General features: G+C 38.2%; 101 protein-coding genes (1 of these 101 running past the window's edge). 48 read left to right on the top strand and 53 right to left on the bottom strand.

Annotation, left to right across the window (positions count from 1 at the left end):
• On the top strand, positions 1–425 hold the end of the coding sequence (locus CHB66_RS14430; RefSeq protein ID WP_089242118.1) for a L,D-transpeptidase family protein. Its footprint begins 1273 nt before the window's first position; 425 of the gene's 1698 nt are visible here — the last part of the coding sequence; its start codon lies beyond the left edge, outside the window; its stop codon occupies positions 423–425.
• On the opposite strand, the gene CHB66_RS14425 is transcribed toward CHB66_RS14430, so the two are convergent.
• The gene (locus tag CHB66_RS14425) at positions 414–1121 is read right to left on the bottom strand and encodes a murein L,D-transpeptidase catalytic domain family protein (RefSeq protein WP_089242117.1); all 708 of its coding nucleotides are present in this window, start codon (positions 1119–1121) and stop codon (positions 414–416) included. The two genes, CHB66_RS14430 and CHB66_RS14425, sit on opposite strands and share 12 nt — an antisense overlap.
• Before the next feature lie 297 nt (positions 1122–1418).
• On the opposite strand from CHB66_RS14425, the gene CHB66_RS14420 reads away from it, so the two are divergent.
• From CHB66_RS14420 to CHB66_RS14395, 6 genes are all read left to right on the top strand, one after another.
• Positions 1419–1829: a 6-pyruvoyl trahydropterin synthase family protein gene (locus CHB66_RS14420; RefSeq protein ID WP_089242116.1), complete on the top strand. Its 411-nt coding sequence runs from the start codon at positions 1419–1421 to the stop codon at positions 1827–1829.
• The gene (folE, locus tag CHB66_RS14415) at positions 1789–2484 is read left to right on the top strand and encodes a GTP cyclohydrolase I FolE (protein ID WP_076502915.1); all 696 of its coding nucleotides are present in this window, start codon (positions 1789–1791) and stop codon (positions 2482–2484) included. The genes CHB66_RS14420 and folE overlap by 41 nt, the downstream gene beginning before the upstream one ends.
• A 117-nt stretch (positions 2485–2601) precedes the next feature.
• A complete protein-coding gene (locus tag CHB66_RS14410) occupies positions 2602–3288 on the top strand; it encodes an SDR family NAD(P)-dependent oxidoreductase (RefSeq protein ID WP_089242115.1) in 687 nt (228 codons plus the stop codon).
• An 83-nt stretch (positions 3289–3371) separates the two neighbouring features.
• Positions 3372–3635, top strand: coding sequence for a hypothetical protein (locus tag CHB66_RS14405; RefSeq protein WP_089242141.1), 264 nt, complete (start codon positions 3372–3374; stop codon positions 3633–3635).
• 24 nt (positions 3636–3659) lie between these two features.
• Positions 3660–4103 carry a hypothetical protein gene (locus tag CHB66_RS14400; RefSeq protein ID WP_089242140.1) on the top strand — a complete coding sequence of 148 codons (444 nt, stop codon included), beginning with the start codon at positions 3660–3662 and terminating at the stop codon, positions 4101–4103.
• On the top strand, positions 4100–4744 hold the full coding sequence (locus CHB66_RS14395) for a flavin reductase family protein (protein WP_089242114.1): 645 nt from the start codon (positions 4100–4102) through the stop codon (positions 4742–4744). Before CHB66_RS14400 ends, CHB66_RS14395 begins: the two co-directional genes overlap by 4 nt.
• Before the next feature lie 130 nt (positions 4745–4874).
• On the opposite strand, the gene CHB66_RS14390 is transcribed toward CHB66_RS14395, so the two are convergent.
• Positions 4875–6038 carry a DUF4221 family protein gene (locus CHB66_RS14390; protein WP_089242113.1) on the bottom strand — a complete coding sequence of 388 codons (1164 nt, stop codon included), beginning with the start codon at positions 6036–6038 and terminating at the stop codon, positions 4875–4877.
• 278 nt (positions 6039–6316) lie between these two features.
• On the opposite strand from CHB66_RS14390, the gene CHB66_RS14385 reads away from it, so the two are divergent.
• The 6 genes from CHB66_RS14385 to hemL all read left to right on the top strand — a co-directional run bounded on the left by CHB66_RS14385 (position 6317) and on the right by hemL (position 14041).
• On the top strand, positions 6317–6565 hold the full coding sequence (locus tag CHB66_RS14385; protein ID WP_089242112.1) for a hypothetical protein: 249 nt from the start codon (positions 6317–6319) through the stop codon (positions 6563–6565).
• Positions 6566–6695: 130 nt separating this feature from the next.
• Entirely contained in the window at positions 6696–7841 is a 1146-nt protein-coding gene (locus tag CHB66_RS14380; protein ID WP_089242111.1) for a hypothetical protein, read from the top strand.
• A gap of 19 nt (positions 7842–7860) precedes the next feature.
• A complete protein-coding gene (locus tag CHB66_RS14375; protein ID WP_089242110.1) occupies positions 7861–8868 on the top strand; it encodes a ligase-associated DNA damage response exonuclease in 1008 nt (335 codons plus the stop codon).
• A gap of 76 nt (positions 8869–8944) precedes the next feature.
• Entirely contained in the window at positions 8945–10474 is a 1530-nt protein-coding gene (guaA, locus tag CHB66_RS14370) for a glutamine-hydrolyzing GMP synthase (protein ID WP_089242109.1), read from the top strand.
• 464 nt (positions 10475–10938) lie between these two features.
• Positions 10939–12603 (top strand): ABC transporter substrate-binding protein, encoded by a 1665-nt coding sequence (locus CHB66_RS14365; RefSeq protein WP_089242108.1) that lies wholly within the window; start codon positions 10939–10941, stop codon positions 12601–12603.
• 142 nt (positions 12604–12745) lie between these two features.
• Positions 12746–14041 (top strand): glutamate-1-semialdehyde 2,1-aminomutase, encoded by a 1296-nt coding sequence (gene hemL / locus CHB66_RS14360; protein ID WP_089242107.1) that lies wholly within the window; start codon positions 12746–12748, stop codon positions 14039–14041.
• A gap of 371 nt (positions 14042–14412) precedes the next feature.
• Here hemL and CHB66_RS14350 read toward each other — a convergent pair whose 3' ends face one another.
• Positions 14413–15444 (bottom strand): DUF3667 domain-containing protein, encoded by a 1032-nt coding sequence (locus tag CHB66_RS14350; RefSeq protein ID WP_089242105.1) that lies wholly within the window; start codon positions 15442–15444, stop codon positions 14413–14415.
• Between the two features lie 176 nt (positions 15445–15620).
• Between CHB66_RS14350 and CHB66_RS14345 the strand changes: the two genes are divergently transcribed.
• The gene (locus CHB66_RS14345) at positions 15621–15971 is read left to right on the top strand and encodes a Spx/MgsR family RNA polymerase-binding regulatory protein (RefSeq protein ID WP_089242104.1); all 351 of its coding nucleotides are present in this window, start codon (positions 15621–15623) and stop codon (positions 15969–15971) included.
• A gap of 521 nt (positions 15972–16492) precedes the next feature.
• Here the strand turns inward: CHB66_RS14345 and CHB66_RS14340 are convergent.
• From CHB66_RS14340 to CHB66_RS14320, 5 genes are all read right to left on the bottom strand, one after another.
• Positions 16493–17497 carry a HipA domain-containing protein gene (locus tag CHB66_RS14340; protein WP_089242103.1) on the bottom strand — a complete coding sequence of 335 codons (1005 nt, stop codon included), beginning with the start codon at positions 17495–17497 and terminating at the stop codon, positions 16493–16495.
• An 84-nt stretch (positions 17498–17581) separates the two neighbouring features.
• On the bottom strand, positions 17582–17908 hold the full coding sequence (locus CHB66_RS14335) for a HipA N-terminal domain-containing protein (protein WP_089242102.1): 327 nt from the start codon (positions 17906–17908) through the stop codon (positions 17582–17584).
• On the bottom strand, positions 17905–18123 hold the full coding sequence (locus CHB66_RS14330) for a helix-turn-helix domain-containing protein (RefSeq protein WP_089242101.1): 219 nt from the start codon (positions 18121–18123) through the stop codon (positions 17905–17907). The genes CHB66_RS14335 and CHB66_RS14330 overlap by 4 nt, the downstream gene beginning before the upstream one ends.
• Before the next feature lie 406 nt (positions 18124–18529).
• Positions 18530–18859 carry an SdpI family protein gene (locus CHB66_RS17250; RefSeq protein ID WP_089242100.1) on the bottom strand — a complete coding sequence of 110 codons (330 nt, stop codon included), beginning with the start codon at positions 18857–18859 and terminating at the stop codon, positions 18530–18532.
• Positions 18860–19385: 526 nt separating this feature from the next.
• Entirely contained in the window at positions 19386–19775 is a 390-nt protein-coding gene (locus CHB66_RS14320) for a hypothetical protein (RefSeq protein WP_089242099.1), read from the bottom strand.
• A 347-nt stretch (positions 19776–20122) separates the two neighbouring features.
• Between CHB66_RS14320 and CHB66_RS14315 the strand changes: the two genes are divergently transcribed.
• Positions 20123–20725, top strand: coding sequence for a TetR/AcrR family transcriptional regulator (locus CHB66_RS14315; RefSeq protein ID WP_089242098.1), 603 nt, complete (start codon positions 20123–20125; stop codon positions 20723–20725).
• A 240-nt stretch (positions 20726–20965) separates the two neighbouring features.
• Here the strand turns inward: CHB66_RS14315 and CHB66_RS14310 are convergent, their stop codons facing one another.
• Positions 20966–21919, bottom strand: coding sequence for an NAD-dependent epimerase/dehydratase family protein (locus tag CHB66_RS14310; RefSeq protein ID WP_089242097.1), 954 nt, complete (start codon positions 21917–21919; stop codon positions 20966–20968).
• A gap of 148 nt (positions 21920–22067) precedes the next feature.
• Between CHB66_RS14310 and kbl the strand changes: the two genes are divergently transcribed.
• Positions 22068–23264, top strand: a complete 1197-nt coding sequence (gene kbl, locus CHB66_RS14305) for a glycine C-acetyltransferase (protein WP_089242096.1) — start codon at positions 22068–22070, stop codon at positions 23262–23264.
• 561 nt (positions 23265–23825) lie between these two features.
• On the opposite strand, the gene cdaA is transcribed toward kbl, so the two are convergent.
• Entirely contained in the window at positions 23826–24701 is an 876-nt protein-coding gene (gene cdaA, locus CHB66_RS14295) for a diadenylate cyclase CdaA (protein WP_089242094.1), read from the bottom strand.
• Positions 24698–25582, bottom strand: coding sequence for a dihydropteroate synthase (gene folP / locus CHB66_RS14290; RefSeq protein WP_089242093.1), 885 nt, complete (start codon positions 25580–25582; stop codon positions 24698–24700). The genes cdaA and folP overlap by 4 nt, the downstream gene beginning before the upstream one ends.
• Before the next feature lie 14 nt (positions 25583–25596).
• Between folP and CHB66_RS14285 the strand changes: the two genes are divergently transcribed.
• From CHB66_RS14285 to CHB66_RS14275, 3 genes are all read left to right on the top strand, one after another.
• Positions 25597–26142: a DUF1599 domain-containing protein gene (locus CHB66_RS14285; RefSeq protein WP_089242092.1), complete on the top strand. Its 546-nt coding sequence runs from the start codon at positions 25597–25599 to the stop codon at positions 26140–26142.
• The gene (locus tag CHB66_RS14280) at positions 26135–27232 is read left to right on the top strand and encodes a BT_3928 family protein (protein WP_089242091.1); all 1098 of its coding nucleotides are present in this window, start codon (positions 26135–26137) and stop codon (positions 27230–27232) included. Before CHB66_RS14285 ends, CHB66_RS14280 begins: the two co-directional genes overlap by 8 nt.
• A gap of 202 nt (positions 27233–27434) precedes the next feature.
• Positions 27435–27965 (top strand): shikimate kinase, encoded by a 531-nt coding sequence (locus CHB66_RS14275; protein ID WP_089242090.1) that lies wholly within the window; start codon positions 27435–27437, stop codon positions 27963–27965.
• On the opposite strand, the gene CHB66_RS14270 is transcribed toward CHB66_RS14275, so the two are convergent.
• Positions 27955–29448 (bottom strand): OmpP1/FadL family transporter, encoded by a 1494-nt coding sequence (locus tag CHB66_RS14270; RefSeq protein WP_089242139.1) that lies wholly within the window; start codon positions 29446–29448, stop codon positions 27955–27957. The genes CHB66_RS14275 and CHB66_RS14270 overlap by 11 nt on opposite strands.
• Before the next feature lie 169 nt (positions 29449–29617).
• Positions 29618–30997 carry a hypothetical protein gene (locus tag CHB66_RS14265; protein WP_089242138.1) on the bottom strand — a complete coding sequence of 460 codons (1380 nt, stop codon included), beginning with the start codon at positions 30995–30997 and terminating at the stop codon, positions 29618–29620.
• Positions 30998–31126: 129 nt separating this feature from the next.
• Between CHB66_RS14265 and proS the strand changes: the two genes are divergently transcribed.
• The 3 genes from proS (at position 31127) to floA (ending at position 34551) form a co-directional block, all read left to right on the top strand.
• Positions 31127–32608 (top strand): proline--tRNA ligase, encoded by a 1482-nt coding sequence (gene proS, locus CHB66_RS14260; protein WP_089242089.1) that lies wholly within the window; start codon positions 31127–31129, stop codon positions 32606–32608.
• Positions 32609–33072: 464 nt separating this feature from the next.
• Positions 33073–33534: an NfeD family protein gene (locus tag CHB66_RS14255; RefSeq protein ID WP_089242088.1), complete on the top strand. Its 462-nt coding sequence runs from the start codon at positions 33073–33075 to the stop codon at positions 33532–33534.
• Positions 33535–33537: 3 nt separating this feature from the next.
• Complete coding sequence (floA, locus tag CHB66_RS14250; RefSeq protein WP_089242087.1) at positions 33538–34551, top strand: flotillin-like protein FloA; 1014 nt, start codon at positions 33538–33540, stop codon at positions 34549–34551.
• A gap of 349 nt (positions 34552–34900) precedes the next feature.
• On the opposite strand, the gene ftsH is transcribed toward floA, so the two are convergent.
• Together ftsH and rsfS are read right to left on the bottom strand one after the other, a co-directional pair.
• A complete protein-coding gene (gene ftsH, locus CHB66_RS14245; RefSeq protein WP_089242086.1) occupies positions 34901–36946 on the bottom strand; it encodes an ATP-dependent zinc metalloprotease FtsH in 2046 nt (681 codons plus the stop codon).
• A gap of 62 nt (positions 36947–37008) precedes the next feature.
• The gene (gene rsfS, locus CHB66_RS14240) at positions 37009–37356 is read right to left on the bottom strand and encodes a ribosome silencing factor (protein ID WP_089242085.1); all 348 of its coding nucleotides are present in this window, start codon (positions 37354–37356) and stop codon (positions 37009–37011) included.
• A gap of 87 nt (positions 37357–37443) precedes the next feature.
• Here rsfS and CHB66_RS14235 point away from each other — a divergent pair, with 87 nt between their 5' ends.
• Together CHB66_RS14235 and ahcY are read left to right on the top strand one after the other, a co-directional pair.
• Entirely contained in the window at positions 37444–38199 is a 756-nt protein-coding gene (locus CHB66_RS14235) for a biotin--[acetyl-CoA-carboxylase] ligase (RefSeq protein ID WP_089242084.1), read from the top strand.
• 80 nt (positions 38200–38279) lie between these two features.
• On the top strand, positions 38280–39599 hold the full coding sequence (ahcY, locus tag CHB66_RS14230; protein WP_089242083.1) for an adenosylhomocysteinase: 1320 nt from the start codon (positions 38280–38282) through the stop codon (positions 39597–39599).
• A gap of 50 nt (positions 39600–39649) precedes the next feature.
• Here the strand turns inward: ahcY and CHB66_RS14225 are convergent, their stop codons facing one another.
• Positions 39650–40459: an SRPBCC family protein gene (locus CHB66_RS14225; protein ID WP_089242082.1), complete on the bottom strand. Its 810-nt coding sequence runs from the start codon at positions 40457–40459 to the stop codon at positions 39650–39652.
• Positions 40460–40581: 122 nt separating this feature from the next.
• On the opposite strand from CHB66_RS14225, the gene CHB66_RS14220 reads away from it, so the two are divergent.
• Entirely contained in the window at positions 40582–41454 is an 873-nt protein-coding gene (locus CHB66_RS14220; protein ID WP_089242081.1) for an SDR family oxidoreductase, read from the top strand.
• An 88-nt stretch (positions 41455–41542) separates the two neighbouring features.
• Here CHB66_RS14220 and CHB66_RS14215 read toward each other — a convergent pair whose 3' ends face one another.
• Together CHB66_RS14215 and CHB66_RS14210 are read right to left on the bottom strand one after the other, a co-directional pair.
• Positions 41543–42502: a sodium-dependent bicarbonate transport family permease gene (locus CHB66_RS14215; RefSeq protein WP_089242080.1), complete on the bottom strand. Its 960-nt coding sequence runs from the start codon at positions 42500–42502 to the stop codon at positions 41543–41545.
• Positions 42499–42996: a hypothetical protein gene (locus tag CHB66_RS14210; protein ID WP_089242079.1), complete on the bottom strand. Its 498-nt coding sequence runs from the start codon at positions 42994–42996 to the stop codon at positions 42499–42501. Before CHB66_RS14210 ends, CHB66_RS14215 begins: the two co-directional genes overlap by 4 nt.
• A 90-nt stretch (positions 42997–43086) precedes the next feature.
• Between CHB66_RS14210 and CHB66_RS14205 the strand changes: the two genes are divergently transcribed.
• Positions 43087–43995, top strand: a complete 909-nt coding sequence (locus tag CHB66_RS14205; protein WP_089242078.1) for a LysR family transcriptional regulator — start codon at positions 43087–43089, stop codon at positions 43993–43995.
• A 5-nt stretch (positions 43996–44000) separates the two neighbouring features.
• On the opposite strand, the gene CHB66_RS14200 is transcribed toward CHB66_RS14205, so the two are convergent.
• On the bottom strand, positions 44001–44525 hold the full coding sequence (locus CHB66_RS14200; RefSeq protein ID WP_212668465.1) for a hypothetical protein: 525 nt from the start codon (positions 44523–44525) through the stop codon (positions 44001–44003).
• A 135-nt stretch (positions 44526–44660) separates the two neighbouring features.
• On the opposite strand from CHB66_RS14200, the gene CHB66_RS14195 reads away from it, so the two are divergent.
• The 6 genes from CHB66_RS14195 to CHB66_RS14170 all read left to right on the top strand — a co-directional run bounded on the left by CHB66_RS14195 (position 44661) and on the right by CHB66_RS14170 (position 53952).
• Positions 44661–45041, top strand: coding sequence for an HYC_CC_PP family protein (locus tag CHB66_RS14195; RefSeq protein ID WP_089242077.1), 381 nt, complete (start codon positions 44661–44663; stop codon positions 45039–45041).
• Positions 45042–45308: 267 nt separating this feature from the next.
• The gene (locus CHB66_RS14190; protein WP_089242076.1) at positions 45309–49187 is read left to right on the top strand and encodes an efflux RND transporter permease subunit; all 3879 of its coding nucleotides are present in this window, start codon (positions 45309–45311) and stop codon (positions 49185–49187) included.
• Between the two features lie 100 nt (positions 49188–49287).
• The gene (locus CHB66_RS14185) at positions 49288–49689 is read left to right on the top strand and encodes a four helix bundle protein (RefSeq protein ID WP_089242075.1); all 402 of its coding nucleotides are present in this window, start codon (positions 49288–49290) and stop codon (positions 49687–49689) included.
• A gap of 148 nt (positions 49690–49837) precedes the next feature.
• The gene (locus CHB66_RS14180; RefSeq protein WP_245812738.1) at positions 49838–51274 is read left to right on the top strand and encodes a TolC family protein; all 1437 of its coding nucleotides are present in this window, start codon (positions 49838–49840) and stop codon (positions 51272–51274) included.
• Positions 51275–51392: 118 nt separating this feature from the next.
• Positions 51393–53156 (top strand): efflux RND transporter periplasmic adaptor subunit, encoded by a 1764-nt coding sequence (locus tag CHB66_RS14175; protein ID WP_089242074.1) that lies wholly within the window; start codon positions 51393–51395, stop codon positions 53154–53156.
• A gap of 208 nt (positions 53157–53364) precedes the next feature.
• Entirely contained in the window at positions 53365–53952 is a 588-nt protein-coding gene (locus tag CHB66_RS14170) for a DUF2911 domain-containing protein (protein ID WP_089242073.1), read from the top strand.
• On the opposite strand, the gene CHB66_RS14165 is transcribed toward CHB66_RS14170, so the two are convergent.
• Positions 53949–54977, bottom strand: a complete 1029-nt coding sequence (locus tag CHB66_RS14165) for a PAS domain-containing protein (protein ID WP_089242072.1) — start codon at positions 54975–54977, stop codon at positions 53949–53951. The two genes, CHB66_RS14170 and CHB66_RS14165, sit on opposite strands and share 4 nt — an antisense overlap.
• A gap of 122 nt (positions 54978–55099) precedes the next feature.
• Between CHB66_RS14165 and CHB66_RS14160 the strand changes: the two genes are divergently transcribed.
• Entirely contained in the window at positions 55100–55699 is a 600-nt protein-coding gene (locus tag CHB66_RS14160; RefSeq protein ID WP_089242071.1) for a hydrolase, read from the top strand.
• Positions 55700–55782: 83 nt separating this feature from the next.
• Here CHB66_RS14160 and CHB66_RS14155 read toward each other — a convergent pair whose 3' ends face one another.
• Positions 55783–56394 carry a DUF4494 domain-containing protein gene (locus CHB66_RS14155; RefSeq protein ID WP_089242069.1) on the bottom strand — a complete coding sequence of 204 codons (612 nt, stop codon included), beginning with the start codon at positions 56392–56394 and terminating at the stop codon, positions 55783–55785.
• Between the two features lie 155 nt (positions 56395–56549).
• Here CHB66_RS14155 and CHB66_RS14150 point away from each other — a divergent pair, with 155 nt between their 5' ends.
• Complete coding sequence (locus tag CHB66_RS14150; RefSeq protein ID WP_089242067.1) at positions 56550–58838, top strand: patatin-like phospholipase family protein; 2289 nt, start codon at positions 56550–56552, stop codon at positions 58836–58838.
• A 2-nt stretch (positions 58839–58840) separates the two neighbouring features.
• Here CHB66_RS14150 and CHB66_RS14145 read toward each other — a convergent pair whose 3' ends face one another.
• Positions 58841–60856 carry a monovalent cation:proton antiporter family protein gene (locus tag CHB66_RS14145; protein ID WP_089242066.1) on the bottom strand — a complete coding sequence of 672 codons (2016 nt, stop codon included), beginning with the start codon at positions 60854–60856 and terminating at the stop codon, positions 58841–58843.
• A gap of 276 nt (positions 60857–61132) precedes the next feature.
• Entirely contained in the window at positions 61133–61612 is a 480-nt protein-coding gene (locus CHB66_RS14140) for an Mpo1 family 2-hydroxy fatty acid dioxygenase (RefSeq protein WP_089242136.1), read from the bottom strand.
• Positions 61613–61702: 90 nt separating this feature from the next.
• On the opposite strand from CHB66_RS14140, the gene CHB66_RS14135 reads away from it, so the two are divergent.
• From CHB66_RS14135 to CHB66_RS14125, 3 genes are all read left to right on the top strand, one after another.
• Positions 61703–62818 carry an NAD(P)/FAD-dependent oxidoreductase gene (locus tag CHB66_RS14135; protein WP_089242065.1) on the top strand — a complete coding sequence of 372 codons (1116 nt, stop codon included), beginning with the start codon at positions 61703–61705 and terminating at the stop codon, positions 62816–62818.
• Positions 62819–62879: 61 nt separating this feature from the next.
• Positions 62880–64361 (top strand): Na+/H+ antiporter NhaC, encoded by a 1482-nt coding sequence (gene nhaC / locus CHB66_RS14130; RefSeq protein ID WP_089242064.1) that lies wholly within the window; start codon positions 62880–62882, stop codon positions 64359–64361.
• Positions 64358–64960 carry a 3'-5' exonuclease gene (locus CHB66_RS14125; protein ID WP_089242062.1) on the top strand — a complete coding sequence of 201 codons (603 nt, stop codon included), beginning with the start codon at positions 64358–64360 and terminating at the stop codon, positions 64958–64960. The genes nhaC and CHB66_RS14125 overlap by 4 nt, the downstream gene beginning before the upstream one ends.
• On the opposite strand, the gene CHB66_RS14120 is transcribed toward CHB66_RS14125, so the two are convergent.
• Positions 64950–65546 (bottom strand): IMPACT family protein, encoded by a 597-nt coding sequence (locus CHB66_RS14120; RefSeq protein WP_089242060.1) that lies wholly within the window; start codon positions 65544–65546, stop codon positions 64950–64952. The two genes, CHB66_RS14125 and CHB66_RS14120, sit on opposite strands and share 11 nt — an antisense overlap.
• Before the next feature lie 103 nt (positions 65547–65649).
• Between CHB66_RS14120 and CHB66_RS14115 the strand changes: the two genes are divergently transcribed.
• Genes CHB66_RS14115 through CHB66_RS14105 form a run of 3 tightly spaced genes read left to right on the top strand, consistent with a single transcriptional unit; the run spans position 65650 to position 67948 of the window.
• On the top strand, positions 65650–66051 hold the full coding sequence (locus tag CHB66_RS14115; RefSeq protein WP_089242058.1) for a sugar 3,4-ketoisomerase: 402 nt from the start codon (positions 65650–65652) through the stop codon (positions 66049–66051).
• A complete protein-coding gene (locus CHB66_RS14110; protein WP_089242056.1) occupies positions 66038–66967 on the top strand; it encodes a hypothetical protein in 930 nt (309 codons plus the stop codon). The genes CHB66_RS14115 and CHB66_RS14110 overlap by 14 nt, the downstream gene beginning before the upstream one ends.
• 3 nt (positions 66968–66970) lie before the next feature.
• Positions 66971–67948, top strand: a complete 978-nt coding sequence (locus CHB66_RS14105) for a glycosyltransferase family 2 protein (RefSeq protein WP_089242055.1) — start codon at positions 66971–66973, stop codon at positions 67946–67948.
• Here the strand turns inward: CHB66_RS14105 and CHB66_RS14100 are convergent.
• Genes CHB66_RS14100 through CHB66_RS14080 form a run of 5 tightly spaced genes read right to left on the bottom strand, consistent with a single transcriptional unit; the run spans position 67900 to position 74980 of the window.
• A complete protein-coding gene (locus tag CHB66_RS14100) occupies positions 67900–69171 on the bottom strand; it encodes a M16 family metallopeptidase (RefSeq protein WP_089242053.1) in 1272 nt (423 codons plus the stop codon). The genes CHB66_RS14105 and CHB66_RS14100 overlap by 49 nt on opposite strands.
• Complete coding sequence (gene porV / locus CHB66_RS14095) at positions 69171–70382, bottom strand: type IX secretion system outer membrane channel protein PorV (protein ID WP_089242051.1); 1212 nt, start codon at positions 70380–70382, stop codon at positions 69171–69173. The genes CHB66_RS14100 and porV overlap by 1 nt, the downstream gene beginning before the upstream one ends.
• Positions 70379–73642, bottom strand: a complete 3264-nt coding sequence (gene porU / locus CHB66_RS14090) for a type IX secretion system sortase PorU (protein ID WP_089242049.1) — start codon at positions 73640–73642, stop codon at positions 70379–70381. The genes porV and porU overlap by 4 nt, the downstream gene beginning before the upstream one ends.
• Entirely contained in the window at positions 73626–74327 is a 702-nt protein-coding gene (gene pssA / locus CHB66_RS14085; RefSeq protein ID WP_089242047.1) for a CDP-diacylglycerol--serine O-phosphatidyltransferase, read from the bottom strand. The genes porU and pssA overlap by 17 nt, the downstream gene beginning before the upstream one ends.
• On the bottom strand, positions 74327–74980 hold the full coding sequence (locus tag CHB66_RS14080) for an MBL fold metallo-hydrolase (RefSeq protein ID WP_089242045.1): 654 nt from the start codon (positions 74978–74980) through the stop codon (positions 74327–74329). Before CHB66_RS14080 ends, pssA begins: the two co-directional genes overlap by 1 nt.
• Positions 74981–75038: 58 nt before the next feature.
• On the opposite strand from CHB66_RS14080, the gene CHB66_RS14075 reads away from it, so the two are divergent.
• From CHB66_RS14075 to CHB66_RS14065, 3 genes are read left to right on the top strand one after another with little or no spacing between them, the layout of a single operon-like run.
• Positions 75039–76091, top strand: coding sequence for an NAD(P)/FAD-dependent oxidoreductase (locus CHB66_RS14075; RefSeq protein ID WP_089242043.1), 1053 nt, complete (start codon positions 75039–75041; stop codon positions 76089–76091).
• 20 nt (positions 76092–76111) lie between these two features.
• The gene (locus tag CHB66_RS14070) at positions 76112–79534 is read left to right on the top strand and encodes a biopolymer transporter Tol (protein ID WP_089242041.1); all 3423 of its coding nucleotides are present in this window, start codon (positions 76112–76114) and stop codon (positions 79532–79534) included.
• Between the two features lie 16 nt (positions 79535–79550).
• Positions 79551–80429: a YicC/YloC family endoribonuclease gene (locus CHB66_RS14065; protein WP_089242039.1), complete on the top strand. Its 879-nt coding sequence runs from the start codon at positions 79551–79553 to the stop codon at positions 80427–80429.
• Positions 80430–80496: 67 nt separating this feature from the next.
• On the opposite strand, the gene CHB66_RS14060 is transcribed toward CHB66_RS14065, so the two are convergent.
• The 17 genes from CHB66_RS14060 to CHB66_RS13980 form a co-directional block, all read right to left on the bottom strand.
• Positions 80497–81162, bottom strand: coding sequence for an energy transducer TonB (locus CHB66_RS14060; protein ID WP_089242037.1), 666 nt, complete (start codon positions 81160–81162; stop codon positions 80497–80499).
• Between the two features lie 259 nt (positions 81163–81421).
• Complete coding sequence (locus tag CHB66_RS14055) at positions 81422–82096, bottom strand: energy transducer TonB (protein ID WP_089242035.1); 675 nt, start codon at positions 82094–82096, stop codon at positions 81422–81424.
• 72 nt (positions 82097–82168) lie between these two features.
• A complete protein-coding gene (locus tag CHB66_RS14050) occupies positions 82169–82561 on the bottom strand; it encodes a VanZ family protein (RefSeq protein WP_245812737.1) in 393 nt (130 codons plus the stop codon).
• Complete coding sequence (gene gcvH / locus CHB66_RS14045; RefSeq protein WP_089242134.1) at positions 82554–82931, bottom strand: glycine cleavage system protein GcvH; 378 nt, start codon at positions 82929–82931, stop codon at positions 82554–82556. Before gcvH ends, CHB66_RS14050 begins: the two co-directional genes overlap by 8 nt.
• A gap of 54 nt (positions 82932–82985) precedes the next feature.
• Positions 82986–90041 carry a T9SS outer membrane translocon Sov/SprA gene (gene sov / locus CHB66_RS14040; protein ID WP_170932501.1) on the bottom strand — a complete coding sequence of 2352 codons (7056 nt, stop codon included), beginning with the start codon at positions 90039–90041 and terminating at the stop codon, positions 82986–82988.
• A gap of 91 nt (positions 90042–90132) precedes the next feature.
• A complete protein-coding gene (ruvA, locus tag CHB66_RS14035; protein ID WP_089242033.1) occupies positions 90133–90732 on the bottom strand; it encodes a Holliday junction branch migration protein RuvA in 600 nt (199 codons plus the stop codon).
• A 2-nt stretch (positions 90733–90734) separates the two neighbouring features.
• Positions 90735–93002, bottom strand: coding sequence for an NADP-dependent malic enzyme (locus CHB66_RS14030; protein WP_089242031.1), 2268 nt, complete (start codon positions 93000–93002; stop codon positions 90735–90737).
• Between the two features lie 22 nt (positions 93003–93024).
• Positions 93025–94131 (bottom strand): DUF4837 family protein, encoded by a 1107-nt coding sequence (locus tag CHB66_RS14025; protein WP_089242029.1) that lies wholly within the window; start codon positions 94129–94131, stop codon positions 93025–93027.
• A 68-nt stretch (positions 94132–94199) separates the two neighbouring features.
• On the bottom strand, positions 94200–95615 hold the full coding sequence (locus CHB66_RS14020; RefSeq protein ID WP_089242027.1) for a lytic transglycosylase domain-containing protein: 1416 nt from the start codon (positions 95613–95615) through the stop codon (positions 94200–94202).
• Positions 95616–95629: 14 nt separating this feature from the next.
• A complete protein-coding gene (gatA, locus tag CHB66_RS14015; protein ID WP_089242025.1) occupies positions 95630–97060 on the bottom strand; it encodes an Asp-tRNA(Asn)/Glu-tRNA(Gln) amidotransferase subunit GatA in 1431 nt (476 codons plus the stop codon).
• Between the two features lie 12 nt (positions 97061–97072).
• Positions 97073–97279 (bottom strand): twin-arginine translocase TatA/TatE family subunit, encoded by a 207-nt coding sequence (gene tatA / locus CHB66_RS14010; protein ID WP_076500605.1) that lies wholly within the window; start codon positions 97277–97279, stop codon positions 97073–97075.
• A gap of 114 nt (positions 97280–97393) precedes the next feature.
• Complete coding sequence (locus CHB66_RS14005) at positions 97394–98641, bottom strand: murein hydrolase activator EnvC family protein (protein WP_089242023.1); 1248 nt, start codon at positions 98639–98641, stop codon at positions 97394–97396.
• A 3-nt stretch (positions 98642–98644) separates the two neighbouring features.
• On the bottom strand, positions 98645–99382 hold the full coding sequence (locus CHB66_RS14000) for a DUF4292 domain-containing protein (protein WP_089242021.1): 738 nt from the start codon (positions 99380–99382) through the stop codon (positions 98645–98647).
• Complete coding sequence (locus CHB66_RS13995) at positions 99375–101210, bottom strand: tetratricopeptide repeat protein (RefSeq protein WP_089242019.1); 1836 nt, start codon at positions 101208–101210, stop codon at positions 99375–99377. Before CHB66_RS13995 ends, CHB66_RS14000 begins: the two co-directional genes overlap by 8 nt.
• Before the next feature lie 46 nt (positions 101211–101256).
• A complete protein-coding gene (gene dut / locus CHB66_RS13990) occupies positions 101257–101691 on the bottom strand; it encodes a dUTP diphosphatase (protein WP_089242017.1) in 435 nt (144 codons plus the stop codon).
• 64 nt (positions 101692–101755) lie between these two features.
• The gene (locus CHB66_RS13985; protein WP_089242015.1) at positions 101756–103267 is read right to left on the bottom strand and encodes a lipopolysaccharide biosynthesis protein; all 1512 of its coding nucleotides are present in this window, start codon (positions 103265–103267) and stop codon (positions 101756–101758) included.
• 23 nt (positions 103268–103290) lie between these two features.
• Positions 103291–104076: an enoyl-CoA hydratase/isomerase family protein gene (locus tag CHB66_RS13980; RefSeq protein ID WP_089242013.1), complete on the bottom strand. Its 786-nt coding sequence runs from the start codon at positions 104074–104076 to the stop codon at positions 103291–103293.
• Between the two features lie 227 nt (positions 104077–104303).
• On the opposite strand from CHB66_RS13980, the gene CHB66_RS13975 reads away from it, so the two are divergent.
• The 4 genes from CHB66_RS13975 (at position 104304) to CHB66_RS13960 (ending at position 108561) form a co-directional block, all read left to right on the top strand.
• The gene (locus CHB66_RS13975) at positions 104304–105758 is read left to right on the top strand and encodes an NADP-dependent isocitrate dehydrogenase (protein WP_089242011.1); all 1455 of its coding nucleotides are present in this window, start codon (positions 104304–104306) and stop codon (positions 105756–105758) included.
• A 160-nt stretch (positions 105759–105918) separates the two neighbouring features.
• Positions 105919–106647 carry a DUF3784 domain-containing protein gene (locus CHB66_RS13970; protein ID WP_089242132.1) on the top strand — a complete coding sequence of 243 codons (729 nt, stop codon included), beginning with the start codon at positions 105919–105921 and terminating at the stop codon, positions 106645–106647.
• Between the two features lie 105 nt (positions 106648–106752).
• Positions 106753–107313, top strand: coding sequence for a PH domain-containing protein (locus CHB66_RS13965; RefSeq protein ID WP_089242009.1), 561 nt, complete (start codon positions 106753–106755; stop codon positions 107311–107313).
• 69 nt (positions 107314–107382) lie between these two features.
• Positions 107383–108561 carry a DUF4221 family protein gene (locus CHB66_RS13960; protein WP_089242007.1) on the top strand — a complete coding sequence of 393 codons (1179 nt, stop codon included), beginning with the start codon at positions 107383–107385 and terminating at the stop codon, positions 108559–108561.
• A gap of 272 nt (positions 108562–108833) precedes the next feature.
• On the opposite strand, the gene typA is transcribed toward CHB66_RS13960, so the two are convergent.
• The 7 genes from typA to CHB66_RS13920 all read right to left on the bottom strand — a co-directional run bounded on the left by typA (position 108834) and on the right by CHB66_RS13920 (position 114101).
• Positions 108834–110639, bottom strand: a complete 1806-nt coding sequence (typA, locus tag CHB66_RS13955; protein WP_089242005.1) for a translational GTPase TypA — start codon at positions 110637–110639, stop codon at positions 108834–108836.
• A gap of 389 nt (positions 110640–111028) precedes the next feature.
• Positions 111029–111718 (bottom strand): hypothetical protein, encoded by a 690-nt coding sequence (locus tag CHB66_RS13945; protein WP_089242001.1) that lies wholly within the window; start codon positions 111716–111718, stop codon positions 111029–111031.
• Positions 111715–112389 carry a hypothetical protein gene (locus tag CHB66_RS13940; RefSeq protein ID WP_089241999.1) on the bottom strand — a complete coding sequence of 225 codons (675 nt, stop codon included), beginning with the start codon at positions 112387–112389 and terminating at the stop codon, positions 111715–111717. Before CHB66_RS13940 ends, CHB66_RS13945 begins: the two co-directional genes overlap by 4 nt.
• Positions 112386–113072, bottom strand: coding sequence for a hypothetical protein (locus tag CHB66_RS13935; protein WP_245812736.1), 687 nt, complete (start codon positions 113070–113072; stop codon positions 112386–112388). The genes CHB66_RS13940 and CHB66_RS13935 overlap by 4 nt, the downstream gene beginning before the upstream one ends.
• A complete protein-coding gene (locus tag CHB66_RS17310) occupies positions 113069–113413 on the bottom strand; it encodes a DUF5615 family PIN-like protein (RefSeq protein ID WP_089241997.1) in 345 nt (114 codons plus the stop codon). Before CHB66_RS17310 ends, CHB66_RS13935 begins: the two co-directional genes overlap by 4 nt.
• A complete protein-coding gene (locus CHB66_RS13925; protein ID WP_089241995.1) occupies positions 113410–113643 on the bottom strand; it encodes a DUF433 domain-containing protein in 234 nt (77 codons plus the stop codon). Before CHB66_RS13925 ends, CHB66_RS17310 begins: the two co-directional genes overlap by 4 nt.
• Positions 113644–113756: 113 nt before the next feature.
• Positions 113757–114101 (bottom strand): PadR family transcriptional regulator, encoded by a 345-nt coding sequence (locus tag CHB66_RS13920; protein ID WP_009034270.1) that lies wholly within the window; start codon positions 114099–114101, stop codon positions 113757–113759.
• Between the two features lie 130 nt (positions 114102–114231).
• Between CHB66_RS13920 and CHB66_RS13915 the strand changes: the two genes are divergently transcribed.
• Entirely contained in the window at positions 114232–115146 is a 915-nt protein-coding gene (locus CHB66_RS13915; protein ID WP_089241993.1) for a glutaminase, read from the top strand.
• Positions 115147–115343 lie beyond the last annotated feature (197 nt).

Below are 115343 nucleotides of genomic sequence, written 5' to 3'. Positions count from 1 at the left end.
ACCCTAGAAATTTCCCATATATCATCAGACAAGAGCCTGGTGAGCAAAATTCCCTAGGCTTAGTTAAATTTATGTTCCCTAATAAATACAGCGTTTATATCCATGATACACCAGCAAGAAGTCTTTTTGCTAGGGAGGACAGGGCTTTGAGTCATGGATGTATCCGACTGCAAAAGCCATTTGAGTTTGCTAAAATTTTACTTCAGCATGACCCTACTTGGACCGATGAAAAAATCAGTCAGTCCATGAAATTGAATAAAGAACGAATTGTAAACTTGGATAGAAAAATACCAGTAGTGATACTATACCTGACATTTTGGACAGACAGTATCGGAAATGAATTTTTCAGAAGGGATATCTATAACAGGGATCAAGAGATTCTCACAGCATTGAATCAACCTAGAGGTCGAAAATCAGGTATTTAGAATAGGAGATTTTTCAAGATATTGGGTATCATTCCCATAAATAAAAAGAAGTGATTGGCCCTTAATCAGATCGATTACTTCTTTGGCCTCTTCACGAGGTAATGCCGGGCAACCCAAGCTTCTTCCTAGTCTTCCTGTGACTTGGATAAATTCTTCTTTGGCATAATCTGCGCCATGTATTACTATGGCTCTTTCCCTAGCTTTATCATTGAAGCCCTGTTCAAGCCCATCGAGTCGCAAGGAATATCCGTGTTTTCCCTGATAGGTTTCAGCTGTGAGATAGAAACCCAAACTGCTCATGTACGATGAATTTTTGTTGGAAAAGTGCTTTGCTAATAAATCGCCTGAGTTTCTCCCGTGAGATACATAGCCATAATGTAAGATGACTCCTGAGACTACATCTATGATCCACATCCGTTTTTCTGATGAAGGAAGACTGAAGTCAATAATGGTCAAGGGCTTGTTTTCTGGAATTTTGTTTTCATTAACCAACTTTTGATGACCTGTGCTGCCAAGAGAAAGGATGCTTTCTTTAGGCATATTGAAAGCAGCATTGTGCGGATGAGAATATACTAGATCAATTTCTAGTCCACTGATAGGCCTGATCATGGGTTCATTTTTGAATGAACTAGCTGCAAAGAAATTGGAAAGAAGGCCTGAAGTAAGACAAATAAGTGTAAGGGTGATTTTCTTCATTGTCTATATAATCTACATCTCCGTAAATAAAGTTCCGATTATGATAAAAATCAAGTGATCAGTCGCTTATCTTAGAAGAAAAATGATTTCTCTTCGCATATCCATCCCATTGGAACTGTTTTTGACCAATTGCTTGTTAAATTGCGAGCTGAAAATCAATCAATTCTAAGATTTGTAGTTTCAATCCTCTAGAAGAAGTGAGTTTTTATTAGCTTGTCACCCAGTATTTTGACTATTTTGTTTAAACTTATTTTAATAAAATTAAACAAAAATTCAAAAGATGAAGTTTGATAAACAATGAAAGTAGCAGTATACAGAAAAGAACATTTCAACGCAGCGCATAGGTTACATAATCCTAACTGGTCAGATGAAAAAAATCAAGAGATATTTGGTAAGTGTAATAACCCAAATTTCCATGGACATAATTATGAATTGATTGTAAAATTGGTGGGGCCTGTAGATCCTGACACAGGGTATGTATTCGACATGAAAGTATTGAGCGATCTGATCAAGGTTAATGTCTTGAATAGATTTGATCATAAAAATTTAAATCTAGATACAAATGAATTTAAAAACCTTAACCCAACTGCGGAGAACATTGCTGTGGTTATTTGGAATATTTTAAGAACTGAAATTGATACTAAATACGACTTAACAATTCGTTTATATGAAACAGAAAGAAACTTTGTTGAATACGATGGAAATTAATGTGAACAGAGACATTGATGAAATCGGAGATGAACACGTAGGTACATCTTATGATACCCCATTAAGAGAAGATGCATTTGAAATGGATGATGAGCTGAAAATAGAGCTGATCGAGAAGCACTTCAAAGAAATCATGCTCATCATGGGCTTAGACTTGACTGACGATAGTCTCAAAGGTACTCCGAAGAGAGTGGCCAAGATGTATGTAAAAGAAATTTTTAGCGGTCTGAATCCTAAAAATAAGCCAGCAGCTAAGCTGTTTGAAAATAAATATAAATACAATGAAATGCTTGTGGAGAAAGATATTACTTTCTTCTCTAATTGTGAGCACCATTTCGTACCGATATATGGCAAAGCTCATGTTGCATACATTTCCAATGGTAATGTAATTGGACTTTCTAAGATCAACAGGATCGTTCAGTATTTTGCCAAAAGACCTCAGGTACAAGAAAGATTGACCATGCAGATAGGTAATGAGTTGAAAGAAATCCTTGGTACGGATGATGTAGCGGTGGTGATAGATGCCAATCACATGTGCGTATCTTCAAGAGGAATCAATGATGTCAACAGCTCTACAGTGACATCCTACTACAGTGGAAAATTCGAAAGAGATGAACAATCAAGAAATGAATTCATGAAATACATTTCTATGTAAATATTAGCGTAAACTAAACCAACAAGAAGGGCCAAAATGTACGTTTTGGTCTTTTTTTTTGCCCTTTGGGAGCAAACATTTTACACTTAAATTGATTAATATATAAAGCATAAGATTATGAATAATAAGAATATAGTAATCATTGGAGGTAACTCAGGAATTGGTAAATCGGTAGTAGAAAAATTAGAAGCAGAAGGAGCCAATATTTTTTCGTATTCAAGGTCAGCGTCTGGGGATTTTCAACTTGACGTGACTTCAGACTTCAAAGAGCTTACAGGGCTTCCTGAAGTAATCGATGGCTTGGTTTATTGTCCTGGATCTATTAATCTCAAGCCTTTTCATAGATTTTCTATAGATGATTTCAAAAGTGATTACGAGATCAATGTGCTTGGCGCGGTCAAAGTGCTTCAAGCATGCATGAAAGGGTTGAAAAAATCTAATACCGCCTCAGTAGTCCTTTATAGTACTGTGGCTGTTCAAGTTGGTCTAGGTTTTCATGCATCAATTGCCAGTGCCAAAGGAGCAGTTGAAGGACTGACTAGGTCACTTGCAGCAGAGTGGGCACCTAACAAAGTGAGGGTTAATGCTATTGCGCCTTCTTTGACAGACACACCATTGGCAAATCAACTATTGGGTAATGATGATAAAAAGGAAGCATCAAATAAGCGTCATCCATTAGGAAGGTACGGTCAGCCTGATGATATTGCAGCTGCGACAGTTTATTTACTTTCAGATGCCGCTTCATGGATGACTGGCCAGATTTTGCACTTGGATGGGGGAATGTCTTCGGTGAAAGGCATGTAAATCAAAAATTGTTCAAAACAATTAGGGTAGATATAGTGTAGTAAATAAAGGGTATGTTCCCACGAGTAACAAGTACAAAGATTATGAAGACTCCACCAGAATCATTTTTGATTTTCAAGGAAGAACTAAAAAAAGCCAGATTAGAAAAAGAACGACTTCAAAGGGAATACGAATCTAAATTGGCTAATATGAATAACGAACTGGAGAGGTTGAAAGAACAGATTGCTGCACAACAGGAGCTGATGAAGACAACTTTGGAATATGCCATCCGTTTGGAAGAGAACTTGGACAGTTTTAAAGTTGAAGTAGCCAATGCACCATCGCTGAAAAAGAAGTCATTTCATTAACCATCCAATCTAACCTCCATGACAATGAACGCAACAGTAAATCTTATTGAAACAAATAATTTTGAACTGATATTTGAGGAAAGGGACGCCAAAGTATATGCAAGTCCGGAAAAAGGAATAGTTATCTGTGAATTGCTCTCTGATTATGTTCCCATTGATAATTTCAAAAGCATCTTTTTGAGAATCTCTGAAATCATCAAACAAGGTGGCTATACCAAATTTATATTCGATAAAAGAGCTTTGAGAGCATTTCATCAGCCGAGTATGGAATGGTACTTTTTGCATTGGAAAAATGAAATGCTGGAATATGGAGTCTCACAGCATAGAAAAATTCTTCCAGCTGAAAAGTGGTTTGAGAAAATGGTCATGATTGCCAAAGAACAAATCCTCAAAAATAATCCTGACAACATCATCGAGAAACTGGATATCAGATATTGTAATTCTATAGAAGAAGCAATTGCTATATGATGAAAGTTTTCGCCAAACAATCCCTGCTAGAATCTGATTCAGCATTTAGAAGGGATTTTGTCAATGCGCTAGCGGGCTACAAAAGCCTAAACCTTATCGGGTCGAAAAGTCATGCAGGACAAACCAACTTAGCACCTTTTTCTCAAGTATTTCACATTGGAGCAAGTCCTCCATTGGTTGGGATATTGTTTCGCCCACATACTGTAGAAAGACATACGCTTGAAAATATCCTGGAGACCGAGTGTTTCACCCTCAATCATGTGCATGAATCTTTTTACCAACAGGCACATCAGACGGCAGCGAGCTACAAAGAGTCTGAGTTTGCAGCAACAGGATTAAATGAAGCCTATAAAAATGATTTTTTTGCTCCTTTTGTAGAAGGTAGTAGAGTTCAATTGGCTTGTAAACTGGTCGAAAAACAAACCTTACAGGTAAACGGAACGGTATTGATCATCGCTTCTATCGAAGAAGTTTATGTGGATGCCGAAGGGCTTAGAGCAGATGGCTCCTTGGATTTGGAAGCCTTGGGAACTGTGACGGTATCGGGCTTGGATGAATATTATGTAGGAAAGAGATTGGCTAAATTGAGTTATCCTAAACCAGGGAAGGATTTGGAGGTTTTAATCGGTTCTGATGATTAGTGAATATTGGCAAAACAGCGGATAATCAAATTGATTCGTATAAGTTTATAATTACAATTTTCAATGAGCTCACATTTTAACCTCAAGTATGTTGATTAGAAACCACTCTATGGAGAACAAAATTATATACCTATTTATAAACTAGATCAATAGAATTAAAGAATAAGGTGTCTTCTATGCCTGCTTCCAAATTGAATTCTTGAATGTTTTTATTCCAGAAGAAAGAACCTTTTCGAAAAAAAGAATAATACATCTCAGCACTTTCATATGGTATACGATCAATTTCCTGAAAATCAGAATTCAATAAAATCAACTCCCTTTTACTTTTAAATTTTCGGTTTAAGTAATCTTGCTCGGAAAGTCCAGCTCTGACCTCTCTGATATAAATATCATTCTCAATATCATATAGTATTTTCTCATAGGAACTATTCATCCAAAAGTAAAAATTACTTAAAGCTGATTGTTCCACTAATGTATTGTTTTTGTCGGTTTCTATCGGATTTTTGACTAGATCACTCTTTGCTCCATAAACCTCCGGATTAGACTTAAAGTCAGTTACATAGAGTTTATCGGACAAAGGGAAACTCACTATAAACTTATCCAACTTTGGGTTGTATACTATGTCGAGCATTTTCAATTGTTGAGAAATTTTTCTGTTTTTATAAATTTCAGGATAATCTAATTCAAACTCTTCCATTTCTCCATTTTTCAAACTTATCTTCGAGATTCTATTGGGGGGGTGCACATAATCTTCTGGAATGGTAGGCGGATAAACTGGTAAAGACTGCATGTAGACAAAACCATTCCTATATGCAATAGGAGACTTTGGTAAAACAGAGCCAAAACCAATGGGGTGGTTCGCAAGAGAAATCTTTTTATAGACCTCTCCGTTAATATTTGCGAGATAAATTGTCTTAAACATTCCGCTGTAAAAAATCAGAGAATCGGAATTAACATAATGAAATCCAAAAGGGTACATCAGCCCTTGAAGTGAATTAGGGCCATCCCAATTAAATGTAATCTTTTGATCCATGGATTTAGAATCGAGATCATAGACTTGTAAGGTGTTAGAGTTTTGATTAAAAAGGAAATACACTTCCTTATCGCCAATTTTTCCTTTCGAGTTCAAGCGATTGTAAAGTGAAGTCTCAGAATCTAACGGCAATTTGAAATCTTCTTCTATTTTAGTTTGAGATTTAGGTAAAGATTGAGTAGTCTCATTTTGTGGGGCACTACAAGCGGCTACTAACATGCTATAAAGAAGCATGGGCCAAAATTTTATCTTATTTTTCATATTTGTTAATTCACAAAATTCCTCTTAGGAGAATTACCTTCCTGAGTGATGTTTTAAAATAATTACGAATTAATGGTTCTTCAAAATAACAGAAGGGGCCTTTATTATGAATTTAACATGCCACATATTGCCCCTCTTCACTGCTGCCAGAAAAACATTTACCTACAGTTTGCCATTTTAATGTGGTTAAAAATGTGGTAGACATTATTATATTGCCTAAGACAAGAAAATTATTTTTTTTCATTTTAAACATGATTTAAATATGAATATTTTATTTGATGAAATCAAACTACGACATTTTTTTCAAAATTTTTGAAGTAGAAAATCTAAAATATGTGGATCCGAAAGAGGAGCTTTTGATTTTAGATGAAAATTTCAATCAACTAGGAACCTACCAACATGATGGGAGTGGAATTCTTTATACTTTTTACAAAGACAGAACCTTTTATTTCAACAAAGATATCCGAAAATTCAATCTCGATGTTGGAAATGAAGATACACTGTACCTCAATGGAATTAAGTATTGAGTATCATTTTCTTTATGGTTTAATTGATCCCTAAATTCCCCCACTTCATCACTTTTAAGCTAATTTTGACAGCTTATTTTTTGATTATAAATTTTTATTAGTTTAGTTTAAGTCCACTAATTTTATTGCTATGAATAAGCTATTTGTTTTTGTGCTTTCAGGGCTTTTGCTTTCAAGTTTACTTTCTTGTGGTTCTTCTGACAAACAGGAAAATGCGACTTTCGAAAATCTTGAATTGACTATTATTGACAGTCTTCAAATTGATCACCTCGGTCAACTCTACATGATTGACCTCAAGGAAGATCAGTCCGAATTCCTCCTCTATGATATATTGACCAATGAGTTTCTGAGGGTGAACAAAAAAGGAGAGATCCTTCAGCAAGTCAACCGAACAGGTGATGGGAAAGACAATTATCAATCAGATTATTTCCTTACTGCACAGTATCTTGATTCAGGTGATATTTTGATAGAGACATTCGGACAACAGTTCATCTATGATGGAGAATTCAATCTGAAAGAAAAAAGGAAGACTCCCTACAGCCCCATCACCAATCACATCATGGGTTCTACAGTCAACTTGCCAATAGGAGAGTGGATGTTTTCCTCTATCTTCAAAACAGAAGATAATAGAGAAAGTTTTTCTGAAAATTTTGGACTTGGCTATCCTTTGTTGTCTTTGTATAGCATCGAGGATTTCTCTATGCTAGCAAGAACAGAATTCCCCGCGGAAAGTCAAATGGTGCTCAACCCAGGAAGCTATAATTTTGACAGTCCTCTCGCTGTCTATCACAATAATGAACTTTATATCAATTTTTCCTCCTCACCAGAAATATATGTCTACAACTTACCTTCCATGGAGCTCAAAAGACAAATCTCCTTACAACCTGAGGAAAACTACAAGCAAAATGTACCCAGTGATCCAAATGAAAATTTCGGTAAATTCTTCAATAGAATCATCTATTCTACTTATGAAGGCTTCAATTTTTCAAATGGTTATTTAATTGCTTGGTACAAGGGGGGAGCACCAAAAGAAGAGGTAGATGAATTGCCTAGAAATGTGGTCGGGCAACCCGAATTTCAAGCCCTTCAAAAGAAATATGAAAAATACTATTATCAGATTTTCCAAGACGAAAACAAACTTTGGGAAGGGTATATGGATGTCAAACTAGAAAGCATCAGAAACTTGATGTTTTCTAGGTTAAAGATTGGTGAAAAAGAAGATGAAGTAGAAAAGGATTATGAAGTATTTTATTTCTATGGTGTAAACATTGACTAACCGGTGATGTTCTTTGGATATGTCTCTACTAGAATTGACCCCATCAGGACTTTATTGTCCACAGGCTGATGTATTTATAGATCCTTGGAAGCCTGTGGAGAGGGCAGTCATAACCCATGCCCATGCCGATCATGCCCGCTGGGGGATGAAGCATTACCTGGCGCATCATCATTCCGAACAAGTAATGCGGCTGAGGTTGGGACAGGATATTAATTTGGAGACACTGGAATATAGGGAACCAATTCACATCAATGGCGTGCAGATCTCGCTTCATCCAGCAGGCCATATCCCCGGATCTGCACAAGTCCGATTGGAATTCCAGGGGAAAGTCACTGTGGTCTCAGGAGATTATAAGGTAGAAGACGACGGATTGTCCACAGCCTTTGAACCTGTCAAATGTCACGAATTTGTTTCTGAATGTACTTTTGGAATGCCAATTTATAAATGGCAAGGTCAACAGCAAATCTTCAAAGAAATCAATCAATGGTGGAAAACCAATACCGAACAGGGTAGAAACTCGGTGCTATTTGCCTATTCGCTTGGGAAGGCGCAGCGGGTGATCAATCATTTGGATACTGCGATAGGTTCGATATTTGCCCATGACGCCATTTGGAATACCAATCAAGCTTTGATTACTAATGGCGTACCAGTCAGGGATATACCCAAAGTAACGCAAGAATTACCCAAAAGTGCATTCAATGGTGCCATGATCATCGCCCCTCCAGCAGCTATGGGCTCACCTTGGATGAAGAAGTTTGCGCCTTACAGGACAGGAGTTTGCTCGGGTTGGATGAACGTACGTGGAGCTAGAAGAAGGAGGGCAGTGGATACGGGTTTTGTGCTATCTGATCATGCAGATTGGCCAGGATTGATCCAAGCGATCAGGGCTACGGAGGCTGAGAAAGTCTACTTGACTCATGGGAGTACGGCGGTCTTTGAAAGGTATTTGGTAGAGACTTTTGGCATAGAAGCAGTATCACTGAACACACTTTTTGAAGGAGATAATGCCAATTTTAGCGAAGAGTAGAATTGGCAGCCAAATATTCTTTCGAAAATTTTGACGTTTAATTTTATCAATTGTCAAGGGCTGCTTACCTTTGCGCATGGCAGAACAGATTTTGATCCTAGATTTTGGTTCTCAATACACACAACTCATCGCTCGAAGAGTTAGAGAACTCAACGTATATTGTGAAATTCACCCTTACAATAAGATTCCAGAAATTACAGATGATATCAAAGGAGTAATCCTTTCGGGAAGTCCTTGCTCGGTAAGAGATGAAGGCTCACCTGATTTGGACTTAGATATTTTTAGAGGCAAACTCCCCCTTTTGGGCGTATGCTATGGCTCACAACTTTTGGCTCAAAAATACGGAGGAGAGGTGCTTCCTTCCGAAATCAGAGAATATGGACGCGCCAACTTAAACCATATTGATACCCACTATGATCTACTCAAAGAAATGACCCATGGATCGACCGTTTGGATGTCACATGGAGATACCATCAAGGAATTGCCTGATGGATTTGATGTAATAGCAAGTACTTCATCTGTTAAGGTAGCAGCTTTCAAAATCCAAAATGAAGAAACTTACGGCATACAGTTTCATCCAGAAGTGACCCATTCTGTAGAAGGAAAGAACCTGCTGAGAAACTTTGTTGTCAACATCTGTGGCTGTAGCCAAGACTGGACTTCTGATGTATTTATCGATGCAACAGTAGCCGAACTAAAAGCCAAAATCGGCAATGATAAAGTAGTCATGGGCTTGTCAGGAGGGGTTGATTCCTCCGTCGCAGCGACTTTGATCCACCGTGCTATCGGTTCCAACTTATACTGTGTTTTTGTAGATAATGGATTGCTGAGAAAAAATGAATTCGAGGAGGTCTTACACTCCTACAAAGACATGGGACTCAATGTGATCGGTGTAGATGCCAAGCAGCGTTTTTATGATGCGCTTGCAAGTATTTCTGATCCTGAAGCAAAAAGAAAAGCCATTGGCAATGCTTTCATTGAAGTATTTGATGATGAAGCCAATAAACTCGAAGGAGTGAAATGGTTAGGGCAAGGGACAATTTATCCAGATGTGATCGAATCTGTCTCTGTCAAAGGACCTTCAGCCACAATCAAGTCGCACCACAACGTAGGCGGTCTTCCTGATTTCATGAAATTGTCTGTCGTTGAGCCACTAAATACCCTCTTCAAAGACGAAGTGAGAGAAGTGGGAAGAGCTTTGGAAATTCCTGAAACGATCGTAGGAAGACACCCATTCCCAGGACCAGGACTTGCCATAAGAATTTTAGGAGATATTACAGCCGAAAAAGTAAAGACACTCCAAGAAGTAGATTACATCTTCATCCAAGGCCTCAAAGACCATGGTCTTTACGATCAGGTATGGCAAGCTGGAGCAATTCTACTTCCAATCCAATCTGTCGGAGTGATGGGAGATGAAAGAACCTATGAAAAAGTGGTTGCGCTTAGAGCCGTCGGTTCTGTAGATGGCATGACTGCTGATTGGATTCACCTCCCTTATGAATTCCTTGGCAAAATCTCCAACGAAATCATCAACAGAGTGAAAGGCGTCAACAGAGTAGTCTATGACATCTCCTCCAAGCCACCTGCGACGATTGAATGGGAGTAAAAGTGAGCAATTCTTGAAACAAACTTCATATAGTAGAATTACACCCAAAACTAATTTTGAAGCTTCAAATAACGGATTTCAATATACTCCATCCTATACGATTTTCCTTAAGTGAAAATTGTATAGGATGGGGGTTTTTAATTTTATGATACCTGTATCCACTTTTTATGCACCTAGCCAAACAATAGATTTTTGGGTGTGAATTTTCAAATTAGGTTGACTGCCGACTGTTGACAGTCGACGACTTCTGCACATTTAACCTTCTTGATAACCTCCCTTACATAAAAGCTGCTACTCATATTTTTCTTTTCTATAACCGCAAAATGGATTAAATTCGTATCCCATTTCAATCGGAATGATATTTGTCCAAATCTTTATAAAATAGCCTCAATCTGGACTGTTTTATAATCATGAAATGTACTTCAATCAAGCCCAATGGCTTTTGAAAAACGAGATATAATCCTATGAAAAGTATTTTCCTGTTGCCCTTGTTTCTGCTTTCATTTTTTGTTCAAGTACAAGCACAAGACCCACTAAATAATTATAACAGAGCCAAAACGCTCATCAGTTATGGTAATTATAAAGATGCCATGGATCTGCTTCGCCCTTATATGGATGAAAAGCAATTTGGTAATCTTTCTAATTATGCCACTTTCTATTTTGCTCAGGCAGCTTTTCTGAACAAACAAACTGCGCTCGCTAAAGCTTCGCTCTCACCTTTAATTGAAAATGCCCGTTGGGAGAAAATTGAAGATGTGAGGTACCTGATGGCTTTGGTTCATTTTGAAGAGGAAAGCTTTTCAGATGGCTTAGGACAAATTCTTTTGATCACAGATGAAGATCTAAAAAAAGAAGCTGAAAATGCTACCTACAATTACTTAAAGAATGCTTCCTTGAGCTACATGGTAGGTAATATAGCTAAATATGAATCAAATAAAGGTTTTTTGCTAGCGCTCAAAGAACAGCTGGAAAGACAAACCGTCATGTCCTCCAATGACCGAAATATCTACAATCAAATCAAAGATGTAAGGGTAGAAGGTCAAAAGGACCTTACACCTCAAGTCAAGCGAGATGATGTGCTGGATATTGCAGTTGTTCTACCCTTCAACTACAATGGAGGTACTGATGTCAGACGACTAAATTCCACGAATTTCATTTTTGAACTGTATCAAGGGATCAATTTCGCGATAGAAGAAGCAAAAAGAAGAGGACTTAAGGTCAATGTCAAATCCTTTGACACGCAAAGAAACCCGGATAGAACACGCAGCATCTTAGCAGATCCATTTTTTAATGTAGCAGATGTGATCATCGGACCACTTTACCCAGAAGAAATGGATGTCGTGGCCGCATTCTCTGAGGAAAAAGGAATTCCATTTATCAATCCACTCTCCAACATTGACGATAAACTTGAGACTTTTAATTTTGCTTACTTATTCAGACCTTCTATCAACTCGATCGCAGAAGGAGTATTAGATTTTGCTAGAAAAAATATAGAAGGAAAGAGAGTTGCAATTGCTTACTCTACGGCTACCAGAGATGAAATGCTTGCTAAGAGATTAGCAGAGGAGGCCAATAGATTTGGCTATCAAATAGTCGCTAATGAACGTGTCAATGAGAGAAACATCAGAGACTTCTTTGATAGAATCAATTTGAAAAGAGGCAATGAAAATCCAAAGGCAGATATGATCATCATACTCTCTGATGATCCCAATGTGGCTTCTCCGACTTTCGGCTTGCTAGAGTCTATTTCCCGAGAAATCCCCGTTTTGGTTATGGATAGTTGGCTCTATTTCAATTTCGCCAACTTCGAAATGCTGCAAAGCCAAAATTTCCACTTCATTGCCAACAATACGATGAAATTTGGAAGCCAAGAATTGGAGGATTTTAGAGAGGGCTTTTACACCAAATATCAAGTTTACCCTTCTCTAAATGCACATTTGGGTTATGAATTAATGACATGGCTTTCTGGAACAATTAACAATTCCAGAGGTTTTGATTTTAGAAATAATTTAAATCAAATGACCCAAACGCAAGGAAGGATTTCATATGGTTTAGACTTTAGGAATAGCAATAACAATCGCTTTGTCCCCATCCTTCAACTTGAAAAAGGCGTGTTGGAAATGAAGTAGTCAACAGTCTACTGTCAACTGTCAACAGTTGACCATAGACCACAGTCCTTCTATTTTGAGAACTTCAGTATTGCATGGTCGGTTGACCGTCGACTGTCGACCAAATATCAAAAACCAGTGTTAATAAATAAACCAAAAATAAATGCAAATCAGCAAAAGCAAAGCCTTGTTTGAAAAGGCTCAGAATTATATTCCTGGTGGTGTCAACTCCCCTGTTCGAGCTTTTAGAGCGGTAGGAGGGAACCCGATCTTCATTGAAAAAGCTGACGGAGCACATATCTATGATGCTGATGGCAATAGCTACCTAGAACTGATCAACAGTTGGGGCCCAATGATCCTTGGGCACAATCATCCCATGATCAAGGAGGCAGTCATTAAAGCCATGGAAAATGGAACATCCTTTGGTGCACCAACTGCCAGAGAAGTGGAAATCGCTGAATTGATCACCAAAATGGTACCATCGGTAGAGAAAGTCCGTATGGTGAATTCCGGTACTGAAGCGACCATGTCTGCGATCAGAGTGGCTAGAGGGTTTACTGGAAGGGATAAGTTCATCAAAATGGAAGGACACTATCATGGACATGGAGACTCCTTTTTGATCGCTGCTGGCTCAGGTGCCATGACTATGGGCAATCCCGATTCACCCGGGGTCACTAAAGGAACAGCCAAAGACACTTTGCTAGCTCCATACAATGACCTAGAAGCTATAGAGCAACTAATTTCAGCGAATAAAGGTGAAATTGCTGCACTGATTCTGGAGCCTGTACCAGGTAATATGGGATTGGTTACACCCAAACCTGGATATCTAGAAGGACTAAGGAAAATCTGTGACAGAGAAGGGATAGTTCTGATTTTTGATGAAGTGATGACAGGCTTTCGCTTGGCAAAAGGTGGAGCTCAAGAACTCTTTGGTGTAACTCCAGACATGACCACGCTAGGTAAAATCATCGGTGGAGGAATGCCTGTTGGTGCCTACGGTGGCAAAAAAGAAATCATGGAGTTCGTATCACCAGCAGGGCCAGTTTACCAAGCTGGAACACTTTCTGGAAATCCTATTGCCATGGCGGCAGGTTTGACCATGCTACAGTATTTGGATACACATGACGAAGTCTACGAGCAACTCAATGCCATAGGGGATAAGTTAGTGGCAGGAATTCAAGCTTCTTTGAATAAACTTGATCTCAATTACACCATCAATCACTTAGGTAGTATGTACAGTTTATTCTTCACTGACAAAGAGATCTTTGATTTTGCTTCTGCAAAACAGGCAGATACAGCGCTTTTTGGAAAATACTTCCAAGCCATGCTGCACAGAGGAGTGTATTTAGCACCATCACAATTCGAGAGTTTATTCCTCTCCACAGCGCTGACTGACGAATATATCTCCCAGATTCTAGAAGCTAATGAGTCAGCCTTAAAAGAGGTACTTAATAGATAGAGCTTGCTGAAAAAGTCTCAGGTATGCCAGACCTGCCTACCGGTCAGGCAGGTTCAAAGCGGGAGAATGAAGATGTGCATTTATACTTCGAATGAGCCGAATGAAGAACCTGTCAAGTTGCCAGGCAGGGATAGTATGCCTGAGGCTAGCCTGAAAATTTCGAGTTTTGAAATTTTCAGGAGCACGGAAATCAAGCTAGATCATTGAATAAGCTTGCACTTGCTTAAAAAGAAAATATTTGTTAAATGCGGTATTCATCAAAATTTAAAGAATTTATTTTCCAGTTAGCGTTTTTCGGCACGCCCTAGATAAGTTTTGATCGAAAATTCCCTAACAAATAAAGCCCATTGATTAGAATAGTCAATGGGTTTTTACATCAATAACAAAGTGATATATAGCTCGATCATCAATCCTATAGACAAGAAGAACACATAAATATGACCCAAAAGAAAAAACTTTAAGAATGTTTTAAACCAACCTTGTCTATAGATTTTTTTAAAGGAGACATAAGTATATATAGATACCCAAATAAAAGCTAAGCCTATAACCCATTCAGAATTAAATTGTAAAAATTGGATCAATAAGATTCCAATACCATAGATCAAATAAGCAAAAGTGTGTAAATGCAAAGCATGAATTAAATGTTCGACAAAATAGTAATCTGAACGGATATAAAGTAACATCAGAATCCCTGCGAAAACAGGTAATAGGAGAAACATCATCAATGGTAGATTCCTAGCTACCCCACTTATAAAAAGGTTAGAATTGGCAATAAATGTCCGCTGCTTTTCTGGGCTTATTAAATCTCCAATCGAAAAAGAGGCTTTGGCTAAAGTCTTCTCAAACTCCACCATGCTGACATCAGGATCTTGAGCTAAAATCTTAATTTCCTTCCAATTGATCGATTCACTGGAGTCAGACAAACTTAAGCTATTAGATTTTTCTTTTTGATTCAGTATTTTTTTAGCAGCAGGATTTTTGGAAAGGATACTATCTAGCTCAGCTTTCTCCTTTTCAGTTAATTTCATTTTAATAGTTTCTGGGGATGAAAATGAAGCATTATTGAGGTATACATCAAAAATATTTTTTGGGATAATAAAACCGAAGATAAAGAAGTAAAAAAGAGAAAAAATCAAATATAACCTGATTGGATGGATGAATTTCTTTCTCCTACCACTATTAAATGCTATGCTAAGCTTGCCAGGCTTGAATAAGAGAACTGGGATTGTTCTAAAAAAAGTTGAATCAAAATTGAGGTAATTTGAAAAAAAATCGGATAAAAAAATACCTATCGATACCCTTTGATCTTTATTCTCCTGTCCACATGCTGGGCAAAAGTCCTCTTCCTTTAATAAAGATTCCCCACAGTTGAGGCAGTGATCTAACTTTCTTGATTTTTTCATGTGCTTTGGCTAATTTTTAAAAATAAACATTCTTATTCACTTCTAAAATTGGTATTTTAGAAACTCAATAATTTTCAACGTTAAATAAATCAAGTATCCAATTAACGTTTAACGATTTTAACGCTTAACCTTTAACCTAATTAACCTAGTTAACTCAATCAACTAAACACAAAACCATGCAACTCAGAATATACGGAATCAAAAATTGTAACACGATGAAAAAGACCTTTGATTTTTTGGAATCAGAGGGCATTGAATACGAGTTCGTAGACTACAAAAAGCAAGCACCAAGTGCAGCTTTATTGGTGAAGTTCGCAGATAAAGTGGGTTTTGAGTCCTTGATCAATAAGCGTGGGACAACTTATAGAAAACTGGAAGATGAAGACAAGGAAAAGTTAGAATCAGAAAAATCAGCTTTGGCAGTATTAGCAGAAAAAAGCTCCATGATCAAAAGACCCATCGTGGAATTCCCCAACGGAGACTTGATATTGGGCTTTGAGCCAGAGGAGATAAAGGGGAAAATGTAAAAAAAAGCTATCCATCTTGGATAGCTTTTTCTGCTTTTAAAACTTAAACATTATGATTCTAACCGTTGAGAATTTTTTAAAATTATTAATTAAATATAAATAAAAAAAATAAACATCTTTAATTGTTTCTAAATAAATAAAAAGCGCTATCCTGATTCTGTTCTTGAGGGATTTCAAAGATTTTGTTTCAGCGGTTAGGTGTAGATTGCATCTGTTTCCACGGCTAGGTGTAGATTGTATCTACACCTTCAATATTTTTTTGAATCGACTTTGAAAAGTATTTGTCTTTTTTGAATCAGTGACCATCTGTTCAATCCGCTAAATCAGCGTTCTATTTGATAATGAAAAGCGTATGACAATGCCATAATTTTATGTTTATGGGAATAATCAAAAAAGCCCCTTGTTTTTTGACCTTCTAATTTTGGGTGCTCATAACCAAAAAATGATGTTTTGGCTGTGTTTAAACGTTTTTATTAATCGTGTTAATGTTAAAATTTAATATTCCTCAAAAGAAAGATCTCTTATACTTTAATCAATTGTTTTAATCTTCCTTGATACGATTGGTAATAATTTCTTTTAGTGGTATCATTTAGAAAGGAAGCAGCCACCATTTTTTCAACAAAATCTGATTTGGAAATCATCAAAGACATAATACTTTGAAAAGTCTTTTTATTGATTTCTGCTAACTCAGCAAGCTTAGCAAATTGCGAAGCCATATTGCCTTGGGATAGATTTCTAGGCAATAGTCCATCGTCTAATGCAAAGTCTTTATCTTCTACATGAATACGGCTGTTGAGCAAATCATAAGCTGGGCTTAGTCGATAATCTCCAAAAGATGTTTCAAGTATAGAAAAATTTTTATAATGGGCATCTCCATTAGAAAAGAGATAGTTAAAGATAAGAATTTTCAAAAGTTTAGGAGCTTCTATCTTGTAAGTAGTTAGATAGTTACGCATTAATTCAAATATTTCTAGATAATTTCCGAGATACTTATAATGCTCCCCATGGGTTTGAGGGGTTCTTTTTGCTAAGGAAGCAAAGTCTTCTTGGGCTAGTTTCCTCAGCTGTCCAGTAAGTAAGAGGCTATCTTCTTTGATATCAAATCTTTTGGTGATATAAGCAGGTGTACCATCTTGAAAAAAAATCAATGCATTTTCTGCTGTCTCTATTCCATAAATCTGACGGGCAACCTGCATGGTTAAATGCTCGTTGGCGGGCATTTGATCTGGTTTTTTACCAGCCCCTGGAATTGGCTTCAAGATATGGGTGCCTTGTTCATTGTCATGAATAAGTCTTAGCTTGTTTTTGTCGAGCAATACAGAAAATTTTTCTTGTACACCTGATATCGACATGCTTTTTCGATTTTCTTCAAACAGCTGATCAGTTGCTGGGTCAGACGCGGGAGAATCGTAAGGCAAAACATGGTGCACCTTTTTGCCCTGAAAAACCCTATTCATGGCAGTTCTACTGTAGGTGTCAAAACCTTCGGATAATGTTCCCGGGCAATATTTAATTTCATTTATCATTTAATTTTTTCGAAAGTCAAATGGATCTCGAATTTAAGATTAAGGAAGTAATATCATTGAAAATGCTCGTATAAGGCAAACCCATCAATCTTCTAGTTTAATAATTCTTACTGCACCAATGCTATCATGCTTTGCCGTAGTCATAAGCAAACCAAAGTGATCTTCTTGATCGATTCTATTTAGCTTGCATACCACTTGTTTGTTAGAGCCTTCTGGAAGCATATTAAAAAAAAATGGAAACAGGTACTTAGAATCAAACTCTTTTTCAAGCTTAGGTAACGTAAGACTGATGTTTCGCTTACTGTTGTTGGCAACCCAGTCATCATGATAGCGAAATGAAAACGAACCATCATCATGCTGTGTCAAGATACCCGCTTCTTCATTCTTGAATAATACTTTGGCTTTTCTCATTTATCTGCTGCTATATTTTTTATTTTTAGGCAAACCTCCATACCCAACACATCGGACAGCTTATGCAACGTTAATAGAGTTGGATTTCCCTTCCCGCTTTCAAATTGTTTTAGTGTTCTTAACCCGACACCTGATAGTTCTGCTAATGTTTCCTGTGTTACTTGCAGTGCTTCCCTACGCTCTTTGATCGTCTTTATTATTTCTGTAAAGTGCATTATACGGCATTATTTTATGTAAATGTAATGTTGATTTTCTAAAAATCAATGAAAAGTGCGATAAAAAGCACTATCACGAACATATCCTGGTTTTCATCATAGAATTTTAACAAAAAGTGCATTTTAAAGCACTATTAAATAAGTAAAAGTATTTGTCTAGGTATGGTGAGTATAGCGGTTAAATTGATCCCCCGAAAGGCCAGTAAATAGCCTCTCCTAAAATTATGAAGCTAACCGTTGAGAATGAATCAATATAATTAATTAAAAGGCAAAATTCACAAAAAGCATCACTTGCCTTGGCCTCAATAGAAAACTTTGTTGAAGAATAAAAAACGAATCGACGCTAAAAGTACCGAAGTTACTTTAACTTAATATATTTAAACGAATTCACTAATAAATTACTTCATCAATTTTCTTTTAGTTTTTTTTCTGTGGCAAAAATTAATGCTAGCGTACCAACTATAAATTCTGAGAAAACTATGTAACCGATAAATTTATACGGTATTTCGCCAACAAACATCAACACTTGAGAGAAATATATAATAGGAAGTAAGAAAATCCAATTCTTAAAAAAATAATTTTGTGAGACATCCCAGTTTGCTTGGTTCTTCATTGACAATTTAGTCCTATAGCCAACAATTGGATTTATAGTCTTTGGTTTAACAAAATAGAACAGAATGACTATTAAAGTAATGACAATGTTTAACACCAATATTGCAACTAGAAATTTATTCATTTTTAGAAATTAAAGAATTGAAATTTTAAATTCTATTATTATTGAAATCAATCAAAATGAACTACTACTAATTTCTCTTTCAATGAGAACCATGAAATCAAATATAATTATAATTTATTAAAAAAAATAAAATAAAAAATAGACACATGTAATTATCCCTTACTAAATAAAAAAGCGCTATCCTTTTCCTATTCTTAAGGGTTTTCAAAGATTTTTTTTAGCAGCTAGGTGTAGATTGTATCTACACCTTCAATATTTTTTTGAATCGACTTTGAATAGTATTTTTCGTTTTTGAATCAGTGACCATCTGTTCGATCAGCGTTCTATTGGCATGTAAAAAGTTTTTGTTTAGCTATAGAGCCTATTGCTGGTTCTCCTACCCACTCAAAAAAAACACCAAAAACAAAATATTTTAAAATTTAAAACACTTTAGTGACTAAATGATTCTATCTACTCATTCAGTGGATCAATTGACGATTGTTTACATAATAATAGTTTCATAAAAGTAGAAATGCACATTATCACTCTATAAATAATACGAAAGACTTCTTCCGTTTTTATCTGCTTTGACAATATTATTGTTTTTCAAGTAACTCAATCTAACTGAAATAGAATTTTCCAACTTACTAATATCTGATTTGGGTTCTAATTGTTGAATCTTTTGGATGATTTCAGATTTATCCCCCTTCCCCATTTCTTTAAGTGCAAACAAGATTTTCTTGTCTAATTTAAGTTTATCAGAATATTGGTCTGGTATAAAACTTTCATCAGATTTGATAATGCTACGAGGCAAATTAACAAAACCCACACCTTCCATTGCTTTCAAAGCAGTGTCTATTTTTTCAATTTCAGTGATCAATGATTTTCTTTTTTCTTTTAAAAACTTGATAATCTCTTGCTCAGATAGTTCGGTCATGATGTATTTATTTAGAAATAAAGTTTGGAATGCTAAATTTAGAGAGTTTTTTTAATTTAAATTAAATTTTAAGATATATTAATTAAAAATGCCACCTTGTAGTATGAAATGCGATAATATTATTTAATTGCTTTTATTTTGGTTCTTATATAGTTAAATAGAACTGAAAAATGTTTAGAATGCCCTTTATGCTTTGTTTAGGAATAATTTCCTTCTTTTGGATTGGAGAGTAGGCTAAATAGATAAAATGTTTATCTGCTAAATGTAATGCCTCTTCTTTCATAACATGCAACATTCCGGATACTCATATAGATAATTAACAAAATCACTTGAATATTTAATTAACAATGGGAAATATAGGTAATAATGATACTAGGCTATTTCTTGCTATTGAAGAATTATTTTTAAAAAAGGGCCATGCAGCACTTGGAATTAATGCCATTTCCAAGAAATCAGGGGTGGACAAGTCTTACATTTATAGAAAGTACGAAACATTTGAAAACTTACTAGAAGCTTATTTTATCCACAAAGATTATTGGTCTACAAGAGTAAGTGCGGTCAATGATGCCATCTCAAATGATGCTCCTTTTTCCTTGAGGCAAATCATTGACTATTACTTGCATACACAATTTGATACGGTTTTGAAGGACCATCAATTCCAGAAATTAATGTTGTGGAGTGTGTCCGAAGAGCATGAATTAATGAAGTCATTCATTGAAAAGAGAGAACAAGTAGGGGAGAAACTCTTTGAGGCGCTTCAATCAGAAATCCTGGAAACAGAAGTTGATTTTCGTGCCATCTCAGCAATCAATGTGGCCGCATTGTATTACCTAGGCCTGCATGCAGCTTCCAATAATGGAACATTTTGTGGCTTAGACTTAAATAAGACAGAAGATCAACAAAAAATAAAAGACGCCATCTCCTTTATTAACAAAAGGTTTCTAAAATAAATAAAGCCTCATTTTTGAGGCTTTATTTATTTTCCAAAAGCTATTTCCCTTTAAACTTTTCCCTTTCTCCTAATTCCCTGAGCTACTCTAACTTTTCAACATTTAAACTTTATCAACCTTCCAACCTCCCTACATCATCAATATTCCAATCAATTAATCCAACTAACCAAATAACCAATAACTAATCAACTAATTGACTACCTTTTTTCAGTCGACTGTTAACTGTCGATCGTTGACAATTCAAAAATTCACCATATACTCTGGCAAATTCGCCAAAATATCTGCTGTCATTTTTTTGAGATCATAATCATGCTTCCAGCCCCAGTCTGCTCTTGCACTACTATCATCAATGCTATCTGGCCAGCTATCAGCGATGGCTTGCCTAAAGTCAGGTTCGTAGGAAATTGAAAAATCAGGATAATGTACTTTGATGCTTTCAAATATCTCTCGCGGAGTAAAACTGATCGCTGCCAAATTATAGCTGGATCGTATTTTTACTTGCTCTCTGGGTGCATGCATCAAGTCCAATGTTGCCTTGATTGCATCAGGCATATACATCATCGGGAGGGCACTGTCTTCTCTCAAGAATGAAACAAAATGTTCACCTGCAATGGCTTTGTGATAGATATCCACGGCATAATCAGTCGTGCCACCACCTGGAAGAGATTTGTAGCCAATAAGTCCTGGGTACCTTAAACTTCGCACATCTACACCAAACTTTTGAAAGTAGTACTCGCACCACCTTTCCCCGGCTTGCTTAGATATACCATAGACAGTATTCGGTTCTTTGACACAATATTGAGGTGTATTGACCTTAGGTGTATTCGGCCCAAATACAGCAATAGAAGAAGGCCAATAGATCTTCTCCATCTTGAATTCTTTGGCCAACTCTAAGACAAACAAAAGACTATCCATATTCAGCTGCCATGCAAACAGTGGGTTTTTTTCTCCCGTCGCAGAAAGTACAGCTGCTAGATGATAAATCTGCTTTACATTTTCTGTTTTGACCAATTGCCTGACAGCATCCTGATTCATGATATCTAAGACTGCTGTCTTACAAAAATCAAACTTCTCTAAGGCTTTCGGGTTGATATCAGTAGCGATTACATGGTCGCTACCATACTGCTGAGTCAGCGTAAGTGTCAGCTCTGAACCTAACTGTCCAGCTGCACCAATGATAAGAATTCTCTCCATTTTAAAACTTTCAATCTATTAGGTTTCCTAGACCCTCTAGCTTTTGATATATTTGGGTATTGATTGAGGCAAAAATAAGGATTTCAGTTGAGGATTTTTATTTTAATGCATTTGAATTGATTTTACAATACAAAAAATAAATAAAAAGATGTTTGATACATTGAAACCCAAATTAGAAAAAGAGTTAAAGGAAATTCAAGAAGCAGGTCTTTTCAAAAAAGAACGCATCATCACTTCCCCACAAGCCGCAGAAATCACCATTGCTGGAGGTCAGAAAGTCCTAAATTTCTGTGCCAATAATTACCTTGGCCTATCTTCTCACCCACAAGTCATCGAGGCAGCCAAAGCAGCCATCGATAGTCATGGCTTTGGATTATCTTCAGTGAGATTTATCTGTGGTACACAAGATATCCACAAAGAACTGGAAGAGAAAATATCTAAGTTTTTAGGAACAGAAGATACCATCCTCTATGCGGCAGCTTTTGATGCCAATGGCGGTGTATTTGAGCCAATCCTTGGTCCAGAAGATGCCATCATCTCAGATGCTTTGAATCATGCATCTATCATTGATGGAGTGAGGCTATGTAAAGCCATGCGCTTCCGTTACCAACATAATGATATGGCTGACCTCGAAAAGCAACTTCAAGATGCTGATGCCCAAGGTGCGAAAAATAAAATCATTGTGACTGATGGTGTCTTCTCCATGGACGGTACCATCGCTCAATTAGATAAGATCGTAGCCTTGGCAGAAAAATATCATGCCCTAGTCATGTCTGATGAATGTCACTCCACCGGATTCATGGGTAAAACAGGTAGAGGAGTTCATGAACTCAAAGGAGTAATGGGTAAAATAGACATCATCACAGGTACATTAGGGAAAGCATTAGGCGGTGCATCTGGTGGTTTTACCTCTGGTAGAAAAGAGATTATCGAAATCCTCAGACAACGTTCCAGACCATATTTGTTTTCCAATACTTTAGCACCATCCATTACAGGTGCCTCTATCGCGGTTTTTGATTTACTTTCTGAGACTACAGAGCTGAGAGATCGATTGGAAGAAAACACCAAATACTTCAGAGCCAAAATGACTGAAGCAGGATTTGATATCAAGCCAGGAGAACACCCGATTGTACCCATCATGTTATACGATGCAGTCTTGTCTCAAAAAATGGCTGAGAAGCTATTAGAAAAAGGAGTCTATGTGATCGGATTCTACTATCCAGTAGTACCAAAAGGTCAAGCGAGAATCCGAGTACAAATATCGGCAGCACACGAAAAAGCCCATCTCGACCAAGCCATCAATGCTTTCATTGAAGCAGGCAAAGAACTAGGTGTGATTTCTTAGTGGTTAGACACAAGAAGTAAGGCTCTTGATTGAAAATCTTGAAAGCTTGATTGATACAGATAAAGTTAAGCTTTGGTTAACAAAAAGGTCAAAGGGATTAATCCTTTTGACCTTTTTGTTAAAACAAATGAATGACCTTTTTATTTTAGAAGCCATCCCACATTCTATGAAGCTTATCTTATTTTTAAATCTTCCAATTTCCCAATCTTCCAATCCCTCATACCCAAATAACCTCCCGATCCCTCGGGGAACTCAATCACCCAATTCCTAACCTCTCCCATTCATCCAAAGAAATAAATCTGTGAAATCAGCGGAATCTGTGCGAGCCCCCAACCTTCCTATCCCACAAGGCCACTCCCAACGTTGCGCTCGTTGCGTACATCGTTGCGCCCGCCGCGAGAACTAATCCCATTCCCATCAATCAAATAATCTTCCAATTCCTAATCCCCAAATCACCTATTAACTCAATAACTCAATCACCCAATCCCTAACCTCTCCCATTCATCCAAAGAAATAAATCTGTGAAATCAGCGGAATCTGTGTGAGCCCCCAACCTTCCTATCAAGAGGCACTAGAAGTAGACCTGTTACTCTTTGACCTGTTTCTTTCGTAGACAGTTACTGGTTCAAATTTGTCGTCAATATCCACCCCCGTCAAATAATCATTGATAAACTCACGTACTTCTTGGAAAGAAAGATTATGCAAGATTTTACCATTTCTAGCGAGTGAAATCTGCCCCGTCTCTTCCGAAACAATCAATACAAGCGTATCCGTTGCCTCAGACATGCCTATCGCAGCCCTATGTCTAAGCCCAAACTGCGCCGGAACATCCCGCTCTGTCACAGGAAGAATACATCGTGCCGCCTTTACTTTACCATTATAAATAATAACCGCCCCATCATGCAAAGGACTATACTTATTGAAAATTGAAATCAAAAGTCTTTTGGAGACTATCGCATCCATCAAATCCCCACTTTCAGCATAGAATTTTAATTCTGAATTCCTTGAAATCACCATCAAGGCTCCCATGTTAGTCCCAGATAAGGATTTGGCAGCATCAATGATCGGATTGATATTGAATGCCTGTGTTTCCCTTTTCCTCCAAAAAAGCAATTCTTGAAGAATATTCTCATTCGAAAGGATAGAAGAACGTCCGATGATCAAAAGAAATTTCCTGATTTCAGGGGCAAAGATGATGATGGCGGCAATGACACCCACGCCCATAAATTGCCCCAAAATGATTGAAAGTAGCTCCATTTTCAAGGCACTAACCATCAAGTAAATCAAGTATATGGATAGAAAACCTAAGAAAATCTTGATTGCAACACTACCCCTAAGAAGCTTGTACACTTGATACAAAAGCATACTCACCAGTGTGATATCAATGATATTCACAATGGAAATCTCTAAAAATCCTATTTTGAAAAGTAAGTTCAAGGGTAAAGTTGTTTGAATAAGGTTACAGTTTCTTTAGCTTCTTTGACATCATGCACACGCAGTATTTGAGCGCCATGCATCAAGGCTGCCATATGCAAGGCAGTAGTTCCATTGAGCGCTTCGCTAGGATTTATTTCTAATTTTTTGTAGATCATTGACTTTCTTGATACCCCGATAAGCATTGGAGCTTGGATTGTCTTAAAATAGCTTAAATTCCTCAATATCCAATAATTCTGCTCCATTGTTTTTGCAAAACCGAATCCAGGATCCAATATCACATCATTAATGCCAGCTTTTTTGCATTCGTTCATTTTTTCAGAGAAATATTTCATCATCTCCAAAAGAATGTCATCATAATCTGTCTGATTTTGCATATTCTGAGGCGTTCCTTTCATATGCATGGCGATATAAGGGACTTGTAACTTCCCTACAGTTTCGATCATGTCAGGATCCAATGTGCCAGCTGATATATCATTTACGAAATCTGCACCACATTGGACGGCAGAAGAAGCAATCTTGGACCGAAAAGTGTCAATGGAAAGCTTCGCTTCAGGAAATTCACGTTTGATTGCCCCTATGGCTGGAAGTACGCGAGACATTTCCTCTTCAAGACTCACTTCAATGGCTCCCGGCCGGCTACTGTATCCACCTATATCTAGTATGTCTGCTCCTGATGCAAGCATTTTTTCTGCCTGATGCAAGATTAAAGCTTCGTCCTGAGATATCCTGCTGCCTTCATAAAATGAATCTGGCGTGATATTCATGATGCCCATCACCCAAGGCCTATCCAATAAAAATAGCTTTCCTTTACTCCGAAGTGTTATTTTTGGGGGAAATAATTTATCTTCGATTTCTGAAGAAGAAGTGAATAAGTTGTCCATTAAATCAAACTGCCTTGAAAACGCAAACCGTGAGCGAATATAATCAAGTTATTGCCCTTTGTAAAGAACTTTTTAAGAAGAAAACAATTGATTATGGCACTGCCTGGAGAATCCTAAGGCTCCCTTCTATTACAGACCAGATTTTCATTAAAGCCCAACGCATCAGGTCTATCCAAGATAAAGGCAATCAGAAAGTCAATGATCCCATTTCTGACGAATTTGTAGGCATCATCAACTACTGCTTGATAGCCTTGATCCAAATTTCTATGGTAGAGGATGAAAGGTTGGAATTAAGCTATGAAGAGCTTGAACCGATTTACGACCAATGGGTCAATGCCACAAGAGGCCTTTTAGAAAATAAAAACCATGATTATGGTGAGGCCTGGAGAGACATGAGAGTTTCTTCTATGACTGACATTATCTTGATGAAACTTTATCGAGTAAAGCAAATTGAAGATAACCAAGGACGAACCATCGTCTCTGAGGGCATTGAAGCCAACTACCAAGACATGATCAACTATGCAGTTTTCTGCCTTATCAAATTAGGATACCATGCTTAAAGACGCAATACTATACATCATCCGCTTACTCGTAGGTGGATTGTTCATCTTTTCAGGACTAATCAAAGTCAATGATCCTGTTGGTACAGCGATCAAGCTCGAAGAATACTTTGATGTGTTTTCCTATGACATCGCTGGGTTTTTTACCGTATTTAAGCCTTGGGCTTTGGAGATAGGCGTAGTCATGGTGGTGGCTGAAGTGGTTTTGGGAATCATGCTGATTCTTGGGCACAAACTCAAATTCACCGTTTGGGCATTAGGCTTGATGATCCTTTTCTTCACCTTTCTGACATTCTATTCAGCCTACTTCAATAAAGTAACAGACTGCGGATGTTTTGGAGATGCCATCAAACTGACCCCTTGGGAGTCATTCTACAAGGATATAGTTCTCTTAGTAATGATCGGGATTCTTTTTGTTTTCCGGAATCAACTCAAAAGTAACACACAAGCATGGGCGGCCTGGTCAGTCAGGATTTCATTGGTTTTATCCCTAGCTTTAGCGATTACTGCAATTAGAAATCTTCCCTTTATAGACTTCAGAGCTTACAAAGAAGGTGTGAACATCCCAACTAATATGCAACCTTCCGCACCCTTGGAATACAGTTACATCATGACAAAAAATGGAGAAGAATTCATTTTTGATCAATATCCTACCGAAGGTGATTATGAATTTGTGGATATGAAGCTCAAAAATGAAGATGCCTTACCAAAGATCTCTGACTTTGCCGTATGGAATGATGAAGGTGATTTTACAGAGGAAATACTTACTGGGAAAAAAGCAGTGATCCTTGTAACCAATCTATCTAAAATCAACACCGATTACTTGGAAGAATTTGATCAAATTATTGCCGGACTTACTGCATCAGAGATAGAAGTTGTATTTGTAGCAGCTTCTTCACAGCAGGAGATCAACAGCTTCTTGACTGCTCGAAATTGGAACCTGATAGGTTACCAAGCAGATGCTACTGTAGTGAAAACAATCATGCGCTCTAATCCAGGATTGATGCTACTCAATGAAGGGACTGTTTTGAAAAAATATCATTTCAGAAACACCCCATCTCCCGAGACCGTAAAATCTTTCTATAAGTAAAATGATTAGTCGCTTTCTTATCAGTAAGAATTAAAATTAGTGTTGAAATGTTTCGCGGAATTCTTGACTATGATCTGCGCATTCAACACAAAAGCTATTGACTGTCATCTGATGTCTGTCAATAGTTTCTATAATAATAGTATTAAATCCCCCTATACCAAATTTAAATTACCTTCATCTTTAACCCTCTCCTCTTATCAAAATGAGATTACCGCTCAAAATAGTCTTGGTTGGAATGCCTGGTTCAGGCAAATCTACTTTTGGGAGACAGTTAGCCAGAGAACTCAATTTTGTATTCATTGATTTGGACCACCATATCGAAAAAGAAGAGGGGAGATTGATCAAAGATATTTTTGCTGAAGATGGAGAAGGGAAATTCAGAGAACTTGAGACCAAGTATCTGACAGAAGCTTTGAAAAATGTGGAGGGTTTTGTGCTATCCACAGGTGGAGGTACACCTTGCTTCAATGACAATATGGAGCTGATCAATGAAAAGGGAATAGCTGTATTTCTGGATGTGCCTTTGGAAACAATTCATAGAAGACTGACCAAAGACTCAGCAAGTCAGCGCCCCATGTTTTTTGGTATGAGTGCTGGAGATATCACCCTTAAACTCAAAGATTTGATAGCAGTCAGAGGGCCATATTACGAGCAAGCAAAAATAAAGCTCAGTGGTGAGGATCCCTCCACTGAGCTTTTGATGTCTGAGCTGATGACTTTACTTAGAAATTAAATCCTACTGTCACCATTCCTTGGGTCATGTTATTTCTGATTTCACTGAATGGTCCCACATTTTGATTAGCACTATTGATGATAGCGTAAGAATTATAAAGATTGTCTGACTGGGAATTGATCAAAGCAAAGTCAATATACATTCTACTCAATCTAACACCCACACCACCTGTAATGCGCTGCATACTTCTATCAAAAGAGGTGTCTGTAGTGGGGTCGCCATAGTAGGCATAACCGGCTCTCAGTCTCCAAATATCAAATCTATATTCACCACCTACGCGGTAATTGAAAGTAGAACCTAAAAATGTCGCTAAATCCCTATTGTCAAAGGAAGTGTCAAAATCTCTGGAATTGATTCTATTTTGACTGTAGTCTACATAGTCAATATCCGCTGTGATAAATCCACTTTTCCCCACAAAGAATGTACCTCCAGCACTCAATAAAAGAGGAGTGCTCAGCGTAGTCGTATTTATTTCAACATTACTGAATTCCCTTTCTGTGAATGTCAATTGCCCATTTTCATTAAAGAATTCACCAATGATATTGGCATCTACCTCTTTATTAAGTCTATACCAAGTTGGGCTTTTGAAGTTCAATCCAAGGTTTACTGTTTCAATTGGCTTGTAAATGACACCTAAATTGATACTTGCTCCAAATCCATTGATTCTCGTATTATCTTCTATGGAATAGATAAGTGACCTGACATTATTTCCATCCAAGAACTCCTCCCCATATACCCTGTTTTGAAAGAAATTTACAGAATGGATGCCTAAGCCACCACCGATAAACAACTTGTTTTCGAAATTGGCACCATAGGAAAATGAGGTTTGTGTTATACCACCTTCAGTAATGATAGTTTCATCAGCAAACGGTTGTCCAAAGACATACTCAGGGTCTTTGAAATATCCAGTCCCCGGATTACCTTGCACCAATTCAATATCTAAAACCAAGCCATCAGAAGCCCCAATAGGTGGCTCTCCAAAAGCAGTGTATTGATTGATGTAAAAATCAAGCAGAGAGTTTTGATTTCTTATATCAGAAAAGTAACCAAACTGGTTATTGAAATCTGCGATCCTGTTGAAGCTAACTCCAAATGTCCCACCTCTGAATGAGCCTGGCTGAAGTTCTCCTTTGGGTTTGGCAATGACCAAACTTAGGTTAGGAAGTGAAAAATTAGGTGTTCTATCATCCTGTAGCTGGCCTAGAAAATTGGTCTGAGCATTATTCACAGCAAAGGATGGAGTAATGGAGAACTCTGATCTCCTGAAGAAACCTAAACCTGCAGCATTTGAATGAATATTTGAAATATCTCCTCCAAGAGACATTTGTGCACCGCCTAAGGCATTGATTCTAGCTGATCCTGTTGATCTGAATTGACTGAAAAGTTGGGCGTCATCGAGAAAACTAGTTTGTGCATTTACATGATTAAGACTAAAAGCTGAAACTACAGCCCCACCTATCAATAATTTTTTGAGAAATGTCATAGAAATTATTTTGGTTGATTTTTCAAGCATCTTACAAAGATGATGCTTAACACTCTTTAATTAACGTAAGTTTAGAAAAAAAGATAATATTCATTAGAAAAAACTTTAATAATAAAAAAAACACCCAAGTCAAATAACTCGGGTGTTTGAATATATAAGAGATAGTTTATTAGTTTCCTCTACCGCCTCTTGAACCGCCAGAGCTAACTGCTCCTCCGCCTCCTCGGCTACCACCTACGCTACCGCCACCTATACTTCCACCAGAACTTCTGCTTGGAGGACTATAAGTGCTTCTTGATGGCGAAGTAGTTCTCGCTGGCTGCGAATAAGTACTTCTAGTTGGTGCCGTTCTAGTGTTGTATGAAGGGCTTGCACTTCTATTGTAGCTCGGAGAGGAAGATCTTGTAGGAGTAGTTCCCATGGTAGATCTTGTGTTTCTGTTTGGAGCTACAGTTCTGTATGAAGGTGCTGCACTAGAACTTCCAACTCTGCTTGATCCTCTGTCCATTACGGCAGATCCGGTATTTCTTGAAGAAGGAATAGCAGATCTTGTGCTTGTATTAGCAGCAGTCCTACTTCTTGAATTGTTATAATAATCGTTTTGTGAAGAGCTAAAATCAGTTCTTGCATTTCTAGTCGATGTAGTCACCTGTCTACCAGAAGTGGCATCTCTTCTTGCTGCAGCTCTAGATGTAGAAGGAGCTGTTGCTACATTTCCACCTCTAGTTCCTGTAGATCCGATTGCCGAACCTCTTGTAGGTCTAGCACCTCTTACAATTTGTCTATTGGCAAATTCATTGCCTGGCAAAATGTAGATTGGTCTTCCAAATCCACCGCCCCAGCCCCAAGCAGGACCGAATCCGCCCCAACCGAATCTGTTGAAGCCCATTCCAGGCCAGAAAGGATCAAAGAAAGGATCATAAAATCCACCGCCCCATCCAAAGCCTGGACGCATCCAAGGATTTCCAAATCCAAATCCACCACCAAATCCGAAGCCTATAGACATGTTAAAACCAGGTCTAAAGCCAAAACCCATTCCTGGCATCATACCCATGCCAAAGCCTGGACCCCAGAATGGATCCCACATACCCATTCCCATTCCCATGCCCCAAGGTGAAAACCCACCCATCATCATAGGATTCATAAATGGGCCACCAAAACTATTGAAGTTACCTCCGGGATTACTGTAGTAATTGTTATAGACGTTGATATTAGGATTGTTCTCTCCTGCTACTTGGTTATCATCAAAATATACTGAACCTTCTTCTGTAGCATTGCTTTCAGCTTGATATCTGGCAATAAACTCAGGATTAACATTTCTAGCAGAGAAATTTTCCTGCTCAAATGTCGCTGAATTAGTTTCAGATAAAGGTCTAAAGTTCTGAGGATTGTTGTTGCTTACAGCAAATTCTGTTGCAATTCTTGCATCAGAAGCCATAAAATAGAGGTCATCAGTCTCACCCCTCATGGCATTGTAGCTTGTACTACATGAAGACAAGGCAATCATGGCAGAAGCTCCAAGCGTTAAGAATGTGTGTAATCGTTTCATTTTCTTGTTGTTTACTATCTCTAACACTATTATACGTGTCATATCTAAGAGGGTTATAATTTTTGAAGTATATTTGCCCTCCTCAATTAGAGGTGAAATATAACTAGAAATTCTATATCAACAAATATCATGAGCAAAGGATTGCCTAAAAGAAGTGAAGACTACTCTTTGTGGTACAACGAATTAGTGAAAAGGGCAGATCTTGCAGAGAACTCTGCTGTCAGAGGTTGCATGGTGATCAAACCATACGGCTATTCTATTTGGGAAAAAATGCAGGCTGAGCTAGATAGGATGTTCAAAGAGACAGGTCATAGCAATGCATATTTCCCACTTTTTATACCTAAGTCCTTTCTCTCCAAGGAGGCTAGTCATGTTGAGGGCTTTGCTAAAGAATGTGCGGTGGTGACGCATTACCGACTCAAAAATTCTGAAGATGGTAAAAGTGTAATCGTAGATCCAGAAGCAAAACTAGAAGAGGAGTTGATTGTGAGACCTACTTCTGAGACAGTGATTTGGAGTACTTACAAAAACTGGATTCAATCCTACAGGGATCTTCCTTTACTAGTCAATCAATGGGCTAACGTGGTACGTTGGGAAATGAGAACAAGGTTGTTTTTAAGAACCACTGAGTTTTTATGGCAAGAAGGACATACTGCTCATGCAACTAAGCAAGAAGCAATTGATGAAACAGTTCAAATGCTAAATGTGTATGCTACTTTTGCTGAACAATTCATGGCAATGCCGGTCGTAAAAGGTGTGAAAAGTGCCAATGAAAGATTTGCAGGAGCAGAAGATACTTACTGTATTGAGGCTTTGATGCAAGATGGTAAAGCATTGCAAGCAGGTACTTCTCATTTCTTAGGGCAAAATTTTGCTAAAGCTTTTGATGTAAAATTCGCAACGAAGGAAGGTGGTTTAGAGCACGTTTGGGGCACATCTTGGGGTGTAAGTACCAGATTAATGGGTGCCTTAATTATGGCGCATTCTGATGATAATGGCTTAGTGCTTCCTCCAAAATTGGCTCCTATTCAAGTGGTGATTGTACCGATCTACAAATCTGATGAAGAATTAGATAGGATTGAAGCAAAGGCGAAAGAAATCATGGCTAAATTAAAAGCCAAAGGCGTTTCTGTGCATTTTGATCATAGGGATACCCATAAGCCAGGATGGAAATTTGCTGAATATGAACTCAAAGGCGTACCATTGAGAATTGCAATGGGTCCAAGAGATTTAGAAAACAATACCATAGAAGTCGCAAGAAGAGATACGCTGACAAAGGAAACCGTCAATCTTAGCGAAATAGAAATAGATGCCTATGTAGAGGGGATGCTGGATATGATTCAGAGTACTATTTATCAAAAAGCATTTGATTTTAGAGCACAAATGACAACAGAAGTAAACTCTTGGGATGAGTTTGTAGATGTTTTAGAAAATAAAACGGGGTTTGTATCGGCTCACTGGGATGGAACCACTGAGACAGAGGAAAAGATCAAAGAGCTCACTAAGGCTACAATAAGATGTATTCCTTTAGATCAAAAAGTAGAAAATGGAGCATGTGTTCTGACTGGAAAGCCTTCAAACGGGAGGGTGCTTTTTGCAAGAGCATATTAAGCATCCACATTACTTACAAGATATATCCACTTTCATTTCAGAAAATATTTGCAATACTCTTTGCGACTTCATATAATTTTGACTGTCATCAGTCAATGATTTTTGCAAGCATTAATTGTTAATACATTTTACTGTATCGATTAAGGATAATCAAATTAATCAAAAACCTCTTGAGCCTACTCTAGAGGTTTTTTTCTTATCAATGATATCTATTTCCTATTTCACACCAGAAGCTAAACTGAAAATTGTTTTTAGAGAATAGTTATCCTGGCAAATAATTGACTAATAACTGATAATAATAAGTAACTTGTCCAAGGGGATTCAATCCCGAAGACTCGGGATCATACTTAAGCTAATTAGTTTTTTACAGAGTTACTGGCAAAGTTGTGTAAATCCTCAATCATATTTACGATCACGATACTTCGTATTTTATACTTTCTTCGTATTTTCAAAAAAAAATTAAAATGACTTGGTTTATTCTTATAGCCCTTCTTGGGATTGGACTGACTTTGATATTGACGGAAATCCTCTTTGTGCCTGGGACTACAATCATTGGGATTTTCGGTTTACTGGTATCAGCTGGCGGGGTTTATTATGGTTTTGTGAGTTTTGATACAGGAACTGCATGGGCAATTTTAACAGTTACATTATTGCTGAATTTCTCTGCACTTGTTTACAGTTTTCGATCTGGAGTATGGAATAAGTTTGCTTTGGCAGACACGATAAAAAGTAGGTCATTTGACAATCGCTTGGAAGGCTTGGAACTTGGGATCGAGGGGATAGCTGTTTCAGATATCAAACCAATCGGTAAAGCGGAGTTTTTAGATAAAATATATGAAGTAAAATCCGATTCAGGATTTATAAGAGTAGGAACGAAATTAATAATTACTAAATTGGAGCATAATACGATCATTGTAAAAAGTTAAACTATGGACATGACTAATTCGGCATTCATTTTATTTTCAGCATTTGCCGCGCTGATACTCTTATTTGTGTTTTTGTACTTTGTTCCAGTCAATCTGTGGATCACTGCAATTTTCTCTAACGTGAAAGTGGGAATTGGTGAATTGATAGGAATGAGGATCAGAAAAGTGCCACCAAGTATTATTGTCAACTCTTTGATTACGGCAACCAAGGCAGGTCTTGATTTGACTACCAATGATCTAGAGACACATTACTTGGCTAGTGGTAACGTCCCCAATGTGATCAGAGCACTGATCTCAGCAGACAAAGCCAATATCAATCTGAGCTTCAAGCAGGCTACAGCCATTGACTTAGCGGGTAGAGATGTATTTGAGGCGGTACAAATATCTGTAAACCCCAAGGTGATCAATACACCAAATGTCGCAGCTGTAGCAGCTGATGGGATTCAGTTGATCGCTAAGGCTAGAGTGACCGTGAGGGCTAACATAGCTCAATTGGTAGGGGGTGCAGGAGAAGAGACTATTCTTGCAAGAGTAGGTGAGGGGATCGTTACCTCTATCGGTTCTGCTCAAAATCATAAGAGTGTATTGGAGAATCCTGATAAAATTTCTAAGCTCGTTTTGGAAAGAGGGTTGGATGCAGGTACTGCTTTTGAAATCCTTTCTATTGATATCGCGGATATTGATGTCGGAACCAATATTGGTGCTAAGTTACAAATTGATCAGGCTTCTGCGGATCTCAAAGTAGCAGAAGCTAGAGCTGAGGAAAGAAGAGCAATGGCTGTAGCATTGGAGCAAGAAATGAAAGCAAGATCTGTAGAAATGAGAGCAAAAGTTATCGAAGCAGAAGCAGATATTCCTAAAGCTATTTCTGAGGCGTTTAGGTCTGGAAACTTAGGGATAATGGATTACTACAGAATGGAAAATATCAAGTCTGATACAGACATGCGGTCAACTATTGCAGGAGATGACTCTGGTAGCTCAGATAGTTCCAAAGGAACAATAGGGGGTAAAAAATAATACATCAAAGTGTTATTTTCAATAAAAAAGCGGGCTCCAAATCCTGCTTTTTTTTGTTTTCTGATTAGACGATTACTTGTCATTAGCTTGTCTTCTCAGAATCTAAGGATGTTTTGAATTAATATATATCTATTGTGTATATCCGCTTTATTACTAGTAGCCATTGATAATAGTGTATAAAGCTCATTAGAATCAGTTGTTGACCGTCGACCATTGACGATGATTATCCGCGTGATAATATTTGAAACATTTAGAAACTTATATAATTGCGGATAATCACATTAATTAAACTAAAAAGACCTCGGCGTATACCGAGGTCTTTTTAAATGAAGGTTAATCAGCCCGTAGACTAATCTTTATTTTCTCCTACTTGAGTAGTCTCTTCTATTGATTTTTCAGACGCTGCGGCAGCTTTCTCAGCAGCAGCTTTGTCATTTGCATCTACTTTTCTAGTAAATGCTTCATAAGTAGTTTCTTTACCAAATGGCCTTTTGCCAATTAGTTTTTCCAGGTCTGTTTGGAAAAGAATTTCTTTCTCAAGCAATTCCTTAGCTAATATTTCTAATTCAGGTTTTTTCTCTATCAATAACTTTTTGGTTCTCTCATATGCTTCTGTGATCAACTTTCTCACTTCTTCATCTATGGTCTCAGAAGTTTTCTCAGAGTAAGGCTTTGAAGTTCTGAATTCAGAAGCTTTACTGTCATAAAAAGAGACATTTCCAATTTTATCATTCATCCCGTAAATGGATACTATAGAATAAGCCATTTTGGTGATTCTTTCTAGGTCAGAAAGTGCACCAGTGGAGATTTTGCCAAATATGATCTCTTCTGCTGCTCGTCCACCCAAGGTCATGCACATTTCGTCTATCAATTGCTCCGTCTGATAAAGGAATTGTTCTTTAGGCAAATATTGGGCATAGCCAAGAGCTGCAACACCTCTGGGTACTATGCTCACCTTAACTAAGGGGTCAGCATGTTCCAGGAACCAGCCTGCAACTGCGTGACCTGCTTCATGGTACGCAACGATTTTCTTCTCTTCAGGAGAGATGATTTTGTTTTTCTTTTCCAATCCACCAATCACTCTATCGATTGCATCTTGGAAATCCTGCATATCTACTGCTTCTTTGTTTCTTCTAGCTGCAATCAATGCTGCTTCATTACAAACATTTGCAATCTCAGCTCCTGCAAACCCCGGAGTCTGAGCAGCCAATTTTTTTGCATCTACATCATCGATGGTCTTGATTGGCTTAAGATGAACTTTGAAAATTGCCTCTCTCCCCACAATGTCTGGCTTATCAATACTGATTTGTCTGTCAAATCTTCCTGGTCTCAATAAAGCTGAATCCAATACGTCAGGTCTATTGGTAGCTGCAAGGACGATTACTCCTGTATCGGTTCCAAAACCATCCATTTCGACAAGAAGTGAATTCAATGTGTTTTCTCTTTCATCGTTTGATCCAGGCATTTGACCTTTACCTCTTGATCTACCAATTGCATCGATTTCATCAATAAATATGATACATGGAGCCTTTTCTTTAGCTTGTTTAAAAAGATCCCTAACTCTAGCAGCACCTACACCGACAAACATTTCAACAAAGTCAGAACCTGACAGTGTGAAGAAAGGTACTCCTGCTTCTCCAGCTACAGCTTTGGCAAGTAAGGTTTTACCTGTCCCTGGAGGGCCAACTAGAAGAGCACCTTTCGGAATTTTACCACCTAGCTTTGTGAATTTTGAAGGATTTTTCAAGAATTCTACAATCTCTTGGATTTCTTCTTTTGCTTCATCTAAGCCAGCTACATTGTCAAATGTAATTTTAACCTTGTTCTCCGCATCAAATAGCTGCGCTTTGGATTTACCTACATTGAAAATCTGACCACCCGGTCCACTTGGGCCTGCCATTCTGCGCATCATCACCCAGAAAAGCACAAATAAGAGTATCAAGAATCCAAAACTTGAAAACCAACTTCCCCAAGACTCCTCATTTTTTACATTGTAGCCGATTCTTTGATTTTCAGGAACTTTAGCTTCAAGTTCTTCAAAGTCTGTAGCAAATTTTTCAGCACTTGCGACCTCTACTGAATAATGAGGACCCGCAGGGTTAAAGAAAGGACTATTCCCTTCAAGTTCTGATTTATATCTTTCGTTTTGTAAGGCAGATTCATTGAGAGTAATATCAACCCTGTTTTGATTTCTAATAATCATAACCTTAGCCACGTCATTGGCCAAATACATGTCTTCAAACTTGCTCTTAGTGATATTGATGACATTACTTCTCTGCTGAAACCAGGTCACGCCAATCAATACAACTACAGCCGAGATAATCAACCAAAGTTGAAGATTTGGCTTTTGAGGTGTCTTAGGTATGAATTTTTTGTTTTTATTATTTTCGCTCATCGCTTGGTATTTATTGCAGTATATAACTTTTGTAAAACGAAATCAGGGGTTGAAAGTTCAAATCAATCTATATATGTAAATTCCGCATCCCCCCAAAGTTCTTCCAATCCAAAGAACCCTCTTTGATCTTTCAAAAAAACATGGGCAACTACATTGACATAATCAATCAAGACCCATTGATTGTTGTTTTTACCTTCGACACGCCATGGTTTTTCTTTGTTGGTCTTGATGACTTCTTCTTCTACAGCATCTGATATTGCCTCTACCTGTGTATCTGAATTACCCGAACAAATCACAAAAAAATCTGTCATTGAATTTTTTACATCTCTAAGATCCATCACCACGATGTTGGAAGCTTTTTTTTCTTCCATTCCTTTTACAATAACTTTACTCAGCTCTTCTGCTGTCATATTTTTACTTTAATTTTACTGAATCTTTAATCGTGCTGCTTAGCAGTTTTTAAATATCTCTATTGGAATACAAATTAACTATTAAAAATGTATAAAATCCTTGCCAATACCTTATTTCTGGGGAAAGATGTTTATTATCTGCCAGACTGTCATTCGACCAATCAATTGGCCATGGAAATGCTTAAAGATAAAAAGGTGGCTGAAGGTAGTGTTGTCATCACTGACCATCAGACTAAAGGCAAAGGTCAAAGAGGGAATACTTGGGAAAGTCAAGAAGGTAAAAACCTTACTTTTTCAATTATTCTCATGCCTAGATTTTTAGAGGCTATGGATCAATTTCAACTGAATATGGTGGTTTCTATATCGATTTTAGAGGCACTGGATGGTATTAGCACTGGCTTGAAAGTCAAATGGCCCAATGATATTATCCATGAAGTTGATGGAAAGATTGCAGGGATATTGATTGAGAATATCATTTCTCAAAATAAAATCGAATCTGCTATCATCGGCATAGGGCTGAATGTCAATCAGCGCTATTTTCGAATTGACACTGCCACTTCTTTGTCAAATCTGTCAGGCTTTGACTTTGACAAGCACGTTTTGTTTGAGAAGTTGATTCAAAAACTCGAGTTTTATTACTTGGAATTAAAAAAAGGAAATAAAAAAATAATTAAGGAACAGTACCTTAATAAATTGTATAGATATCAAAAATTGGCGGACTTTGAGGATCAAGTACAATTTAAAGGAAAGATTCTCGGGATAAAAGATGATGGAAGGTTAATTATTGAGAAAGAGACGGGTCTTCAGAACTATTATGCTTTTAAGGAGGTTAAATTCCTGTGATCTCCAAATTTTCTTTTGAGTCAAAAAAGCTGTAATTTTGTGAGTTCTAATTTGAAAATCAATTCATTAAAATAATAAACATGTCCGAAATTAAATCCGACAAATTCATCAAGTATAAGGTGAAAGACATTTCCCTTGCAGAATGGGGAAGAAAAGAAATTAAATTAGCTGAAGCAGAAATGCCAGGCTTAATGGCTTTGAGAGAAGAATATGGGGCTGCTCAGCCTTTGAAAGGGGCTAGAATTGCTGGATGTCTTCACATGACTATTCAAACAGCAGTTTTGATAGAAACTTTGGTAGCTCTTGGAGCTGAAGTGACTTGGTCGTCTTGTAATATTTTTTCTACGCAAGACCATGCAGCAGCGGCCATTGCGGCAGCAGGGATTTCTGTATATGCATGGAAAGGTCTTACTGAGGAGGAATTTGATTGGTGTATTGAGCAGACGATCTTCTTTGGTGAAGATAGACAGCCATTGAATATGATCCTTGACGATGGAGGTGATTTGACTAATATGGTTTTGGATCATTATCCTGAATTAGTATCAGGTATAAAAGGACTTTCTGAAGAGACTACCACTGGTGTTCACAGATTGTATGAAAGAATGAAAAAAGGTACGCTTCCAATGCCTGCTATCAATGTCAATGACTCTGTTACAAAATCTAAGTTTGACAACAAATATGGATGTAAAGAATCTTTGGTAGACGCAATCAGAAGAGCTACTGATGTAATGATGGCAGGTAAAGTAGCCGTTGTAGCTGGTTATGGTGATGTAGGGAAAGGTTCTGCAGCTTCTTTGAGAGGTGCTGGAGCTAGAGTGATCGTGACTGAAATTGATCCGATTTGTGCGCTTCAGGCAGCTATGGATGGTTTTGCTGTTAAGAAAATGGTAGATGCTGTGAAAGAAGCGGACATCGTAGTGACTGCTACAGGAAATAAAGACATCATTTCTGAGCCTCACTTCAGAGCAATGAAAGATAAAGCCATCGTATGTAATATTGGCCACTTTGACAATGAAATTGACATGGCTTGGTTGAACAAGAATTATGGAAAGACAAAGGATGTAATTAAACCTCAGGTGGATCTATATAACATTGATGGTAAAGAAATCATTGTCTTGGCAGAGGGTAGATTGGTGAACTTGGGTTGTGCTACGGGTCACCCATCATTTGTAATGTCTAATTCCTTTACCAATCAGACTTTGGCACAATTAGAACTTTGGACTAATACAGATCAGTACGAGCCAGGAGTATATGTATTGCCGAAGCATTTGGATGAAAAAGTTGCTGCTTTGCACCTTTCTAAATTAGGTGTTGAGTTAGATACACTTTCCGAAGATCAGGCTGAGTATATTGGTGTGACTCCAGAAGGACCATTCAAGCCAGAATATTACAGGTACTAAAAAGTATGAATGTAAGATATTAAAGAAAGCTGGGCAATTGCTCAGCTTTTTTAATAATTAAAAGTCAATAGCCGCCCATCAGAAAGCTGAATATCGACCTTGGAGGCACAAATGTTTTCTATACTAAAAGTCATTCTGTGTGCCAGAGACCTGTCTGGCGTTCTAAAGATTTCCCAAATTTCTTCTCCATCTCTGGCTATTACAAATCCTTCATTTAAACAGTTGATCACATATTGCCTTGGAGCGATTTGAGTCATTTTCAGTGGTCTTCCTGTAAGATTTCTACCTGAAAGATTGCCAATGCTTGTAAAGGACTGTATTCGATTATCCACTTTCAAAAGTTGATGCTCATAGTTTCCATTGATTTTTGTGCTATTATCAAACTGATCTAAAATGACCAATTCTTCAAAGGATTCCATCCAGCTGTTTTGATTATCCCCATTGAAAAAAGAATCAAATACTCGCTCTCCTTGTATTTTGAAGTCATTGACTTGGTAGTCTTCATACCTGAGTAAAACTCTTCGATCTCTTAGGTTAAAGTAGAAAAAGTCTAGGTTAATAACTCCAGCCCTTCTTACCTTTTGGCTTGGACAATTCGGGTCATTCGAAAAAGTTAGTTTGACTTTTTGTTCGGATTCAGATATTTCTATCAATGGACATCCGGGTAATGTATCTGTTAGCGCCTGTTGGTATTCTTCAAAACTGTAAAAAGCATATCTTAAACCTTCTTCCAAAGCAAGAGATGTTCGGAAAAGCTCTCTACCTTCTACTTGTAAATCTGTGGTAATTGCTCTTTCTACATCATTGGAACATGATGCTAATATTGAAGCAAGGGAGAGAAGAAAAATAAGTTTTTTCATGGGTTAGATTTCTACTGCGAATTTAAGGTCTTTAGGGTATAAAAAAAATGATGCCAAAAGGTGAGTGCTTTCTTTCTTTTCCTTGAAGTAATTGATATATTAAATCTTTTAAAAGAAGAAATATGAGCTACACAGAAGGAATGTTAAAAGAAGGTGCCCTAAAGGGCAAAACTATTGTCGTGACCGGAGGAGGGACAGGACTTGGTAAATCCATGGGCTTGTACTTTTTGAAGCTAGGCGCCAATTTAGTAATCACTTCCAGAAAACTAGATGTCTTGCAAGAGACAGCCAAGGAAATGGAAAGGGAAACAGGAGGAAAGGTTTTGGCAGTGGCATGTGATGTTAGGGATATGGAGCAAGTGGAGACTATGTTTGATGAAGCAGATGCCTTGTTTGGTAAAGTGGATGGCGTGCTCAATAATGCGGCAGGTAACTTTATCAGCCCAACCGAGCGCTTATCTACCAACGCATTTAATACGGTGATTGACATTGTACTGAAAGGAACTGCCAATGTAACCATGGTAGCTGGCAAAAGGTGGATTGCAGCCAAGCAACCTGGTACATTTCTTAATATTGTGACTACATATGCATGGACAGGTTCAGGCTATGTAGTCCCAAGTGCTGCTGCCAAGGCAGGAGTACTTGCCATGACTAGGTCACTTGCAGTAGAGTGGGCCAAGTATAAAATTAGATCCAATGCCATAGCACCTGGCCCATTTCCGACAGAGGGAGCATGGAGTCGCTTATTACCTGGTGATTTGGTAAAGAAATTTGATCCTGCCAAGAAGGTTCCTGTGGGAAGGGTAGGAGAGCATCAGGAATTGGCCAATCTAGCGGCTTACTTGATGTCTGATTATTCAGCTTATGTCAATGGAGAGGTAGTGACTATTGATGGAGGGGAGTGGCTTCAAGGTGCAGGCGAATTCAACAATCTAGAAGCAATACCTCAAGAAATGTGGGATATGTTGGAGGCCTCAAGAGGAAAAAAGCAATAAGCCCCAAGCTACTTTGGGGCTATCTGAAAGCAAGATGGAAAATTAGAAGTTTATAAAAATCAGCCTTTCGGCTGATTTTTTTCTATGTCTATAGTCCTGCAATGATATAATAAATTGGAAATCCAACGGTGATATTGATAGGGAATGTCACTGCTAAGGCCATTGGTAGAAAAAGTCCCGGGTTTGCTTTAGGGACAGCAATCTTCATGGCAGCAGGTACGGCGATATAGGATGCTGAGGCTGCTAAGATAGCTAGCATAAAACGATCTCCAGTATTGTTTGTAATTACTTGACTTAGCAAAGCTGTTAAGGAACCATTGATCAAAGGAATGACAATAGCAAATACAACCAATGACTTCCCAGAATCTAAAAATGCCTTGAGTTTTTTACCACTGGAAATACCCATATCAAGTAAGAAAATGGCCAGGAACCCTTTGAAAATATCTGTAGTAAAAGGTTTAATCCCCTCTGCCTCGTGGTCATTGGCTAAGAAGCCTATCAAAAGACTACCCAAAATCATTACCACTGAACCATTGGTGAATGCATGGCTTATGACTTTTTTAAGTTTGACTTCCAAAACATTGGAAGCACCATAAACTTTTATCAATAACATACCAATGATAATTGCAGGGGCTTCCATCAAAGCCATGATGGCAACCATGTAGCCGCTGAATGCTACCTCTTGAATTTCCAAAAAGGTTACAGCTGTGACAAACGTGACAGCACTGACAGATCCATAAGCAGCGGCGATTGCTCCTGCATTTTCGACACCTACCTTTTTTCTGATAATAAAAAAAGTATATAGAGGAATTGCAGAGGCTATAAAAATCCCAAATAGCACAGCCCAGATTATCGTAAATTCAAACTCGCTATGGGCTAGCTCTTGTCCCCCTTTGAAGCCAATAGAAAACAGGAGATAAAGAGAAATAAACTTGGAGGAATTTGGAGGAATCTCTAAGTCACTTTTGAGGCGTACAGCTATAATTCCTAATATAAAAAAAAGTAAGGCAGGATTGGTGAGGTTATCAATTAGTAGTTGGATATTCATACGAATTTGATAGATTCATTTAGTTTGAAAGTTGAAATTTTGCTTTCACCAGGGTCTATTATACTTCCCTTCACGGTTATCCCATAGTTAGAAATGCTTTGGCTAAGTATTGGGTTTTCAAAAAGATTTTCTGCAACAGTCTTGATCATGGCTTGTGCAAGAAGCACTTTTCGATCAAAGTCCGATTTCAGAGTTTTGAGTTCGTAAAAATTATCTATATACAAATTTTGATATATTTTTTGTACGGGATATTCTCCTTCAAAATCCTCTTCTAAAGCTTCTTTTAAAAATCTACATGAGGTGTTTTGAACCAGAAAGAATTGATCAATTTGATTATTAATAAGAATTCTATTTAGCTCTACGCAGAAGTTGAGATCATCAAAACTCAAAAAACCACCCATTCCTGTCATAAAGAAAGCGTTTTGATTTAGCTCTTTTTTGATGATTTGCTCACTATTGCTAAAAGGGCAAATAAGAAAAAGATTGTTTTTCATAACCTCTCTTTTTTTTTTACGTTGCAAATTTGAAATGTTTTGAATATATATTTTTATTTATATTATTAATCTCTGACATAAATATAAGTTATGAATTATACACTTCATCAGTTGATGATCTTTCAAAAGATCACAGAAACTAGCAGCATTACAAAGGCTGCGGAGGAATTACATTTGACTCAGCCTGCTGTTTCGATCCAATTGCGGAACCTTCAAGAGCAATTTGATATCCCCTTGACTGAAGTGGTCGGTAGAAGGTTGGTAGTTACAGATTTTGGATGGGAAATAGCAGCAGCAACTGAGAAAATTATTCAGGAGGTACAAGGTATCAATTATAAAACAGCGGCATTTAAAGGGTTGATGTCTGGAAAACTTAAGATTTCTGTAGTATCAACAGGAAAGTATGTGATGCCATATTTCTTAGCAGGTTTTTTAAAAGAGCATCCTGAAGTTGATCTTAAATTAGATGTAACCAATAAAGCCAAGGTACTTGAAAGCTTATCTGCTAATGAAGTTGATTTTGCTTTGGTGTCCATTCTTCCTGACACTATTAATGTAGAAGGGGTTGAGTTGATGCCAAATCAACTTTGCCTGGTTGCCAGTAAAGATTTTGATTTGACAAAAAAAGTATTCGACGAACAAGTTTTTGAGGATATTACATTGATTTATAGGGAAGAAGGATCTGGTACCAGATTGTCCATGGAGCGCTACCTCAATGAACGAAAAGTGGCAGTAAGAAAAAAGATAGTGCTTACCTCAAATGAAGCTGTCAAACAAGCAGTTTTGGCTGGGATGGGTTGCTCTATTATGCCTTTAATCGGAATTAAGAATGAACTAAAGTCTGGTGAGTTAAAAGTTGTACCAGTGAAAGGATTACCATTAGTGACCCAATGGAATCTAATTTATCTCAAAGGAAGGAAATTTTCTCCTGTGGGTAAACTCTATTTGGATTATTTAGAACAACATAAGAGTGATTTGATTGAAAAGAACTTCTCTTGAAAATGCTACTTATCTTCTTTGAAAACTGGTGATTTCTTAAATGGAAGCATAATACTATTGTCCCAATTAGCGATCACTTTTTGGATATTGAACTCATTTAAAGAGGAGGTTTCTACAATATACCATTTAGAATTACTCTCAGTACCAACTGCTATTAAGTGACTCTCAGTTGTGACAGTTCCTCCTGGTACTTTACTGATTGTAACTGTCGGAATTAGAACATGAGTTTCTGATTTAGTTTTAGTTTGTTCAATTTCCTCTTTGATTTTGAATTCTTGTAAAAGAATTCCTTTTGATCTTTGATTATTATGAATTTTAGAAAGAGCTGTCATCATCCTATCTCGTCCCCCTGCCTGATCAATCAAGTCAGGAAGTGTTAAGTTGATCAGTGTTTCAAAATCGTCACACATTTTAGCGGTGAAATAAGCCTCAGTTGCATCTATTGCTCCTTGATCGACCTGTGCTTTAGTAGTTTGGATGACTAATGCACTTGTTATAAAGAATATTATGAATTGTAATGGTGTTTTCATACGCAGTAAAGTGATTTATCGTCTAAATATATTTAAAATAGGGCAATACAAAAATCTATACATTATTAATTCAAACAAAAATTCTATACATTTACTTACCAAAACCTTCTTACATTTGTAGCGTATCTATCCACCGTGAAGTCTTTTATAAAAATAGCGCTCCTGGTATTCTATGTGTTTTTCAACGCAGGGTTGAGCTATTCCATGCATTATTGCGGTGGTGATTTCCAAAGGGTTAACGTTTTTGCAGAATACAAAACATGTTGTGAGGACACTACCCCTATGCAAGGCTGCTGTGATGATGTTTCCAATTTGGAACTTCCGAATACTGAACAGCAACTCTCTACAGTTTTGAATTTTCAGCCTTTTGGCTTTGATCATGTAGTTCCCGCCCTTAAAGTAGAATTGTCCATAATAATCAACGGCGTTACAGAGAGAACAGCTTTTGCTGATTCCTCATCTCCGATATTACACAATACCCCGATTTATATTTTTTGTCAGGTATTCCTGATATGATTTTTTACCCTATCTAGAAAGGGGTTGCCACGAAGGCACCAAGGCACAAAGATTCAATTAGATTTCTTGTAATTTGTAGATCCAATTCGAAGACCTGTCAGGTTTTTAAAAACTGACAGGTCTAGCCCAGATCTTTCCGTAATTTCTCCTCTTTAACAAAACAAAGTTTTGTTTTGGGATCCAATATCTAACAATATCCAATCCCGATAAAATCGGGATAAATATCCATAAGTATCCACCGCCAAGATTAGCTCAAAGGATGAACCTATGTTAAATAATATCATTAAATTCTTTCTTGAAAATAAACTGGTCACTGTAATTCTCTTGGTCCTTGTAGTGGCTTGGGGGATAGTGACGGCTCCATTCAACTGGAACACTGGCTTCCTGCCCAACGACCCTGTACCAGTAGATGCCATTCCAGATATCGGGGAAAACCAGCAGATCGTCTTTACCGATTGGATGGGACGTTCTCCTCAGGATGTCGAAGATCAGATTACCTATCCTTTGACTACTTCACTACTTGGTATGCCTGGGGTGAAATCCATCCGAAGCACTTCTATGTTTGGCTTTTCTTCCATCTATATCATCTTCGAAGAGGAAATAGAGTTTTACTGGAGCCGGTCAAGGATTCTGGAAAAACTCAACTCTTTGCCATCAGGGCTCCTTCCCGAGGGTGTTCAACCCAAACTTGGACCGGATGCAACCGGATTGGGACAGGTGTACTTTTACACGCTTGAAGGCAGAGATGAAAATGGGAATCCGGCAGGTGGATGGGACCTGCACGAACTCAGAAGTATCCAGGATTATTATGTGAGATATGGTCTCGCAGGCACAGAAGGTGTCGCAGAAGTGGCCAGCATCGGCGGTCATGTGAAGGAATACCAAGTTGACCTCGATCCTGTAGCCATGAAAGCCCACAATGTCTCCATGATGCAGGTAATGAACGCCATCAAGCAATCCAATCTGGACATTGGTGCCAATACCATGGAAATCAATCAGGTGGAGTTTATCGTCCGAGGACTAGGCTATGTGAAATCCTTAGAAGACATTGAGAAAGCTGTGGTAAAGGTGAGCAACAACGTTCCCTTGCGCATCAAAGACATCGCCAAAGTCAACATCGGGCCTGCAAGCCGTGCTGAAAGAGCAATATTGGACAAAGGAGGTGCGGAAGCAGTCGGTGGGGTAGTGGTGGCCCGATACGGAGACAATCCTTTACAAGTCATCGATGCCATCAAAGCCAAAATCGACGAGATCTCTCCAGGTCTTCCTACCAAAACACTGGAAGATGGTACGGTTTCTAAAGTGACCATAGTGCCTTTTTATGATCGTTCGGGTCTGATAAAAGAAACCTTGAGCACCCTCAATGAAGCCATCAGTCTTCAAATCCTGATTACCATCATTGTGATCATGGTGATGGTGTATAACCTCAGGGCTTCCCTCTTGATTTCTGCACTTTTGCCTTTGGCTGTTTTGATGTGCTTTATCATGATGAAGTATGTAGGGGTGGATGCCAATATTGTAGCGCTGTCGGGTATCGCCATTGCTATAGGAACCATGGTGGATTTGGGGATTATTCTGAATGAAAATATTCTCCGCCATCTCGAAGAATCAGGGGATAAAAAAACCAAACTTCAGGTCATCTATGAAGCAACTACTGAAGTGAGTTCGGCAATCCTGACTGCAGTGATGACTACGATTGTGAGTTTCTTACCTGTATTTACCCTTCAGGCAGCGGAAGGCAAACTTTTTGGTCCTTTGGCTTACACCAAGACTTTCGCTTTGATAGCGGCTTTGATTTTTACCTTGGTATTTATGCCAGCCTTTGCCCATTGGGTATTCGGAGCCAAAGTCAAATCTAAAAATTATAGAACCATCCTCAATTTCCTGATGGCTTTTGCTGGCTTGATTTTGTTGTTCTATTTCCCTTGGGCAGGATGGGTTTTGTTGGCCTTTGCAGCCAATCAATTGATCCATCATTTCTTTCCAAAGCAGATACAAAACGGGAAATATAAAAATCAGATAGCCATGTTGATTGCTGTCGTGGCTGTTTCCGTTTTACTGGCTTTTGAATGGAGGCCATTAGGACTGACGCAATCAGTATTTGTGAATTTTCTTTTCATTGCCTTAGTCTTGGGTTTGGTTTTGGGACTTTTCTCTTTATTTATCCGCTTCTATGCCCACATGTTGAAATGGTGCCTGGAGCATGCGAGGGTATTTCTTTTGCTTCCTGCATTGATCATTCTCTTTGCTGCAAATGTCTGGTTAGGGTTCAATAGCATTTTTGGCTTTGTCGCCAAGGGTTTTGATCAAGTAGGCTGGAATATACGGACTACTTCTGTATGGTCTGGACTTACACATGCACTTCCGGGGATGGGCAAAGAATTTATGCCTGCATTGAACGAGGGGTCTTTTCTATTGATGCCGACTTCCATGCCACATTCAGGAGTGGAGGCCAATATGCAGATTGTCAAGCAACTGGATATGCTGGTGCAGGCGATTCCAGAAGTGGAAATGGTGGTTGGAAAAGCTGGAAGAGCAGAGAGCCCATTGGATCCTGCGCCTATGTCCATGTACGAAAACATCATCAATTACAAAACCGAGTACCTGCAAGATGATGATGCCCGCAAACTCAGGTTCAAGGTCAATAGAGACGGTAATTATCAGGTACTGGTCAATGATAAATACTGGTGGTATGATCGTAGCGATGGTGCTATTTGGGATGATGACGAGAATTACATGGAAGAAGCCCAAAGGAGGACTGTATCTCGGAATATTTCCAAATACTTGGTTCCCGATGACAGAAGAGGACAGTATTTCCGTCAGTGGAGGGATGAAATCCGAACGCCGGATGATATCTGGGATGAAATACAAATCCGTACTTCAAACCTTCCTGGAGTAACTTCTGCGCCAAAGTTGCAGCCTATCGAAACCCGATTGGTGATGTTGCAGACAGGTATGCGAGCGCCAATGGGCATGAAAGTCTATGGGCCAGATTTGGAGACAATTGAGAATTTCAGTCTCAAACTGGAATCACTGCTCAAAGAAGTGCCTTCTGTCAAAGCTGAGGCCGTATTTGCTGACCGGTCCTTGGGGAAGCCATATATGGAAATCGATCTGGACAGGACCCAATTGGGCAGGTACGGGCTGAATATTGCCGATGTGCAGGAATTTATAGAAGTGGCTATTGGAGGTATGACGCTAAGTACCACGGTAGAAGGAAGGGAGCGATATGCTATCCGGGCCAGGTATGCCAGGGAGTACAGGGACGATCCGGAGGCTTTGAGACGAATTTTGGTCAGCACACCCACAGGTGCTCAGATTCCTTTGGGTCAATTGGCAGAAATCAACTACCGTCCAGGTCCGATGATGATTCGAGGCGAAAATACCTTCTTGGTGGGCTATGTCCTGTTTGATAAAAGAGATGGTTTTGCCGAAGGAACCGTAGTGGATAATGCCAAGGATTTTATTATACAGAAGATAAATTCTGGAGAATTGGAAGTGCCGGCAGGAGTTTCCTATACCTTCTCTGGAAGCTACGAAAACCAGATCCGTGCTGAAAAGCGACTAGCGATCGTTATTCCTCTTTCATTAGCGGTGATCTTCTTGATCCTGTACTTGCAGTTTAGGTCTACTGCCATGGTCTTGATGATTTTCTCAGCCATAGCCATGGCCTTTTCGGGAGGTTTTCTGATGCTTTGGTTATATGGTCAAGGTTGGTTCTTTGATTTCAGTTTCATGGGAACCAACATGCGGGAGCTCTTTCAAATGCGGACATTCAACCTTTCTGTGGCAGTTTGGGTAGGTTTCATTGCCCTCTTTGGTATTGCCACAGATGACGGGGTAGTGATGGGGACATACTTGAAGCAAAGTTTTGAAAGAATCCAGCCTGAGAATGTCAAGGAAGTCCGAAAAGCAGTTTTGGAAGCTGGCCTGAAAAGAGTAAGGCCCTGTCTGATGACCTCAGCTACTACTTTATTGGCTCTATTGCCAGTTCTCACGAGTTCAGGAAGAGGTTCTGACATCATGATCCCAATGGCAATTCCAGCTTTTGGGGGGATGACCGTAGCTTTAATATCTCTGTTTATTGTTCCGGTGCTTTATGGGAAATATCAGGAAATAAAGTTGAAATATGCTGAAGCGAAATAAAGTAGAAATATACTTTGTGAAATAAGATTGAAATATGCCTTCGGCGAAATATACTTCGTGAAATATAGTTGAAATATGCTGGTGCGAAACTTAAAGAAATATGGAGGATAAAAAGAAATTTATTCCATTAAAAGATCTGGAGATTTATCAATTATCTCGAAAACTTTCCGCTATAGCTTGGAAGATTTATAGTCGACTTTCTTACCAAGATAAAAAGGTTTGGGGTGATCAAATGTTGGAATCTGTTGACTCTGTGGGGGCTAACATTACAGAGGGGTACGGGAGGTACCATTATTTGGAGAAGATGCGTTTCTATTTTATTGCAAGAGCTTCTTTGTCTGAAGGTAAGGAGCATTGGTTAGATCTTGGATTTGAAAGAGGGAAAGTTACTACTGAGGAATGGGATGAAATCTGTCAAATTCATAAACCACTTCAGATTAAATTAAATAATACAATTTCAAAAACCTACGATTCAAAAAGAGGAGGAAATAATGAAAGATAAAAATAGTTCAATCTCAGAGCTTGGTCAAGTTCAATTTAAATTGAGAAAAATGCTAAGGCATATATCCACTATATTTCCTTTATATTTCAATTTATTCCCAAAGAAAATTAATGCGTTCCAAAGCTTTAAATTGTTAAATAAAGGTTGGATGCTAAATGTTATATCTACCATATTTCTATTTATTTCAACCATATTTCTATCCAATTCCCAATCCCTAAATCAATATCTCGAAGAAGCTGCTGAGAACAATCCTGCCCTCCAAGCTTCATTTAAAGGATATCAGGCTTCTTTGGAAAAAACAAATCAAGTCACCCTTGAAAACCCTCAATTAAACATTGGAGTCTTCACAAGGCCAATGGAGTTGTTGATGGGGAATCAGCGGGCAGAGGCTTCGGTGATGCAGATGTTTCCATGGTTTGGGATGTTGAAAACGCAAAAGGATGAAGCAACGCTAATGGCAGAAGCCAAATACGAGGAATTCAGGCAGCAAAGGAATATACTGCTCTTTCAGGTAAAAGAAACCTATTTTCTAATACAACAATTGCAGAACACCATTGATATTACCGAATCTAATTTGCAAATATTGAAGTCTTTGGAGGAATTGGCCATCATTCGCTACCAAGGTGGAAATACATCGGAAGCGGTATCATCGGTATCATCTGCAGTCCAAAGTCCTTCCAGGAGAAGTCAGGAAGGAAGTGATAATGGAATGGGCATGGGTGGAGGATCTAGCAGTTCTTCGGGAATGAATCAATCTTCCGGAAATGGTTCTTCGATGTCCAGTATGGGTTCAGGGTCTGGATCAGGAAAGTTGACGGATGTGCTTAGACTGCAAGTGCAGATCAAGGCTTTGGAAAGTGATTTACAACAGTTGGAGGTAGATAAAAGGCCGTTAATGGTTCGCTTCAACCAACTTTTGGGCAGGGACAAAAACGAGCCGGTAAACATTGAAACAGATGTTTCTACCCAAAAAGAAATGGGTTGGGAAATATCCATGTTGGAAAATATTTTGGAAACCAACCCCGTGTTGCTGATGCTGGAAAAAGAAGGATTGGTATACCAAAAGCAAGGAGAAATGGCCAAATTAGAAGGTAAACCCATGTTTGGACTAGGGTTAAATTATATGATGTTTTCTCCAAGGCCTGAATCAGGTATGATTGGTGGAGGTAATGGTATGGATTATATGCCGGCCGGAATGGGAAACAATATGGTCATGCCTATGGCAACCGTATCCTTGCCGATTTACCGTAAAAAATACAAGGCCATGGAAGCCGAATCCAAGCTTTATTGGGAAGCTAACGAAAGACAGAAAGAAGACCTGCAAAGAAACCTGGAAACTGAGTTCGAAACTATTCTAGTCTCTATCAAAGATGCCGACAGAAAAATCAAACTATTGGAAGAACAAATTGAAATCACGGAGCAAACCATGGAACTATCAGTGACATCATATGCCACTGAGGGTAGTTCATTCGAGGAAATACTCAGCATTCAACGTGAACTCCTGGACTTCCGGTTGAATTTGCTGAATACGAAAATTGAAAGGGAAATTCAGTTTGCTAGGGTTGAAACGTTAATAGGGATTTGAAATGATATTGTTGGAGATTAAATGATACTCATTGATACTAATTGATATTGAGATATTGGGAGTTAGTATCCAATATCTATTAATAAAATGAATTAATGCTAGATTTTCAAACAAGATAATGAACAAGAATAAACAAATATTAATCGTAATCCTCGGCTGCCTATTCTTTGGCGCTGTAGTGGGTTGGTTGGTCCGTGGGGGAGGGGAAGAACATCCTGACCACGAGCATACGCATATTGACGAAAACGGTGTCGAATATACTTGTTCCATGCACCCTCAGATCCGTCAAAATGAACCTGGACAATGTCCGCTTTGTGGGATGGCACTTACTCCAGTCAGCAATAAAAAGAGCGGAGAATCCAGTCCTTTTGTGCTGGAAATAACTCCTGAAGCCGTCGCGCTCTCCAATGTACAGACGACGAGGGTCAAGTCAGGGTCGGGTTCAGGAAAACTCACCCTGAGCGGAAAAATCCAAGCCAACGAGCAACGTGTAAAAAGTCTTACAGCCAATTATGCAGGGAGAGTGGATCAGTTGTTTATCAACTTTACTGGGCAGGAAGTTCAGCACGGACAAAAGTTGGCCACACTTTACTCTCCAGAATTGGTCAATGCCCAAAAGGAACTTTTGGAAACAGCCAAAATCAAGGATAGGCAACCAGCACTTTATGAAGCCACCAAAGAGAAATTGAGGTTGTGGAAGATTTCAGAAGAGCAGATTGTTGCGATAGAAAGTTCGGGGCAGGTTCAGACACAGTTTGATGTCTTTGCTGATGTAGCTGGGGTAGTGACAGCCAGAAATATTTCGGTTGGGGATTTTGTAAGTAGAGGATCCGCCCTTTTTGAAATAGTGGACTTGAGTAATGTTTGGGTCATGTTGGATGCTTATGAATCTGATTTGGGAGCGATCCGCAAAGGGGATGATTTGAGTTTCTCGGTGTCGGCCTATCCAGGAAAGGAATTCAAAGCCAAAGTTACTTACATCGATCCGGTGTTGAATCCAGATACCCGAACAGTGGGAATCAGGGCAGAAGCGGTTAATCGGAACTTTGAACTGAAGCCAGAGATGTTTGTATCAGCCAATATTTCCACTTCTCAGGCAGGTCAGTCTGGCTTGATGATTCCCAAGACAGCGATTCTTTGGACAGGACCTAGATCAGTGGTGTATGTACAAGTTGGAAACAAAGAAGCACCTGCATTTGAAATGCGGGAGATTGAAATCGGAGCTAGGGTTGGAGATGACTACTTGGTCTTGTCTGGCGTAGAGGAAGGTGAGCAAATTGTCAGTAATGGAGTTTTTGCCATTGATGCGGCAGCCCAATTGAGCGGAAATTACAGCATGATGACACGATCTGAAGTGAAGACCTTGGATACACCGGAAGCATTCAGGAAGCAATTGACTGCCTTTGTTGAAAGCTATTTGCCTATCAAGGATGCTTTGGTAAAAACAGATGCAAAAGCCACTCAGAATACCATTTCCCCTGCAAAGTCAACTTTATCAAAAGTTGACATGAAGTTGCTAGATAGCAAAGCCCATGATATCTGGATGGATTTGTTGAGACCTATCCAAAGCAGTTTGGATAAAATCACTCAGACTTCAGATGTGGAAGAGCAAAGGAAGCATTTTGAAACCTTGTCTGATAATTTGATCGAAGCTGTCGAATATTTCGGCGTTGTTGAAGATACCATTTACAGGCAATATTGTCCCATGGCCTTTAAAGACCAAGGTGCTTACTGGTTAAGCAGTGAAAAGGAAATCCGAAATCCATACTTTGGTGATATGATGTTGACTTGCGGTGAAGTAAAGGAAACATATCAGCCAGGGAAAAGAGTGACTTCTTCTTCTAACAATAAGCCTGAGGTGCAGGTCGGGCATCAGCATTAAAAAGGATACTCTTTGATATTTGTTGATATTAGGATATTCGTCCGATAAAATATTGGGAACCTTCAATAATCAAAAAAATAGTAGTTGATAGGGTTAAGATATTGATTGATATTCATGGATACTTTGATATTGAGTCTTATGCAATATCCTAATATCTAAATATCAACTAATATTTATATAATTAAAAAGTGTATTTAAACTGAAAAACATGAAAAATAAAATAATCATCGCCGCTCTATTATTATCCATCTCCTGTACTTCCAACAAGACTGAGGAGAAGGAAGCTAATGCAAATGAACATGCTCAGCATGACCACAGCGCCCATTCAGGTACCTCCAATTCCAAAAGTCCGAGGACTGCGGCCATGGTCAATATCGGTTCTAACCATGTGCATATTGATTATTCTGCCCCTAGTGTAAGAGGAAGACAGATCTTTGGAGGCTTAGTTGCTTTTGGTGAAGTATGGGTGACTGGGGCACATTCGGCTACCAGTATTTCTTTCAATGAAGATCTTGAGGTTGAGGGGGAAGTGATACCGGCAGGGAAATATGCACTATTTACTATTCCGGAAAAAGACAGCTGGATAGTGATTCTCAATACCAACTTCGAACAGCATCTAGCTGATGATTATAATGAAGCTGAGGACGTGGCAAGGTTTACAATTCCATTACTGGTACTGGAAGAAGCAGAAGAGCAACTGAAATTTGAAGTAGTAAGTAAGGAAGACAAAAAAGGAGAAATTGTATTCAAATGGGAGAATAGAGGTTTTATATTGAATGTGAGATTAGCCAATTAATCATTATTTTCTAGATTCCTTTGATTCAATGAACTAGAAGAGTGAATGCTATCTTGCAATGCCTTATCTAGTTTGAAAGCTTCTTCCTTTAATAGAGCTAAGAGTTCTGGGAGTTCCTCAGGACTCTTTTTTGGCTGCATAACTTCTAGTATACCCATGATGTTAGCCAACTTAGAACGCATGAGATGAGATTGATTGAAAGTAAGTTCTTTGAGAAATTGACTTTGTTTTTCTAAAATTGCTTCTGATTTCTTTTTTTCAGAGATATCAAAAAAGCAACCAACCATATTGACAGGCTTTCCATTATTATTCCATTTGATCACCTTTCCATAAGCAATTACCCAAATTTCTTTCCCTAATAAGGTTCTTACTCGCATTTCACTGTGGAAAGGGATTTTTCCATAACTGGTAAAATGGTCTTCCAACTGTTGGAGTACTTTATTCTTGTCTTGGGAATAAATATGTCTTTGCCACTTTACTTCTGCTTTTCCTTCGACTTCATAATCGTAGCCAAGCATATATTTGAGAGATACACTTAGTTGATCCTTTTGGTTTTCAATGTCCCATAACCAAAACCCAATCAAATTATCTTCAAATAGTCCTTCCATAATTTCATTTTTGATTTGATGCTCATAGATGAAATTTGGAAATTCTATAGTCTTTTCATTATTCTTTAATATATCATGACCTATTCCAGATACATCGATTTTCCCTTCGATATCAATTTCAATAGTAAACTCCCATCTTGTCCAATGAAAATCAGACCCATCTGATTTCATCTTTCTTAGGTCTAATTTGAAATTTCTTTGACCAGTTTCTAATGCATTTTTGAGTAAATTTTGATAATTTGAAAAATCCTTTGGGAAAAGAATTTCTTCAAAACTCTGACCAATTAATGAATTGGGAAAAAGAGTAAGCTGTGACTTAAGATTTGGGTTTGCATTTTGCAAAACACCATCTTGATCTAATTGAATAAAATAAAAATAATTGGATGCAAAGATCATATTTTGGTCAATTGCTGTCATAAGCGGCTAAGTTATGGGTCAAAAGTAATAATTAAAATTACAAAATACACAACAAAAGACAAAATAAATATTATGAAATACATTAATATGTATTTAAAATAAATAATTTGAATTTTACCAAGATGGAATTAACTCACCCACTAAATAGGACTGAATTTGGGTCTCCTGATAATCTAGGAAACCTTATGTCAGAGCATCAGGCAATGGATCTTTTAAGAGATTGGGTCAAAAACGAGAAGTTGCTATTTCACATGCAACAAGTTGGTCATTTGTTGAAAAAATTTGCAGAATCTAAAGCCTTAGAGCAGGAAGAAAGACATATGTGGCACCTATCAGGACTCTTACATGATGCTGACTGGGATCAATGGCCAGATGAGCATTGTAAGAAAATCATTGAAGAACTGGAAGCAAGAAATCAGGACCCAAGGATGATAAAAGCTATTGCTTCTCATGGCCCAAGGTATTTTGGTGTAGATCCTGTTTCTGAGCTAGATAAAATGCTATATGCTTTTGATGAATTGTCAGGCTTTGTTCATGCATATTCATTGATGCGCCCACAAGGGTATGATGGAATGGAAATCAAAGGAGTCAAAAAGCGATTGAAGGACAAGAGTTTTGCAGCACAAGTCAGTAGAGACGATATCAGTGATGCTTCTCAAAGAGCTGGGATTCCAGTGGAGGATTTAATCCAATTTGTAATAGATAATCAATTGAGAGCTTAGGAATGTGATATTAAGGTAGTGAAAAGTCAAAGGCTAACTCTTGATACAGGGTTAGCCTTTGACTTTAAATTTTGAATTAAGTCTTATTCTTCTTTCAAATCACCTTCGGTCTCCTTTGATTTATATTGGATCAAATCAGCTACCTCTTCGTCTGTATCTTCTACAGGTAGATTTGTTCTTCTAATTTCCTCTCTTCTCTCTTGATCAGCCTTTACTTCACTTAAAGGTTTGAGATTGGCTGCTGGAGGAGGGAGTAATTCTTCATCATCTTTTTCGAAAGGAAATACTTCCACTATTGGGCTTTCTGTAATTTCAGGAACTCTGAATGAAACTAACATATTATCTAAGCTTTCATAGATACGATCGTATGCTTCTTTGACATCATGTGCAGTCACTAACATAAACTGGGTGACTTTTTTTTCTTTTCCACTATCGGCGTCTGTAATGATATAAGTGATTTTACACTTATGCCATACATCGATGTCTTCAAAGAAAAACACATCAACGATGTTACTCTTACTGATATTGGTTACCTGAAAATCCCCTCGGATGACGGAACCTAGCATATCATAGATCCTAGCTTCAGCCTCTGTAAATGATACAGCATCTACCAAATATTGCTCTGAAACATTTTTCAATAAGCCTTCTTCGTTTTCTTTGGCGTATTTTACTTTACACAGGAACCAAACTCTCATAATATTTTAATTTTATGCCTGCGAAGGTAAGCTTTATTGACAAAAGCCACAATCAGAATAGGGCTATTTGCCGTAAAATTTATTAAACACTCCTTGAGTCGCGTAGACTTGTAGATTTCAGGAGAAATACCGTATATTTCTGTCAATAATCACCTATGTGGAATAAAATCTATTATAGCTTCCCTATTCAACTTTTGATCCTTCATCTAAGGAAAAATCTTGCCTTACTATCACTCTGGGTTATATTGTCCTTAATTATTTTACAGAAGTTTGGCTCAGTCTTAGGTATTCCTTACCTTTTTCTTGATCCCGAATATCTCAATAAAGTTAGCTGGCAAGGATTTTTTTTGATGGGCGTTGCTTTGGGTATTTTCACCATGTCCTTTCATATGACTACCTATATTCTTGATGGGGCAAAATTTAAGTTTTTGGCGGTGATTCCACGGCCATTCATTCAGTTTTGTATCAATAACTCTATCATTCCTCTGGCTTTTTACATTCTTTATCTTTACAGCTTTATCAGTTTTCAACTAGACAATGAACACGATAAAGTAGAGGTTTTTCAATATTTTATAGGTTTCACTGGAGGATCACTGCTGATTTACACCTTGATTTTTCTTTATTTCGGATTTACCAACAAAGATTTTTTTATTCTATTTGCTGATTCTGTTGAAAAAAGATTGAAGCGCTCAAAAATCCCCAGAGCAAATATGCTCAAGCGCATTCAAGAAAGTAAAGATGCCAAAGATAAAGTACTTGACTATATAGATTATAGGTTTCGAATCGAGATGGTAAGAAGGGATCTATCCAAATTCAAGCCTTACCAACTACTTCGAGTTTTTGACCAAAATCATCTTAATTTGTTTATCATTCAGACTGTTTTGATCAGTTTGATCTTGCTCTTAGGGTTTTTTAGAGATTATCCATTATTGCAAATCCCAGCAGCGACTAGCGCAACTTTGCTCTTTGCTATTGTCACCATGTTGGTTGGAGCAGTAGCTTTTTGGTTGAGAGAATATTCTACCTTAATCATCCTTTTATTCATCCTTTTATTCAACTCCTTCTCTAATTCGCCGATCTTAAATAGACCTCATGCAGCTATTGGGTTAGATTATGATATCGAGCCCGCATTCTACAATATTGCTACTTTGGAGCGGAATTTACATGCAGACACCCTTCAAAAAGACAGGGATAATACACTTCGTATATTGGAAAATTGGAAAGCAAAATTTCCAAAGGGTAGTAAGCCTAGAATGTTACTGATCACTACAAGTGGAGGAGGTCAAAGGGCAGCACTTTGGACATTACATGTACTGCAGCAGATCCAAAATGTATCAGATGAACAAGCATTCAAGCACACACAGTTGATCACAGGTGCGTCAGGAGGTACTGTAGGCGCGGCGTTTTTCAGGGAATTATACTTGAGAAAACAGTTAGGAGAAGATATCGATCCCATGAATAAGAAATATCTAGATCAAATATCTTCGGATAATCTCAACCCTATTATCTTTACTTTACTCGTAAATGATCTAGTTATACGAAATCAATATCATGAGTACAATGGCCGTAAGTATCTCCAAGATCGTGGGTTTGCTTTTGAAAAGCAGCTTAACATCAATACTCAAGGTGTATTAAATAAGCCGATTTCGGCATATCGTGAACCAGAAGAACAAAGTCTGATTCCAATGTTGCCAGTTACTCCTCTTATTACTAATGATGGCAGGAAATTATTGATTTCACCACATTCTATCAGCTATATGGGAGTATCTTTAGGAAGAATAGAAGGTCCAAATGAAAAAAGTCAAGGGATAGATTTCAGGCGTTTTTTTTATCATCAAGATGCTGATAATCTTCACTTTATTAGTGCCTTGAGAATGGGAGCGACTTTTCCTTTTATCACTCCCCACATTCAGTTGCCATCCACTCCTCAGATGGAAGTGATGGACTCGGGCTTATCTGATAATTTTGGAATGCAGGATGCTTTGAGGTTTCTCCATGTTTTCAAAGAATGGATAAATGATCATACTTCTGGAGTTACTTTGATAAGCATTAGAGATTCTGAAAAATTTTCAGAAATCGATCCAAAATTACCCCCAACCATTCTGCAAAAACTAGCTACCCCATTAAAGAATATCTACATCAATTGGGATAATGTACAGACGCTCAATAATGAAGTCTTATACAACAAGCATAAGGAATGGTTACCTTTTGATTTGGATAGAATAGAGTTTGAATATTCTACAACTGATTTTTTGAGAGATAGGGGGCTGTTAGATCAAAATTCAGAAGCGAGTCAGCAAGAAAGAGAAATTCAAAGGGCTTCACTCAATTGGCGTTTGACAGCACGTGAGAAGGTTTCCATTTTGGAAAACATCAACAGTCTTCAGAATCGATCAGCTTTAGAAAAGGTGTCTAGAATTCAGTTTTTAGAAAACTCAAAATAGAATCAAACTATCTCTATCTCCTCTTCGAATTTTTCAAGGTTAGCAGGTTTCCCGACAACATAGACAACGTCTCCCAATTTGAGTTTTTCATCACCTGTGATTTCTGATGTTGTTATTTTTCCTCTTTTAATCGCAACGATATTAACCCCAAACTTTTCTCTGATTTTAGCATCTTTTAAAGACTTATTAATCACATCTCCTGAGTCTTTTTCTACTTTTAAGCTGACGAAATTGATTTGAGGTAGGTCAATTTTAAATTTAGAACGTCCTTCTGGTGAAAGTGATCTAAACATCTCGTAATTATCAGAACGGATGTCTAAAGTAAATTCCTCAATATCATGCTTAGGGATTAAATATTTGTCCAATACTCTTGTGAAAATTTCTATGGAAGTTTCAAATTCTTCTGGGATCACTTCACTGGCACCTAACTTCATGTTGGCTTCCATTTCGCCTACATATCTTGTTCTCACAATGATATAAGGGTTTTGAGTATTGTGCCTGATGGAAGCTATAATTCTTTTTGTTGACTCAGGATTGGAAATAGCAATTACAGCCACTCTAGCTTTATGGATATTTACATGTTCGAGAACAGCTTCATTCGCTGCATCACCATACATGATTGGTTCTCCTTTTAATGATTCTTGCTTGACTGTTTCGGGATTTGTTTCAATAATAGCATAAGGAATATTGGCTGATTTAGCAGCTTTTGCAAGATTTCTTCCATTGAGGCCAAAGCCAATTATAACTAAGTGATCTTTCAATGTGTCAGTTTCTAGTTCGATATCAGGAAGGTCATCTTTAACAAGTCGATTAGAAATTCTCTCAGGTAGAGGCAAGTCTAGAATACCACATGCAAGTTTTTCTCTTTTCTTCAATACAAAAGGAGTGACAGTCATAGTCAAAATAGAAATTGCTAAGAAATATTGGTATGTCTCAGGATCTAATAAATCATATTTTAAGCCTTCTTTGGCAAGTAAAAGTGAAAATTCCCCAACTTGAAAAATAGAAAAAGCTACCATAAAAGCTTCCTTGAACCCTTGACCTATAGCTTTTACAGATAATGCAACTAGCAAAAATTTCACTGCAAATGTCAGAAGTGTTAAACCTAAAATTACAAAAATATGCTCCCAGAGGAAAGTGATGTCAAACAGCATCCCTACAGAAACAAAAAAGAAACTAAGAAAAATCTCTCTGAATGGTAGGATTTTTCCAGTAGCATGATGACTATAATCTGATTCACTGATGATTAGTCCTGCAAGGAAAGCTCCCAAACCTAAAGAAAGCCCTAACAAAGAAGTCACATAAGCTACAGCGAAACATGTCAAAATAATACTTAATAAAAATAGCTCCTCGCTTCTTGTTTTAGTTACTCTGAAGAGTAGTTGAGGAATTATATACTTGGCACTCACTATCGTCAATAGTACTACAAGTGCGCCCTTAATAGCCATATAGAACAATGAAAGTGCAATATTATCTGATTCTCCTGCTAACATAGGAGTAAATAGCATGAGTGGTACGATGACTACATCTTGAAAAATTAAAATTGCTAAGGTTGTTCTGCCGGGAATGGTATTTACCTGCCCAGATTCTTGAAGTAACTTCAATACAATGGCGGTACTGCTCAAAGCAAATAGGAATCCAAAGAAAACAGCTACGTTCCATTCAAATCCAAAACTATAGGTTAACAATGCCGTAGCACCAATAGTCAATCCAACTTGGAGTGATCCTCCAATGAAAACCGCTTTTTTGATTGAAAGTAAACTCTTAAGAGAGAACTCCATCCCAATCACAAAAAGTAAAAGAATCACACCCACTTCAGAGAGCATTTCTACTGCTGTAGAGGCATTGACTAACGAGAGCCCATATGGTCCAGCCAATGCACCTGTAAATAAAAACCCGATAATAGTGGGAATCTTGAGACGCATAAACAGCAAAATCACAAGCGTAGCTAAGCCAAAAATGACTACTATATCAGAGAGCAAGGGAATTTCAGCACTAGCGATGATTAATTGAAGCATAAAAAAGAGTTTAATTGGAATTCAATTCGAAGTTAAAAATAAAATGTGAAATACATGAATCTAATTGGTTCATGGAATTGATGAAATTAAATCCTATTATGAAAATTCCTTGAATGATTTTCTGAATTCAAACCGGTTGCTAAACGAAATGGGGTGTTTGAAACAATTGATGCACTGATAACAGATCGACTAATAACAAATAACTATTATCCGTAAGCGTATTTTTGCTGAATATGCCAAGTGGTATCTTTGCGGATAATCGTATTTCCCTATTAATCAATAAGCAAAGCCAAACTTTTTATAGATAAAATGCATCAGCCAAGCAGGCCCTATCAAAAGGAATTGAACATCTTTGAGAAATGAGGGTTTCTTGCCCTCGATTTTATGACCATAAAACTGAAATATCCATGCAATAACAAATATTCCAATGGAAATCAACCAAAGTGGTATTGGAGAAATCAACGTAATGAAATTGGCAAGTGCTAGACATATTGCAGAAAAGAAAAACATACCCAAAGCCAAGGGTGGTGAGATAGAAACATAATAAAAAAGAACAATGATCAATATTAGCGTAGCCCAATTGGCAAAACTCCCTAAAAAGGGGAGATAACTTTCAAGTATCCCTGAAGGAATGCTGAAAATCAATCCAACAATGCTGAAGAATATCGCTGGAACACATATCCAATGAATCGCTTTGTTGGTTTCATTCTGATGGCTGAGCCCATATTCATGAAGCAGGGATTCTATTTTTCTCATGATAAGTTCGTCTATTTGTTCTTTACCTTGCAAAATATGACTTAAATTAATAAATAGTCTTCAAATTAAAGGAAACCTAAGGTAAAAATAATGATAAGCTACTGGGAGAAAGCTCATTTTCTTAAATATGATTTGATTGTAATCGGCGCAGGAATTGTCGGAATGTCAACCGCCATTCAATATAAATTGAAGTTTCCCCAAAGTAGAATTGCTATTTTAGAAAGAGGTGTTTTTCCATCAGGTGCCAGTACCAAAAATGCAGGATTTGCCTGCTTTGGGAGCTTGACTGAGATACTTGATGATCTGAACATGATGTCTGAAGAGGAGGTTTTGGCACTGGTAGAAAAGCGTTATCAAGGACTGCATGCGATCAGAAAGGTTTTTGGAGATGAGACATTGGGCTACCAAGACAAAGGAGGATTTGAGTTGATTACGAGCCAAGAAGTTTCGGCTTTAGATCAAATGAATCGTATCAATAAATTGTTAATGCCTTTGTTTGGGGAGGATGTTTTTAGTGTTGAGAAGGATATCTATCGCTATGGGTTTGGTAAAGAAGTGCTTCAAGTAGTCAAAAATAAGTTTGAAGGGGAATTAGATACAGGTAAATACATACTCGCACTATGGGATAAGTGTCAGCAGCTTGGGATTAGACTCCATTCAGGTGCAGAAGTATTAATAATTGATGATAATCAAATACATGTCAAAGAACCTGTGACATATGATGTAATTCGATTTGAGTCAGCAAAAATTGCCATTTGCACCAATGCTTTTGCTAAGCGATTTTTTCCCGAATTAGATATCTTTCCAGGACGTGGACTTGTGATGGTCAGTAAGCCTTTGCAAAGTAAGATTGCATGGAAAGGGGCTTTTCATTATGATAAAGGGTATGTGTATTTTAGAGAAGTGGAGGGAAATAGGCTCCTGATAGGTGGAGGTAGAAATTTAGATTTTGAAGGTGAGCGTACTGAGACTTTTGAGGTAAATTCGTTGCTCAGATCATATTTAGAAAAATTGACGCGTTCTGTAGTTTTTCCAGATCAAAAAGTAGAATTTGAGATGGAATGGACTGGCATCATGGCATTTGGAGAGACCAAAAAACCAATCATCCAAAAAGTTTCTGCAAATACTGTAGTGGGAGTGAGGCTTGGTGGTATGGGGGTAGCGATTGGTTGGCAAGCAGGAACTGAACTGGTAGACTTACTTTAGGGCTGTAAAGTTCCAAAATTTTATTAATTTCAAACTTTAAAAATTTCCCAAAAAGTATTTAATGGTTAAGACTCGCAAAGAACCCAGCCTGATTGAGGCTTTGATCCCAATCCTTTTTTTAATTGTTCTATTAGTAATTAATATAGGGATTTTTGGCACGGATGGCCTTGAGGGTTCCAATCAGATGGTTTTGGTAATATCATCAGCAGTAGCTGCTTCGATTGCTGTATTTAGACTTCGCATCAAATGGGAGACTTTGCAAGATGGGATTGTAAAAAGCATCAGTTCTGCCATGTCCAGTATTTTGATTTTGTTGTTGATTGGTGCTTTGGCAGGGACTTGGATGCTGAGTGGTATTGTACCTGCGATGATTTATTATGGACTTCAGGTGTTGAACCCGACTATATTCCTGATAGCTGCCGTAATTGTGAGTGCGGTAGTCTCTATTTCCACAGGAAGTAGCTGGACTACTGTAGCGACTGTAGGTGTAGCGCTCTTGGGGATAGGCAAGGCTTTGGGCTTTGGTGAAGGGATTATTGCTGGAGCGATTATCTCAGGAGCATATTTTGGAGATAAGATGTCTCCATTGTCAGATACTACTAACCTTGCGCCAGCCATGGCAGGGACGGATCTTTTTACCCATATTCGTCACATGACAAAGACTACTGTCCCTTCGATTTTGATTACTTTGGTGATTTTTGGGGTGATAGGTTTCACTACTGGAGCTGAAGGTTCCGTAGAGCAAGTTAAAGGTATTTCAACAGTGATTTTAGAAAAATTTAATATCAATGGCTGGTTATTCATTGTCCCTGTAGTGGTTTTAGTTTTGATTGTCAAAAAAGTTCCAGCAGTTCCAGCCTTACTGGCTGGTGCATTGTTAGGAGGGGTGTTTGCAATTATTTTTCAGCCACAAATTATATATCTGATAGCCAGTGAAGAGGGTGTTAGTTATGCCTATAGTGCATTCAAAGCAGTTATGATGGCACTCTATGGAGAAATTAGCGTAGTGACTTCCAATGATGTTGTAAATGAGTTATTGATCACAGGTGGAATGGCAGGTATGCTTAACACCATCTGGTTGATCATTTGTGCCATGATTTTTGGGGGAATCATGGAGGAAAGTCGTATGCTTGCTGTCTTAGCTGAGGCAGTGATTAGGAAAGTTCACTCCATAGGTTCTCTTGTAGCTTCCACTGCTGCTACATGTATGTTTTTCAATGTTACCACTTCTGATCAATACCTAGCAATCTTGGTTCCAGGAAGAATGTATGCTGATATTTACAGAAAGCGAGGGCTGAAGCCTGAAAATCTGAGTCGAACCTTGGAAGATAGTGCCACAGTGACTTCTGTTTTGGTGCCTTGGAATACTTGTGGGGCAACCCAAGCATCAGTTTTGGGCGTAGCAACATTGACTTATGCACCATATTGTTTTTTCAATATTATCAGTCCATTTATGACGATCATGTATGGATATCTCAAACTCGGAATTAATTATTATTCTGAGGAAGAAATGGAAGAGATCAAAAAGGAATTTGCTGCATGATTCAGAAGCGTATTACAAAAGAGGAAGTGAATAATCTACCAATTGGACAGTTTGATGGTGAAATTGTCCTAGTCAATTCTATAGAGCAGATTGATGAAGTAGTGGAAGAATTGTCATATCATGATTTAATTGGATTTGATACCGAAACTAAGCCTGCTTTTAGAAAAGGGGTTTATAATTATGTGGCACTTTTGCAGCTTTCTACTCCTGATGTTGCCTTTTTGATCAGGTTAAATCAAATAGGCCTGCCCAAAGCAGTTCAAAATATCATGGAAGATCAAGATGTGGTAAAAATTGGGGCTGCTGTCTTAGATGATCTGAGAGCTTTGAAAAAACATGCTGCTAATTTCAAACCAGCTGGGTTTTTTGATTTGAATGATGAATTGAAGAAAGTGGGGTTTGAGAATATTGGAGTGCGAAACCTTGCAGCCATGGTGCTCAATTTTAGAGTGTCTAAGTCTGAACAAGTGTCCAATTGGGAAGCGCCTGAGTTGACCGAAAAACAGCAGCTTTACGCCGCTACAGATGCCTGGGTGTGCTTAGAGATTTACAAAAAACTTCAGTATCAAGGCTATTTAGATGATTTATTTAATCGATGATACTGACTTGCTCTAAGTCTTCAATTTTGTTGATCAATGCTTCTGACATACTTTCTCTCACTAGTAGTTCTATCAGACAAGTATTATCGAATTGTTGATGTTGGATTTCTAAGTCCATGTCTTTGACCAATCGCATGACATCATTCATGGCGAGATAATCAAACTGAAGTTTCACTTTGATTTTGACGACTTCTTCAATGATTTCATTATTGGCAATAGCTTCTGCCGCTGCAATTTTGTAAGCTGAGATCAATCCTCCCACACCAAGCTTGGTTCCCCCAAAGTATCGAATGACCACAATCAAAGTATTGGTTAGGTTGTTAGATCTGATTTGTCCTAAAATGGGATCACCTGCAGAGTGGTTAGGTTCTCCATCGTCGTTAGCTCTGTAGGATTCTTGGTTTTTCCCTAAGATATACGCATAGCAATGGTGCCGTGCATCATAATATAGCTTTCTCAAGTCCTCCAAATGTGACTTGATTTCCTCTTCATCAGCTACCGGAAATGCAAAAGCTAAAAATTTACTACCTTTTTCCTTATACAAGCTCTCTGAACGCTGAGCTAAAGTGAGGTAAGTGTCTTCCATTCGGTTTAATTATTTATTCGATTCTGGAAGTTAAAATTAACAAAAGATTTATTTTGATCATGGAATCAGTGGGATACTTATAAATTCTTATTTTTGAAATGATATGATTGATTTTAAGTCACCAAAGCTAATTAAGATTCATGGAGATGTTCAGCAGACTGGTCAACTTCGATTTCTTGAACACTCAGAGCAGTTACCATTTGAAATTCGACGGGTTTTTTGGATTACGAATGTGCCCGAAAATGGCATCAGAGGCGTCCATGCTCATCGTGAAGAAGCACAAATTTTGGTTGCCATGAAGGGTGTTTTACAAGTTTGCCTAGAAAATAAGAAGGGTGAATTGTTCAATTTTAAACTTGATCATCCTGACCAAGGACTCTTTCTCCCTCCCATGTATTGGTCAGAAGTAAGTTTTCATCAAGGTGCAATTTTACTAGGTTTGGGGAATTGTAAGTATTCGGAATCAGATTACATAAGAGATAAACAAGCTTATGACCAAATTTGAAAGAAACAGTCTAGATCACTATAATTTCACATTGTCCGAGGCGAGAGATGAACAGCATGATTACTTTCTACAAGTATTCAAACCTCATGATGCAAAGCTTTTTTTATTAGGTAGAATATGGAAGAAAGATCAAGAAAAAGCTTTTCTTTTTATTTCAATTGATGCAAATGAATTTGCATGCTCTTTACCCAATTTGCCATTTGGGGGATTGTGGACCCATGAAAGTATTCCATCTGATGTTTTGGAGGGATTTATTTCATTTTTGTTAGACTCACTTTTACAGTTGCAAGTAAAGAGATTTGCTGTTACTCAAGCTCCTGCTGCTTATGGTAATCAGGCAGACTTGTTTTCTTATCTGCTCTTCAAGTCAGGTTTTGATTTGGAGAATGTACTCAATCATCAGATACTCTGCGGGAAAAAGCGTATCAAAAAATGGCTCACTCAAAACTTCACCAAACTCTATAAAAAGGCGAAAGAGAACAAGTTCAATGTGACTACTGGAAATATTCAAAGTTTCACTTTTTTGGAAGAGATTACTACCTGGAAAGATGATCGAGGACATAAGCAACCGTTGGATGAAAATAGATTGATACAGCAAGTTTCCACTTACCCTGAACGCTATTTTGTAATTACAGTCCTGCATGACGGGAAAGCTGTTGCTCATGCATTGGCAGTCAAGTTGACGAGTGAAAGCCTCTATTATTTCTACTCTGCTATCAATCCGAAGAATCAACTCCGGCTTACTGGTCAACTGATGATGGCATATTTACTGAAGCTTTCCGTTGAGCAAAAAGTAAGTCTACTTGATTTGGGTTCTTCTGAAGCCAATGACGAGCCAAATCACAAATTGATCTACTTCAAGAATAAGTATGCTGACACTTATTGGAATAAGTCTACTTGGATAAAATCACTTTGATATATGGAATCTTTAGCTAAGGTATCCATCATTTGTACAGTTTACAATCAAGCCGATTTTGTGGAGGAAACTTTAGATTCTGTTTTGAATCAGAGCTATTCTGACGTTGAATTGATTATCCTCGATAATGGTAGTCAAGATTCATCCAAGGAAAGAATTCAGGAGTGGATAGCAAACCACATGGGGTTTGAATGTAAGTTTATCTCTCTTCAAAATAGTATCAATTATTGTAAGGCATTTAATCTAGGGTTAAATCAAATTTCTGGTGAATATACCCTTGATTTGTCTGGGGATGATCAGCTTTGCGCTGATCATATTGAAAGAAGTCTTCAAACTATAATTCAGAATCCAACAGCTGTTTTTTCTTTTTCCAACGCTAAATTGATGGATGAATCTGGTAGGATTAGACCTTATTATAAGAGAGCTCAAGTTCAAGAAATAGAGGATTATCTAAAAACAGGTAGTCTATACCTTGAAGTAATCAGGGGAAATCCAATTTCTGCGTCAACGATGATATTTGATACAAAAACTTTAAAAGATTTGGGTGGGTATGATGAGTCCTTGTCTTACGAGGATTTCGATATTTTGATTAGATTGACCCGTAAATATCATGGAGTATTTTCAGATCATATTGGCCTTATCAAAAGGGTTCATGCTAAGTCATTCTCTGCTAGTCAATATTTATCTAGGAATTCCAAGATGCTACCTTCAACGGTAAAGGTTTGTCAGAAAATCAAAACAATCAATCAAACTCAAGAGGAAGATCAAGCACTTCTGAGTAGAGTTTTATTTGAGTGCAAGCATGCACTTTGGTCGGCCAACTTTCAGTCCGCGGAAGAATTACTGAAGATTGCATCAAGCATTAGACCCCAAGCTATGAAAGTTCAGATTTATCAATTTTTTGCTATGCTCCGATTAGATTTTTCTTGGTTTTATCCTACGATTACTTCAATCAAATCATCTTTTTTGAAATACTTTTGACCTACAGCAAGGATGTCCTCTGCCTTGAAATCTCGAATAAAATCAAGCTTGTCTTCATAAAAGTTCATATCTAAACCTGCAAGATGAATGGATTTGAATTTATTGATAAGATCAAATGGGCTACTGAAGGTTGATAAGAAATTTCCGATCATATAGTTTTTGACTACTTCCAATTCATCATCAGATACAAGTAAGGTTTGGAGTATGTTGATTTCTTTGTATATCTCTTCGATGACTTCATTGATATAGGCCTTTTGAACATCTGCCATGATTACCCAATAATCAGCTCCTTGCAAAGAACCTATAGTACTGTAGATTCCATAAGTGTGCCCTTTATCTTCGCGGATGTTTTTGATCAATCTTGACCCGAAATATCCACCCAAAATTGTATTGAACACAGTGAGGGCATGGTAGTCAGGGTGACTTTTTGGTATCAGGTGACAACCTATTCGGATTGATGATTGTAAAGCGTCCTTTCTGTCTTCATAAAGTCTTGCGGTAGGCTTGTTTTCAAAAGTATAGGCTGGATTATTGTCTTTACTTATAGGTAGACTACCTAAGTATGCTTCTATCAGCGTCAATTCTTCAGCATCCACATTTCCCGTGAGGAATATCTCTGGATTGATCAATAGAGAATTTTCGTAATACTTCAATAAATCATCTCTTAGAATGCTTTCCACATCTGCTTCTTCTGCAATCTGACCATATGGATGATCTTGGCCGAATAGCTGTTGTCTAAAAAGTTGACTTGCTCGGACAGCTGTTTTTTCCTTTTGGATAGAGATGTTGAGCGCTTTTTGAGACTTTCTTTTGGCTAATTCTTTTTCAGGAAAAATAGCTTCTGTAAGTAATGATCTGAATACAGGTAAGACCTCAGAGAAATGTTTTTTGGTAGTGATCAATGCTATGCTATTATTTTCAAAGCCTGAGTGCACTTCTACTTCACTTGCGTAGAAATCAAAAAAATCATCTAACTCACTTCCTGAAATGGATTTCGTTCCTTCCATCATCATGTGGAGCGTAAAAAAGGATGTTAACTTCTTGTCTTCTGAATCCGCTGAATTTTGTGTTTCTGAACTAATTTCCAGCCTGATAGCATCGATTTCGGGTGTTGGTATAAAATACAAATGGACTCCGTTTGGCAGAGTCCGTTTGATGGGATTGGGAAGATGAATGTCCTGAGGTACTAAGAAATCAGGAGCTTTGCTTCTATCTAATGTCATTATTTGGATATGTTGTAACCTAGTGATATTCTCAATGTCTCTGCTAGTGGGTGGTTTTGTTCCATTGGAACTAAATAAGAGAAATCAAATCCTAAAGTTTTGTAATTGAAACCAACACCCATGGTGAAGTATCTTCTACCTCCTTTGTTGATATTTTCATGGAAATAACCAGTTCTAATGGCTAGTTTTTCATTGTATAGATACTCCATACCAAAGGAGATCATCAATTCTTGTAACTCTTCGCTAAAACCACCTGGAGCATCTGCAAATGAGCCAAACATCCCCGCAATAAGTGGTCTATTTGGATCTCTACCTTCTTCAATTTCCAAATTTCCATTTTCGTCAGTAAAAAGTGATCCATCCTCGTTTCTTCTATAGATAGGAGGAGTTGGCACCATTAGTTTGTTAAGGTCTAAGGCGAAAGTCAGAGAGTTGTACTGATCAAATTTGACTTGATAAGCTGTACCAATTCTAAAGTTTGTAGGGATATAGTCTAAATCTTCTGCGCTGTTATAAGTGATTTTTGGACCTATATTGGTGATGGCAACTCCCCAAGACCATACGCCTTCTTTGTTGCCTGCCATCACGTCTTTGTTATAATATAGACCAACATCTGTACCTACAGTGATACCAGGTCTACTTTCAGCTCCTCCAGCCGAAGAAATATTCCCAGAGAGATTTGAGTGGATGAATCTTGCTGAAATACCTAGACCTAAATTCTCGGATAACCTTCTAGAATATGTACCTCCTATAGCGATATCTCTTGGTGTGAACTCGCCCAACTCATTTCCTCTTCCATCAGTCAGCTGAATATCTCCCATGTTGAAATAACGAAGGTCGAAACCAAAGGCAGAGTTTTCATCGATCTTCTTATAACCTGTCAGATAACTGACAGACATGTCATTGACCAGTCTCCCTAGCCATGGAGAGTATGATAATGAAAAACCCATATCATCCTTGATAAAGGCAAGCTTACCAGCATTCCAATGTGCCGAGTTTGCGTCTGGAGAAGTGGCAACACCCACGTCTCCCATTGCAGAATGTCTGCTATCAGGAGCGAAGTTCAAAAATGGAACTGCGGTCGTTATCACCCTTCTATTAGGGTCTTGACCTGCGATAATCGTAGAATTCTGAGCAAAAAGCTCTGTAGACGAAAAACAGATCAAGGAAACAAAAAATGGCTTGAATAATTGGCTTACCGATATTTTCATTTAATTATTATTTTTCCGCTCTTTCTATCCATGGTGTTGTCCAATTCTGAAGTGAGCTGTAATTCGTAAATATAAGTTCCTTTTACGGGATAATTGGTTTTGGAATGGAAAAAATTCCACTCAAAATCATCTAACAGGTAATCAGCCATCACATAACGCCTGCTGGCTTTAAATATTTCACTACCAGTCAAAGTAAAAACACGAACTTGAAGCATTAAGTTTTCGCCAGGTCTATTGTGTTTGATTTTAAATTTACTCAATTCACTTGTAGGATTCGGATAAGTGATATTTTCGAGAATTTTGATGCGCTGACTTCCGTCTACTATAACCTCTCTTTGGACTGTGGTACTGTTACCGACATTGTCCCATACTTCGAAAATAATCTGATTCGCACCTTCTTGCAGGCCTGATACAGGCGCTTGCAAAATCCCTTGCTTGAATGTGTTTTGCGTGGACCTGTAAAATCGATTCAAATTGATTGGTTCCTGGTCGTTAATATATAGCAAAATGTCTTGACCTAAGTTGTTGTTAGAGATGTTGATGCCACTTTCATCGCTTAACTCTGCTTGTAATTTGATGTTGTAGGCCTTGAACTGACTCAAGTCTTCTCCATATTCATAGCCAAACTTCAAATTTACTTCTGGCCCTTGGGTATCTATGATATTACTTTTTGCTGTTCCTCCGATGGTGATGTTATTTGCTCCCATAGCCTCTAGCCCATCTTCCAAAATAGCAAAAATCCTAAGCTTCCCTTCTCCATATTCATAATTTATGTTTTGAGGAATAAAGACTTCAATATCAAACTCTCCATTAGCAAACACACCCTCCCCATTGAATAAAACATTACCTTCATCTAAATAGCTCGTAGGGGTGCTTTCATCCCCTAAGGTTCTTTTTTCTATTTTTTTATCTTTAATTTCTAGATTGAAAGTTCCAGACCTCATGATTTTTGCCCCAGTCATTGGGTCTTGAATCTCGCCTTGGATTTTGACTTGCTGCATAGCCTGTAGTGTGTCAATGCTGAGCTCAAGTTGAATATCTTGGATTTCTTTGACAGTACTATTGAGATCAGGAATGGCCAGTTTTAATGAAGGATCACCTAAAAGAGAGAAATTTCTATTGAAGGCGCCATTGAGGCTGTTGTTTTTGGTACGCTTGAAAATTTCTCCTAGGTCAAGTCGCTCTCCATTCTCTTCTTGAAATACATCTTCTATAAATGCTTTGTTCAATGCGAAGTTGATGCTGCTGAATACTGGTCTACCAGTCGTCAAAAGTCCAATAGCACCTTTGTTTGGAGCAAAAAGCATTTCTTCCGCCCCTGATCTCAGAAATGGGCTGTCATGCCTGCCAAATTCACATGTGGCAGTCACCAATAATGGAAGTAGTTCATTTTCAGGCCAGTTCCTAAAGTCCGATATCTGAAATACTTGCTCTGCAGTCAAAGTAGTTTCATTTCCATGCCCAATGTAATTCAGTATTAGGAGCCCTTCTTCAACGGCTGTTTTCAAAGCTTCTCTTGCTTGTGGAGAGGACTGACGACCAGCTGATCTGATTTGTTCAAATCGGTCAAGGTAAATTTTTTCAAGAATGTATTCAGGATGATTCTCACTCAAAAATCTCGCATGATTCTCGGCATCATTTAAGTGGATATTATTGTCTCCATCATCGGCAAAAAAAGCAATTCTTCGTTTCCAATCTCCTGCTAGATTTTTCCTGTTTTCATAAGAGATGATCTTATTTACAGCCTCTCTAGCTTCTATAAGATTGATCGCAGGGATTCTACCAACTCCAATTTTCATTGATTCATCTCCTGCAGTACTTTCTTCCCATTCACCTTGGCCAAAATCTAAGAACCCAAAAAAATCATCAGATGAATATGTTGCCAATGGATTCAAGCTATTTCTGGAGCTGTAGGATGGGACAAGGTTTGGGCGACCACCGGTGATTTTTCTTTTATAGTCAAAAGTGCCTTTCCCAAAAAACAAGACATGCTTGAGTTGGCCTGATTGATGATAGTGGTAAGCAAGAAAGTTTCTAATGGCTACAATATCGTATGATCCATAACCAAAAGCATCAAAAATTTCACTCAACCTGACTACGCGAGCAGATATTCCAAGGCTATTTTTATGATTGGCAAGTCTATTGGCCTCAGATAGTAGCGCCTCTGGACTGATGATGATCAAAGTGCTATTGATGCTTTCATTTCGTAAATTTTGAGCTGCCGGAGTCCATTGATTGATGCTTGGGGTATTTTGAGGGTTGAATGTGACCACTTTTTCACCATTGGATAAGAGACTATTGCTTTCAACCTCTTTCACGTCATACATATTACTAACCTTCCAAGTTTTAAGATTAGCTGGTTTGGTAATGACTATAGGTGATTCGCCAAGATGATAAAATATACCCGTAGGTAAATTATTGCTATTGAAAGGAATGGCAATAGATATATAGTCTATGTAAGCAGTTCCATTGACATCAGCCGTTTGGAAATTTAGTGTGTAAGTGAGAGAGTTTTGGCTCTGAGAGGGAATTTGGACGATTACCTTTTCCTCTCTTCCTTTGATGCCATAGATACTATTTGGTATCGGAGAGATTGAAAAATCGGCTCTGTTTTGCCCATTGACAGTCAAGTTAAAATTTGCAGTTTGTAAAGATTGAGCCATTACATTAGACTGAAGAAGCAAATTACCTTGATGAGCAGCAGGAAGGTCAAATTGCTGTCTGTAAGCTTGTCCCGAATTGAAAGCAGATCCGTACCATTTTCTTCCTGAAGATAATAGATTGATACTTTCCTCTTTTTTATTTTGAATCTGATACACAGAACCTGATGAAACAGTGGTAGAGCCTGGCTCCAAAAGGATATTTTTTGAAGGAGTTTTTGAGCCAATCAGGTAGTAGAGTGTATCTGTGTAATTGTGATGATGATAAGTCCAAGTATTTTCATTTGGTCTAACCGTGTGAGGGCCTTCTAAGAAAAAATAGAGTTCATTGTCAATCACCTGGACAGGAATCTCTCTCAAACCTAAAGAAACGCTATCGAGCTTTTGATCGAGCTTGCCAGCATTACCATATATGCTGACATTTGTGATGTCATTGATTCCGAGTGTATTTAGCTGATTAGTACCGATTTTGTAAACTCCCTCAGTAGTTACTGGAAATTTAAAGTATTGCTCTTGAGCAAATGCTAAATGATTTCCTAGAAGTAAAAAAAAGAGTATTCTGAAGAATCTTTTGCCCAATATGTTACTCCTTCTGATCATTTTTTGTAATCATTCCCTCTACTACCGAAAGTGCAATATAAGAAATAATTGTAATCGGAATACCTGCCCAACCCAATGATGCGATACAGATCAAAGCTATTCCAATGGTCAGATACCGAAAGACATTGGACTTGAAATCAAAGCTTTTGAATTTCAAGGCAATCAGAGGTAATTTGGCAACAAGGAGGAGTGACATAATAATAGCAATCACTGCCAGACTTAGAGGTGTGACTAACCAAATTTGCAAACTTGGAAAACGATCTACTAAAAAGGGGAGTGAACTGATCAAAAGCGCATTTGCAGGGGTAGGAACCCCTATAAATCTGTCAGATTGTCTTGTGTCTACATTGAACTTTGCTAGCCTTACAGCAGAAAACACTCCTATCAAAAATGCTAGAAAAGGGAAATAGCTGAATTCAGAGATTTCCAAAATCCACTGAAATAAGATGAATGAAGGTAATACACCAAATGTCACTAAATCAGCTAGAGAGTCTAATTGTTTGCCAATTTCGCTATGTACATGAAGCATCCTGGCTACAAACCCATCTAAGAAGTCAAAAATAGCTGCCAAGACAATAAAATAAAGTCCATAGTGAATCTCTCCACCCAAAACAAAATATATCCCAATCATTCCAGAAAGGAGATTGAGACAAGTGATGGTATTTGGAATGTTTTTTTTGATCATTAGAATCTTGCTTTTTTTCCTACAAAAGGATTGTGCACTTTTTCAAGACCTATGTTGGTTTCAGGGCCATGTCCTGAGTAAACAGTCATATCTTCTGGTAATGTAAACATTTGAGATTTGATGGCATCAAGAAGTGTTTGATGATCTCCACCTGGAAGATCTGTCCTACCGATACTTCCTTGAAATAAAGTATCTCCTGCAATGCAGATATTAGCGCTTTCGTTATAAAAAATCAAATGCCCAGGAGCGTGACCTGGAACAAATCGGATTTTTAGCACTGTGTTGCCAAACCTGATTTCATCATTATCATCAATCAACTGGTCAGGCTCTGACTCTTCATATGCTGGGAATCCGTAATTAGAAGCATAAGAAGCCACAGACTTCAGTACTGGAATTTCAAATTGGTGCATCAATAGTGGGACATTGAAAGTCATTTTTACAAATGAATTTCCCAAAACATGATCGATATGACAGTGGGTATTGATCAAGTATTTGACCGTAAGACCTTCAGCTGTTACAAATGCCTGCAAGGTTTGTTGCTCTCTTTTCTCATAGCACCCAGGGTCAAAAATTACAGCTTCTTTGGTTTCGTCATAGAGGACGTAGGTGTTTTCCATATATGGATTAAATGTGAAAGATCGAAGTTGTAACATCTAGAGAATGATTTTTGATTAACTGTCAAAATAACAAAGAAAGAATTTATTTTTGGGCATGGAAGTAGATTTTTTACTAATCGGACAAGGGATTGCTGGCACAGTACTATCGTATAGGCTAATGCAATCAGGTATGCGTATAATCGTCATAGATCAGCCTGAGCAAAATCAAAGCAGTCGCATTGCAGCAGGTCTTTACAATCCTGTGACAGGAAGAAAAATGGTCAAGACATGGAATGCAGATTTACTTTTTCCCGAAATAGAGCCCCTCTATGAAGAGATGGAAAGCTTTCTAGGAGCAAAGTTTTTGTACAAAAACCCTATTTACAGACCCTTTCTTTCTAAAGAAGAACAAAACGAATGGATGGGAAATAGCGGGGATGAAAAGTTTGTGTCCTACCTCAAAGAAATCAGGACTTCGTCATATTTTGAAGCGGTGAAAGATGAATTCGGTGGTGTTTTGCTTAATACATCTGGTTACCTAGACATCAATGTTCTTTTAGATGTATACACACGCTATCTTTCAGAAAGGAATTTAGTAAGGTTCGAGAAATATGAAGAAACGCAGCTTATCGTAGAAAAAGAAGGAATAAAATACCAAGATATTCAAGCAAAGGGAGTAGTCTATTGTAATGGATTGGGTTGTCTAGGAAGTAAGTTTTTTGAAGATTTACCTTTTGCTCCGGTAAAAGGAGAAATTCTGGACATCGAGCAAGAGTTTCGGCCAGAGGAAATCATCAATCGAGGTGTTTTTAGGATCACTTTACCCAATCAATTACTGCGAGTGGGGTCTACTTATTCTTGGCATGACCTAGATCAGGGCCCAACAGAGAGGGCTAAAATTGAGATTTTGGATAGGTTAGATAATTTGGTCAATATTGAAAATAAAAAAGTGGTCGTTCATAAAACTGGGATCAGACCTGCGACCAAGGATAGGAGACCATTTTTGGGAAAACATCCTGAGCATGAAAGCGTTTATATCTTCAATGGTTTTGGGGCAAAAGGAGTTTCTTTGATTCCGTATTACAGTAAAATGATGATAGATTTGTTGATAAAAAAAAATGAACCCCATCCAGATGTGAACATAAGTCGTTTTTTTAAGTATATTTAAAATCTAAGTGGAATTGACTAATGAATCATAATTTACGCTGTTTAATTGTACTGGTGAGCCTGATGCTATATGGCAGTTTGGCTCATGCCCAGTTTGACCAAGAGCGATTTGGTAAAAATAGAATACAACACAAAAACATTGAGTGGTATTATTTTAGCTCTAATAATTTTGAAGTCTACTATTATGATGGAGGTGTCAATAATGCCAGAATGGCTATCGATTATCTTGAAAATGAATTCGATAGGTTGACACAGATGATAGGTTATGTTGCATACACTAAGCCTAAGATTTTTATTTATAATTCTCAAGAAGAAATTTTGCAAAGTAATCTCAACTTGAATAAGGACGAGTATACAGTAGATGGTCAGACTTTTTTCAGTCGGTTACTGGGTGAGGTAGCTTTCGCGGGGACATGGGAACAATTCAAAAAAGATTTGATCTACACTACTTCCAAAGTGATCATAGAAGAAATGCTCTATGGAGCCACGATAGCAGATGCTTTTCAAGCGAACCTTATCAATAGTTTTCCTGATTGGTATGTGGAAGGTGCTGCCATGTATCTTGGATATGGTTGGAGTATGGAAATGGATGATTATATGCGCCATTATTTTAGGGACGATAAAAGAAATAAGATTCATCGCTTACAGGAGAAGGAAGCTGCTTTAGTAGGCCAATCTGTTTGGAATTACATTGCAGAGAAATATGGTAGAAGGTATATTTCCAGTATTCTCAACTTGAGTAGAATCAATAGAAACGAAGAAAATAGTATTGCCAATACCATCGGTTTGAATTATAAAATTTTTGAAGAGCAATGGAGGAATTTTTATCAGCAATCCAACGAGTCTGTTCTTACGACATTCAAAGATTTCAATGAATCTAACATGGTCAATAAGACCAAAAATGCACATCTTGGAACGATCAATGATATCAAATTCAGTCCTGACGGTAAACACCTAGCATATGTCATTAACAATGGAGGTAAGTATAGAGTACAGGTTCAAGAAATCGCGACTAAAAGAGAAAGAACAATCCTGTCAGGAGGCAGTAGATCTGATGATCAACCAGTCAATCTTACTAGTCCTGTGATTGCTTGGAGAGATACTTTGAATTTGACTATTGCTACTTTTAGAAGAGGGACAACTACCCTTATCCAAAGAGCAATTGACGGCTCAAATCAAGATAAAATATTCTTAAGAAATATCACTCAAGTTTTGAGTTTGGATTATAATTCTTCTGGAAGAAATATGGTGGTCTCTGCATTGACCAATGGTAAAACTGATATTTATACATTGAATGTAAGAGGAGTGGGTAAAAGATTGACCAATGATGTATTCGATAACCTCAATCCCGTATTTCTTAATGATTCTACTATTATTTTTACTTCAAATTCTACGGATTTGCCTGACTCAGTGCTGACTAGATATCCTGATGTAAGGAAATTGCCAGACTATTTTAATTTATTCAGAATTGATTTGACTGATTCAGCTGAAGTCATTACAAAAATGACAAATAGCAATTATCGAAATATCAGACCTACAGTGATGAATGCAAATTTTATTCTTCACCTTAGTGATCAGAGCGGGATCATGAACCTTATGAGGACTAGCTCCAATGGAGCTATTTCAAGTCAAATGTCAGCATATAATAAAAGTTTGGAGGCATTTGATTACAATTCGAGAACGAATCGAGTTGCTTTTGCTTATAGGGATGGCAATCAAAGTGTTTTAATCGTAGAACCTTACTCAAATACATATCAATTTACTCCAAGTACACCTAGGGTTCAGCTTCAACAAGCAAAAGAATTGAACCAAAGGATATCAAATAGGAGAATAGAGCAACAAGAAACAAGGGCACAAAGAGAAACAACAGTAAGTGAAGAGTTGAAAACAGAGGAAGTTAAAAGGGATACAACTCTTAATCTACGCTTAGAAGACTTAATCGTAGGAGGAAGGACGACTTCGCCACCTCAAACCAATCAAGCTGGTGTAAGACAGTCACCTCCAAGCATCCTTTCTCAGCAGCAGGTTCAACAAGACACCGTACCTCCGCCTTCAAATTTGACTGGGAGTATTGATACTGAAAGACTTCGATTTGAAAGAAGAGGAGGTATAGATACAGAAAATTACACTTTTGATACTATTCCTCCATTGACGCAGCCTACAGAGAGGGCGCAACAAGCTGCCTCTAGAAGCACTCTTTTGGATAATTTCAGAAGACAAAATATGCAGAGAAGAGTAGTTGGTCCTGCTAACATGACGCCACAATTTATCACAACAAGCCTAAAGACTACCTTCGTCGTAGATCCTTTGAGGGGTTTTGGGATCAACCTAAATGGTAAAATGTCAGATCTTCTCGACAACCATCTATTCGAAGGAGGATTGATGACGACTTTAGATTTTAGATCCGGAAGTGATATTTTCTTTGATTACCAATACCTGAAAAGTAGGGTAGATCTAAGAGGTCGGTTCGATAGAAGGTCCATTCAAGTTTCTGAAGGAGATTTAACGTTCCAGCGGTATGTGTTGACAAAAACTGAGCTTGGATTTTCATATCCTTTCTCTGTTCATAGTCGCGTCATGTTAGCACCCTTCGTGGCCAAATCTCAATATTTCAACTTAAATCCAGATTCCATCTTGAGAGGAGTAGTACCAGAGCAGAATAGATTTGATGTCAATTATGCTGGTGCTAGATTTGAGTTTGTAGTAGATAAAACAGAGCAGCTTGGCCTATATATGCAGCAGGGACTCAAAGGAAAAATCGGGTTAGTCCATTATCAAGGTCTAAATGCTACTGAAAGATCCTTTAGCAATGCCTACCTTGACTTTAGAAATTATCAAAAAATTCATAAGAATATCACTCTGGCGACAAGATTGTTTGCAGGATCTTTCTTTGGCAGTAATCCACAGACTTATCTAGTCGGAGGTATGGACAACTGGCTTTTCAATCAGTTCTATCGCCCTCCTACCAACAGACCTGAAGCATCTCCGGTAAGAAATTCAGGAGGGTTTGAAAATTCCAACATCCTTTTTGCGGAGTTTGTGGATTTGCGAGGATATAATTATGATGAAATCAGAGGACGTAATGTAGTTACCTTCACTTCTGAGTTAAGAATCCCTCTTTTCTCTTATTTATCTAGAGGAAATATCACTTCAAATTTTATTAAGAATTTCCAATTAGTAGGATTTTATGATATTGGATCATCTTGGAATGATAATCCACCATGGGAAAGAGTCAATGATCAGAATACGGAGGTCATCAATACAGAGGGATCACCTTTTGTTATCACTTTGAATAATTTCAATAACCCATGGTTGCAGAGTTATGGTGCTGGAATTAGGACAGTTTTACTGAATTATTATGTCAAATTAGACCTTGCAAGACCTGTGAGAAATTATCAAACAGATGATCTTAAATTTTATGTAACCTTAGGTTACAATTTCTAACCAATAAAAAACCTTTATGCTTAAGTCAATGACAGGCTATGGATTGGCCGGTTTTGAAGATGAAGCTTTCATAGTAAGTGTGGAAGTGAAAACTTTGAATTCAAAATTTCTCGATCTATCCATCAGAAGTCCCAAGCAATTTTCAGACAAAGAATTGGAAATCAGAAATCTTGTAAGTACAAGATTAGAAAGAGGGAAAGTCAATATTACTATTGAATTTTCCAAAAAATCTGGAGAAGAACTTCCTGTCGGATTTAATGAACCATTGTTTGCTGCTTATTATCAAAAATACCTTGCCTTGTCGGAATTGGTAGGTGCTACTAGTGATGATTTATTCAAGCTAGCCATTCAATCTCCAAATGTTATGACTCAGTCCATTGAAAAGTCAAATAGTTCAGAGGATTGGGAAGTAGTAAAGAAAGTGATAGATGAAGCCTTGATCCATTGTGATGCTTTTAGAACTGATGAGGGAGAAGTTTTGGAAAGAAAGTTCGATGAAAACCTAGAAGTTTTAAGGGATGGTCTCAAGAATATTAAAATTGAAGATCCAATTCGAAAGGAACGAATCAGGCAGCGGATCAGAAATAATTTTAAAGAGTGGCTTGAAGAGAATGATTTTGATAAGAACAGATTCGAACAGGAGCTCATTTATTATTTTGAAAAGGTAGATATCACAGAAGAAATCGTAAGATTGGGTACCCACTTAGATTACTTTGAGAAAAACCTAAAAGAAGGTACAGGACAAGGAAAAAAGCTTGGGTTTATCTGTCAGGAAATTGGCAGAGAAATCAATACCATCGGGTCTAAAGCAAACGATGCTTCTATGCAGAAATATGTAATCGTGATGAAGGACGAGTTGGAAAAGATCAAAGAGCAGTCTTTGAATATTCTTTGATAAATAAAAACTTAAAGGAAACGAAGTCTATCTAAGTGAATATTCAGATAGACTTCGTTTTTTGAATTTAGCCTAGCTTGAATCTGACAGGCATTCTCATTCTCACTCTAACAGGCTTTCCTCTTTGTTTGCCAGGTTCCCATTTTGGGGCGTTTTTGATGACCCTCAAAGCTTCTTCATCGCATCCACCACCAATGCCTCTCAGTACTTCTAAGTCTTGAATGGACCCGTCTATGTTGACCACAAAGACGACAATTACCGTCCCTTCGATTCCCATACGTCTTGCCTGGGTTGGGTATTTTAGATTTTTTTGCAAGTATTCATTCCATGCACTCATACCTCCTGCTGGCAGGGGTGCTGATTCAACAATATCAAATATGGTTTCAACATCCTCAATCGGTGGAGGAGCGATTTCGATGTCACTGATCACTATTTCATCTGGAACGTCTACATCAATGACGAAGTCAAATTTTTCCACTTCGATTTCATTGGGCATCTCTTTTATTATTGGTTGCTCTATAGGGGGTGGAGGTGGTGTTTGATTTGTGATTGGGATTTCTATCATTTCTTCAACATTGATATCCAATGAAGAAGCATGGAAAATACTCTCTTTTTCGTAAACCTTGTAATTAAAGGCAAATAGTGCAAGGGAAATACTGATGACTAATCCAATGTTGAAGAACATTCCTGATTTTGTAGTCAAATCTGCTTTTGGCAATTTCTTGGTTTCCATGATTTCAAATTTAGATGATGAAGAATGATTCAAATCAATCTTTATTGATAGACCATGTGGGTGTTTACGGTCAATGTTCAATTTGAAGACTTGATTGTAAATAAAAGTTAGTTAAAAATAATTAGATAAACTAAAAAAATAAATAATAATTTAATAATATAGGTTATTCACCAAGTATAGTTGAAAAATATGGATAGTTTTTCAATCCAATCTTTGAAGAAAAAGCATAAAAAAAGGGGCTAAAGCCCCTTTAAATATTTTATCCAAGTTTGAATCTGATTGGAAGTCTCATTCTAACCCTCACTGGTCTACCTCTTTGTTTTCCAGGTTCCCACTTAGGAGCATTCTGAACTACTCTCAAAGCTTCTTCATCACATCCACCTCCGATACCTCTTAGTACTTCTACGTCTTGGATTGAACCATCAGTATTCACAACGAACACTACGTATACTGTGCCTTCGATACCCATTCTTCTAGCTTGAGTTGGGTACTTAAGATTTTTTCTCAAGTATTCGTTCCAACCTTCCATTCCCCCTGGAGGGTTTGGAGCATTTTCCACTACGTCGAAGATTTCGTCTGCTTTTTCGACAACTGGAGCATCTGAGATCACGATTTCCTTGATGACTGTTTCTTCTTTCACATCAACGTCAAAGTTTACTTCAATCTTCTCTTCGATTTCAATTTCATCAGGGATTTCCTGAATGATTGGCTGCTCCACTGGCGGTGGTGGTGGTGGTGGTTGTTCCGTGATCGGAATATCTAATAATTCCTCAAAATCGTCGGCAACTTGTCCTAAGTCTTTCAAATTACGTTCGTCAAATGACTTGTATTCGAAAGCAAACAGAACTAGACCCACACTGACAAGCAGACCCAAGTTCAGGAACATTCCCGAACGCTTAGTTAAATCTGCTTCTGGCGTCTTCTTAGCTTCCATGGTTGTTTACTTTTATAAAGGTTATTAACTTTTTTCCTTTTGGAGATAACAATTCTAGCCATTTATTTTTACTTATACAAGTTTGGATTCTTTCTTGTATAAAATATAAAAACAAATTATTCCAACGGTTCCTCCAAGTATATTTGCGGTGATGTCTTGATAGTCAAAAGACCTATTAGGGACATACAGCTGCAAATATTCAACTAATATAGCAATTAAAACTCCAAAAACTAAATAAATAGTAAAAAATTTTCGAATAAAATTTTTACCACACTTATTTCGGTTTTGGACCCTTAGCCATAATATGTTAAGAACAAAAAACAGTCCAAAGTGGACGATTTTGTCTTTAAATGGGATTTCAGGTGTTTTTGGTATTTGATCTCCGGGGCTGAGCAATGCGATAAGCATTAAGATCAGCCAAATTACAGCAGGAAGTATCCTGTATTTTCTAAGTTGATCAAGCACCAATCAATTCTGCGTAGGCATCAGCAGAAAGCAATTCTGCTGGAAGTTCTCCAGAAAACTTCACCTTGATCATCCACCCTGCGCCATATGGATCTTCATTAACTACCTCTGGTGCAGATTCCAACTCCTCGTTGAACTCGATAATTTCTCCTTCTAGCGGCATAAATAGATCGGAGACAGTTTTGACAGCTTCAACAGTTCCGAAAACTTCACCTGTGGCTACTGTTTCACCTACTGTTTCTACTTCTACATAGACAATATCCCCCAGCTCTCTCTGAGCAAATTCTGTGATGCCAATTGTAGCGATATCGCCATCCACTTTTACCCACTCGTGGTCGTTGGTGTACTTTAGGTCTTTTGGAAAATTCATATATTCTTGTTTATAAGCTGCCCAAAAATACAAGGTTTAAGCAAATGATAAAACCTATTGAGATAAATTAAATCTTAATTGTCCACCAAAGGCAGTAGAACTTCTTCTAAAGGCAGTAGTTACCCTTGGATCGTTGATAGTTCTGTCAAAATATAGCGTGATGTTGAGATTTTGATTGATCACATATCCTACAGTAGGTCTGATTTGAATATTGAGGTTTCCATTCGTAACTGTACTCCTTTCATCTATTTTTCGCTGGATTTGTCTGGTATCTACTACCCTTGTATTGATTCTCAGCTGCAAGTCATTTTCTAATACTTCCTGTCGGCCTTGAATCTTGAATGGAATTTTCACACCAGATTTGGTGTAGCCAAGGTCAAATCCAAAATCTCTACTTCTTTGTTCAGTTACTTGAGCGTTGGAAAAATTCAATCCTAAATTCCTTTCAGAATTATATTCTACAGAAATATTCAATCGATCTTTTGTCAGGAAGTCTACTCCAATTAATGGAGAGAACCTTTCTGTCAGAATGACTTGATTGAGGACAAAAATCGGAATGTATTCACCAAACTCATTGGTTAATGTTGCTCCAGGTATATTTTGGATTGAGTTGAAGAGTTCTAAACCACTTTGGTAAAGCAATGAATTGGAGAAATTACTTACCTCGTAAGTAGAAGAATAACCATGGGTAATGTTGATACTGGAAAAATATTCCCGTAATGCTGGGATCTGGGATAATCCTCTATAGTCCACTCTCCAGTTTGGTAATGGGATTCTAGGGAAAGGATTCAGATTCATGGTAGCAGGATCTTTGCCTCCATAGGCTGCCAAAAATGCTAGACCAAGCACATCTTGACCATTTGCGCTGTATTCTCCTCCAGGGTTAGCTGCATTTAATCTGCTCTGAATGATGCTTCTGAAAATGGTAAAGTTGTCAAATAAAGGTGAGTTGTTGTTTCTGTCATCTCTAGCGAAGGTAGTCCTGATCATAGAGTAAGTAATGCTGTATCCTCCCATTCTATTAGGACTAATTGGATTAAATTCTCCAGGATTTGTTGCAGAATTTCTGAATATCTCGCTGTATTCCCCTGATTCTCTCTTTCTTGCTTCTAGATTGATTCTAAAATCTTTGAATGGCTCAGCAAGCCCCGAAATTTGAAGGTTTTTAGCCTGGTTTTGTCTAAACTGTTGTGTAAGTTCTGCACTAGGAGCCATTAGTCCGTTGTTTGCTAGTCCAAATCTCACACCAGGGTTTTGACTTCCCATGATGAATCCAAAACCAGGATTCAAGAAGCTCCGGTCTAGTCCGAGCAAACCTGTATTTTCCATGTAGCCTGGAAGGAATGTCCCTTCTACGATGGAGTACCTGAAGTTGATATCTTTGACCATGGTCAGGAACTTTATCAACTTGTTGGTAAAAGGTGTCCCGATGGTGTCTTCCGCATTTACAGAAGGTCGTCCAGGAATGGAAGGCCTTTTTGGAGCTGTAAGTGCCCTGTATTTAGCGTTTTTATTGTAAAGTTTGGTGAAATCTAACTTTCCTTGATATACTTGTTCCCTTGTATTTTGAATGACATTACCCAAAGTATCTCTTTGACCAATAGCACCGGTCATCCATGTGTACTCTGCTGCATACCTTACGTCTGAACTTACCCAGTCTAGTACAGGGATTTTATTCAAAGGAAGCTTGTAATTGACATCTGCTCTATGATTGTAATTGGTAGTTCTTCCGAGGTTTCTAATATTGAACCTGATAGAATCAATTTTAGCTTGTGAATCTATATCCCCTTCAGGTTCATCAATCACTGCCATCACACGACTCATAAAGTCCACCCTGAGATTTTTGGTTAGGTCCCAATTGACATTATAGAATCGGTTTATAAAGAAACTTTTCTGAAAGAAAGGATCTACTCCATCTGTTGTTAGCTGATCATTGCGGTATTGGGTACGCATAAATCTTCTATCTACATCAATTCTTGCAGCTACTGTAGTGGGAGAGAAGTTGAAATTTATATCCTTGATCAACTTCAAATACTTTCCACTAAGTCCTTCACTATTTTTGAAAGGCTCAAAATTCAGAGGTTTAGGTTGATAGTTGTAGGCTATATTTCCTACATAGGTTTCAAAGTTATATGATTCAGTATTGATGTTGCTTTGTTGGACAGATCCATATGCATAAGTAAAGGAGAAGTTACTTAAATCGTATATGCGACTGAACTCTTTTTCTGGGTTTCGGTTTTTTCGGATGTTTGTAAAACCAATATTCCTCCTCTTTACTTGGTCCAGTACTTGACTTCTGTAAAGTTCCCGCTCAGCGTCAGTATTGAATTTGCCCAAAGCTACTTCAAAAGGTACATCAGGGTTAAGTGGATCAAATTCTGGTCTTGTACTTGAATTTTCCAAGCTGACATACATTGGGATGCTTACATTAAGTGCTTCTGGAAGTAGTTTATCTACACTAACATTTGCGGAGATATCATATTGAGTAGTTGCTTGTCTTGCTCTTTGAGACAATCTGGTTTCTAGCCCACCAAAGCCTATTGTATTGTGGCGGATAGATGTAGATATGGTCGCTACATCTGCAATTTTTGCATTTAGGATGGCATTAGCAGCCCAGCCTGCTGACTCATTAAATCCTGTTGCTCGAAGTTCATTCGCCCAAATACAGACAGATCTTGAAGCAGTACCAGATTCTCCGGGATTTCTAATACCAATCATCATTCCTTGTACCAAGCTGAGCTCAGGTCTGCCGACTACGGTTACCTTGTATTGTCTGATATCTTGGGTAAATGCCAAATTCAATGGTACCCGCTGATTGTCTCTAGCTACTTTTACTCCTACGATTTCAGAAATGGCAATATCTATTTCGTTTTCTAACGGCCAAATTTGTCTTGGGTCTCTAGTGCCTTTTGGAGTAATTCTGAGCGGAACCTCAATTTCGTAGTAGTTATCCGTATAATCAGTCCCTAATCTCAAAAATGCTGTAAGCTCACCATCTTCTGCATCATCACTGTCTGCGTGGAAGAACATTTTCAGCCTTTCAAACTGTACAAGGTCTTGGCGGGTGTTTTTAAATACAGCTCTAGCATCTCTTGCTTGAAGATCTTCCACACAAAGTCTCAAAGACTGTTCATTGAGCTGCCTTTCTACAGTCGAAAGGTTGTCTCTATCTCTGGTGATTCCTGGAGGAAGTACATAAGGGCTTTGTGTATCGCTACCTTGGCTATTTTCTTCGATATTGACTACTCCAACTGTAAAATTAGAGTTATCAGGTTCAGGGACTTCAAAAAAACCTCTCTCGAATAGCGACTCTTGGAAAACCCTCCATTGGGATCCAACTAATCTAAAGTTGGCCATCCGCATCACGACAGGTTGTTCGAAATCCGTAAGATATGTTCTCATAAATCTGATAGACTTGAAGCCTGAAATATCACCTTCAACTCTATCGGGAGTTCTTACGGGAATTCTGAAAAGATACCAATTGACTTCGTCGCCACTTTGATTGGCAGTTACTTTATCTACGATATAGTTTCGCCCTACCTCAAGTTGACCTGGACGAAGGTCTATTTCATATTCATAGTAACTTTCTAGTTCATTGATGGTATTGTCATTGTTGAGGTCTTCGTTGTTTGGAAGGTTAGAACCTGATGGAGTAAACGCCAAATTTTGGTTGGCAGTCACTGGAGTATTGCCTTCCATTCCATTGAATTTCTTGTATCGCTCTAGGATTTTGACATTGTTCTGATCAAAATTTTCGTCTAGATAGTATTGAAAGTTGTCAGCTGAAGGATCTCTGACAATTTCATTCAGAGCATTCTGAGTCACATTCAATCTGTTGATAAATCTGTCTCTGAAAAACTCAGCCTCGTCTGCATCTCTCAATCCATCTAAACCAATATCTTGGTTGGCTCTAGCTTCTGCAGAGTTATCAAATGCAGGAATTAGAAATTGTTCTCTTGTGATTCTTCCCCATTCAGTAGTAGCTGTACTGGCTGGATCACCATCAGCCGGCAGACCATTTTCGAAGCCATGTCTCCCATCTTTAATAAGATCTTCAGATACATCCCCTAAGTTGAATCTTAATTTACCACCTGTGGTGTTGTTCGTGTTGAACCTACCATCAATGACACGTCCATTCTCACCTTGGATGAAAGGATCCAAAAGCCAAAATTCTATGTATTCAATGTTAGTCCTATCAAAATCTACCTCTGTCGTGATAGCACGAGTCACCCCACCATAGTTGTTCCTTGGGTTTGGAAGTAATCCCTCGCTAGTCAAACTTGGGTTGTAATTGTACATCCCTCTTTCATGAGGGAAGTAAGCCATCTCAAATAGTGGCTCAGGTACAATAATCACATCTCTATCTCTCCTAGGGAATATTTCTTGGGGGATAACTCTCCTTACATAGTGGTTTTGACGATCTTCTCTGGTGATATTAGTAGGTACACCTGGGCCCGATTCTCTATAGAATACATTGTCGATATTGTACCATGCTACTCTTGCTCTTCTGTAGGCATTTCCTAGCCTATCTTCAGTCATATCACTCAGGTCAAACTGATTGTCCTCTGTTTTTGGAGTAGCTGCTAGGTGCCAGTTTTGGGCAGCCGCCCCACCAAGGTTGAAAGGTGTGATGGCAGTTTCAAAATCATCGATGTAGGCTGCTTGTTCTCCGTTTACTCTGTTGGAAGTTCCTGGAAGTAATTGTGCAAATTCACCGCTGAACTGAACGAGTGATGTTTCTTTGGTATTGGTAAAAGGTAATGCATCAGCGAGCTTTGTCAACCACCTGGATTCATCGCTGTAGTTGGCATCCAAGCCCCACATACTATTTCTTAATGTTTCACTACCCGCTGCTATTCTCGTGATATTAGGTCTTTCATTCAAGTAAAGGAAAGTACCTCCAAGATTGAATTTGTCGCTAAACATGTAGTCTAACCTCGTACCTAACAAACTCCTTGTCTGAAAAGAGACCAAGTCAGCTTTTTCAAATGAAATGTTGATTCTTTTTCCTGACTGTAAAATCCCCTCATTGATGATAGTCAATCTACCGATATTGTAATCAATAGTAAAATCAACACCTTCTGTAAGAGGGATATTTCCTGCCATCACGATGACTGACCCAGGGGAAATATTAAGGCCAGGAAGCATGATCTCTGAAGCTGAACCTGCGGTCAATCTTCCTCTGATGAAGTATTTATTTAGTCTTGTGACCAACTCTGCATCTGCTTGGGTTGTTCTATAAAGTGTATCATAAACAAACTTGTCTATCAAGGCCGCTTCACTTGGGAGAAATCTATTTCTCAAAGTAGACCCAAAAGGTTCCAAAACGGGGAAGACGACCATTCCTCTTTCAGGAAAAATGGTGATGCCAGGTATAAAGTCAAAGTTCCCATCAGGAGCGGGGTCATTTTGAGGATTAAGATTATCTAAACCAGTAACTCTAATTAGTGGAATGTTTTTGATATTCTGACCCTCTAGAAGACTTGGGTTATCTAGACCTGTTCTATCATCACGGTATATAACCTGAAGTTGAAATCCATCTCTTTGAATTTGACTAGCGTTGAGGTTGTAGACGTTTTTCATCATCAAGTCCCAGGTAGGAATTCTAGTGTTGATACGAGCAGGTCTCAACATTTTCATAAAAATGATCTGATCTTCTGGTCTATTTTGATAATCTTCCGAAAGCTCACCCACTTTATACACATTTCCATTCCAAGTATATTCATATGCTACTGCAAGCACCTCGTCATTTTGCAATTTTCTAGAAAGAGAAACATAACCCAATTCTCTATTGAAAGTGAATTCTGTTGGTGCTAATTTCCTCGCTCCATTGACTTGTTCAAAGTCTACTCCTCTGACTAAATTTAGATTGGATTCGATGGCAGAAGAACCTGTGTCAAATGGTCGGAATGCTGAGTTACTATTAAGGTTTTCGTAAAGAAGATTAGAGTTATTTGCTGTCGGAGTGCCAGGAGTACCAGTGCCAATATTTGGGTTTTCTGGTTTGAAGATTCTCTGACCTTCACCTAAGTCCATAAAAGCAGCAAAATTTCTAAGCGTTTCGGTATTATTAGCCCTATTCATGATATAGACTTCTACTCTAGTGATATTCACTCCAGAAAGAATCTGCGGAAGACCTCTTAGCCATCGCTCATAATTGTCTCTAAAGAAATGCCCTAAGAAGAAGTGCCTGTTTTCATCATATTCGGAACCTTGGATTTCAAACGACCTTCCCTGTCCTCCTCCTTCAATGATTAATTCATCTCTTCTGCCTCTTTGTGTAGATGCGACGCCGGTTACAAATAGTTTACCAAATTGTAATTGTGTTTTGACTCCAAAAAGATTCTGAGCGCCTTGAATCAGACTGTTTTGAACAGGCATGCTGACGTTACCAATCTCTATTGACTTGATGATATCTTCCTCAAATCCAGCATATTCAACTTTCAATTGGTTTTGGAAATCGAAGGAATTATTTGAGTCAAAATTTGCTCCCAACTTCATTTTCTCACCCAAAGAGCCATTGACACTCATTTGAATTTGCTGATTGAAGTTGAAGCCGCCATTTTGCTGCTGTCGGATTGGAATTGATGGATTGTCTACCCTTCTGAAAATTGCTCCCAAGTCGAGGTTGACATACCCTGTGGGAGTAATGTTGATTTCATTTCCCCCAAATATCCTATCAAAGCTAGGGCTTGTCGTCATAGGTGGAATCAATCCTCTTCCACTGACAGCACTTTCTCCATCTGTTCCTCGGGACCGGTTTCTCCAATATTCCTGCCTCAAGCGATACTCTTGCATCTTCGAATAATCATCAAAATCATACATGAAACCAGGAGTGATGATCGTAGAATCTAATTCCTCCCTGATGCTATACCTGAGTGTAGAGTCCAATTCAACCTGTATTCTTTCCTGATTAGGATTGAGCGGGTAGAAAGGTGATTGGTATCTAAACGGTGCTTGAGTAGGGAATAGGGGACGTGTATTCAAATTTTGCCAAAGTAAAAATGAAGGAAGTCGCCTTCTTGCATCTAATGAGTCTACTTTGGTTTGGGTGGTATCTTCTTGACTTTGTTGTGCTTGTGCATTGGACAATATAATACATCCCAACAAAAAACTTAAGATTGCTGGGGTGATTATACGGACACGGATGAGGTGTAAAAAAATGCTAGAACAAAAGCTCAATTGTTTATCAATTATATGACTAAGTTGACTTTAAAGATGCTTTAATTAAATCTTCTAAGGAAATTTCCGAACCTGTTTTTTTCAAAATCGTAGCAATATTTTTTTCTGCAGTTGCTTTTGGAAAACCTAAGGTAATCAGAGCCTGTAACGCCTCCTCTTTGATTTTATTGTTTTGGGTCATGAATCCAGTTTGACTGGTAGATAAATCCAAAATTGAGTCTTTTTTAACTTTGTCCTTTAATTCTAATACGATTCTTTGAGCAGTTTTTGCACCCACACCTTTGACATTTTGAATGGTTTTGAAGTCTTCTTGAATGATAGCCGATTCAAGTTCTTCGCTGCTCAGAGAAGATAGAATCATCAGCCCAGTATTGGGGCCTACGCCACTGATAGAGATCAGGTTAAGGAATAATTTTTTTTCAGCTTCTTCTTTGAAGCCATAGATGGTATGTGCGTCCTCTTTGATATGCAAAAAAGTGAGGAGCATTACCTGCTCCTCGTCTTTAATTTTGGAGTATGTCTGTAAAGAAATCTTTACTAGGTAACCTACTCCATTGATATCAATAATTACATAAGTTGGGTCTTTGAAGACCAATCTTCCTTTGAGATATGCGATCATAATTAGCTTGCAGATTGTGCATCCACCACGGCTATTGCCACCATATTGACAATCTCGCGGATAGAACTTCCAAGCTGTAATATATGAACAGGTTTGTTCATTCCCAAAAGAACTGGACCGATTGCTTCAGCATTCCCTATTTCTGAAAGTAATTTGTAAGCAATATTACCAGAGCTCAAATCAGGGAAAATCAATGTATTCGCTCTCTTTCCGATCAATGCACTGAAAGGATAATTTTCCTTTTGGATTTCTTCATTCAGTGCTACATTGGCTTGCATTTCTCCTTCTATCACTAAATCTGGAAATTTTTGTTTAGCAAGTGCAGTGGCTTTGGCAGTTTTACTTGCTGTTTCACCCTTTGCTGATCCAAAATTAGAGTAAGACAATACAGCGACTCTTGGTTCTATATCAAAGAATTTGACACCATTGGCAGTCAATCCTATGATTTCTACCAATTCTTCAGCACTTGGATTCAAGTTGACCGTAGTATCAGCAAAGAAATAAGGGCCTTTATCTGTGTTCATGATGTACATCCCTGCTACTCTATCGGTACCTGGCTTTACACCAATCACCTGTAGAGATGGAAGGATAGTTTTCGGGTAATCTTTTGTCAAACCAGAGATCAAAGCGTCTGCTTCACCGAGTTCCACCATCATTGCTCCAAAATAGTTTCTATCTCGCATCAATCTAGTAGCCTCTTTAGGTGTGATACCTTTTCTTTGACGCTTCTTGAAAAGAACATCGCCGTAAAGTTGAAGCTTTTCAGGCTGCTTATAAGTATCTATAATCAACACATCGTGCAGATCTAGTTTATTTTCTTCTATTAGGCTATTGATTTTTTCTTCATTTCCCAATAGGATTGGGATAGCTATTTTTTCATCGCGAATAGTTTGTGCTGCTTTCAAGATTTTCACATTGTCTGCTTCAGCAAAAACAACTCGTTTAGGGTCTTTTTTAGCTCTTGAAATCACTCTAGACATCAATCTCTGATCAATGCCAATTCTTTCTTGAAGTTCCAATTCATAGGCTTCCCAGTCTGTGATAGCTGTCTTAGCTACTCCAGATTCCATAGCTGCTCTGGCTACGGCAGGAGAAATAGTGGTAATCAGTCTTGGATCAAATGGCTTAGGAATCAAATACGTCGAGCCAAAAGCCAGTTTGTTGTCACCATAAGCCTTGTTGACTATCTCTGGTACTGGTTCTTTTGCTAATTTGGCAATAGCTTTGGCAGCCGCTAGTTTCATTTCTTCATTAATAGCAGTAGCCCTTACGTCTAAGGCTCCTCTAAATATGTATGGAAATCCTAGCACATTGTTGACTTGGTTTGGATAGTCAGATCTACCTGTTGCCATGATCAAATCCTCTCTTGCGGCCATGGCTACATCATAAGGGATTTCTGGATCAGGATTGGCCAAAGCGAATACAATTGGATTTGGAGCCATCAATTTGATTTGATCACCTGATACAATATTGCCTGCAGAAAGTCCTAAAAACACATCTGCTCCTGTCAATGCTTCTGTAAGCGTTCTGATATCTTGTCTGCTTGTCGCAAATTCACTTTTGATAAGATCTAAATCAGGTCTGTCCATTCGGATAGCACCTTCCTTATCACACATCACGATATTTTCTCTTTTTACCCCAAGGCTCATGTAAAACCTGGTACAGGATACAGCTGATGCTCCTGCTCCATTTACTACAAGTCTGATATCTTCGATGTTTTTTCCTACTATTTCCAAGGCATTTAGTAAAGCTGCTCCAGAGATAATAGCCGTCCCATGTTGATCATCATGCATTACAGGGATTTTCATCTCCTGCTTCAAAGTAGTTTCTATTTCAAAACATTCAGGAGCTTTGATATCCTCTAGGTTTACTCCACCAAAAGTTGGCTCTAGAGACTTGATGATTTGAATTAATTTCTTAGGATCCTTTTCGTCGATTTCAATGTCAAAAACATCAATACCAGCGAATTTTTTGAACAGGACACCCTTTCCCTCCATTACAGGTTTGGAAGCTTCTGGTCCAATATCTCCTAAACCTAATACAGCAGTACCATTTGAAATTACAGCAACAAGGTTACCTTTTGCAGTATATTTATAGACATTCTCTTTGTCTGCCTCGATTTCTTTGCATGGTTCTGCTACACCTGGGGAGTATGCAAGTGCCAAATCTAGTTGACTAGAAAGTGGCTTGGTGGGGATTACTTCGATTTTCCCAGGACTTCCCTGAGTGTGGTAATTTAAAGCGTCTTCTTTTCTGATTTTAATCGCCATAAAGGTTTATTGTTTAGTCAAATCAGCTAGCTTGTTCTTCCTTAGGGAGAATTTCGGTAGCCAATAGAAGTGTTTCTATTTCTCGGATAGCTTCTCGGTGATTTTGGCTCGGGAAATAGACAAACCCTTCCATGTAATAGAGCTTTCCCTTTTCTGTGTCTACCATGACATATGCAAGGAATGAACCGCCCATGGATAAGTTATTAGTTTTCCAGCCCCCTCGAATTTCCACCGCAAAGTTATCATTTATCCTGAAGTTACTAAATACAGGAGATGGATCTACTTTCTCTATTACTAGGTATGAATTGCGATTATTGGGATCTCCATACAGATGTGCCTGTGCTATTTTGTCTCTGAGTTTGATGATCTCCTCCGGGAATACTTGATCCTCAGATGTATAGTCCATTTCGTAAAAAAATAGGCTAATATCTGCTCTATCAGTTCGAGGTGTAGGTTGTCTCAACCATAAAAAATCATTTTCTGCTTTGGCAACTTGATAAGAAGCAGGAACATTTATAGAAAGCCCTAATTTTTCACCAGCCACTCTTGCTGCAGAACTTTTTCTAGCAAGCAAAGCTTTTTCTAACCGATCTCTCTCTCTAACATGAAATAGATTCTGTAATTTATTTTTATTAGCCCGTAGATTCGAAATCAATTCTTGATCATTTTTACCAAATAGGTATATCAATTCTTGACCAACAGCATATTCGTCAGCACTTCTCAACATATAAAGAGAAGGGTCTGCATTTGCTTTTTCTTTGGCCTCTTTGCTGAAAAGGGCATTTATGTTTTGGCTAGCAGAAGATCGGTCATCAAATGTAGTGACGTAGACTATGTTAGTGGCCATTTTCAAAATTCTAGTCATGGCTCTGGGATCGACTCTTCTGACGGTAAACATGCTCTCGTCTCGGATTAGTCCTTTGACATCTGCTTCAAAGATGTCCTTGAGCGCATCACCCACTTGACCTTGCCATTTGGCAGAATCTATTGCGATAATGATCTCACCTATAGCTCCTCTCGCTTTAGGTTTTTTGGAATTTTTATTCTCTTCTGTTTCTTCGCATGCCCAAAATGCCATCGCAAGGAATAGCAAACTTACTAGAGGGAGTAGTCTATTGATTTTTTTCATAATGGATGAAGTCTTAATTGAGTCTTAAATTAACTAATTAATAAGTAATTAAAAAATAAATAGTTGATTTAACCAATGATTAATTTTTGACCCGGTTTGATTTGATTGGAGTTGAGGTTATTCAACTTTTTGATTTGATCAATGGTGACACCATTCAGTTTTTTAGAAATCAGCCATAAAGAATCACCAGGCTGCACTGTGTATACTTTGGATCCACTTCCGTTAGTACTAATCGAGTTTTCTGCCAAGGTTACATTAGTAGGGTTACTTATTGGCTTATTGGAATAGATTTTCAGATTTTGTCCCACTCTGATAGTATTTGAACTCAGATTATTCCAGTTTTTGATGTTAGTCACTGTGGTGCCATGTCTTTGAGCAATACTGCCTAGGACATCACCAGATTTCACTTTATAGGTGATCAAATCTCCTGTTGGTACTGCTGTGGCTTTGATTCCAGATTCAGCAGCTACTGTAGTTCTTAGTTCTACAATACGCTCGTTGGTCAAAGCTACTGCTTCTTTGAATTCAGCTTTGTTTTCGGCTATCAAAGAGGCTTTGGAAGCAGGAACCTTCAGCGCCAGATGTTTGTGCGATGCAGGAATCAGTCTGTTTTGAATGGAAGGGTTTAATTTTTCAAGATCTTCTATACAGATTCCCGACAGAGCTGCCAATTGTTCTAAGTCTAGCTCTTGATTGAATTGAATTTTGCTGTAAGCGATAGGGTAGGTAGGTTCTTCTAGATACAAGTTATGATCCTCCACGTGGCGCATCAAATACATGATGGCCTGAAATTGAGGTACATAGCTTCTGGTTTCTCTTGGTAGATAGTCATAGACTCCCCAAAAAGTCTGCTTTCCTCCTGATCTTCGGATAGCTTTTCTGACGTTTCCTGGTCCGCAATTGTATGCAGCAAGAGCCAGCTCCCAGTTTCCAAACATCTTGTATAAAGATTTTAGGTATTTGGCAGCAGCATCAGTTGCTAATTCTGGATCCATGCGGTCGTCAATATCATAGTTAGCGTGGAGATTATACATTCTTCCAGTGGCTGGCATAAATTGCCATAAGCCCATGGCACCAACTCTAGATTTGGCTCGTGGATTTAGACCTGATTCAATGATAGCTAAGTATTTAATGTCAGATGGCATGTCATGTTTTGCAAGTACTTCGTCAAACATCGGGAAGTAAATTGCTTCTCTTTCAAGTACCATCTTGGTGTAGTCCCTATTTCTAACTGCGAAATAGTTAATAAATGAAAAAATCCTGTCATTCAACTCAAAAGGCATGTCAGTTTCCATTGTCTTGATCTTTCGTGCTACATCGTCATAGGTGAAATCAGGGATGTATTCGAATTGATAATTGGGGGTAATGGTCTCTTCGGTAATGCCTAAGGTATTGATGTCAAAAATTTCCTGACCATAAAGAAAAGTAGAACCAAACAAAACCGATAAAGCGGTCAGAGCGATTGACTTAAGGTTTTTTTTCATGGTCAGAAAATTTATTAGTTAGAATTGGATTTTGTCAAGTAATTAGCAAATGCATAAAGCTCAGCTTCTTTGAAGCTATTGGCCATGATCTGTAACCCAATTGGAAGTCCTGATTCATCCACCCCATTTGGAATAGACAAGGAAGGGACTCCAGATACGGAAGCTTGAACAGTATACAAATCTTCCAAATACATGGCAACAGGATCATCACTATGCTCTCCAAACTTAAACGCTGTAGATGGCGTAGTCGGCATAATGATGTAGTCATATTTGCTCAATAAATCTTCAGTGAACTCCTTGATCAACCTTCTGACTTTTTGAGCTTTCGTAAAATAGGCGTCATAATAACTGGCACTGAGTACAAATGTGCCTAGCATAATTCTTCTCTTTACTTCTTCTCCAAAGCCTTCAGAACGGGTCATCTTGTACATGCTTTCAAGATTGTGAGCGTTTGGCGTTCTGTAACCATACTTTACCCCATCAAATCTTGAAAGGTTAGAACTGGCTTCGGCTGTTGTCAGGATATAATATGTTGGTAGGATATATTTCAACAATGGGAAATTCACTTCATCAACCTGATGACCTTCTTGCTTTAATTTGTCTAGTATGGCAAGTGTGTTGGTCTTGATTTCTGGCTGAAGGGCAGGAGATTCGATGGTTTCTTTGAGGTAGGCTATCTTAACCCTTTTCTCAAAATGCAATAGTTCACTGAAGGCAGGGACTGGTTTTCTAGAAGCTGTACTATCAAAGTCATCTGGTCCAGCCATAATTTGCATCACGAGCGCATTGTCTGGAACGTTTCTAGAAAATACCCCTATCGTATCAAAGGAAGAGGCATAGGCAATCAATCCCCATCTTGAAACTCTAGAGTAAGTAGGCTTGATACCAACCAAACCTGTAAATGCTGCCGGTTGACGTACTGATCCACCCGTATCTGTTCCTAAAGAAACGGTACATAGGTTTGCTTGAACGGCTACTGCCGATCCCCCAGAAGATCCTCCTGGCACACGTGATTCATCTGCTGCGTTGAGTGTCTTTCCGTGAATAGAGTTTTCATTGGAGCTTCCCATACCAAACTCGTCACAATTGAGTCTTCCGATGATGATGGCATCTTCATCTATTAGTCTTTGGACGGCTGTTGCGGTAAACTGGGATTCGAAGCCTTCTAAAATTTTACTTGAAGCATTGACTTCATGATTTTGATAACAAAGTACATCTTTGATACCGATCACCATACCTGCCAATCGGCCGGCTTTGCCAGAGGCGATCTTCTCGTCGACTAGTGCCGCTTGCTCCAAAGCGGAATCCGTATAAACTTCAACGAAGGCGTTTAAGTGCGCCTTCGTCTGAATGTTTTTGAGATAGTAATTTACAATCGCCTTGCAATCTGTTTCTTTGTTTTCAAGCGATCGTTTGATATCGTCAAATGAAAGGAATTTTTCCAATGTTCAATTGTTTTAGTCTTTTTTCTTTTTGTCATCCTTCAACCCATCTTCTAGGTCGTTTTGGATTTCCTTAGTAGCATCCTTGAACTCTCTTATTCCTCTACCCAATCCTCTTGCTAATTCAGGGATTCTTTTGGCACCGAAGAATAGCACAATCACCAAGATGATAAGGATCATTGATCCTGGGCTCATTCCTCCGATAAAACCTAATGTAGTCATGATCTTATTATTTAGATTTTGAATATGATACAAAGATATAACAGTACCACGCTATCACAAAGGATTAACGGTCTGTTATTCTTCTTTTTTTATAAATATACGAATTATTACTGTCTATCGGCCAGCAAGCCAAGTGGATGGATCTAGAGGCTGTAAGCCTTTCCAAGTTTCGAAGTGTACCTCAGCAACTCCTTCCTTGTTAGTGTAAACTTGCCCTATGACTTGTTTTGCTTTGACCTTGTCTCCACTTTTGACAGATACAACTTTTAGTTTGCTGTACATGGTGTAGTACTCCCCATGTTTGATCAAGATAGTGCCTCCATAGCCAGGGACAGTGGCAACCTTAGTTACTTCTCCGTCAAATACTGCTCGTACCTGAGCATTAGGATTGGTCTGAATGTCCACACCATCATTGTCTTCGACTATGCCCTTGAGAGTGGGGTGTGGGTGTGTTCCAAATCTTTTTGAAATAAATCCAGACTCTACAGGCCAAGGAAGTTTTCCTTTGTTTCCTGCAAATGAATTTGAAAGTGCAGCAGCTTCTGGTGTCAGCGGAATTGAGCTTCCAGAGGCTTTGGTGGCAGTTGAGTTTGCTTTTTTTGCTTCTGCTTCCGCTCTTCTGATCTCTTCCTCAATGGCTCTTTTTATAAGGTTATTAAGATTCTGTTGTTGCTTTTTTGCTTCGGCGATTTTCTTTCTAAGGTCAACTTCCTGCCTTTCAAGGGTGCTTACTATTTTTTGTTGATCTGTCCTAGATCTGGCCAGTTGTCTTCTTTGTTCTTCTTCTTTATTGATGACTTGTTGTTTTTCTTCTTTTTTATCTTCCAGTCTGATTCTTTGCGCAGCTAGATCAGCAGTTACCTTTTCAATTTGTTCTACTTGCTTCTTTCTCGCGTCGGTATATTGCTTGAGATATTTGAGTCGCATGTAGAATTGCTTGAATGTGCTGGAGCTAAAAACAAAAGTAGTCATGGTCAAGCCTTGATTGAGCTTAGAAGAAGTGTAGACCATCTTGGCATATTCTTCTTTTAAATTTTTCAAATCATTTTCAAGTGCTTTGATTCGACCTTCGGTCTCTGTGATTTCTTTGTTGATCAGTGCTACCTCGGAGCTCAAAGTCCTGATATAAGTAACTCTTGTTTCAAGCTGCTTGGATACAGCGCTCAATTGGCCAAGTGAAACTCGCTTAGACTCGGCAGTTTGTTTAAGGATTTTATCAAATTCCAATAAGCGTTTCTCAACAGCTTCTTTTTCCTTTTCTAATTGGGCACGACTCTTTGCTGTCTGAGCAAAATTAACCTCAGTTCGCATGGTTGCAAAACCAACAAGCAGTAAGAAAATAATAAGGCTGGATTTATTCATTGATCAATACTGGAAAGGGAAGCTGATCGGCTCGTCTGATGTTTCGATTCGTGACATTTCGATATGAATAATGGAGCTTTGCATTTCACCATCCAAATTAAAGGAAATTTTCAATAATGCCTTGCTTGGAAATGGTTGACCATTGACATCTTCGAAAAGAGGAAAACTAGCCAGTAATGCTCCTGTGTTGGACAGGGAGTTACTGGTCAGTTCTTCTACTTTACCGATAGTAGTACTCACTCTGGAATGGTATCGAACCCCATCTCTTACTTGTGTCAATTCAAAAGCTCTACCAATTCTAATCAGACGATCTCTATAGCTGAATTCTTCTGGGATATTGGCGTAGATGAGATTTTCGAAAAGTTGTAGAGATAGCTTGAGACCAAATCGGTCTTCAAATTCCAAATAACTCATGTTGATATCCTGACCATTGATTCGATCCTTGATTCGAATTTTATCAGAAGTAATAATTCCTCGGAGCGCTTCTATGCCAAGTCCAGGTGTTACACTAAACCAAATTACACTATCTTTTTTTGCACGGAGATTTAAGGTGCCTCTGGTAGTCTTTCCATTGGGTTCTTCTATGACGATTCTTGCTCTAGCACTCAGGTAGTTGAAGTCAAAATAAGCTGGAGTAAATTCCTGCATGACTTCATCAGAGGTATAAAGGTTAGGTTTTTTGACACAGCCACTCAATAGAATAGTCAATAATAAAACAGCACCTAAAAATTTTCTAGTCATAATATTTCTGATCCTTGATTTTTCTTAAAAGCTGTTCGGTGGTCTCTTCCCCTCCCTCAGCTTTTTTCCAGTAGGCAATGGCTTCATTTCTATTACCTAAATGATACAGGATATCGCCGTAATGCTCTAGCATTACACCGCTTGGGTTATCTTCTTCGTTCAGAGCCATTTCCATGTATTTCTTAGCGCCTTCATAATCTTTCAACTGAAAAAGTACCCAGGCATGGGTATCTAGGTAGGTTGAATTTTTTGGGAACCTTTTGACCAGCTTCTCAGACATACTTTTTGCCTTTTCCAAATCAGTTTTGGAAAGCGATAGGAAATACGCGTAGTTATTCAAGACATGCTCATCATTTGGATTTTCAGCCAATACTTTCTCGTAAGCTTCGAAAGCTTTATCTTTATTACCAATGCTGTGGTATACATCCCCCAATTGGCCATTGACCAAAAGAACCAGTTGTTTATTTTTTCCTTGATTAACTTCAAGTGATTTTAAAAGAGATTCTTCTGCCTCTTCACCTTTTTTAAGGGCGGACTTGGCTGTCCCATCAAAAAACCAAAATTCAGCTCGATCTGGAAATTCATCCACAGCCATGATGGTATACTTTTCTATTTCCTCAAAATCTCCACCCCTTTCAAACATGATGGTAATTATTCCTTGAAAAACTTGCGGATTATCATTTTTGATAGCAATTGCCTTTTTGTAGTACGATAGTGCCTCTGACTTATTTTCATTGAAAAGTCTTCTGTCTCCTACCACAGTCAATACACTAGCATCATTTGGATTATTTTCTAACATGAGTTTTTCCAAATCATCCAATTTTCGTTCTCTCTTTTCGGTTTTCATTTCCTGGAGAATATCAGAAAATGCCTGTGCTTTGACCATTCCGTCTAAATCTGGATTTGCAAATGCGGTCAAGATCAATTCCTCTGATTTCTGCAGGTTACCCAAATCCTTGTATAGTGCATAGCTAGCCATTTGAAGTTCAGGTTGATTAGGATAAGATTCAAGAGATTTATCTATCAAAGCAATAGCTTCATTGGTTTTGCCATTGTTAAAATAAATCTCTACCAATGCCAATACATATTGAGAATTTCCTGGATGTGCTTCTATGAGCTTTTCGCCTTCCTCTATTGCCTTGGCGAGGTTATTTTTTCTAAGATAAATTCTCTGCTTTTGAACAGTTAGCTGCTCTACTATACCAAAGTACTCTTCTGCTTGATCCAATGCTTTCAATGCTTTATCAAACTCACCTGCATTCAAATACAAAGAGGCCAAATCCAAAATATAGTTTTGATTGCCTTCGGAGCTTTCCATTAGGTTTTCGAGGATTTCTGCTGCCTTTAGGGGTTGCCTTTGCTTGGTGAAAACCTCAGCCATCATCAGGTTGTAGTACTTGTTCTCCGGGTCTGCTTCTACGGCTTGCATACCGTATTCTAGTGCACTTTCTACTCTGTTTGCTTTGAGTAGAATTTCTGCAATTTTAAAGTTGATTGCAGGCTGATCGGGAGAAAGATCTCTTGCTTTTTGAAAATAAAAATATGCACGATCATAGTCCTCTAGCATGAGGTACTTCTGACCCTCGATGAAAAGTCTGCTCGTCTGTGTTTCTTGGAATTTTTGCTTACGCTCTTTGCGCGAAAGTTTTTCTTGCGCAAAGAGTTCGGTACTCAAAAATAATCCTGTACAGAATAGTATAAATATAATCGATTTAATTCTCACTGGCTTTTTTTGATAGAATGTGGTCTTGATAGGGGAGAGCCTTTTTTGACTTGATTTTTGTTGATTCAATCTACAAACATAATGCCTTTTAGTAGCTAATGCCATTATGCCAGATTATGTAACGAGAATTAAGGCAAATTGGTGCAAGTGATTACGATTTTCCTGTGCTGCCGTATCCTCCAGTACCTCTCTCTGTGTCTGACAACATATCAGTTTCCTCCCAGCTGATCTGTTCGTGTTTGCTTATCACCATCTGTGCAATCCTTTCCCCATCTTCTATTGTAAATGGTTCATGGGATAAGTTGACCAAAAGGACTTTTACCTCTCCTCTGTAATCCGCATCTACAGTGCCTGGGCTATTGAGAACAGTTAGTCCATACTTGAATGCCAAACCGGAACGGGGACGTATTTGTGCTTCGTACCCTTGGGGTAATTCTACAAATAACCCCGTTCCAATGAGCTTCCGTTCCAAGGAACCTAAAGTAACAGGCTCATCAATATTGGCCCTAAGGTCTAAGCCTGCTGATTGAGGTGTCTGATAAGCGGGTAAAGGATGTTTGGATAGATTGATGACTTTTACTTTCATAATTTTTGTTTGATTCTTGTGGTCATTTGATTGACCACTTTTTCTTACTCATCCAAGAATAGGGTTATCTCCTGTTTTTTATGTAATTAGAAATCTGCTCTTTTTCAAGCAGTAAAATTAAAATAAGAAAAGGAACTGCCATCAAGTTTCTGAAGATAAATTGGAGTACAGCATAATTAGACTCTAAATAAAAGCCTGCATAACTCAAAGCGGTAGCGGCAACGATATAGAGGATAGCTTTTCCTGTTTGATATGGGATAGGGAAGAATTTTTGACCATAGATATAACATGCAGCAGACATGATCAAATAACAAAGTAAGGTGCTCAAAGCTGCTCCCATAAACCCGATTTTTGGCACTAAAATCAAAATGGTAGCAATAGTAATCATAGCTCCCAATAATGTAAAGTAGAAGCTGTATTTGGTATGGTCGGTGAGCTTGAACCATATGCTCAAATTGAAATAAATGCCTAAAAACAAATAACCTAATAATAAGACAGGGACAATATACATGACATCTATATAGGCTTGTTCTACTAAGATGACTTTGCCTATCAAGTCCAAATTGACGGAAACTACGATCATCAGAGCTGAACAAAATATCACAAAAGCATGCATAACCTTGGCGAAAAGTTCAGGGCTGTTTTTATCAGCAGCTTGGTTGAAGAAAAATGGTTCTGCGGCAAATTTGAACGCTTGAATAATCAGACTCATAAAAATAGCCAATCTAAAATTGGCACCAAAAAGCCCGCCTGCTTCCCTAGCTGTCAAGCCAAAGTAGAACCCATCAGGAATGACATATTCAAAGAGCCATCTGGAAAACACCTCGTTGGTCACTCCTGCAAGACCCATGAAAAGCAAGGGGATGGAGTATTTCCACATGGGCTTTAAAAATGATAAGTCTAATTGGAACCTAAATGTGCCTGAAAGATATAGCAGGATAGGAATCATCAGCGCATTTGCTATCAGATTGGATAGCAGAATGTATTCAAAGCCCCAGTCAGGGTGATAATAGCTATTGACTAACTCCTGTAATCCTATCCAGTAATCTCCATTCCAAATATGATAGCTTACAGCGATTAGGAGAATATTGAATCCTACATTGAAAAGGATGTTGGTTAACTTAGAAAGAGCAAATTGAAGTGCTTTGTTCTCAACCCGTAGTTTGGCATATGGTACAGCCAAAATAGCGTCTATGGTTAGAATACCAGCAACCCATTGAAAAAGGTAGGCTTTGCCTTCATAATCTAGCCAAATACTCAACTGCTCTGCCGACATGAAAATAATTGATCCAAGTCCAAAAGAGGTAAGTAGTAATAGAGATTGGACTTGTGCGTAAACTTTCTTTTGGTCCAATCCTTTTCCAGTATAAAAGCGAAAGAAAGTCGTCTCCATTCCATAAGTAAAGAGCACATTGAGGAAGGCAATCAGGGCATAGATGTTCGTAAATGATCCAAGTGCTTCCTTGTCAAGATAGACGATATATAGAGGGAGGAGTAAAAAATTTATCGTCCTTCCCAGAATGCTGCTAATGCCGTAGATAGCCGTTTGCCCGGCAAGTTTTTTCAGTTGACCCATTCTAGAAAAAGAAAAAAGGGGAATTACTCCCCTTTGAAGATTGGTTTTCTCTTTTCGAGGAAAGCTGTAGTTCCTTCTTTGTAGTCACCCGATTTGACACAACGGGCAAAGCTGTTAGCTTCGGTTTGATAGCCATTTTCTTCTCTATTGTAAACAGAATTGACACAGTCTACTATCATGCCGATGGCCAAAGGAGCTTTAGTCATGATTTTTTTCAATATTTCTTCTGCTCTATCTAAGGCATCTGCTTTGGTAGCTAAAACATGATTAACAAGTCCGAGACTTTTGGCTTCTTCTGCCCCGATCATGTCACCAGTCATCATCAGCTCATTGGCTTTGCCACGCCCGACTAGGTAGGTAAGTCTTTGGGTTCCTCCGTAGCCTGGGATGATGCCTAGATTGACCTCAGGTTGACCAAATTTAGCATTGGCAGCAGCCACACGCATGTGACAGGCCATTGCCAATTCACAGCCACCGCCAAGGGCAAAGCCATTGATTACAGCGATGACGGGTTTGTGGCAGTTTTCAATTAAGCTGAAAACATCTTGTCCATTTTCAGCAAATTTCCGAGCATTGAGTTCGTTGAGCTCTGCGATTTCACTGATATCAGCTCCTGCAATAAATGCTTTTTCGCCTGAGCCAGTTATAATTACGCCTTTGATTTCTTTATTGTCTACGACTTCATAAAAAATATTCCTGATTTCTTCCAGGGTGTCAAAGTTGAGGGCGTTAAGTTTAGATTCTCTATTAATTGTGAGATAGAGGATCCCATCTTTTTCTTCAGAAAGAATATTTTTTTGTTCAGCCATGTTTTTTGGTGAATGTTTGGAATCAAATATACAAGTAGCACTTTCAATCCCAAAGTATTTGGCCGGAAAATACGCATATCATTGATCTAGCGTGAGAATCTAGCCCTATGACCGCTCTTCACATATGACAGGTATTATGCTAATTTATAATAGGTTTACCCCCTGATTTCAGCCTTTTTTTGCTATTTTTGTCCCAGTCAGAATATTCAACTAAATATACAACATATATGTCATCAAAAAGAAAAATTACCGTAGCCTATGGAGATGGGATCGGTCCAGAGATCATGAAAGCTACTCTCAGAATACTGGAAGCTGCTGGCGCTCAACTGGAATACGATGTGATCGAAATCGGCGAACAGGTATATTTGAAAGGTATCAGTTCTGGAATGGAACCCAAAGCATTTGATTCTTTGAGAGAGACCAAAGTATTTTTGAAGTCTCCGATCACCACGCCTCAGGGTGGAGGATTCAAAAGTTTGAATGTGACTACCAGAAAATCTTTTGGACTTTTTGCTAATGTAAGACCTTGTAAGGCTTACTCACCATTTGTGAAGACACACTTTCCTAAGACTGATATGGTCATTATCAGAGAAAATGAAGAGGATCTTTATGCTGGTATAGAGCATAGGCAGACAGAAGAAGTATATCAAACTTTGAAATTGATCTCTCAACCAGGCTCAGAGAAGATCATTAGATATGCTTTCGAGTACGCTAAAAAATACAACAGGAAGAAAGTAACCTGTATGACAAAAGACAACATCATGAAATTGAGTGATGGACTTTTTCATAAGATATTTGATCAGATTGCTAAGGAATATCCAGAAATTGAAACTGACCACAAAATCATAGATATTGGGTCTGCTTTGATTGCAGAGAGACCAGAGATTTTTGATGTGATCGTGACCTTGAACTTATATGGAGATATTATCTCTGATATTGCAGCGCAGGTGACTGGTTCCGTTGGTCTAGGAGGTTCTGCTAATGTCGGTGCGGAAGTAGCCATGTTTGAAGCAATACATGGTTCGGCTCCAGATATTGCTGGCATGGATATGGCCAATCCATCAGGTTTATTAAATGGTGCGATTTCTATGTTGGTCCACATTGGACAGCCAGAAGTAGCTGAGAAAGTTGCCAATGCATGGATGAAAACTCTTGAGGATGGAATTCATACTGGTGATATCTACCAAGAAGGAATATCCAAAGAGAAAGCCGGTACTCAGTCCTTCGCTGATGCTGTCATTGCAAGATTAGGTCAAATACCTAGCAATATGGCTCCAGTAAGTTTTGATAAATCTGATAATTCGCCGATCAATATACAGCTGAAGCCTGTGACTAAGGCTAAGAAGGAACTTGTAGGTGTGGATGTTTTCATCGATTGGGATGAAGCAGGACGAAATCCAGATGTGATTGGCGAAGGCCTCAGAAAAGCAGATGCGAATGGACTGAAACTTCACCTGATCACCAATAGAGGAGTGAAAGTATATCCTGATGGTCAGCCGGAAACATTCTGTACAGACCACTGGAGATGTAGATTCAAAACCGCCGATCAAAGCACCATTAGCCATGAAGATGTATTGGAACTACTTCGTCAGATCAAGGAACTTGGTTTTGACTTTATCAAGACAGAACACCTGTATACCTTCGATGGAGAGAGAGGTTATAGCTTGGCTCAAGGAGAGTAAAGTGATTGAAGATTGAAAATTTTCAAGATTAGAAAATTAAAGCCGGGCAGAGATGCTCGGTTTTTTTATTCCAATTTTCTGAAGTTAGAGTTATAGTTTGATGATTTCTAAAAAAAGTGTAGTTTCAATAAATTTGTTAGTTAAAAAAACAGTCTATCTTATGATCATTACTGCCTTAATTTTAATTGCCTTTGGCTTCTTGGTAAAAGCCTTTCCAAATCTAATTGCTGGCTATAATACCATGTCGCAAAGGCAAAAGGAAAATGTAGATATTGAAGGCTTATCTACTTTTATGAGCAACGCTCTTGTGTTGTTGGGGGCTTTGGTGATCGTAGGACATTATGTATTGAAGTGGCTTGAGTTAGCTTCTGTATTGAGTTATTTTGTTCCAGGAATTATTTTGATGGGTGTTGCCTTGATTGTATGGAAGGCTAGAAAGTACGATCACAATAAGGAGAAACTCGTTGATTCTCGATTTAAAGTGGTCTTTACTGTTATAGTTTTAGTTTTTGCTTTTGGAAGTATAGTTTATGGTGTGATTCCTTCGGGCTATGAGTTAAACAATGAGCGATTGAAATTTTCAGGGGCTTATGGATTTGAATTGAAAACTGAAGCAATCGAATCTGTGGAGCTTTTACTGAAAGATCCCGCTATCAAGGCTCGTACAAATGGCTTAGGACTTAGTCAAGTTAAAAAGGGCTTTTTTAATGTGGAAGACATAGGGAAAACGCGCTTGTTGATTCATTCTAGAAGGGGCCCTTTTTTGAAAATAACCACACTTGAAAGAGAAACTATTATTATCAATTTCAAAGAGAAGGAAAAAACAGAGCTGATTTATAAAGCCGTCCAAGCAATGATGGATATTAATAATGGTAACTCTATAAAATAGGAAAAGTAAAATTTAAGAGTACGAGTTTTATTTAGAATGACGGTAGACCCACTATCGATTTACATTTGAGGGTCGGGTATAGATTTTAATCCATTAAAGATACTTATGATGAAGAACGTTACATTTAACTTGAATTTGAAACAACGACTTGTTTTTGCAATTACTTCAGGTGTTGTTTATTCCTTCTCTCTCTTTTTGATTGACTTGATCTTTGGAGGAGAAGTCAAGTCGGCCGAAGAGTTGGTTTTTATGGGGATTTTCTTTGGTGGAGTATTTGGTGTTGGTTTTCCAATTTTGATGGAGTGGATAGGTGCCCCTATGTTCGAGAAGCTAGTAGACTCAATCACACCTTCACTTGAAATAGATGAGAAAATAGAATACGTGCAAGCGGCAAATTTATTTCGTGGTATTGAAGGAGTAGGAGGGCAAGTGTTTTTGACAAATAAAAAGCTCATTTTCAAGGGACATAAATTCAATATTCAAAAAGGCCAAAAGGATTTTCCTTACGAGGATATACTTTCATGTATAGCTAGAAAGACGGGAGGACTTATAGATAATGGAGTGAGACTTCAAACTAAGGGCGGAGAGCAACATGATTTTGTGGTTCATGAAAGGGAGGTATTTTTAGGAATGCTGAGAGAGAAAATTGACAACTCTATGAGTTGAAGAAATAGATAGTTGTTTTTTATTCTTAAAACAGTAACTTAGTTGATTGTATCTCTAATCAACAAGTTCATGAAAAGTCACTTACCGCTATTTGCTTTCGTTTTTGTTATTTTAATTTCTTGTTCAGAAAAAGGAGCTAATTCAGAAAAGCGAGCTTACACGAATGATTTCACCGAGGTTGGACAAGTCAAGCTAGAGATTGACTCTTTGTCTGATTTTAATTTTCCAGAGTTTCAGGTAATCCAAGAAGGAGAAAAGGATCTATTGCTGGTGATGAACAAGGTTAATTTCTCTTTTGATTTTTATGATTTGGCATCTGGTGAAAGATTAAAAAGAACGGCTATTCAGAAAGATGAAAAATATCCAATTCCTGCTTTATATGGATTTTGGTATCACAATGCAGATTCGATTTTTTTGTTTAGGCAGATGTTATTGAACAGTATTACATTGATCAATGGTGAAGGAGAGATTGTGACGCAATACAGTCCGCAAAAAATAGATAGAAGTAGCCCACAAGCCATGATGAAAAGTATGGTCAACCATTATTCTAGGTCAACCAATCCGACTCTTTATGACGACGGTAAATTGTACTTTTCAGATATGACATTAAATGGTTTTTTAAGTTCTTCCGAAGCTATGGAAGAGTTTAGGCCAGCTGTTTTGGTAGATTTGGAAAGTAATGAGGTCCAAGTTTTAGATCATTTTCGAATGCCGGATTATTATAGAGGTAAGACTTGGCCGATGGACATGGGTAATTATTCAAGAATCAAACAAAGTAATCAATGGGTTTATGCTTGGGCTGGTATGGACTCAATTTTAGTTTATGATGAAAATATGGATTTGATTAAATCAGTCAATGCCAAGAGTGAATTTGCCAAGCCTTTAAAATTCACCTCAGGTAGTAATCTGCCCAAAGATATTCAAGTTCAAGAACGTGTTTCTCAAACGACCTATTCCTACATTTTTCATGACCCCTACCGAGAAGTGTATTATCGATTTGTCAATATCGGACGTGACATGGACGAATCTGATTCAGAAGATCAATTTCCTCATTTGAAAAATGATTTCAGTATCATCGTCTTGGATAAGGACTTTAATATTTTGACTGAAAAGCGATTCCCTGGCAAAATCCATTATCCGTATAAGTCCTTCGTTGGTGAAAAAGGGCTTTACCTATCCCGAACCAATCCTTTTTACGAGGGACTCAATGAAGATGAAGTAGTATATGATGTTTTAGAATTTAGATGATTTTATAAATGTATTGCTAAGTGAGGTTTAATAGTGTTGTTTATAAAACAATACTATTGTTGTTTGGTAACGAATAAAATGATAACCATGGTTATTTGATAAGACCTGTCAGGTTTTCAAAACCTGACAGGTCTGGTCTCCTAATAAAATAAAGAATCTTCGAGGTTTTTTGATTCCGATAGCCATAGGAATACATAGGTCAAAAAAAAGACCCCAAAAGTCTTTCAACTTCTGGGGCCATCTTTGTACTTGGTACATTATACTTTTTACACTTATGAATCTTTCTTCGCCATTCTAGCTCTTTCGTTCTCGTCCAAATAGATTTTTCTCATTCGGATAGACTTAGGCGTGATTTCTAGGTATTCATCTTTCTGGATGTATTCCATGGCTTCTTCCAAGGAGAATTTCTTTGGAGGGGCGATTCTGGTGTTGTCGTCAGAACCTGAAGCACGCATGTTGGTCAATTTCTTGCCTTTTTGAACATTGACTACGATATCATTGTCACGGGAGTTTTCGCCGATCACCTGACCTGTATAGAGTTCGTCTCCTGGCTCTATGAAGAAAGTACCTCTGTCTTGTAGCTTGTCAATTGCATAAGCAGTACATGGGCCTGCTTCCATGGAAATCAAAGAGCCATTATTTCTTTCAGGGATATTCCCCTTGAATGGCTCGTAAGCAGAGAATCTATGGTTCATAATTGCTTCACCTTGAGTAGCAGTCAAGACGTTGTTTCTCAAGCCGATTAGTCCTCTTGATGGGATTCTGAACTCAAGGTGTTGAAGATCGCCTTTTGGTTCCATGACAAGGAGTTCACCTTTTCTCTGTGTAGCTAGCTCAATCACTTTTCCAGCAGTAGTCTCAGGAACATCTACTACTAATACCTCAATTGGTTCATTTTTAACACCATCGATCTCTTTGAAGATTACTTGTGGCTGACCTACTTGAAGTTCGTAACCTTCTCTTCTCATGGTCTCAATCAAGACTGACAAGTGAAGGATACCGCGACCATAGACCAAAAATTTATCTTCAGAGTCTGTAGATTCGACTCTCAGAGCCAAGTTTTTCTCCATTTCCTTCATCAATCTATCTCTCAAGTGACGTGAAGTCACAAATTTCCCTTCTTTACCGAAGAAAGGAGAGTTGTTGATGGTGAATAGCATATTCATGGTAGGCTCATCGATGGCGATTCTTGGTAGTGCTTCTGGATTTTCAAGATCAGCTAAGGTGTCCCCGATTTCAAAATCTTCAATTCCAGTCACTGCACAGATATCACCAGCAACTACTTCAGCAACTTTAACTTTGCCAAGTCCTTCAAAAACATGAAGTTCTTTTACTTTAACTTTTTTGAACACACCATCAGCTTTACACAAAGTCAATTGCGCACCTTCTTTGATGGTTCCTCTTTTTACTCTTCCGATAGCAATACGGCCAACGAAGTTGGAGTAATCTAGGGAAGTGATCTGCATTTGAAGTGTTCCCTCATCAATTTTTGGTGCAGGAATGTGATCCAAGATAGCATCTAAAAGTGGAAGGATAGAATCTGTTTGTGTTTTCCAATCAGGACCCATCCAGTTATTTTTTGCAGAACCATAAAGTGTCTGGAATTCCAACTGCTCTTCTGTAGCATCCAAGTTGAACATCAATTCAAAAACAGATTCCTGAACTTCGTCAGGTCTACAGTTTTCTTTATCAACTTTGTTGACTACTACGATAGGAGTCAAGCCAAGCGCTAGGGCTTTGCCCAGAACGAATCTGGTCTGTGGCATTGGGCCTTCAAAAGCATCTACCAATAAGATTACCCCATCTGCCATTTTCAATACTCTTTCTACTTCACCACCAAAGTCTGCGTGACCTGGGGTGTCTATAATATTGATTTTGTGATCTTTATATCTTACGGATACGTTTTTGGATAAGATTGTAATCCCTCTTTCTCTTTCCAAGTCATTGTTATCCAGGATTAAGTCGTCAAACTGTTGGTTTTCACGAAAGATTTTGGAGGCATGGATAATTTTGTCCACGAGGGTGGTCTTACCGTGGTCAACGTGTGCGATAATCGCGATATTCCGAATATTTTGCATTGTAAAATTGAATTAGGGTGCAAATGTAGGAATAAAATTTGGTTTCATCTTGTTGATAGACGAAAGTCCCTAAGATTTAATGATTTGTTCTTTTTCCTCTTTTTGCTTTCCAATTAAATTATCATTTCATTTTTGCTGTTTTAAGAAAAGGTATATCCCTCGTCCCTATGGGACTTTTGGGAGGTGCTGTTTTGAATTCCGATTCCGTGGGTTGAAATCCATTGGTAAGATGTTGGTCCTGCCCGCCCGGATGCCCGGTCGGACGGGTCGCTGGCACAGGGGGTAAGCTACGTAGGGCTGGCTTATGTCTTAACAAAGGGTTTAACCTGTTGAGAGTAGGTGTGAACGACAGGATCTGAGTGTGCTTGGTAGGTGGTCTCAGTATATCATCACTCTCCATAGACCTGAATCAAAGCTTCTGTATCAGCCATACTTCGCTCTAAAACCCTCGGAAGAATGAAAATACTAACAAAAAGCATACAAAGGCATAGTAAAATTACTCCCTTAAAGATCAATGGAAAAATCCCATCGGGAGTTGAATTATTTCGATAAACAAAATTCCAACTTTGTGAGCAGGTGATGATTCCGAAATTGATCACGGCATAGACATTATTCGAAGCCATATAGGATGCATAATGCTTATACCTCTTATGTTTACTCCAATAACGTATCGCAATTACCAAGAATGAAACTAGAACAAAACCAATCAGCATCAATATCCAAGATTTGGAATTCTGAAACCAGCTTGATGTCTGAAATAAAATAGCCAAAATTGAAATTGGGAAAATAATCCTTAGGCTGGTAAACAAGTTTCTTAACTCCTCCCAATAATATCTAGTCATCCTTTTTGATATCATCTTCACATAAGACCCTTCTAATTCCGCAAACCCAAAAACCCCAAAAGAGGCATGGACTTTTCGAAAAGCATCAGGCAGGCTGAGCTGTGGGTTTTCCTCCATTAGTACTTCCACCTTGCAAGCGACGTGATCTAAGATTTCATATTGCACATCCACTTGTGGATAACCTTTGTAGGAGATCAGCTTTTTGAGTTGGTCGATTTGGTCTTTATCTAACTTCATGATTTGATCAGCTTGAAGGTTTTTAGATTGATGGAAGTAAATACTACCCAAGAAAATGCTAAGAGTAGTGTTCCCAAAAAGAGAAAAAGTATTGGAGTGAAATTTTCATAAGGAGTGTTTTGTAGAAACTTAGGGAGTAATTGTGCAAATAAGTTGATCACCCCAAATACTAATCCTTGAGAACCGAAGAACATTGCTGCCATGATGTGTTTAGGTTGATGTTTGCCCGGAGAAATGGATAGCGTGAATCCATATTTTTTTCTGTTGTAATAAATGGCTGAACCTATCAATATTACAAAAAACATCATTGCTGCAACGTAATAAAACTCTTCTCCAGCAAAGTGAAAAATCGGAATTAGAATCAGTGAAGTAAGCATCAAAACACCAATTTTCTTCCAGCTCAAAGTCCAAACCTTATAACTTGATTTCGCTGTATTCATCAATTCTCGCCAAGCAACCTTTTGCAGGTCCTTTTCCATTTGCTTGATGATAGACCATGAAAACTCATAATCTAAGGCATTTTTTTTACGATCAAACTCTTCCTCAGGTGTTTGCTCCAAAGCTGTGATATAATGATCCAAGAGCTCATCATATATTTCTACATAAGCAATCAAACAGCGATCTAGTCGGTCTTTGATGATTTGGATTTCTATGTCAGTGAGGGTTCTCATACCAATGCCGTTTTTGATTTGATTTTCCAGACTTCTAATAAAGAGACGGTATAAAGTGTGAGCAAGACTGTGATAGCGGCTGCTCCTGCAGGTAAAAAGGGTGATAAGTCAATTTGGGAGAAAATTAATTTTGGAACATAAACAAAAAGTTGCGCCATCAAAATAGGGAAATACATTCGCTCAGTGATTGGTAGTGCCAAAGAAGAATTGATCGGAATGCCAATATCTTTAAAGGTTTTCTTGATGGGTCTGAGCTTTTTAATGTTTTGATAGCCAAAGGCCATATTTGCTAAAAGCAAAAGCATCATGGGAGATAACAAAAGGATTCCCAATTCTTTTTCAGTTCTAGCTTGAGTAGCTACGTAAAAAACTAACACCAAAATCCCCACTAGGTACAGCCATCTCGAAGCACAGAAATATTTTCTAATTACCACCCATTGAGTTTGGTGAATATCCTCCTTAGCTTTTTTATTGAATCTAAATTGCAAGGCATGGCAATATCCATATGTGAATTTTTGGTCTAATTCAACAAGTTGTTCATTGAATTCCTCTTCAGAAAACTCCTGCAAATGGCTGATGTAATGGTCATAGATCTCCATAAGAATCTCTGCTGAGGAAATTTCTTTCCGCATAATACTTCTCCTTATTTCCTGTAATTCTATTTCTGTAAGTTGACGCATCATAAAGTTTTAATACTTTCAGGTGTTAGAATTATTATTGAATGTTGATTTAACAATTGTTCAATGAAGTTGAAGTTTTTCCTGAAATAGTCTCTTATTTCTCTTAATCGAATATTTCCTAGTTTCACAAGAATTAATTTGGGGGGCTTTTTTGATATTAAAAATGAATCATAAAAATCAGAATCCTTTGATATTAAGATGCAATTATTTTGGTGGCTATATTCAATTATTTCTCGATCACTTGTAGACGTTCCTTTGGGGAAAGAGCTCACATGAATAACCTCGTGACCTGAGATGTCTTCAGCTAATGAGGGAGGTATATTTGCGTCTAGAAGAAATATCATGCGGCTGATATCTTAAAATCTTTGAGGTTGACAGTTTGAGCTGCGTAGGCCAGACAAGCTAGAATATCTTCCTTTTCCAAATCTTTAAACTCCCTTATTATATCTTCTATAGTATCACCCCCAGCTAAATATTCAAGTATAAAACTAACTGCGTATCTTGTATTCCTGATGGTTGGTTTACCATGTGCTATTTCAGGGTTGATTGTTATTCTTTTTAATAAATTTTCCATGTTTAAGTTTTATGATTGATCAATTTTATAGCTTTCTAATTGTTATTATTTTTAAAGTGCATATAAATCATCTTAACGACTTTTTCTCCTTTGATAACTTCGCGAGAGGTCTCTTAAGCTAATCCCGGCTTCCACTCAGGATCAAGAATTCTTTGGAGATTACCGACGAAGCTTTGTAACTCAGACATCTTGGCACTGACTTCCTTTTGTCCATCCTTGGTGAGGCTGTAGTATTTTCTGACCCTATTATCCACTTGTTGGATTTCTGTAGTCAGCATTCCTTCTGCTTCGAGCTTATGGAGGGCAGGGTAGAGGGCACCTTCGGTGATTTTTATTTCGCCTTCGGTAAGTTCCTTGACTCTTTGGGTTATTTCATAGCCATACATTCTATCATTTTCCTCGAGCAACTTGAGGATGATGGTCTGTAAGCTTCCTTTGATTAAGTTATTGTTTGACATAGCGTTTTTGATGCATCAGTAAGTCAAATATATAAAAAAATTATATACATAAGAAAATTGGGTATAATTTTAATTAGATCATTCTTCTTAAATATTTTGATCTCCATAAAAAATTTCTCACTTTGAAATTATGGATTATCAGCAAATCATAGAAGAAGTATATCAAGAGGTACAAGAAGAGAATTTGCGAGGCAAAGTAGCTACTTATATTCCTGAGTTGGCCAGCGTCAATCCTGATCAATTTGGAATTGCTTTGGTGGATTTGGAGGGCAATGTTTTTGGGGTCGGAGACTATCAGGTGCCTTTTTCTATTCAAAGTATTAGTAAGGTGCATACGCTGACGATGGTCTTTCATGTTTTCAAAAGCAAGCTTTGGGCTAGGGTCAATGTGGAGCCGAGTGGTAATCCATTCAATTCCATTGCTCAGTTGGAGTATGAAAAGGGAATTCCTCGTAATCCATTTATCAATGCAGGTGCTTTGGTCATCACCGATGCGCTTTGTAGCAAGTTTGAAAAACCTACAGCGCAGATTTCTGATTTCATCAATGAACTTGCGGGGAAGACTTGTGTCCGAATCAATCCGGAAGTCAAGCAATCAGAGCAAAATCATGCTGAAAGGAATACCGCATTGGGTTACTTTCTGAAGGCTTATCAAAACTTTGAAAATGATGTGGAGGAGGTGTTGGATGTGTATTTTTCTCACTGTGCGATGGAGATGAGCTGTGTGGATTTGGCGAAGTCCTTTTCTTTTCTCGCCAATGATGGCTATTCGATTTTTGCCAATCGTGAGATTGTGTCAGAAAGCCATGCTCGCCGGATCAATGCCTTGATGTTGACTTGTGGATTTTATGATGAGGCTGGAGAATTTGCCTTCCGAGTAGGCCTTCCTGGAAAAAGTGGTGTAGGTGGAGGTGTAGCCGCAGTGATGCCGCACAAGTTCAGCATCGCAGTCTGGAGTCCCGAACTCAATGAAAAAGGAAACTCGGTCAAAGCTATCAAAGCATTGGAGCTATTGACAGATAAATTGTCTTTTTCTCTTTTTTGAAACAAAGTGGTTACCCCAAAAGTCAATTGTCTAAAAATCAGTCCTTATTTGGTGTTTATTTTGGCAAGTCTTAGTGCTATAGCGGATTGCAGTTTGTCGAGCCACAAAGGTATTATGTTTGAAAAATAGGCATAAGCTAGATTTCATATATTAAAGGAAGAATTTCAACCTTAACCTTTAAATAAGAACGCTTATGC

It is taken from the genome of Belliella buryatensis, assembly GCF_900188245.1.
Taxonomy (GTDB): domain Bacteria; phylum Bacteroidota; class Bacteroidia; order Cytophagales; family Cyclobacteriaceae; genus Belliella; species Belliella buryatensis.
Note: the sequence above shows the minus strand (reverse complement) of the source record. Positions and strands in the feature narration are given on the sequence as shown.

Bases quoted from the DNA above. Each gene is read 5' to 3' on its own strand.
- ftsH (WP_089242086.1), bottom strand. From the start codon at position 36,946: ATGAGCGAAAATAATAAAAACAAAAAATTCATACCTAAGACACCTCAA.
- CHB66_RS14280 (WP_089242091.1), top strand. From the start codon at position 26,135: ATGCTTAAAGACGCAATACTATACATCATCCGCTTACTCGTAGGTGGA.
- CHB66_RS14175 (WP_089242074.1), top strand. From the start codon at position 51,393: ATGAACAAGAATAAACAAATATTAATCGTAATCCTCGGCTGCCTATTC.
- CHB66_RS14425 (WP_089242117.1), bottom strand. From the start codon at position 1,121: ATGAAGAAAATCACCCTTACACTTATTTGTCTTACTTCAGGCCTTCTT.
- CHB66_RS13920 (WP_009034270.1), bottom strand. From the start codon at position 114,101: ATGTCAAACAATAACTTAATCAAAGGAAGCTTACAGACCATCATCCTC.
- CHB66_RS14265 (WP_089242138.1), bottom strand. From the start codon at position 30,997: ATGAAACGATTACACACATTCTTAACGCTTGGAGCTTCTGCCATGATT.
- CHB66_RS13980 (WP_089242013.1), bottom strand. From the start codon at position 104,076: ATGGCTGAACAAAAAAATATTCTTTCTGAAGAAAAAGATGGGATCCTC.
- CHB66_RS14350 (WP_089242105.1), bottom strand. From the start codon at position 15,444: ATGAAAAAATCAAGAAAGTTAGATCACTGCCTCAACTGTGGGGAATCT.
- CHB66_RS14330 (WP_089242101.1), bottom strand. From the start codon at position 18,123: ATGCACTTTACAGAAATAATAAAGACGATCAAAGAGCGTAGGGAAGCA.
- CHB66_RS13925 (WP_089241995.1), bottom strand. From the start codon at position 113,643: ATGGAAAATTTATTAAAAAGAATAACAATCAACCCTGAAATAGCACAT.
- CHB66_RS13995 (WP_089242019.1), bottom strand. From the start codon at position 101,210: ATGGCATTAGCTACTAAAAGGCATTATGTTTGTAGATTGAATCAACAA.
- ahcY (WP_089242083.1), top strand. From the start codon at position 38,280: ATGTCCGAAATTAAATCCGACAAATTCATCAAGTATAAGGTGAAAGAC.
- CHB66_RS14080 (WP_089242045.1), bottom strand. From the start codon at position 74,980: ATGTTACAACTTCGATCTTTCACATTTAATCCATATATGGAAAACACC.
- CHB66_RS14135 (WP_089242065.1), top strand. From the start codon at position 61,703: ATGATAAGCTACTGGGAGAAAGCTCATTTTCTTAAATATGATTTGATT.
- CHB66_RS14320 (WP_089242099.1), bottom strand. From the start codon at position 19,775: ATGACCGAACTATCTGAGCAAGAGATTATCAAGTTTTTAAAAGAAAAA.
- CHB66_RS14315 (WP_089242098.1), top strand. From the start codon at position 20,123: ATGGGAAATATAGGTAATAATGATACTAGGCTATTTCTTGCTATTGAA.
- CHB66_RS14390 (WP_089242113.1), bottom strand. From the start codon at position 6,038: ATGAAAAATAAGATAAAATTTTGGCCCATGCTTCTTTATAGCATGTTA.
- CHB66_RS14030 (WP_089242031.1), bottom strand. From the start codon at position 93,002: ATGGCGATTAAAATCAGAAAAGAAGACGCTTTAAATTACCACACTCAG.
- guaA (WP_089242109.1), top strand. From the start codon at position 8,945: ATGGCAGAACAGATTTTGATCCTAGATTTTGGTTCTCAATACACACAA.
- CHB66_RS14165 (WP_089242072.1), bottom strand. From the start codon at position 54,977: ATGACAGCAATTGACCAAAATATGATCTTTGCATCCAATTATTTTTAT.
- CHB66_RS13985 (WP_089242015.1), bottom strand. From the start codon at position 103,267: ATGGGTCAACTGAAAAAACTTGCCGGGCAAACGGCTATCTACGGCATT.
- kbl (WP_089242096.1), top strand. From the start codon at position 22,068: ATGTTTGATACATTGAAACCCAAATTAGAAAAAGAGTTAAAGGAAATT.
- CHB66_RS14120 (WP_089242060.1), bottom strand. From the start codon at position 65,546: ATGGAAGACACTTACCTCACTTTAGCTCAGCGTTCAGAGAGCTTGTAT.
- CHB66_RS14060 (WP_089242037.1), bottom strand. From the start codon at position 81,162: ATGGAAACCAAGAAATTGCCAAAAGCAGATTTGACTACAAAATCAGGA.
- CHB66_RS14190 (WP_089242076.1), top strand. From the start codon at position 45,309: ATGTTAAATAATATCATTAAATTCTTTCTTGAAAATAAACTGGTCACT.
- CHB66_RS14005 (WP_089242023.1), bottom strand. From the start codon at position 98,641: ATGAATAAATCCAGCCTTATTATTTTCTTACTGCTTGTTGGTTTTGCA.
- CHB66_RS14375 (WP_089242110.1), top strand. From the start codon at position 7,861: ATGTCTCTACTAGAATTGACCCCATCAGGACTTTATTGTCCACAGGCT.
- CHB66_RS14385 (WP_089242112.1), top strand. From the start codon at position 6,317: ATGAAATCAAACTACGACATTTTTTTCAAAATTTTTGAAGTAGAAAAT.
- CHB66_RS14405 (WP_089242141.1), top strand. From the start codon at position 3,372: ATGAAGACTCCACCAGAATCATTTTTGATTTTCAAGGAAGAACTAAAA.
- CHB66_RS14380 (WP_089242111.1), top strand. From the start codon at position 6,696: ATGAATAAGCTATTTGTTTTTGTGCTTTCAGGGCTTTTGCTTTCAAGT.
- CHB66_RS13965 (WP_089242009.1), top strand. From the start codon at position 106,753: ATGATGAAGAACGTTACATTTAACTTGAATTTGAAACAACGACTTGTT.
- CHB66_RS14115 (WP_089242058.1), top strand. From the start codon at position 65,650: ATGATTGATTTTAAGTCACCAAAGCTAATTAAGATTCATGGAGATGTT.
- CHB66_RS14100 (WP_089242053.1), bottom strand. From the start codon at position 69,171: ATGACATTAGATAGAAGCAAAGCTCCTGATTTCTTAGTACCTCAGGAC.
- gcvH (WP_089242134.1), bottom strand. From the start codon at position 82,931: ATGAATTTTCCAAAAGACCTAAAGTACACCAACGACCACGAGTGGGTA.
- CHB66_RS13960 (WP_089242007.1), top strand. From the start codon at position 107,383: ATGAAAAGTCACTTACCGCTATTTGCTTTCGTTTTTGTTATTTTAATT.
- CHB66_RS14200 (WP_212668465.1), bottom strand. From the start codon at position 44,525: ATGAAAACACCATTACAATTCATAATATTCTTTATAACAAGTGCATTA.
- pssA (WP_089242047.1), bottom strand. From the start codon at position 74,327: ATGATCAAAAAAAACATTCCAAATACCATCACTTGTCTCAATCTCCTT.
- CHB66_RS14185 (WP_089242075.1), top strand. From the start codon at position 49,288: ATGGAGGATAAAAAGAAATTTATTCCATTAAAAGATCTGGAGATTTAT.
- CHB66_RS14345 (WP_089242104.1), top strand. From the start codon at position 15,621: ATGCAACTCAGAATATACGGAATCAAAAATTGTAACACGATGAAAAAG.
- nhaC (WP_089242064.1), top strand. From the start codon at position 62,880: ATGGTTAAGACTCGCAAAGAACCCAGCCTGATTGAGGCTTTGATCCCA.
- rsfS (WP_089242085.1), bottom strand. From the start codon at position 37,356: ATGACAGCAGAAGAGCTGAGTAAAGTTATTGTAAAAGGAATGGAAGAA.
- CHB66_RS14150 (WP_089242067.1), top strand. From the start codon at position 56,550: ATGTGGAATAAAATCTATTATAGCTTCCCTATTCAACTTTTGATCCTT.
- tatA (WP_076500605.1), bottom strand. From the start codon at position 97,279: ATGACTACATTAGGTTTTATCGGAGGAATGAGCCCAGGATCAATGATC.
- folE (WP_076502915.1), top strand. From the start codon at position 1,789: ATGAAACAGAAAGAAACTTTGTTGAATACGATGGAAATTAATGTGAAC.
- CHB66_RS14070 (WP_089242041.1), top strand. From the start codon at position 76,112: ATGAATCATAATTTACGCTGTTTAATTGTACTGGTGAGCCTGATGCTA.
- typA (WP_089242005.1), bottom strand. From the start codon at position 110,639: ATGCAAAATATTCGGAATATCGCGATTATCGCACACGTTGACCACGGT.
- CHB66_RS14065 (WP_089242039.1), top strand. From the start codon at position 79,551: ATGCTTAAGTCAATGACAGGCTATGGATTGGCCGGTTTTGAAGATGAA.
- CHB66_RS14170 (WP_089242073.1), top strand. From the start codon at position 53,365: ATGAAAAATAAAATAATCATCGCCGCTCTATTATTATCCATCTCCTGT.
- floA (WP_089242087.1), top strand. From the start codon at position 33,538: ATGGACATGACTAATTCGGCATTCATTTTATTTTCAGCATTTGCCGCG.
- CHB66_RS14395 (WP_089242114.1), top strand. From the start codon at position 4,100: ATGATGAAAGTTTTCGCCAAACAATCCCTGCTAGAATCTGATTCAGCA.
- CHB66_RS14310 (WP_089242097.1), bottom strand. From the start codon at position 21,919: ATGGAGAGAATTCTTATCATTGGTGCAGCTGGACAGTTAGGTTCAGAG.
- hemL (WP_089242107.1), top strand. From the start codon at position 12,746: ATGCAAATCAGCAAAAGCAAAGCCTTGTTTGAAAAGGCTCAGAATTAT.
- CHB66_RS14210 (WP_089242079.1), bottom strand. From the start codon at position 42,996: ATGAAAAACAATCTTTTTCTTATTTGCCCTTTTAGCAATAGTGAGCAA.
- porU (WP_089242049.1), bottom strand. From the start codon at position 73,642: ATGATCAGAAGGAGTAACATATTGGGCAAAAGATTCTTCAGAATACTC.
- CHB66_RS14335 (WP_089242102.1), bottom strand. From the start codon at position 17,908: ATGAGAAAAGCCAAAGTATTATTCAAGAATGAAGAAGCGGGTATCTTG.
- CHB66_RS14365 (WP_089242108.1), top strand. From the start codon at position 10,939: ATGAAAAGTATTTTCCTGTTGCCCTTGTTTCTGCTTTCATTTTTTGTT.
- dut (WP_089242017.1), bottom strand. From the start codon at position 101,691: ATGAAAGTAAAAGTCATCAATCTATCCAAACATCCTTTACCCGCTTAT.
- CHB66_RS14235 (WP_089242084.1), top strand. From the start codon at position 37,444: ATGTATAAAATCCTTGCCAATACCTTATTTCTGGGGAAAGATGTTTAT.
- folP (WP_089242093.1), bottom strand. From the start codon at position 25,582: ATGGACAACTTATTCACTTCTTCTTCAGAAATCGAAGATAAATTATTT.
- CHB66_RS14275 (WP_089242090.1), top strand. From the start codon at position 27,435: ATGAGATTACCGCTCAAAATAGTCTTGGTTGGAATGCCTGGTTCAGGC.
- CHB66_RS14410 (WP_089242115.1), top strand. From the start codon at position 2,602: ATGAATAATAAGAATATAGTAATCATTGGAGGTAACTCAGGAATTGGT.
- CHB66_RS13975 (WP_089242011.1), top strand. From the start codon at position 104,304: ATGTCATCAAAAAGAAAAATTACCGTAGCCTATGGAGATGGGATCGGT.
- CHB66_RS14215 (WP_089242080.1), bottom strand. From the start codon at position 42,502: ATGAATATCCAACTACTAATTGATAACCTCACCAATCCTGCCTTACTT.
- CHB66_RS14160 (WP_089242071.1), top strand. From the start codon at position 55,100: ATGGAATTAACTCACCCACTAAATAGGACTGAATTTGGGTCTCCTGAT.
- CHB66_RS14225 (WP_089242082.1), bottom strand. From the start codon at position 40,459: ATGAAAAAACTTATTTTTCTTCTCTCCCTTGCTTCAATATTAGCATCA.
- CHB66_RS14055 (WP_089242035.1), bottom strand. From the start codon at position 82,096: ATGGAAGCTAAGAAGACGCCAGAAGCAGATTTAACTAAGCGTTCGGGA.
- CHB66_RS14155 (WP_089242069.1), bottom strand. From the start codon at position 56,394: ATGAGAGTTTGGTTCCTGTGTAAAGTAAAATACGCCAAAGAAAACGAA.
- CHB66_RS17250 (WP_089242100.1), bottom strand. From the start codon at position 18,859: ATGAATAAATTTCTAGTTGCAATATTGGTGTTAAACATTGTCATTACT.
- CHB66_RS14420 (WP_089242116.1), top strand. From the start codon at position 1,419: ATGAAAGTAGCAGTATACAGAAAAGAACATTTCAACGCAGCGCATAGG.
- CHB66_RS14125 (WP_089242062.1), top strand. From the start codon at position 64,358: ATGATTCAGAAGCGTATTACAAAAGAGGAAGTGAATAATCTACCAATT.
- CHB66_RS13935 (WP_245812736.1), bottom strand. From the start codon at position 113,072: ATGATGCGTCAACTTACAGAAATAGAATTACAGGAAATAAGGAGAAGT.
- CHB66_RS13945 (WP_089242001.1), bottom strand. From the start codon at position 111,718: ATGAAGTTAGATAAAGACCAAATCGACCAACTCAAAAAGCTGATCTCC.
- CHB66_RS14180 (WP_245812738.1), top strand. From the start codon at position 49,838: ATGCTAAATGTTATATCTACCATATTTCTATTTATTTCAACCATATTT.
- CHB66_RS14145 (WP_089242066.1), bottom strand. From the start codon at position 60,856: ATGCTTCAATTAATCATCGCTAGTGCTGAAATTCCCTTGCTCTCTGAT.
- CHB66_RS13915 (WP_089241993.1), top strand. From the start codon at position 114,232: ATGGATTATCAGCAAATCATAGAAGAAGTATATCAAGAGGTACAAGAA.
- CHB66_RS14075 (WP_089242043.1), top strand. From the start codon at position 75,039: ATGGAAGTAGATTTTTTACTAATCGGACAAGGGATTGCTGGCACAGTA.
- CHB66_RS14140 (WP_089242136.1), bottom strand. From the start codon at position 61,612: ATGAGAAAAATAGAATCCCTGCTTCATGAATATGGGCTCAGCCATCAG.
- CHB66_RS17310 (WP_089241997.1), bottom strand. From the start codon at position 113,413: ATGATATTTCTTCTAGACGCAAATATACCTCCCTCATTAGCTGAAGAC.
- CHB66_RS14340 (WP_089242103.1), bottom strand. From the start codon at position 17,497: ATGATAAATGAAATTAAATATTGCCCGGGAACATTATCCGAAGGTTTT.
- CHB66_RS14400 (WP_089242140.1), top strand. From the start codon at position 3,660: ATGAACGCAACAGTAAATCTTATTGAAACAAATAATTTTGAACTGATA.
- proS (WP_089242089.1), top strand. From the start codon at position 31,127: ATGAGCAAAGGATTGCCTAAAAGAAGTGAAGACTACTCTTTGTGGTAC.
- CHB66_RS14220 (WP_089242081.1), top strand. From the start codon at position 40,582: ATGAGCTACACAGAAGGAATGTTAAAAGAAGGTGCCCTAAAGGGCAAA.
- CHB66_RS14105 (WP_089242055.1), top strand. From the start codon at position 66,971: ATGGAATCTTTAGCTAAGGTATCCATCATTTGTACAGTTTACAATCAA.
- ruvA (WP_089242033.1), bottom strand. From the start codon at position 90,732: ATGATCGCATATCTCAAAGGAAGATTGGTCTTCAAAGACCCAACTTAT.
- CHB66_RS13970 (WP_089242132.1), top strand. From the start codon at position 105,919: ATGATCATTACTGCCTTAATTTTAATTGCCTTTGGCTTCTTGGTAAAA.
- porV (WP_089242051.1), bottom strand. From the start codon at position 70,382: ATGAAAATATCGGTAAGCCAATTATTCAAGCCATTTTTTGTTTCCTTG.
- CHB66_RS14000 (WP_089242021.1), bottom strand. From the start codon at position 99,382: ATGACTAGAAAATTTTTAGGTGCTGTTTTATTATTGACTATTCTATTG.
- CHB66_RS13940 (WP_089241999.1), bottom strand. From the start codon at position 112,389: ATGAGAACCCTCACTGACATAGAAATCCAAATCATCAAAGACCGACTA.
- CHB66_RS14255 (WP_089242088.1), top strand. From the start codon at position 33,073: ATGACTTGGTTTATTCTTATAGCCCTTCTTGGGATTGGACTGACTTTG.
- CHB66_RS14025 (WP_089242029.1), bottom strand. From the start codon at position 94,131: ATGAAAAAAATCAATAGACTACTCCCTCTAGTAAGTTTGCTATTCCTT.
- CHB66_RS14110 (WP_089242056.1), top strand. From the start codon at position 66,038: ATGACCAAATTTGAAAGAAACAGTCTAGATCACTATAATTTCACATTG.
- CHB66_RS14270 (WP_089242139.1), bottom strand. From the start codon at position 29,448: ATGACATTTCTCAAAAAATTATTGATAGGTGGGGCTGTAGTTTCAGCT.
- CHB66_RS14205 (WP_089242078.1), top strand. From the start codon at position 43,087: ATGAATTATACACTTCATCAGTTGATGATCTTTCAAAAGATCACAGAA.
- CHB66_RS14020 (WP_089242027.1), bottom strand. From the start codon at position 95,615: ATGAAAAAAAACCTTAAGTCAATCGCTCTGACCGCTTTATCGGTTTTG.